Raw genomic sequence first — 112783 nt, forward strand, 5'->3', positions numbered from 1 at the left:
CGAAGCTGGTGCCGGCGTAGTTGGCTTCGTAGCCGAGCACACGGTCCAGCTCCAGCGGGTGGCCGATCGACTCGTGGATGGTCAGCCAGGTGTGTGACGGGTCGAGCACCAGATCGTACTTGCCCGGCTTCACCGACGGTGCCTTCAGCTTTTCCTGTGCCTGCCTGGCGGCGGCGACGGCGTCCTCCTTCATGTCGTAGGAGGTGCTGTAGTTGACCACGCCATTGGGGCTGTGCACCTTGCCGGCGGCGGCGCCATCGAGGTACTCGTAGCCCAGCCCCATCGGCGAGGACAGGCCCTCGCGGGTGCGGAACTTGCCGCTGGACTTGTCGATGGCGGTGACCGTCATCGGCGCCCAGATGCGGTGCACGTCCTGGTCGATGTAGGAGCCGTCGGTGGAGGCGAAGTACTTCTGCTCGTTCACCAGGAACAGCATCGAATTGACGAAGCTGGCGCCGGCGCCCATCGCCGCGGCGTTGACGTCCAGCAGCAGATCGACCTTTTCCTTGATCGGCACCTCCATCGCATTCTTGCGGATCGGCGTGCGCCAGCTCACCTCACCCACACCCGGCGCCTTGGCCAGCTGCACCGGCGCGGTCTGCACGCCAGCATTGGCCTTGGCGATCGCCGCGGCCTGCTGCGCCGCCCTGGCCACATCGGCGGTACCCAGCGCATTGGTGGCGGCAAAGCCCCAGGCGCCGTTGACGATCACGCGGATGCCCACGCCGGTGGACTCGGTGTTCACCACGTTCTGCACCTTGTCTTCGCGGGTGATCACGAACTGCCGCAGGTAGCGGCCGATGCGCACGTCGCAGTAGGTGGCGCCGGCGCTGCGTGCGGCCTGCAACGCAGCGTCGGCCAGGCGCTTCTTCAGCGCCGGGTCCAGGCTGGACTGCAGCTGCTCGGCGGCGATCACCTTGCCGAAGAAGGAGGGCACGATCAGCCCGCCCGCAGTAAGCCCGGTCAGGGCCAGGAAGTCACGTCTTTGCAAGGCTGCTCTCCATGTCGAAGGATGGGTGGCTCAAGCGCCGAGACTGCGCGCGGTGTTGATGATGTTGATGCCGTTGAAGCGGGTGGTGGACGAACCGTGCGAGACCGCCGAGACCTGGCCGGGCTGGCCCTTGCCGTCGAAGAACGAACCGCCCAGGCGGAAGTCGCGTTCATCGCAGATGGCGGTGCAGGCATTCCAGAATTCCGGCGTGCGGATCTGGTAGGCCGCATCCTCAACCATGCCGGCAATCTTCCCATCCTTGATCTGGTAGTACAGCTGGCCGCCGAACTGCGCGTTGTAGCGCTGCTGGTCGATCGAATACGAACCGCGGCCGTGGATCCAGATGCCGTTTTCCACGTTCTTGATCATGTCCTCGACACTGAGCGGCTGCTTGCCCGGTGCCAGCGAGACATTGGCCATGCGCTGGAACTGCACGCTGGACCAGGAATCGGCGTAGCTGCAGCCGTGCGATGCATCGCGGCCGAGGATATGGGCCTCGTCGCGGGTGGCCTGGTAGTCAACCAGGATGCCGTCGCGCACCAGGTCCCAGCGCTGCGTCTTCACCCCTTCATCGTCGTAGCCGACGGCGCCGAGGCTGCCCGGCTGGGTCTTGTCGGCGAAGAAAGTGACGATGTCGCTGCCCCAGCGGAAGCCGGCATCGCGCTTGTCCAGCGTGGCGAAGCTGGTGCCGGCGTAGTTGGCTTCGTAGCCGAGCACGCGGTCCAGCTCCAACGGGTGGCCGACGTTCTCGTGGATGGTCAGGAACAGGTTGGACGGGTCCAGCACCAGGTCGTACTTACCCGGCTTCACCGACGGCGCCTTCAGTTTCTCGCGCGCGTGGCGGGCGGCGGCGATGGCGTCTTCGACCGGGTCGTAGGAATCGCGGTAGGCGGTGATGCCGCCGGGCAGCTGGACCTTGCCACGCGCATCGCCATCGAGGAACTCGTAGCCCATGCCCATCGGCGAGGAGAGGCCGGCGCGGGTACGGAACCTCCCGCTGGCCTTGTCGATGGCGGTGGCGGTAAACGGCAGCCAGATGCGGTGAATGTCCTGGTCGATGAACGAGCCGTCGCTGGAGGCGAAGTACTTCTGTTCGTTGACCAGGAACAACGTGGAATTGATGTAGTCGGCGCCCGCATCCAGCGCGGCGGCGTTGAGCGCCAGCAGCAGTTCGACCTTGTCCTGGATCGGCACCGCCATGGCGTTCTTCCGCACTGGCGTGTGCCAGCGCACTTCGCCGACCGACGGCGTCGGCGCCAGCTGTACCGGCCGGGTCTGGATGCCGGCATTGGCGCGGGCGATTGCCGCTGCCTGCTCGACCGCGGCGCGCACGGCGGCCTCGGTCTGCTGATGGGTTGCAGCGAAGCCCCACGCGCCGTTGACGATCACCCGCACGCCCACACCGGATGATTCGCGGTTGGTCACATTGCCGACCTGGTGTTCGCGGGTGATGACCGACTGGTTGAGATAGCGGCCGATGCGGACATCGCAGTAGCTGGCCTTGGCAGTGCGTGCGGCGGCCAGCGCGACCTCGGCCAGGCGCCTGCGCTGGGCGGTGTCGACCGGGGCCAGCAACTGCTCGGCGGCGATGGCACGGGAATGCGGCAGCAGCAGGCCCGCCAGGCCAAGACCGGAAAAAGCCAGGAACTCACGTCGTTGCACAGCGTTTCTCTCTCTCGCTTGCGTTCGGCCGACAATGGGTCGAGCCGATCACGTCAACTTCTCGACTTTCGCCAGCGCGGCGCGTCCGGGCAAGTGACTGCAGTCATGGTTGGTGGGGGTTTCGGCAGGGCTTGCAGCCCTGCACCTGCTCAATGCAACGGCCAAAGCCAGAGCCAGAGCCAGAGCGGCATTCCGTGGGATGGCGGGGCGATGTCGGATTGCGGGGACGCCGCAAGTACGTCCGTGTAGGCTTGGCAGCCGCTTGCTCGTGTGCGCTTTCCTGCGCACACGGCAAGACCGGGATTGGGCGTCCTGCCCAACCCGCCCGAGGCATGCCTCGGGCCCATGCGGCTGACACCCCGCAATCCGACACCGCCCCACCAACCCACAGGAAGTCCGCTTTTGACGTTGCTTCGGCCTTTGCCGTTGCTCCTGCGGGTGCAGGGCTGCAAGCCCTGCCGAGCAACACCCCCTCGTGCACAATGGGGCCGACCCCGCCTGGACACCGTCCTGATGTCGAGCAAGCCGTATTCAGAAGCCTGCGAACGCAACCGCGAACCCATCGCCGCCGCGCTCGACCCGTGGATGGGCGACCGCCACCGGGTGCTGGAGATCGGCAGCGGCACCGGCCAGCATGCGGCCTTCTTTGCCGAGCGCTGGCCCTGGCTGCGCTGGCAGCCCAGTGATCATCCGGACCACCTGCCAGGCATCGAGGCATGGCGTGCCGAAACGGCATTGCTGAATCTGCTGCCGCCGGTAGCGCTGCAGGTGGAACTGCCGCCAGCGCCCGGCCTGAACCTGGCACCGGGCAGTACGTTCGATGCCGCATTCAGCGCCAACACCCTGCACATCATGAGCTGGGCACACGTCCAGTCATTGTTCGCGGCGCTGCCGCCCCTGTTGCGCCACGGTGCGCTGCTGGCGGTGTATGGCCCGTTCAACTACGGCGGCCGCTACACCAGCGACAGCAATGCGCAGTTCGATGCCTGGCTGAAGGCACGTGATCCGCGCAGCGGCATCCGCGACAGCGAAGCGGTGCAGGCGCTGGCGGCCGACAACGGATTCACCCGGTTGGGCGATGTGGCGATGCCGGCCAACAATCGCCTGCTGCTGTGGCGGCTGGGGTAATCCATCGGTAGTGCCGGCCGCTGGCCGGCAACCGATTGCCGGGATGAATGCCGGGATGAATGCCGGCCAGCGGCCGGCACTACCATCAAGCCACCTGCACGATATGCAGCGCCTTCGGATTGCGCCACTGCGCCAGCAGGGCCGCTTCGCGCGCCTTGGCCTGCTCGAAATGCGCTTCCTTGACGTGGCCGAAGCCGCGGATGTGTTCGGGAATGCTGGCGATCTCCACCGCCAGCGCCAGGCGGTCGTCATCCAGGCCATCCAGCAGCACCTGCACAGTGGCCTCGTAATCACTGATCAGCTTGCGCTCCATGCGCCGCTCTTCGGTGCGGCCGAACACGTCGAAGCGGCCGCCACGCAGGAACTTCAGCTTCGCCAGCAAGCCAAACGCCTTGAACATCCACGGGCCGTATTCCTTCTTCAGCAACCGGCCCTGCTCGTCCTTCCTGGCGAACAGTGGCGGCGCCAGGTGGAAGCGCAGCTGATAGTCGCCCTCGAACTGCTGCTGCAGGCGTCGCTGGAAGTCGCCGCTGGTGTACAGGCGGGCCACTTCGTACTCGTCCTTGTAGGCCATCAGCTTGAACAGGTAGCGGGCCACCGTCTCGGTCAACGCGGTGGAGCCGCCGATACGCTCGGCTTCGGTAGCGCGCACGCGTGCCACCAGATCACGGTAACGCGTGGCGTAGGCAGCATCCTGGTACTCGACCAGGAAGGCGGCGCGGCGCTCGATCATTTCATCCAGCGAGCGCGACAGGCGCGCGTCGTCCAGCGGCAGGAATGCCACGTCGCCACCGTGCGAGGGCAGGCCGCGCAGCTCGCGTTCGTCGCCGGTGTTGCGCGGTGCAGCGGTGGCGCCCCATTCGTTGCCCTCCCATTCGCCCGGCGGCAGCGGATGCAGCGGGCCCGGGGTGGATTCGGTATCGGTGTGGCGGTTGCGCACCAGGCCGGCGGCCTGCTGCACGGCCTGCGGATCGACCGCGGCCAGGCGGCCCCAGGCGAAGGCCTGCTGGTTCATGGCCACCGCAGCGCCATTGAGCTCGATGGCGCGCATCAGCGACTCGAACGACAGCGGCACCAGGCCCTGCTGCCAGGCGTAGCCGAGGATGAACAGGTTGGCGGCGATGGCATCGCCCAGCAGCGCGGTGGCCAGCTGGGTGGCATCCAGCAGCAACGGCTCCTGGCCGCCCAGTGCCACACGCACACCGGCGATGATGTCGGCGGCGGGGAACTGCATGTCCGGGCGGGTGGTGAAGGTACCCGGCATCGCTTCGTAGGTGTTCAGCACCACCTGCGAACGGCCGGCACGCACCTTCGACAGCGCCCAGTAGTCGTTGACCACCACCATGTCGCAGCCCAGCACCAGGTCGGCTTCACCGGCGGCGATGCGCACGGCGTGGATGTCATCCGGGCGGCGTGCGATGCGGATGTGCGTGGTCACCGCGCCACCCTTCTGCGCCAGGCCGGTCTGGTCGAGCACGGTCGCGCCCTTGCCCTCCAGGTGGCCGGCCATGCCCAGCAGCGCGCCAATGGTCACCACGCCGGTACCGCCGACGCCGGTGATCAGGATGTTCCAGGGCTGCTCAAGCGTGCCGCGGATCGTCGGCGCCGGCAGGTTGTCCAGCAGCGTGGAGGCATCGCGCTTGCTGCCCTTGCGCGGCTGGCCACCGTGCACGGTGACGAAGCTCGGGCAGAAGCCGTTCACGCAGGAATAGTCCTTGTTGCAGTTGGACTGGTCGATCTCGCGCTTGCGCCCGAACTCGGTTTCCTTCGGCAGCACCGACACGCAGAAGCTCTTCTTGCCGCAGTCGCCGCAGCCTTCGCAGACCAGCGAATTGATCAGCACCCGCTTCTGCGGATCTTCCAGCTTGCCGCGCTTGCGGCGGCGACGCTTCTCGGTGGCGCAGGTCTGTTCGTAGATCAGAATCGAAACACCCTTCACTTCGCGCAGGCGCTTCTGCACCTCCTCCAGTTCGCTGCGGTCGTGGAACTCCACGTCGCTGGGGAAGTGTTCGCGCTGGCCGGTCCACTTGCCGATGTTGTCCGACAGCACCATGATGGTGTGGATGCCTTCGGCGCGCATCTGCTTTGCGATGTCCGGCACGCTCAGCGGGCCGTCCACCGGCTGGCCGCCGGTCATCGCCACCGCATCGTTGTAGAGGATCTTGTAGGTGATGTTGACGCCGGCGGCGACCGCCTGGCGGATCGCCAGCGAGCCGCTGTGGAAATAGGTGCCGTCGCCCAGGTTCTGGAACACGTGCGGGGTGTCGGTGAACGGCGCCTGCCCGGCCCAGGTCACGCCTTCGCCGCCCATGTGGGTGAAGGTGTCGGTGCTGCGGTCCATCCAGGTCACCATGTAATGGCAACCGATGCCGGCCAGCGCACGTGAACCTTCCGGCACCTGGGTGGAGGTGTTGTGCGGGCAGCCTGAGCAGTAGTGCGGCACGCGCGGGAAGCTGGCGCGCGGCAACGCAAGCTCGGCTTCCTTTTCCTGCATCCACTGCAGGCGCTGCTCAATCGACTCGTTGTTGAAGAACTTCTGGATGCGGCGACCGATCACGCCGGCGATGGTGGCCGGGGTCAGTTCACCGGTGGACGGCAGGATCCATTCGCCGCTTTCATCGTACTTGCCGACGATGGACGGGCGGTGGCCCCAGCTGGCCGGCCAGTTGAAGAACTGTTCCTTCATCTGGCGCTCGATGAAGGCACGCTTCTCCTCCACCACGATGATGTCTTCCAGGCCCTGCGCGAAGCGCGCGATGCCCTGCGGTTCCAGCGGCCAGGTCATGCCGACCTTGTACACGCGGATGCCGATGTCGGCGCACGCGGCTTCATCCAGGCCAAGGTATTCCAGCGCCTGCAGCACGTCCAGGTAGCTCTTGCCGGTGGTGACGATGCCCAGCCGCGCGCGCGGCGCGTCCATCACCACCTTGTCGATGCCGTTGGCGCGGGCGAACGCCTGTGCGGCCTTCACCGCATAGCGGTGCAGGCGCATCTCCTGGTCCAGCGGCGGGTCCGGCCAGCGGATGTTGAGGCCACCCGGGGGCATTTCGAAGTCTTCCGGCAGCACGATGCGGCGCGCCATCGGATCGACCTGCACCGAGGCCGACGATTCCACCGTCTCGGCAATGGTCTTGAAGCCGACCCAGCGGCCGGTGTAACGGCTCATCGCCCAGCCCAGCAGGCCCATGTCGAGGATGTCCTGCACGCCGGCGGGGTTGAGAACCGGCATCATCGCGCTGACGAATTCGTCTTCGCTGCCGTGCGGCAGGGTCGAACTGCGGCAGGCATGGTCATCGGCGGCCAGCGCCAGCACGCCGCCGTAGCGCGAGGTGCCGGCGGCATTGGCATGCTTGAACACGTCGCCGCAGCGGTCCACGCCAGGGCCCTTGCCGTACCACATGCCGAACACGCCCTGCACGTTGGCGCCGGGGAACAGGTTGGTCTGCTGCGTGCCCCACACCATGGTGGCGCCCAGGTCCTCGTTCAGGCCCGGGGTGAACTTCACCTTCGCCGCTTCAAGATGCTTGCGCGCGCGCCACAGTTCCAGGTCGAAGCCACCCAGCGGGCTGCCACGATAGCCGCTGACGAAGCCGGCGCTGTCGATGCCTTCGGCGGCATCGCGCAGGCGCTGCATCAGCGGCAGCCGCACCAGCGCCTGCACGCCACTCAGGTAGATCCGCCCCTCGTTGCGGGTGTACTTGTGGTCGAGCGTGTAGTCACGGTCGAGCAGGTCGGCGGAAGAGGGCGAAGTGAGTTGCGCGGTACTGGTCATGGCTGGCCCGGTAGGATCGGCTGGCACCGGCCGCGTGCACGCACGCAGCGGGAAAGGCGCGAATTGTAGCAGCGGGGCCGCGCAGGCCCCGGCACTCGCGCCCGTGGCGGTGCTGGGGTTAGGATCGGGGAGAGAGAGAGGGAGGCTGCAGTCGCGGCCTGGGGAGAAGGGATGTCAGTTCCAGGAAAGATCCTGGCCAGCGTGCTGCTGGCCTCGGGAGCGGCCACGGCGTGGGCCGCGCCGGCCATGCCGGCACCACAGGAGTTCTACTTCGACAATGACCCGGCGGCCACGCCGATGGTGGCGGTGCAGGGCGGGGGCGATGATCTGGTCGCCCAGCTGGTCAAGCTGCGTGAACGCGGCCGCCGTGCGGTCGAGGCCACGGTACAACTGGCCTCGGTGGCCGGTGCGCAGGGCCGTGGCGAGCTGGCCGAGCAGTTGTATGCCGAGGCGATGAAAGAGGCCCCGGCACAGAGCAGCAGTGGCCGCAGCGTGCGCTGGAACTACGGCTGGGACCTGCTGCGCCAGGGCAAGCCAGAGGCGGCGCTGGAACAGTGGCTGGCCTCGGCCGCCAATGCGCGTACCAAGCCGAGCTGGGTGCCGCCGACCTATGCGCTGGCATTGTGGCGGATGGGGCAGAAGCAGGAGGCGGTGCAGTGGTATGCGGCTGCGGTACGCACCGAGCCGACGCAGTGGAATACCACGGCCAACTATGCGCAGCTGCTGCCGCAGTGGCGCGAGGATGAGCGTGCGTCGCTGGCCGAAGTGCAGCAGGCCTGGGCGGCCGCACCGCCTGCCTGGCCCTGAGGGAGGAGGTTGCGCCGGGTTGCACCCGGCACCCGCAGAGGCAACAGCCGAAGCAACAGCAACAGCGGGCAATCCGCGGGATGGCGGGGCGGTGTGGGTTGGCAGGACACGCCGTAAACCCCCAGACCGGCCCAGCCGCTGGCGGCTGTGCGTTCGGGCGCTTGCGAAGCAGTGCTTCGCAAGCAAAGCGCCCTCACCCATGGGGGCTCGATGGCGCCTTGCTCGTGTGCGCTGTCCTGCGCACACGGCAAGACCGGGGTTGGGCGTCCTGCCCAACCCGCCCGAGGCATGCCTCGGGCCCATGGCGCCAACGGTCCTGCCAACCCACACCGCCCCACCCCTGACAGATCCCCGCTGCTGTTGGTAGGTGTCGACCTTGGTCGACACGGTAGATCCACGCCATGCGTGGATGAATCTGCATCGGAATCGACTATTCGATATTTGATCGAAGAGCAGCCGAGCGTGGGCTCGGCTCTACAAAAAAGCGGCCAGCCAACCGGTTCCGCTTTTGCTCTTGCTCTTCTTCTTTCTTCTGCGTGGCTGATCGCCCCCGGAAACTGTCAGAGGCCGGGCGGGATGGGTTCGCGGGGGTGTCCGCGGCATGGATGCCGCGGCCAAGCCCCCATGGATGGGTTTACGGCGTCCCCCGCGAACCCACCCCGCCCGGCCAACCACGGCTGTTGCTTTGAGCGATCAACCACGAGGGGCTGCGCCGTTCGCTGGAAACTCAGTCGTCCGCGGAAACCGTCCGTCCCGACGCCCACGCCCGCAATGCCTCCACCTGCTCGGCCATCAGCACCGACAGCGGCCGCGTGGCGCGGATCTCGTTCATCAGCAGCTCGGTGTCCAGCGGCCGGCCTTCGGCGTGCGCTGCATACAGCCCGGCCACGATCGCCTGCTCGATCTCCGCGCCGGAGAAACCATTGGCCGCGGCCGCCAGCGCCGGCAGCGCGAAGTCGTCGCCATTGAGCTGGCGCCGGCCCAGGTGCAGCCGCAGCAGTTCCACGCGCACGTCAGGCGAAGGCAGGTCAACGAAGAAGATCTCGTCGAAGCGGCCCTTGCGCAGCAGCTCGGCCGGCAGCTCGTGCACCTGGTTGGCGGTGGCGACGATGAACACCGGCGCCTTGCGCTCGGCCATCCAGGTCAGCAGGTAGCCGAGTACACGGCGTGATACGCCACCGTCCTCGCCACCACTGGCCAGGCCCTTCTCGATCTCGTCCATCCACAGCACGCAGGGTGCCAGCTGCTCGGCCGAGGCCAGTGCCTGGCGCAGGTTGGCCTCGGTCTCGCCGTGGTACTTGTTGTACAGCGCGCCCACGTCCAGGCGCAGCAGCGGTACACCGAAGCCGGCGGCGGTGGCCTTGGCCAGCATCGACTTGCCGCAGCCCTGCACGCCCAGCAGCAACATGCCGCGCGGCGGGTCCAGCCCGGCCGGCGCCGAGCCGGCGATGAAGGCCACGCGCCGCCGGCTGATCCAGCGCTTGAGCCGGTTGGCGCCGGCCACATCGCCGAAGCGCGCGCTGTCATGCTCGAAGAACAGGTGGCCGCTGCGGTTGAGCAGCTCGAACTTCAGCCGTGCCAGCTGCGGCAGGTCGTCGTCGCGCAGCGCGCCATCGGCGTAGATCAGCTGGCGCGCGATGCGCCGGGCATCGACCAGGCTCAGGCCCTGCAGGTTCTTCAGGATCTTCTTCACCGCCTCGCTGTCGACTTCGACCCGGCGGCCGCCGTGCTCGCGCGCATAGGCGTCGGCCTCTTCGCGCAGCATCTTCAACAGGGCGTTGGCATCAGGCAGGCGCGGGTTGAAGCGCACCGCCAACGCTTCCAGCTCGGCCGGCAGCTCCACCTTGGCACCGATCAGCACCAGCACATGCGGCTCGCTGTGGCGGCGCTGGATCAGGTCGCGCAGGGCGCGCTGATGGCTGGCATAGCCCAGGTACGGGTGGAAATCGAGCAGCAGGTAGACCCCGCGCTGGTCGGCCTGGCGGATCATCTGCAGGGCCGCGCTGGCATCGGGTGGCCCGACCGGCGGGTCTTCACTGTCCAGGTCGATGCGGCGCAGGCCCTCGGTGATCGACCAGCGGTGCAGCGCCCGCCATACGTGCATCAGCGTCTGCCGGAACAGCTCGACGATGCGACCCTCGTCCTGGGTCTCGATCACGATCAGTGGGGTATTGGCGCGGATCAACGCGCTCAGGTCCTGCAGTTCGCTCATGCCGGTTCGATCCTTCGGGAGCGCCACGATAGCAAAGGCGATGGCCGCTGGTTCAGCACGACGCTACCTCCCGCCACCATCGCCGGTGTACGCTCGGGGAACGTACCCGGAAGCGAGGCTGGCATGAAGACGATCCTGGTGGCCGGTTCCAAGGGCGGGGTGGGCAAGACCACCGTCGCCACCCACCTGGCCGCGTACGCGGCATTGCAGGGCAAGGCCACGGTGATTGCCGATGCCGACCTGCAGGGCTCCAGCACCCGCTGGGCACAACGCCGTGCCGGGCTGGAAAGTGCGGTGCTGCCGATCGACGTATATCGGAAGAAGCAGTGGGCGCAGAAGCTGCCCGACGGTACCGACACCGTCATCATCGATGCGCCGGCCGGCGCCCTGGCCGACGATATTCCCCATTTCCTCGACGCTGCCGACGCGGTGGTGGTGCCGGTGCTGCCCTCGGCGCTGGATATCGAAGCCATCGTCGGTTTCCTCAACAGCCTGGCCCAGAACCCGCGCGTGCACAGCCGCAAGCTGCCAGTGGGTCTGGTGCTCAACCGTACCAAGCCCTGGACCCAGACCTCGCAGCAGGCGCTGCAGATGCTGGGTGAATGGCCGTACCCGGTGGTCGCGCAGCTGCGCGACAGCCAGAGCTATGTGGTCATGACCGGCCTTGGCCGCAGCCTGTTCGACTACCGCTCGGCCCAGGTGCGCGAGCACCAGGCCGATTGGGAGCCGCTGCTGTCCTGGCTGAAGCTTTGATGCCTGCATCACCCTTCCTGCTGCATCCTCTTCTTCATGGAAACCCGCGATGCGTGAATTGATCCTGCTGCGCCATGCCCATGCCGAGCCGGCGACCCCCGGCCAGGCCGACCTCGACCGGCCGTTGTCGCCGGTGGGGCTGGCCGAAGCCGAAGCCGCCGGCAAGTGGCTGAAGGAGAACAACCTGCTGCCGGACTGCGTGCTGTGCTCGCCGGCGCGACGTACCCGTGAGACCCTGGAAGCGGTGATGACGGCCATCGGCTATGTCGAGAAGCGCCTGGAAGACCGGATCTACGAAGCCACCCCGGGCACCCTGGCGGCGCTGGTGGACGAGCGTCGCGACCTGGACCGGGTGCTGATCGTGGGCCACAACCCGGGCCTGGAGCAGCTGGTGGCCCTGATGACCGACGGCACCAGCAGCGACTACCGCGGCATGCCGCCGGCCGGCATTGCCGTGCTCGGCTTCCCGCGCGAGGCTTCGATCGAGCCGGGCGTGGCCAGCCTGAACGCGTTCTGGTGGCCGTGATCCAATGAGTCTGGCGCGGCGCAGCCGCTTTCTGCTGCCCGTGCTGCTGGCTTCCGGCGCGGCCTGGCCTGCCGCGCCTCCTCCGCCAACGCCAACGCCAACGCCAACGCCCCTGCCGCCGGTGGTCGCCGAAGCGCATCGGGTCCTGCGCCTGGACACCCAACGCTCGCAGATCGGTTTCGAGGTGCGCACCCGCTTCGGCCAGCGCATCGAAGGTGTGTTCCCGCACTTCGAGGGCCGCATCGAGATCCTCTCCGATGGCCGCCACCAGGTGCACCTCAAGATGTTCACGCGCTCGGTCGAGATCCCCGGCAAGGCGCGCTATACCGGCTGGATGCGCGGCGAGGAATTCTTCGACGCGGGCCGCCACCCGGTGGTCGAGTTCGACTCGCTGCCGTACTGGCCGGAGACCGTGGAAGAGGGGGGTGACATCAACGGCCGGCTGACCCTGCGCGGGGTCAGCCATCCCGAGAAGCTGAGGGTGGAGAAGGCGGAGTGCGCCCGACCCGGCTATGATTGCGACGTCGTCAGCCGCGGTACCGTGCAGCGAGGCCGGTATGGAATGGACAGCTGGCAGCTTGCCTTGAGTGATCGTGTGACCTTCGTATTGCGAGCGCGCCTGAGCGAGGCGCCGAAACCGTGAACCTCCTGCTGCGTGTACTGGCGCTGGCAACCGTGTTGCTGGGCAGCGGTTGTGCATCGCTGTCCAATACCGAGCGCGACCGCGCCGAAGCGATCGCCGTGCAGGCGCGCTCGACCCAGGTCGACTGCCAGCGCGCCGACCGCTGCGCACAGGACTCGCCGCTGCGGGCGTTGGCCGGCCGGGCGTTCACCGAATCCACCCCGGAGCAGCCGCGCCACTACGCCACCCTGCTGGACGAGGGAGAAGGCGCCCTGGTGGCGCGGCTGAACCTGTTGCGCAGCGCCACCCGCAGCATCGACCTGCAGACCTACATCTTCGACAAGGACGACAGCGCCCGGCTGGTCATCGACGAACTGCTGGCTGCATCGCGGCGCGGGGTGAAGGTGCGGGTGCTGATCGACCAGCTCTCGGCGATCTCCGACCTGCAGATCCTCGGCGCGCTGTCCGGCGCCCACCAGAACTTCCAGCTGCGGGTCTACAACCCGACGTTCGGCAAGGCCCGGCTGAACTACTTCGACTATGCCGGCAGCGTGCTGTGCTGCTTCCGGCGCTTCAACCAGCGCATGCACAACAAGCTGCTGGTGATCGACGACGCAATCGGCGTGGTCGGAGGCCGCAACTACCAGGACGACTACTACGACTGGGACCGCGAGTACAACTTCCGCGACCGCGACGTGCTGATTGCCGGCCCCGAGGCGCGTGCGATGGCGGCCAACTTCGATGCCTTCTGGCGTGCCCAGCGCAGCGTGCCGGCCGAGCGCCTGAATGATGTCGGCCGCACCCTGCTGCGCGAGGGCGTGCCGGCGCTGCCCCCCGCCACGTTCCGCCGCCCGGAACGGGTGCAGCGGGTCAGTGCCGAAGCCAATGACATGGACTTCGTCACCCGTTCCTTCGTGGATACCGCGCTGCCGGTGGCCTCGGTGCGCTATGTCGCCGACCTGCCGCGCAAGCACCGGCGCGAGAAGGCCGATGCCCCGCTGGCCGGCCAGCACGTGACCGAGCCCCAGCTGGATGCGCTCATTGCCGGTGCGCAGAAGGAAGTGATCCTGCAGACGCCGTACCTGGTGCTGTCCAAGCCCGCGCAGAAGCTGTTCCGCGAGCTGCGCAAGCGCCCGCAGCCACCGCGCGTGGTGGTGTCGAGCAACAGCCTGGCGGCCACCGACAATCCCATCGTGTATGCGCTGTCGTACAAGTACAAGCGGCGCAACATGCGCGAACTGGGCTTCAACATCTTCGAATACAAGCCGTTCCCGCTGGATGCGCCGGTCGATTACCGCAACCTGCTGCCCGACCCGATCGCCGCCCCCGGGGCAGACGACGACGGCGGCCGCAACCCGCTGATCGGCGGCAGCGCCGCCGGCAGCAATGCCGGGGGGGGCAGCGAGGGGAACCGGGCAACAACGCGCAGGCAGGCAGTGGTGAATCATCCGCGTACCGGCAGTGCCTACCAGAACGCGCGCGAACGCCGCCGCGCGGCCGGCAGCGAGGTGGAAACGCGCCTGCTGCGCACCGAAACGCGGCCCTCGTTCCTGGGCAGCAAGGCGGTCAACAAGCCATTGCCGGTCACCCGCAAGGGCGCGCGCATGGGCCTGCACGCCAAGTCGCTGGTGGTCGACCGCCGCATCGGCGTGGTCGGCACCCACAACTTCGATCCGCGCAGCGAGAACTACAACACCGAAGGCGCGGTGATCATCGATGATCCGGTGTTTGCCGAGCAGCTGGCCGAGAGCATCCTGCGCGATACCCATCCGCAGAACTCCTGGACGGTGGCGCCGCGGGCCAAGCCGCCGGTGCTGTCGGGGCTGAACTACAGCGTCGGCAAAGCCTCCGAAGCGCTGCCGATCCTCGACTTCTGGCCATGGCGCTATGCCACCGACTACGAGTTCAAGCCCGGCCCGGACTGCCCGCAGCCGCTGCCACGGCAGGACCCGGAGTTCCATCGCTGCTACGTTGCCGTCGGCGACTTCCCCGAAGTCAACGTCGGCCCGAAGTGGCTGCTGGTGCGCATGCTGACCGCATTCGGTGCCGGCCTCGTTCCCATTCTCTGAAGGTGACCGCATGACCCAGGTGTTCCGCGAAGCCGTTTCCCTCGAGCAGCTCAATGCGCTCAGCCGCAACACGGCGATCGAATCCCTGGGCATCGTCTTCAGCGCAGCGGGCGAAGACTGGCTGCAGGCCACCATGCCGGTGGACCAGCGCACCCGCCAGCCCTACGGCATCCTGCACGGCGGGGCCTCGGTGGTGCTGGCCGAGACGCTGGGCAGCAGCGCCGGCAACCTGTGCGTGGATACCGCAAAGCAGGTCTGCGTGGGCCTGGAGATCAATGCCAACCACGTGCGGGCGGTGCGCTCGGGGATTGTCACCGGCACCGCCCGCGCACTGCATGTGGGCCGCAGCACCCAGCTGTGGGAGATCCGCATCGAGGACGAGCAGGGTCGCCTGGTATGCATTTCGCGGCTGACCCTGGCGGTGGTGGCGGCCGGCCACGGTTGAGCCCCCGGTCGGGCGTGTTGACGACGGCAGAACCCAGCGTTCCCCACCGATTGCCCCGGTCAATGGCGGTTATGGCCTAAATCGGCTGGCAGCTGCTGCGACGCTCCGGTATCGTGCGCGGATGACTTCCCCCACTCCGGCCCCCCGTGGCGGCGTGGCGCGTGTGTGCCGTTACCTGTACCGCGTACCGCTGCTGTTGGTCCACATCACCGTGTTCCTGCCGCTGATCCTGATCGGCATGCTTCCGCCGTGGGGCGAGCTGCGCGTGGGCGAGGATACCTTCGGGGCGAAGGTGGTGAACTGGTGGCAGGGGGGCCTGATGTGGATCTTCGGCTTCCGCCTGGTGCAGATGGGCGCGCCGCTGCCCGGTGCCGTGCTGTTCGTGGCCAACCATGTCAGCTGGGTGGACATCTGCATCCTGCACAGTCAGCGCATGATGGGCTTCGTCGCCAAGCGCGAAATCGCCAGCTGGCCCCTGGTCGGCTGGCTCGCTGCGCGCGGGCAGACCATCTTCCACCAGCGTGGCAACACCGAGTCGCTGGGCGGGGTGATGCAGGTGATGGCCGATCGCCTGCGTGGCGGCAAGGCAGTGGGCGTGTTCCCGGAAGGGCGCACCCGCGGTGGCCACGAAGTGGGGCCGTTCCATGCCCGCATCTTCCAGGCCGCGGTTGAAACCGGCGTTCCGGTGCAGCCGGTGGCGCTGGTCTATGGGCTCAAGGGTGACGCACAGACCATCGTGGCATTCGGCCCCGGCGAGAGCTTCTTCGCCAATTTCCTGCGCCTGCTCGGTGAGCCGGCGCGGCGTGCGGAAGTGCACTTCCTGGCACCGATCGGTGCACAGGACCTGGAAGGCCGTCGGCGCATCGCGGAGACCTCGCGCGCGCGCATCGTGGCGGCCATGAGCACCGGTTGAGGGCACGGTGGCCCTGGTTCCGCCACCTGTCCTGGACGCCGGGACGCCGACGTTGCATGCGGCTGACTACCAGCCGCCGCGCTGGCTGCGCAACCCGCACCTGCAGTCGATGCTCAGCTCCAGCCGCATGCGCCTGCAGCGCGGCCTGCTGCTGCTGGCGGCCACCGGCGCGGTCAGCGAAGAGCTGATCCTCGACGGCGGCGATGGCGTGCGCCTGCAGGGCTGGCACAGCCATGTCGAAGGCCGCGAACCCAAGGGCATGGCCCTGCTGCTGCATGGCTGGGAGGGCAGTGCCGAATCCAGCTACATGCGCATGGCGGCCGCGCGCATGATCGAACAGGGTTTCGATGTCGTGCGCCTGAACTTCCGCGACCACGGCAACACCCATCACCTGAACCCCGGCATCTTCCACTCCAACCTGATCGATGAAGTGGTGCATGCCGCAGGAGACATCGCCCAGCGCTGGCCGCAGCTGCCGCTGGTGGCGGCCGGCTACTCACTGGGCGGCAATTTCGTGCTGCGCCTGGCCCTGCGCGCGCCGGCCGCCGGCGTGCCGCTGCTGCGCGTGGCCTCGGTGTGCCCGGTGCTGGACCCGGGGCTGACCATGGAGAGCATCGAGAATGGTCCGGCAATGTACGATTGGTACTTCCGACGCAAATGGGCCGGCTCGCTGCGCCGCAAGCGCGATCTGTTCCCCGAGCTGAGCGACTGCGACGACCGCGTGTTGAAGCTGGATATCCGTGCGCTGACCGCCTGGTTGGTTGAACGGCATACCAGCTTTGGCTCGCTGCAGGCCTATTTCGATGGCTACTCGATTGCCGGTGACCGCCTGTCGGCCCTGCAGGTGCCGGCCGACATCCTGATGGCGCAGGACGACCCGGTGATTCCCTATGCGACCTTCAGCGACTGGCAGCTGCCGCGCCACGCGCGCCTGGAGACCGCCTGCTGGGGAGGCCACTGCGGTTTCCTGGAAAACTGGCGGGGCGACGGCTTCTCCGAACGGTGGGTGGCGCAGCGCCTGCAGCGGGTGCTGGCGGGCTGAACCGGCACCGGCGCGTGGACCGCTACAATGCGGGTTTGCACTCGAACCGGACCGCCATGCAAGACCAGATCATCCAAGCGTTGCGCCAGAACCAGGCCGACCAGGCCGTGCAGCTGGCCCAGGCGTGGACCCGTGACGAACCCGGCCAGGCCGGGGCCCACCGCTGGCTGGCGCTTGCGCTGCAGCAGCAGGGCAAGGCCGAAGATGCCATGGAGGCCCTGCAGCAGGCATTGCAGCTGGCCCCCGATGATGCCCAGCTGCACCTGCAGCACGCTGGCCTGCTGCTTGCCCTGCGCCAGTACCAAGGCGCGGACGAGGCACTGGCGCGCACCACCGGCCTCGACCCGAATTCCTTCGCCGCCTACCTGATGCAGGCGCACCTGGCGGTTGGCCGCAATGACTTCGACGAGGCACAACGCCTGTCCACCCTGGCCTCGCGCGTGGAGCCGGACCACCCCGAGCTGCTGACCATCGACGGCATGATCGCGCTGCGCCGCGATGACCCGGACCGTGCGCTGGTGCTGCTGTCGGCAGCCAACAAGGCCCAGCCGAATGACACCCGCGTGCTCTATGCGCTGGGCTTTGCCTACCTTGGCAAGGACATGCTGGCATTCGCCGAGCAGGCGTTCCGCCGCGTGCTGGAACTGAACCCGGCCATCAGCTCGCTGCATGGCCTTGTGGTGCAGCTGGCGCTGCGCCAGGGCAACGTGCCGGCGGCGGCCGAAGCCATGGAGGTGGCCCTGCGGCAGCCGGAGCTGGACGTGCCGGCGATGCGGCGCCTGGCCGGTGAGCTGGCGTTGCGCAACGGCCAGCCGCTGCAGGCGCTGGACCATCTGCTGCCCTTGCTGGAAGCGATCCCCGATGACCGCCAGCTGCTGCAGCTGCTGCTGATGTCCTGGCAGCGCCTTGGCCGCGAAGACGAGGCGCGTGCACGCCTCGACGCTGCCCTGGAGCAGCACCCGCAGCTGCATGATCTGTGGCTGGCGCGCCTGGCCGTGGAAGAAGTTGGCAGCCCCGCTGCCGCGGCGACCGTTGAACGCTGGATGGACGCCATGCCGGGCCACCTGCCGGCGCTGGAAGCACGCCTGCGCCTGCACGACATGGTGGGCGAGCACGAGCAGGCCGAAGCCATTGCCGAGCGTATCGTCAGCATTGAACCGGGGCGTGTCAGTGGCGAAACCCGCCTGGTTGAAGGGTTGCTGCAGCGTGATCCGCCTGCTGCAGTGGCCCGCGTGCAGGCGCTGGTCGAGCAGGCGCCGGAAGCGCATCGCGCCGATCTGCGCACCTGGATGGGCGAGATCCAGGACCGTGCCGGCCAGCCGCAGGAGGCCCTGCGTACCTGGCTGTCGCTGCAGGCCGACCAGGCCCCGCAACGCCTGCCGCTGCCACCGCAGGCCAAGTCTCCGCCAAGCTGGCCGGAGAAGGGTGAGATTGACGGCAACACCAGTTCCGCGCCGATCTTCCTCTGGGGCGCGCCGGGCTCGGGCGTGGAGCGCGTGGCGACCGGCCTGGCGGCCGCCAGCCCGGTGCTGCGCAGCGACCGCTACACCAGCAACCCGCCCGACGATGCGTTCCAGAACTACAACACGCTGCAGGATCTCGCTTCGGGCGTACTGACGCCGGAGCGGCTGGTGCAGCGTTGGCGCGAACAGCTGCCGGCGCGTGGCCTGCAGAGCGATACCGTCATCGACTGGCTGCTGTGGTGGGACAACGCCCTGCTGTGGGCGTTGCGCCCGCAGCTGCCGCAGGGGCGACTGGTGCTGGTGCTGCGTGATCCGCGCGACATGCTGCTGGACTGGGTGGCCTACGGTGCCGCCGCGCCGCTGGCGATGACCTCGCTGGCCGAAGCCAGTGAATGGCTGACCCGCGCGCTGAACCAGATTGCCACGCTGCATGAGGAAGACCTGTACCCCCACGTGCTGCTGCGCATCGACCAGGTCGGCAACGATCCGCAGGCGATGGCCGAACTGCTGGGCCGCCTGTTCGAGCGGCCGATGCCGCCGGCGGCGCAGTTGGGCGCGCCGCGCTTCCCGCCCGGCCACTGGCGCAACTACCGCGACGTGATGAGCGCCGCCTTCGCCCAGCTCACCCCGGTTGCGGTGCGCCTGGGTTACCCGGAAGAGTGAGGAGATCCTGATGCAGCTGACCAGTAACAGCCTGACCAATGGCGCACCGATTGATCGTGAGTTCGCCGCCGGCGACGCCAACGGTTTCGCCCCGGACCGCAACCCGCACCTGGCCTGGAGCGGGGCGCCGGCCGGCACCCGTTCGTTCCTGCTGGTATGCGTGGACCCGGACGTACCGACCGTGCCGGAGACGGTTGGCCGCAGCGACATGAGCGTGCCGCGCGACCAGCCGCGCTGCGATTTCGTGCACTGGGTGATGGCCGATATCCCGGCCACGGTGCAGGAGATCGCCGCTGGCAGCTGCAGCGACGGCTTCGTGGTGAAGGGAAAGCCCACCCCGGCCGGTCCGGCCGGCAGCCGCCAGGGCCTGAACGACTTCACCGGCTGGTTTGCGGGCAACCCGGACATGGCCGGTGATTACCTGGGCTATGACGGCCCGTATCCGCCGTTCAACGACGAGCGCATGCACCGCTACTTCTTCCGGGTATTCGCGCTGGACGTGGCGTCGCTGGACCTGCCGCGGCGCTTCAGCGCCGCCGACGCGTACCGCGCCATGCACGGCCACGTGCTGGCCGAAGCCGCACTGCACGGCACCTACACGTTGAACCCGGCGCTGTAACCGCAACCCCGGTAGCGCCGGCCGCGGGCCGGCGTTGCTTTCGGTAGCGTCGAGCCATGCTCGGCTGCTTTTCCCGATAGACAGCAGCCGAGCATGGGCTCGGCTCTACAACGCACAACGAAGAAGGGCGGCCTCTCGGCCGCCCTTCCATCGTTTTATTTCTTCTCGATGGCCGACTCGACCACCATGTCCAGCACGTACGCCTGCGACGGCGCATCGGCCGGCGGGTTCTTCACCTCGTAGCGCTTCACGCGCACCACGTTGCGCACGCCGTCTTCGTGGGTGTAGCCCTCGATGGTGCCGTAGAAGTTCTCGAACTTGCCCGGCTCGCCCTGCTTCAGGCCCTTGTCGTCGAACTTCACTTCACGCACCTGCAGGCACTGGTAGTCCGGGATCAGCGGGTGCGAGCACTTCTCGGTCTTCGCGGCCACTTCCAGGAACACGGTTTCGCCGGCGCCGCCGTAACGGGTTTCAGCGGTCGGTTCCGGGTTGAAGACCAGCGTGTCGCCCTTGGCGGTGGTCAGGGTCAGCTTGCCATCAGCGTCCTGCTCGGCCTTCAGTTCGCCCTGCAGGCGGCTCGACACGGCCTCGTCCAGCGCCATCAGCGCCTTGTCGGTGCAGGCCATCATGGTCGAGGCCATCGCGCTGACGGCCAGCTTGCCAGCGTCGAAGGTGTAACCACCGCCCATGCGGTTGCAGGTGTTGCTGACCGACAGGCGGCCGTCAGCGAAGTCGAGGGTGACCGGCTTGTCCTGGCGGGCGAACAGCGCGTCGATGCGCTTGCCGTCGGCGCCGGTGGCCTGCTGCAGCAGCCAGTGCTGGCTCTGCAGGCGCTGCGCGTCCAGATGCGCCAGCGTCTGCTGGTCCGCTGCCTTGGCCGCGGCCGGGGCCACGTCATCGCCGCCCGTGCCGGCCGGGGCCGGGGTCTGGCTGCACGCGGCCATCAGGGCCAGCGGGAGGAGCAGGGTGAGCTTGCGGTTCATGGTGATTCTCCTTGGGGAACCGTGGGGGAAACGGGGTGGGGCCGGCATTGGGGTTACCGTGCCCTGGTGCTGTTCAGCTGCCGGAGGGCAACCACAGCAGCAGCGCCGCGCCCAGCGCGATGCGGTAGAGGGCGAAGGCCGTGAACCTGTGCGACTTGATGTAGCCCATCAGCCACTTCACTACGACGAAGCCGGTGACGGCCGCGGCAAGGAAGGCCACGCCCACCTCGGTCCAGTTCTCGCTGCCCAGCTGCCCGGCCTTGGCCATTTCCAGGAAGGTGTAGGCGCTGGCGGCGAACATGGTGGGAATGCCGACCAGGAACACGAACTCGGCGGCAGCGGCGCGACGGCTCAGGCCCAGCAGCATGGCCAGGAAGATCGCCGAGGCCGAGCGCGAGGTACCGGGGAACACGCCGGCCACGACCTGCGCCAGGCCCACGCCGATCGCCACTGTCCAGGTCACCTGGTCGCGGTCGGGCAGGCGCGCGGTGTAGGCCTCCACCAGCAGCATCCAGACACCGCCGATGATCAGCGCCCAGGCCACAGGACTGACCGTCTCCGGCAGCGACCAGCCGGCTTTGCGTACCACCAGGCCGACCACGGCGGTGACCAGGAACGCAGCCCCCAGCTTGAATACATACTCCCGGTTCTCACGCTGGTTGAAGCCGGTGGCCAGCTGCAGCAGGCGCTGGCGGAACACCAGCACCACCGCGACGATCGCGCCGGCCTGGATGACGATGTTGAAGAAGTCCGAGCGGGCACCCAGCCAGTGCTGGGCAATGAGCAGATGGCCGGTGCTGGAGATCGGCAGGAATTCGGTCAAGCCTTCGAGGATGCCCAGCAGCAGGGCAGAGAGCAGGTCGGACATGGACGGTGCGGGCACGCGCGGCAGGAAGGAAGAAGGTCGAGAGGATAGACGATCCCTGCTGCACCAAACGGGTGCGCCTGCTGCCGACTGCACCCGTTTGGTGCGCGCTGTTCCGCACCGGTGCGGGGCGGGCTTAGGGAAATCAACGACTTGCGGGTCGCAAAAAGTTGGCACGGTCATTGCTGTACCTCAGCAGGCATTCATCCCCATCCGAGGTCGTACCGATGTCCGTTGAAAACGTTGAGAAGCTGATCAAGGACAACCAGATCGAATTCGTCGATCTGCGTTTCGTGGACATGCGTGGCGTCGAGCAGCACGTCACCTTCCCGGTCAGCATCGTCGAGCCGTCGCTGTTCGAAGAAGGCAAGATGTTCGACGGCAGCTCGATCGCCGGCTGGAAGGGCATCAACGAATCGGACATGGTGCTGCTGCCGGACCCGTCCAGCGCCTACGTCGATCCGTTCTACGCCGATCCGACCCTGGTGATCAGCTGTGACATCCTCGATCCGGCCACCATGCAGGCCTATGGCCGCTGCCCGCGCGGCATCGCCAAGCGTGCCGAGGCCTACCTGAAGTCCTCCGGCATCGCCGAAACCGCGTTCTTCGGCCCGGAGCCGGAATTCTTCATCTTCGACTCGGTCCGTTTCGCCAACGAAATGGGCAACACCTTCTTCAAGGTCGACTCGGAAGAAGCGGCATGGAACAGCGGCGCCAAGTATGACGGCGCCAACAGCGGCTACCGTCCCGGCGTGAAGGGCGGCTACTTCCCGGTTCCGCCGACCGACACCCTGCACGACCTGCGCGCCGAGATGTGCAAGACCCTCGAACAGGTCGGCATCGAAGTGGAAGTGCAGCATCACGAAGTGGCCACCGCCGGCCAGTGCGAGATCGGCACCAAGTTCAGCACCCTGGTGCAGAAGGCCGACGAGCTGCTGCGCATGAAGTACGTCATCAAGAACGTCGCGCATCGCAACGGCAAGACTGTCACCTTCATGCCCAAGCCGATCGTCGGTGACAACGGCAGCGGCATGCATGTGCACCAGTCGCTGTCCAAGGGCGGCACCAACCTGTTCTCCGGTGACGGCTACGGTGGCCTGAGCCAGCTGGCGCTGTGGTACATCGGCGGCATCTTCAAGCACGCCAAGGCCATCAATGCCTTCGCCAACTCGGGCACCAACAGCTACAAGCGCCTGGTGCCGGGCTTCGAAGCGCCGGTGATGCTGGCCTACTCGGCCCGCAACCGTTCGGCCTCGTGCCGCATTCCGTGGGTGTCCAATCCGAAGGCGCGCCGCATCGAAATGCGCTTCCCCGACCCGATCCAGTCCGGCTACCTGACCTTCACCGCGCTGATGATGGCCGGCCTGGACGGCATCAAGAACCAGATCGACCCGGGCGCACCGAGCGACAAGGACCTGTACGACCTGCCGCCGGAGGAAGAGAAGCTGATCCCGCAGGTCTGCTCCTCGCTGGACCAGGCGCTGGAAGCGCTGGACAAGGACCGCGAGTTCCTGAAGGCCGGTGGCGTGATGAGCGATGACTTCATCGACGGCTACATCGCGCTGAAGATGCAGGAAGTGACCAAGTTCCGCGCGGCCACCCACCCGCTGGAATACCAGCTGTACTACGCCAGCTGACCGGATGCGATGGCGGTGGGCTTCCCCTCCCACCCGCCGCCATCGCTTCCGTTCTCGCGGCTGGGGAGCCGCAAGGCGGCCGCAGGCCCGCCGTTGTAGAGCGGACTGTCAGTCCGCTGCATTGGAACGCGGGCCTTTGGCCCGCTTATCCAGGGGCAAGAGAAAGACCGGATACGCGACCAGGGCCGCCCTCCCTCCCGCGTCGGTCGTGCAAGGAGAGAGGCACGGCCGTCCCGGCCCTGTACGTGTCCGGTGCAACAGCCACGGTCATCATCCTGATGACCCGTGGTTGCCTGATGCCAACGCGCGCTGGCGCGCTGGCCCCATCCACCCTCGGGACATGCGCATGAAACTGATCTCCGCCATCATCCGACCGTTCAAGCTCGACGAGGTCCGCGAGGCCCTGTCCGATGCAGGCGTGTCGGGCATCACCGTGACCGAAGTGAAAGGTTTCGGTCGCCAGAAGGGCCACACCGAGCTGTATCGCGGTGCCGAGTACGTTGTCGACTTCCTGCCCAAGATCAAGATCGAAACCGTCGTCACCGACGAACGTGCCGACGCGGTGATCGAAGCGATCCAGTCGTCTGCCGGCACCGGCAAGATCGGTGACGGCAAGATCTTCGTGACCGCTGTCGAGCAGGTCATCCGCATCCGCACCGGCGAAATCGGCGCCGACGCGCTGTAAGCCCCCTTCCGGAGACTCCCCCATGAAGATGCGCCTTCTCACCGGGTGGCAAGCCCGGTTCCATCTGGTGTGCCTGTTGATGCTGCTCAGCGCGCTGGCCGCTGGTGCCTGGCCGGGCAGCGCCCACGCCCAGGCACAGGTGTCGCCGCTGCCGAGCGAAACCGTGGCGGTCGAGCCGCTGCACGATCCGGCCGCCACCGCCACCGCCGCCGCGCCGGCCGTGGCCGAAGCGGCCGCTGCCTATGATCGTGGCGACGTCGCCTGGATGCTCACCTCCACCCTGCTGGTGCTGTTGATGGTGGTTCCAGGCCTGGCCCTGTTCTATGGCGGCCTGGTGCGTTCGAAGAACGTGCTGTCGGTGCTCAGCCAGATCCTGGTGGTGTTCTCGCTGGTGCTGCTGCTGTGGGTGGCCTATGGCTACAGTGCGGTGTTCAGCGCCGGCAATCCGTTCTTCGGCTCGTTCACCGAATTCGCCTTCCTCAAGGGCTTCACTCCGGACTCGGTGGGCAATACGCCGATCAAGGGCCTGCCGGATTACCTGTTCGTCGCCTTCCAGTCGACCTTCGCCGGCATCACCACCGCGCTGATCGTCGGTGCCTTCGCCGAGCGCATCAAGTTCCGTGCGGTACTGCTGTTCTCGGCACTGTGGTTCACCCTCAGCTACATCCCGATGGCGCACATCGTCTGGGGCGGCGGCTACCTGGGTGAACTGGGCGCGATCGACTTCGCCGGTGGCACCGTGGTCCACATCAATGCGGGCGTGGCCGGCCTGGTCGGCGCGTGGCTCGTCGGCAAGCGCCTGGGCTACGGCCAGACCGCGCTGAAGCCGCACAACGTACCGTTTACCTACATCGGCGCGATGCTGCTGTGGGTAGGCTGGTTCGGCTTCAACGCCGGTTCCGCCGCTGCGGCCGATACGGTGGCCTCGCTGGCCTTCCTCAATACCGTGCTGGCCACCGCCGCCGCCGTGCTCGGCTGGACCCTGGTGGAAGCGATCGGCAAGGGCAAGCCGTCGGCGCTGGGTGCAGCCTCGGGTGCGGTGGCCGGCCTGGTCGGCATCACCCCGGCCTGTGGCACGGTCGGCCCGCTTGGCGCGATCGTGATCGGCTTCGTCGCCGGCGTGATCTGCGTGTGGGGCGTGACCGGCCTCAAGCGCCTGCTGAAGGTGGACGACACCGCCGACGTGTTCGGTGTGCATGGTGTCGGCGGCATCGTCGGCGCGATCCTCACCGGCGTGTTCAGCGCGCAGTCGCTGGGCGGCACCAAGGCCGATCTGGATATCGGCCACCAGGTGTGGGTGCAGGTGGTCAGCGTCGGCCTGACCGTGCTGTGGTCGGCGGTGGTGACCGCGGTCATCCTGCTGCTGGTAAAGGTCGTGGTGGGCCTGCGCGTGACCGAAGAAGCAGAGCGCACTGGCCTGGATGTGACTTCGCACGGCGAGTCTGCCTACGAGGCCTGAGGTAGCGGCGTACTGACGTGGTGGGTGCCGACCGTTGGTCGGCACTTCCCCTGTCTTGGTTCTGGTAGGTGCCAAGCTTGCTTGGCACAGGGTCCGGGTCTGCTCTGGTGGGTGCCGACCGTTGGCTGGCACGGCCGGAGTGGCGCATCCACGCATGGCGTGGATCTACCGAATCTTTCTTGTGACATGCACCCTAGCGCCAGATCGCGCACAATCAGGCCATGCCTCCGATCCGCACCACACTGATGCTCTCGGCCTGCCTGTTGCTGGCCGCCTGCGCTTCCACGCCACGGGAAACGCGCAACCCGCTCGCCACCTGGGTGCCTTCGCCCAACCAGAACGCGCGCACGCCGGTCATCATCGTCATCCACCACACCGAGCAGAAATCGGTGCAGCAGAGCCTGCATACGCTGCGTACCGCCAACAGCGGTGGACCGGTCAGCGCGCACTACCTGATCGGCGCCGATGGCCATCGCTACCAGCTCGTCGCCGATGAGCGCCGTGCCTGGCATGCCGGCGCCGGGCGATGGGGCACCATCACCGATCTCAACTCGGCCTCGATCGGCATCGAGCTCGACAACGATGGCCGCAGCCCGTTCAGTGCGGCGCAGATCGAATCGCTGATCGTGCTGCTGCGTGACCTCACCACCCGCCTGAACATCCCGCCGCGCCAGGTGATCGCCCACGCCGACCTGGCACCGACGCGCAAGCAGGATCCGAGCCGCTTCTTCCCGTGGCAACAGCTGGCCGAGGCCGGCTTCGGCGTGTGGCCGCGCGCGGCCGACGGCGCGGCACCGGAAGGCTTCGACGCGTGGAATGCGCTGGCCCGCTTCGGCTATCCACTGGACAACCGAGAAGCCACCGTCGCCGCCTTCCACCGCCGTTTCCGTGGCCGCGACGACCTGCCCAAGACGCTGGATGCCGAGGACGCCCGCATCCTGCATTCCTTGCTGCTGCAGATGCCGTGACTCCGCGCATGAACGCTTGACCCCGCGCCGGGTTGCCGCCCAGCGGCCGGCCCGCCACCATGGCGGCATGATCGATTCCGCTACCTTCTTCAAGCGCAAGCACTGGACCCTGTTGGCAGCGGCGGTGCTCGCCGGTTGCGCCACCACTGCTCCCCGCACGGGTTCCGAGGCGCCCACGGCGACCTCACCGCCGGCGGCCACCTACGCCAAGGTCGACTGGAAAGCCCTGCCAGCGGTCTCAAACAGCGATTTGCAGGCCGGCTTCGTTGCCTGGCGCAGCAGCTGCACCCGCCTGAAGAACGACGCCGCCTGGGCCAAGCCCTGTGCCACCGCCGCAGCCGTGTCAGACAAGGACCCGGCCGCGATCCGCCAGTTCCTGCAGCGCGACCTCGATGCCTATGCGCTGCGTGCCGGTGGCCGTCAGGCCGACGGATTGATCACCGGTTACTACGAGCCGATCTACCCCGGCAGCCTTACCCGTACCGATAAGGCCACGGTGCCGGTGTACGGCACGCCGGATGATCTGATCGTGGTGCAGCTGGACAGCCTCTACCCGGAACTGAAGGGCAAGCGCCTGCGCGGGCGGGTTGAGGGCAAGGTGCTCAAGCCCTATGACGATGCCGGCACCATCGCCGCCAAAGGCGTAAAGGCGCCGGTGCTGGCCTGGCTGACCGACCCGATGGACCTGCAGCTGCTGCAGATCCAAGGGTCCGGCCGCGTGCGCCTGGCTGATGGCACGCAGGTGCGGCTGGCCTATGCCGAGCAGAACGGCCACCCCTATCGCGCGATCGGTCGCTGGCTGGTGGACCAGGGCCAGCTGAAGAAGGAAGACGTCACCATGGACGCGATCCGCGCCTGGGCCCGGGCCCATCCCGCGCGCGTGCCGGAACTGCTGCGCAGCAACCCCAGCTACGTGTTCTTCGTGCGCACTCCGGACAGCCCGGAAGGTCCGCGTGGTTCACTGAACGTACCGCTCACCGCCGGCTACAGCGTGGCGGTGGATCGCACCGTGGTACCGCTGGGCAGCCTGCTGTGGCTGTCCACCACGCGCCCGGACGGCAGCCCGGTGGTGCGCCCGGTGGCCGCGCAGGACACTGGCGGTGCCATAGCCGGCGAAGTGCGCGCCGACCTGTACTGGGGCAGCGGCGAAGCCGCCGGCAAGCTGGCCGGCGACATGAAGCAGAAGGGCAACATCTGGATGTTGTGGCCGAAGGGCGTGGCGTTGCCAGCGCCGGCCCGCTGAAGCGCCCACCTGCGCGCTGCGAGGTCGGGCGATAATGGCGCCATTCCGCACTTTCCGGCCGCGCCAGCGGCCAGGGCTCCTGCAATGACCTACTCAAAGCACAACGCAAAACCCGGCGCGAAGTCCGCCGCAAAGAAGTACTACAAGCACTGGGCCGAATCGGGCCTGGGCAAGGGCAACGTGCTGATGGAAGCGCGCGGCGAGAAGATCGTGCGGCAGGTGGAAATCTACGGCACCAGGATGGTCTGGGCCGACGAGCATGCCCACAGCGACGACCGCTTCCTGCTGGCCGACCAGCCGGTGTCGTTCCTGGATTTCGACGAGGACGACGAAATCTCCGCGCGTGAATTCGAAGCCGCCTGGAAGAAGGCACGGGAAGCCACCGGCTACCCGGTGTAATCCCCCCGGCTCCCGCCCTTGTAGCGCCGAGCTTTGCTCGACGCTGCAAAAGCGGGCGCGTGAAATGTTATATGATTACATTTCACCGTAACCGCCCTTTCCCATGACTCCCACCCTTTTGGCCGCCTTGGCGGCCGCGCCGTTCGCCCCTGAAGCTTTCGCACAGTCCGCCGATGCCGCGCTCACCCTCGGCAAGGTGCAGGTGCACCAGCACGGCGAAGGCCAGCTCAGTGCGCACCAGGTACTGACTTCGGTGGACGTGCTCGGCGCGGACCAGATCGAAGACCGCAACGTCTCGCACAGCTGGGAGCTGCTGGGGCAGATGCCCGGCATCCAGCTCACCGAAACGCGGCAGGGTGCCGAATCGGGCAAGGTCAGCTTCCGCGCCTTCAACGGCGAGGGCTACCTCAACGCGATCAAGACCCTCATTGACGGCATCCCCAGCAACGTCAACAGCGGCAACCAGCGCTTCATCGACATGCTGTTCCCGCTGGACATCAGCTACATCGAAGTGGTGCGCGGTACCAACGACCCGCGCTACGGCCTGCACAACATCGGCGGCAACGTGAACTTCGGTACGCGCCAGGGCGGCACCTACACCGACGTGCGACTGGCCTATGGCAGCTACAACACCCGAGATGCACAGCTGGCAGTCGGCCGCGAAGCCAATGGCTTCGCGCAGAACTATTTCGTCGGCACCCAGGCCAGCGACGGCTACCGCGATCACGATGCCTCGAAGAAGTATTCGCTGGGCGGCAAGTGGTTCCATGGCTCGCTGGACGACGGCCTGCGCGTGGGCCTGACCGCGCGCGCGTACCACCACGAAGCCGACGAACCCGGCTTCATGACCGCCGAGGAGCTGCGTACGCACCGCCGTGGCAGCGACCTGCGCAACGGCAACGATGGCGATGAACGCGACATGCGCCAGATCGCCGCGCACCTGGACATGAAACTGTCCGACGCGCTCACCTTCGGCACGCGGCTGTACTACAACCGCTACGAAGACGATCGCCGCGTGACCTTCAGCGACCTGCCCACCGGCAACCTGCCGCGCCAGCGCCGCGTGTGGGATGAGCGCCAGACCGGCCTGCTCAGCACGCTCACCTGGCAGGCCAGCCCCGCGCTTACCGTCGAAGGCGGCCTGAACTACGAGCAGCAGGACAACGGCTACCTCCGCGAGCGCTACGCCTACGCCGAACCCACCGATTTCAGCCAGGCACCGGCGCGCGTGCAGAACAACGACCGCCACAGCTTCGACAACTGGGGTGCCTACGTGCAGGCCATCTACCAGCCCGGCGAGGCGTGGAAGATCGTGCCGGCCTACCGTATCGACCGCTTCAGTGGTAGCACGCACCTGATTAGCGGCATCAGCGGCCGCCTGCAGGACTACGGCACGATCGGCCAGCCCAAGCTGAGCATCATCCACAGCCTGGGCCAGACCACCCACGTCTACGCGAACTGGGGCCGCACCTTCCAGGTGCTGACCGGGTCCACCGCACCGGCCTACCTCACCCCGGGACAGGCACCGATGCAGCCGTCCACCAACACCGGCATGGAGCTGGGCCTGAAGTTCCAGCCGTTCGCGGGCGCCCAGGCACGCCTGGCGGTGTGGCAGCAGGATGCAGAGAACGAGGTATCCAACATGCCGGCTACCGGTACGACGGCCACCTTGGGCAAGACCCGCCGGCGCGGCGTGGATGCGCAGTTGAGCCTGCAACTGGGCGACGACTGGACGGTGTGGGCGTCGCACGCCTACCAGGAAGCGAAGATCACCCGCGACGACCGCGATGCCGGCGTTTCCCTGCAGGGACGCGAAGTGGCTGCCACCCCGCGCCACATCAGCAATCTGGGCGTGGATTACCGCGCCGGTGATGCGCTGCGGCTGGGCCTGCAGGCGCGTGCACAGGGCGATTACTACCTGGAAGAGCGCAACGTAGCCGGCAAGTTCGGTGGCTTCGCCGTGCTCGACCTCAGTGCTGCCTACCAGCTCACCCCGCGATTCAGCGTGGACCTGCAGCTGAAGAACGCCACCAATCGCCAGTACGCCTACGCCTGGTACGACAGCTTCTTCTGGGACAGCGCCCGCCCGATGTTTTCGCCGGCCCCGGGACGCAGTGTGTTCGTCGGCCTCAACATGAAGCTGTAACCGGCCACGCATCTGGTAGTGGTCGAGCTCGCTCGACCTGCGGCAGGGGCCGGAGCCCTTTCTGGCGGACCGTGCTCTGACCCCGGCCCCCGCGTTTTGCACTACATTGGTGCAATGTCCGACCCCGCACCCCCGCCGACCCTTGAAGCCCTGGGCACGCCGCTGGCGTGGGCCGGAGCCGATGGCCGCATCGTCGGCTGCAATCCGGCCTTCGGCCGCTGGCTGGGTGTCAGCGGGCGCCGCCTGCTGGGCCAGCCGCTGGCTGCACTGGAAGTGCAGGGCGAAGCGCTGGCCCACTTCCTGGCACGCGATGAGCGCGACAGCCTGCGCCTGAACCGGTTGGCGCTGGCGGTGCCCGGCGAGGCGCCGCGCTTCGCCGAGGGCTGGATGAGCCGCCGCGACGATGGCGGCTGGTTGCTGGAGGCACATCCGGTCGACGAATTCCCTGGGCTGGACCCGACGCAGGCCCTGCCCAGCGCGCTCAGCGCGGCGCTGAAGGGCCTGGCCCACGAGCTGCGCAACCCGCTGGCCGGGTTGAAGGGTGCGGCCCAGCTGCTGGCCCGCCGCGCGGCCCAGCGCGAGGCCAGCGAACGCGAACTGATCGAACTGATCGGCTCGGAGATCGAGCGCCTCAACGGCCTGCTCGACCAGCTGCTGTCGCCGGCCCCGGCCGCACCCCACGCCGAACTGAACATCCATGCCGCGCTGGAACGCGTGCTGCGCCTGGCCGAGAACGAGGCCGGCTGGGCAGTACGCCTGCAGCGCGACTACGACCCCAGCATTCCCGAATTCCGTGGCGACGCCGACCGTCTTACCCAGGCGGTGTGGAACCTGGTGCGAAACGCAATCCAGGCCGGTGCCGGCAGCATCACCCTGCGCACCCGCGTGGAGCATGGCGCGCGCATCGCCGAGCAGCTGCACACGCTGGCGTTGCGCCTGGAAATTGCCGACGACGGCCGTGGTGTACCCGAGGAACTGGCCGAGCACCTGTTCCTGCCGCTGGTCAGTGGCCGCGCCGAAGGCACTGGCCTGGGCCTGGCGCTGGCCCAGCAGGTGGCGCGCGAGCACCGCGGCACGCTGACCTACCGCTCGCGCCCGGGCCATACCGTGTTCACCCTGCTGCTGCCGATTGTCAGTGGCGCCGCCCCGGCCGAGGAGGCCCCGCGCGATGTCTGAGTCTTCTTCGTCCCCGCAGCGCATCTGGGTGGTCGATGACGATCGTGCCGTGCGCTTCGTGCTGTGCACCGCGCTGCGCGAGGCGGGCTACCAGGTCGTCGATTTCGACAGCGCTGCGGCAGCCCTGCAGGCCCTGGGCGAAGGCGCGCCGCCGGCGCTGCTGTTCACCGATGTGCGCATGCCTGGCGACGATGGCCTGGTGCTGCTGGACAAGCTCAAGGCCGCGTTGCCGCAGCTGCCGGTGGTCGTGATGTCGGCCTATACCGATGTGGCCAGCACGGCCGGTGCGTTCCGCGGCGGCGCGCATGAATTCCTGTCCAAGCCGTTCGACCTGGACGATGCCGTGGCGCTGGCGCAGCGCGTGCTGCCGGCGGTGGCGCCGGCACTGGCAGCGCCCACGCCTGCGCCGGAAGCGCATGGCGACCAACCGCCGCAACTGGTGGGTGGGACGCCACCGATGCGCGCGCTGTTCCGCGCCATCGGTCGCCTGGCGCAGGCGCCGCTGGCGGTGCTGATCACCGGCGAGACCGGCACCGGCAAGGAGCTGGTGGCCAATGCACTGCATCGCGAATCGCCGCGCGCGCATGGGCCGTTCGTCGCGCTCAATACTGCTGCCATTCCGTCCGAGCTGCTGGAAAGTGAGCTGTTCGGCCATGAAGCCGGCGCCTTCACCGGCGCGCAGCGCCGCCATACCGGCCGCTTCGAGCAGGCCGATGGCGGCACGCTGTTCCTGGATGAGATCGGCGACATGCCGCTGCCGTTGCAGACCCGGTTGCTGCGCGTGCTCGCGCAGGGCGAGTTCTTCCGTGTCGGTGGCCGCGAACTGATCCGCGTCGATGTGCGCGTGGTTGCCGCCACCCACCAGGATCTGGAAGGGCTGGTCGCGCAGGGGAAGTTCCGCGCGGACCTGCTGCACCGCCTCGACGTGGTGCGCCTGCAGCTGCCGCCGCTGCGCGAGCGCCGTGAAGACATCGCACAACTGGCCAGCACCTTCCTGGCCGCCGCCGCACGCAGGCTGGACACGCCGCCCAAGCGCCTGACCGCCGCCGCACTGCAGGCGCTGCGCGAACACGACTGGCCCGGCAACGTGCGCGAACTGGAAAACGTGTGCTGGCGGATGGCCGCGCTGGCCGCCGCTGACACCATCGGCGTGGCCGACGTCGATACCGCGCTGAACCGTACGCGGGGCGGTCGCGGCAGCATCAGCGGTGCCGATCCAGGCCAGTGGGAAGCGCTGCTGGCCGAATGGGCGCGCCGCCAGCTCGCCGAAGGCGTGGAAGGGCTGCATGCGCAGGTGCGCGAGCGGGTCGATCATGCGCTGCTGGAAGCGGCGCTTCAGATCACCCATGGCCGCCGCGCCGAAGCCGCTGCCCGCTTGGGCCTGGGCCGCAATACCCTTACCCGCAAGCTGGGCGCTGGCCGCCGCCGCGGGGGCCATTGAACGGTCCCTGCACGCGGTCCTCGCGCCTGCTTGCCGAACTGTTGATCGTTCATGGACGATGCAACGCTTAGTGTCACCTGCAAGGAGTCTTCGATGCGTCTGTCCTTTGCCATCCTGCCGTTGTCCGCCGCCGTGCTGCTGTCTGCCTGTGGCAGTACGCCGAAGAAGGCCGAGCCCACCCCGCCGCCGCCGACCGTGGTCAGCGCTGCGAAGCAGGGCGAGGCCAATCTCGCGCCGGCCTCGGCCAGCATTGTCAGTGGCCGCATCGCACTGATGGTGGAGCCCGGCGGCATGCACATCACCGGCCTGGTCGGTGGCCTGCAGCCGATGCAGCAGGCCGGCTTCCACATCCATGAGCGCGGCGACTGCAGTGCGGTGGATGCCAGCAGTGCCGGCAATCATTTCAATCCCGGTGGCGCTGCGCATGGCCGCGCCGGCACCGGCAAGCACCACCTGGGCGACATGGACAACCTGCGTGCCGACGCCCAGGGCCGCGCCAACGTCGATATCCACCTCAAGGGCGTTACCCTTGGCGGAGGCGCCGCCACCGATATCGCCGGACGTGCACTGGTCGTGCATGCCAACGCCGACGACTATCGCAGCCAGCCCGCCGGCAATGCCGGCGTCCGCATCGCCTGTGGCGTGATCCGGGTCGTCCGCTGATCACTGCAGGCATCATCGAGGGAGAGATTCCAATGCGTCTGATCCACACTTCGCTGTTTGCGGCCATCGCCGCGCTGGGCCTGGCGGCCTGTAATCAGCAGCCCGCCACGCCGCAGACTGAAACTCCGCCGGCCGCGCCGGCCGACGGCGCCACCACCGGACCGGCGGCAACTCCGGAACCGGCTGCGGCACCGGCGGCCGATGCTTCGGCAACGGCCGAGCTGGCACCGACCCAGGGCAACGAGACCAAGGGCAGCGTCACCTTCAAGGTGGTTGATGGCAAGGTGCACGTGACCGGCCATGTTACGGGCCTGAAGCCGGGCAGCGAGCACGGTTTCCACATCCACGAGAAGGGCGACTGCAGCGCGCCGGACGGCATGAGTGCCGGCGGCCACTTCAACCCGGGCAAGCAGGACCACGGAAGCGTGGCGGCCGATCCGCACCACGGCGGCGACATGCCCAACATCAAGGCCGACGACAAGGGCGTGGCCACCATCGACGGCCCGGTGTCGAGCAACGTCAACATCGGCAAGGGTGATGACTTCGACATCATCGGCCGCGGCCTGATCGTCCACGCCGACGCGGATGACTACAAGACCCAGCCGACCGGCAACGCCGGCGCGCGCCTGGCGTGTGCGGTGATCCAGAAGGCCCCGTAAGGACGCTTTTGCTGGAAACGGAAAACGCCGGCGCAAGCCGGCGTTTTTCTTTGCATCGCTTCCTGTAGAGCCGAGCCCATGCTCGGCTGCTCTTCGGTGGACCTGAGCCGAGCATGGACTCCGGCGCTACAGCAATACGCACGGCGGTCGCGCCCCGGCGAAACGCAATTGCACGGTAGCGCCGGGCCATGCCCGGCGGTGCGCATCCGCAGATCAGCGCGCCAGCAGCTCGCGCGCGTCCTGCCCGGCCTCGCAGTGCACGAACAGCACCGGCACGCCGTGTGCCTCCAGCACCGCAGCCATCTGCCGCTGGCGCATCAGGAACTGTTCGTAGATGCCCTTCAGGCGGTCGCAATCGTTCTTGCTGTGATTGTAGTGCGCGCACCAACCGGCCGGGTCGAACAGTGCCATGCGTGCTTCGCCGTGCGTATAGCGCAGCAGCGGCTCGGGCGCGGCATTGAGCCACTCGTCCTCGCCCGGCGCCATGATCGCGGTCTCGATCAGCGGCCACAGCGCGGCCAGGCCCTGGTTGTCGTACTGCATCGACATCATCGCGGCCAGATCGTTCACGGTGAAGTAGCGTGCGTGTTCGATCCGCGCACCGAAGCTGTTCTGCGCCATCAGCGCGGTGTCGGCATGCGCCATGCCGTTGGCGAGCAAGGTGTCTTCCAGCGCATGCGCGACCGCGTTGGTGGTGGCCACATCGCTGCCGGTCAGCAGGAACGGCACCACGCGCAGGCCACCGCCAACCAGGCTGGCATCGGCCTGGAACGGCAGCGGCACATCACCCTCGGCATCGGTACCGAAGGCCAGCAGGCGGGGGCCCTGGTTGCGGCCCGGAGCACGCATCTGCAGTTCTTCCAGGCGGCGATGGATCGGCCAGCCCGGGCGCAGCACTTCGGCCGGGTCGAAATGGGCGGCGGCGAACACCAGGTCCAGCTCGGCTACCTGTGGCACCAGCTTGGACAGGTCACGGCCGACGCGTTCGGCCAGTTCACCGGCCTGTTCTGCGCTGAGCACCGCCTGGCGGGGGATTTCACCGCCGGCCAGTTCCAGGGCCAGCACGCCAAGGGCATTCATCGCGGGGTCGGGTTTGCTCATGGTTCCACGGTTGGCCCATCACAGGGCGGCAGCTACACTTGGCTCCATTATGCCTGCTCCGCCGTGCAGGCCATGTTGCAGACACCCTCATCCATGCCAGGTATCTCCATGCCCAACGCTCGTCCCGTCGCCATCCTCGGTGGCGTCCGCATTCCGTTCTGTCGCCAGAACACCGCGTATTCGGATGTCGGCAACCTCGGCATGTCGGTCCGTACGCTGGGTGCGCTGGTCGAACGGTTCGGCCTGCATGGCCAGCAGCTGGGTGAAGTGGCAATGGGTGCGGTGATCAAGCACTCCAGCGACTGGAACCTGGGCCGCGAAGCCACGCTGTCCTCCGGCCTGTCGCCGCTGACCCCGGGCATCACCCTGCAGCGCGCCTGCGGTACCTCGCTGGACAGCATCATCACCGTGGCCAACAAGATCGCGCTGGGCCAGATTGAATCGGGCATCGGTGGTGGTTCGGACACCACCTCCGACGTGCCGATCGTCTACGGCAAGAAGCTGCGTGCACGCCTGCTGGCCGCCAACCGCGCCAAGAGCACCGGCGACAAGATCCGCGCACTCACCGCTGGCTTCAAGTTCTCCGAGCTCAAGCCCGAGTTCCCGGGCGTGGCCGAGCCGCGCACCGGCAAGAGCATGGGCGACCACTGCGAGGACATGGCCAAGGAGTGGAACATCTCGCGCGACTCGCAGGACGAGTGGGCGGTGTCCTCGCACAAGAAGCTGGCTGCCGCCTATGAGCGCGGATTCTTCAACGACCTGATCGCACCGTTCCGTGGCGTCGAGCGTGACAACATCCTGCGCCCGGATACCTCGCTGGAAAAGCTGGCGACGCTGAAGCCGGCGTTCGACAAGGTCTCCGGCCGTGGCACGCTCACCGCCGCCAACTCCACCCCGCTGACCGACGGTGCCGCTGCGGTACTGCTGGCCAGCGAAGAGTGGGCACGCGCGCACGGCCATGAGCCGCAGGCCTATCTGCGCGATGCGCATGTCTCTGCGGTGGACTTCGTGCATGGCGAAGGCCTGCTGATGGCACCGACCGTGGCCGTGCCGGAGATGCTCAAGCGCAATGGCCTGACCCTGCAGGACTTCGACATCTACGAGATCCACGAGGCCTTCGCCGCGCAGGTGCTGTGCACCCTGCGTGCGTGGGAGAGCGAGGATTACTGCCGCAACCGCCTGGGCCTGGATGCACCGCTGGGTCGCATCGACCCGGACAAGATCAACCTGCTGGGTTCGTCGCTGGCCACCGGTCATCCGTTCGCCGCCACCGGCGCACGCGTGATCGCTACCGCCGCCAAGCAGCTGGCCGAACGCGGCGGTGGCCGCGCGCTGGTGTCGATCTGCACCGCCGGCGGCATGGGCGTGGTGGCGATCATCGAACGCTGATCGCTCCGACTACCGGGTTCCACATATGAAAACGCCGCCCGGTGGGCGGCGTTCTTTTTTCTCCGGTGGGTGCCGACCGTTGGTCGGCACGCTTCACGGCAACCGCGGGTTGCCGAATTCGTCGCGCTCTTCGTTGGCGTCATACACCGGGGGCTGGACCGCGATCGGCTGCTCTTCCACCGTGGCACGCAGCGGCGCTTCGCTGCCGCGTACCAGTTCCACGCTGTCCTCGCCGCGCTGCAGGCGCAGCGCATTGGCCAGGCACTGTGCCGCCAGCGCGTGTTCGCCACGCTGCGCGAACAGTTCACCCAGTGCCTCCCACGCCGGGGCACCGGCGCCGGCGGCGATGGCCTCGTGCAGGAACGTATCGGCGGCATCCCACTGCTGCTGGGCCAGGGCCACGCGGCCCTGCGCCAGATGCAGTGCGGCCGAGCCATCATGCACATTGCGCCAGCGCGCCAGGTTGGCCTGGCGGGTGGCCAGGCGCTCGGCCGGCAGGCGGCCGTACAGCGCCACCAGTTCGTCGTCCCAGCGCTGGTCCAGCGCCTGTTCCAGCGCCAGCAGCGCCGGCTCATCCCAGTTCAGGGCCACCGCGCGGCTGGCATAGGCGCCCACCACGTCCGGGGTCGGCCGCAGCGCCTTCGGCGTGGCTTCCCACTGTGCGGCCAATGCGTTGACGTCGGCCGCTTCCAGCAGCGCCTGTGCGGCCAGGCGGGCTTCCAGTTCGCTGTTTGATTCGGCCGGCAGTACCTTGCTCTGGCGCAGCGCACCCAGCTGGCCATAGGCCTCGTGTGCGCGGCCGGCACGCGCCAGCGCTTCGGTACGCAGCCACAGGCCGCGCGGCGGCAGCGGCTGGATCGCGGCTACGTCCAATGCGTTGATCGCATCCACCGGCAGGTCGCGCGCCAACAGCTGTTCGGCGCGCAGCAGCGCCTGCAGCGTGGCATCGCTTTCGCCCAGGCGCTGCAGCAGTGCTTCACCGGCGGGGCCGTCGGCGCGCGCCTGTGCGCTGCGCACCGCATTGGCCAGCGCCACCGCGCTCACCTTCGGGTCCTTGGCCGCACCGTCCAGCAGTTTCTCGGCACGCTGCCACTGGCCATGCTCGTAGGCCTGCAGGCCGTCGATCAGGCGCACCCTGCCCTGCTTGCGGCGGTAGCGGCCCCAGGCACGGAACGGTGCAGCGATCAGGCTCCACAGCAGCCACAGCACCAGGACCGTGATCACCGCCAGCAGCGCTACCTTCGGCAGGTTGCTGTGATAGTCGTAGCCGCCGTAGCGCAGGGTCACCTCGCCGAAGCGGTTCAGGTCATCGGCGCCGAGCCATTGCGCGGCGACCACGCCGATGGCCACGGCCAGCAACAGCACGACCAAGGATTGCAGGGGTTTCATGCGGGCTTACCTCCGGTCGGTCTGGGTGCGCAGTTGTTGCAGGGTGCTGCCAAGGACAGCGTCGTTGGCCTGCAGGGGAAGTTCGCGCAAGGCCTTCAGTTCAGCACGTTGCGCGCGCAGGGCCGGTGAATCCGGCCAGCGTCGCTGTGCCCAGTGTTCCACCCGGTCCAGGGCGGAGTTGCGGCCCGCGCGGTCGCCACGCTCGATGGCGGCACGTGCCAGCGTCAGTTCCAGCTGCAGTGCATCGTCGGCGTTGCGCTGTTCGGCGGCCGTCAGTGGGCCGTTCTGGCGGCTGGGGGTGATGTCCACGAACGGGGCCAGGGCGGCCTGCCACCACGGCTTGGCAGCGTTGCCGCCGGTCGTGCCGGTGATCTGTGACGGTAGGCCCTGCAGCGCCCGGGCCACAGCATCCAGACGCTGCAGCGACTGCACGCGCGGGCCGCTGCCGAGCGCGTCCAGTGCCTCGCGCTCCTGCACCAGCGCCTGGCGCAGGTTCAGGCCATCAGCGTCGGGCAGTTCGGCCAGTGCGGTGGCCGCCTGTGCGTACAGGCGGCGTGCGCCCTCCACGTCGTCGGCATAATTCAGCCGTTGCGCCGCCTGGGTCAGCAGCAGTTCGGCCTCATCGCGCTGTACGGCCTGGCGGCCCTGGTTGGCGCTGTCGGCCAGCTTGGCCAGGTTCTCTTCCAGCAACCCGCTGCGCTGGGAGAGGCCCAGCATCTCGTCGCGCAGCACGCGGTTGGTGGTGGCCGCGTCCTGCAGGCGCTGGCTGGTTGCGCGCTGGTCACGACGCAGCGCATCCAGCGTGGCCTCCAGGCCCTTCAGCTGGACGGCCGTGGTCTGTGCCTGCGCTTCCTGCTCATGCTGTTGCTGCTGCCAGACGTACCAGCCGGCATAGCCGCCCGCGCCAAGCACGACCGCAGCGGCCAGCGGCAGCAACCAGCGCACGGGTCTACGGGGCGGGGAAACGGGCGGAGTCTCGTTCATGGGGCTTCCTTGTCGGCAACGTCGCCGGTCAGGGTCCGGCAGGCCGCATGGTGCACAGCATCACTGTTGCCGACCACAGCGGCAAGCGTGATCCACGTCCCTGTTCAGTTCGCTGCCGGGACGGTGAGCGTGGCGTGTGCAGCGGCCACCAGCTGCGCAGCAGTGGGGCCGGCGCTGCGTGAGATGTGCCGCAGGCCGAGCGACCGCGCCTGTTCGCCGAGGCGGTCGCTGGCAACCACCACGCGGGCAGACGCCCGCAGGCGCTGCTGCCAAGTCGGCGGAAGCTGCTGCCAGAAATGCAGCAGCGCCTCGCCACTGCTGACCGCCAGCACCCACGGCTGCGCTGAATGCGCCAATCGCGCCAGCGTGCGGGGCGAAAGGCGCAGCAGGCGACGCTGGTAGACATCGGCACGTTCGATCGCGGCGCCGGCGGCCTGCAGGTGTGCAGCAATCAGGCCGCGTCCGCCGGGCGCGGTGACCAGTCCGATGCGCAGGCCGCGGACGTCCGCCAGCACCGGCAGCGCCAGCAGCCCCTCACTGTCCATCCGCTGCGGCGCATGCACCCCGGCGACGCCGTGCTCCCGCAGCGCGCGCGCGGTGCCTTCGCCCACGGTCAGCCACGGGCTGCGTTGCGCCTTGGCCAGCGGCAGCAGGGTGGCGGCCGCGGTAACCGCGGCCGGGCTGGTGAACACCACCCGGTCGCAGTTCAGCGCGCGTTGCAGCTGACGCACCACTGGCATGCCGTTCAAGCGCTGCAGGCGCCAGGGCGGCAGGGCCACCACATGCCCGCCCAGCCCAGCAACGGCGCGGCGCAGCGCGGAATTCTGGCCCTGCGGTCGCAGCGAAATGAAGGTCCAGCGCGGCTCGGAACCGGCGGCGCCAGTGGGTATCGTATGGTCGGCCATTGCCTGCATTATGCGGGCCCTTCGTTGTCGTGGTCGCTGCTCCGATGTCCGTTGATGCTCTGACTTCCTCGCTGGCCGCCCTGCAGGACGTGCTGGACTGCATGCCGGCGGTGCGCGCCATGCAGATCCAGCTCGATGGCTATGCCGATGGCGTGCTGCGCATCACCGCGCCGCTGGCCGCCAACGTCAACGACAAGGGCAACGCCTTCGGTGGCAGCCTGGCCTCGGTGCTGACCCTGTCCGGCTGGGCACTGGTCAGCCTGCGCCTGCGCCTGGCCGGCCACGATGCCGAGGTCTACGTGGCCGACAGCAACCTGCGCTACCTGGCCCCGGTCTACGAAGACCTGCATGCCCATGCCGAAGCGGCCGAAGCCAGCGGCTGGGATGCCTTCCTGAATACCTTCCGCCAGCGCCGCAAGGCCCGCATCAGCATCATCGCCACCCAGCCCGGCGCCGATGGCAAGCCGGCCGCCGAGTTCAGCGGTCGCTTCGTTGCCTTCGCCAAAGGGTAGGATGGCAGGCTGACGTCCTGGGGAAACCACCGATGCGCCGCCTCATCCAGTTCCTGATGTGTTCCCTGCTGCTGGTCAGCGCCGTGGCTTCGGCCGACGACCTCAGCCGCAAGCAGCGCAAGCTGCTGGAAGAGACCCAGATCGCCTACGGCGCCACCATCCGCTGGGGCAGCATGGACGATGCGATCGGCTATCTGGACCCCGAGCTGCGCAAGGAAAAGCCGCCCACCGAGTTCGAGCTCAACCGCTACGCGCAGCTGCGCGTGTCGTCCTACCGCGAGCGCAGCAGCGCCTCGCTGGACGGTGGCCTGGTCGAGCGCCGGGTCGAAATCGGGGTGATCAACCAGAACACCCAGGCCGAACGCACCGTGGTGGTGGTCGAGCGCTGGCGCTGGGATGCAGAGGCCAAGCGCTGGTGGCAGACGGCCGGCCTGCCGGACCTGTGGAAGGGGCAGTGACGGGCCGCGTCCGGCTTGTGCGACAATCGGCGCCCGCTTAATCGACCCGTGACCTGAGTGAATTACGAAGAGTTGCTGGCCTTTGCAGGCCGAAACCCGATGCTGTCCGCGGCCCTGGTCGGCCTGACCGTGGCCATCATCGTCACCGAGATCCGCCGCCTGTTCCGGGGCTTCAAGGGCATCAAGCCCGCCGAACTGACCCAGCTGATCAACGCGGGCGGCACGGTGGTGGTCGACCTGTCGGCCAGCGGTGACTTCGAGAAGGGCCACATTGCCGGCAGCCGCAACGCCCAGGCCAGTGCCTTCGGCCCGGACAACAAGCTGGTGGCCAACGCCAGGCAGTCGCCGGTGGTGCTGGTGTGCCGCAGCGGCAACGCTTCGGAAACCGCCGCCAAGGCGCTGAAGAAGGCCGGTTTCGAGAAGGTCTACGTGCTCGACGGCGGCATTCCCGCCTGGCAGCAGGCCGAGCTGCCGCTGGTCAAGGGCCGCAACTGATTGCCGCAGGTGGCGGATCCGGCCTTGTATGGGCCTGATCCCGCCCCCATCGCAGTAGTTCGACCATCGTTTTCATTGCATTCATTGGAGTTACTGGAAATGTCCGAAGAGATCACCAACGGCGCCGCTGCGCCGGTCGATGCCGCCACCGGCCCCGCTTTCACCGTCGAGAAGATCTACGTCAAGGACGTCTCCTTCGAGTCGCCGAACGCTCCGACCATCTTCAATGACCAGGTGCAGCCGGAGCTGCAGCTGAACCTGAACCAGCAGGTGCAGCGCCTGGGTGAGAACGCCTTCGAAGTCGTGCTGGCCGTGACCCTGACCTGCCAGGCCGGTGAGCGCACCGCCTACGTGGCCGAAGTGAAGCAGGCCGGCGTGTTCGGCCTGGTCGGCCTGGACCCGCAGTCGATCGACGTGCTGCTCGGCACCCAGTGCCCGAACATCCTGTTCCCGTACGTGCGCCAGCTGATCAGCGACCTGATCCAGGCCGGCGGCTTCCCGCCGTTCTTCCTGCAGCCGATCAACTTCGAAGGCCTGTACGCAGAAACCCTGCGCCAGCGCCAGGAGCAGGGCGACGCACCGTCGCTGGCTGACTCCGAGCCGGCCGGCAACGCCTGATTCCTGCCGCGACGTCACGGATGAGCACTCCCGCTGACAAGATCGCCGTGCTGGGCGCCGGTTCCTGGGGAACCGCGCTGGCCAGCCTGCTCGCACGGCACGGTCACCCGACCGTGCTGTGGGGGCGCGATGCTGCCGTGGTCGACGCCATCGACCAGCGCCACGAGAACCCGCGTTACCTGCCGGGCATCCCGCTGCCGGACAGCCTGCGTGCCACTACCGACCTGGCGTCGGCGGTGGAGGGCGCGGCCTGGATCCTGGTGGTGACCCCGTCGCACGCCTTCGGTGAAACCGTGCGTGCGCTGGCGCGGCTGCGCCCGGCCGGTGCCGGCGTGGCCTGGGCCACCAAGGGCTTCGAGCCCGGTTCGGGCCGCTTCCTGCATGAAGTAGCGCGCGAAGTGCTGGGTGAGGACGTGCCGCTGGCCGTGGTCACCGGCCCGTCGTTCGCCAAGGAAGTGACCCAGGGCCTGCCGACCGCGATCACCGTGCACGGCGACGTGCCCGAGTTCGCGCAGACGGTGGCCGAAGCGATGCATGGCCCAGCGTTCCGCGCCTACACCGGCGACGACATGGTCGGTGCCGAGCTGGGCGGCGCGATGAAGAACGTGCTGGCGGTGGCCACCGGCGTGGCCGATGGCATGCAGCTGGGCCTTAACGCCCGTGCCGGCCTGATCACCCGCGGCCTCAACGAAATGCTGCGCCTGGCCGCTGCGATCGGCGCCAAGCCGGAAACGCTGATGGGCCTGGCCGGCCTGGGCGATCTGGTGCTGACCTGCACCGGCGACCTGTCGCGCAACCGCCGCCTGGGCCTGGCCCTGGGCCGTGGTCAGACGCTGCAGGATGCTGTTCGCGAAATCGGCCAGGTGGTCGAGTCGGTGCAGACTGCCGACGAAGTGATGCGACAGGCACGCCGCCATGGCATCGACCTGCCGATCTCCGACGGTGTGCGTGCCGTGCTGCATGGCGAGCAGACCCCGGAAGAAGGCTTGCGCGCACTGCTGGCGCGGGAACAGAAACCGGAGTATCCGGACACGCTGTTCAAGTGAATCGAAAAACCCCGGCCAGGTGCCGGGGTTTTTTCTTGTGCGCCTCATCCACGCATGGCGTGGATCCAGGACGGAACCCGCTTCTGGTAGCGGCCAACCTTGGTTGGCGCCCAGTAGCGCCGGGCCATGCCCTGCGGAATCCCTCACCGCGCCCGCGGCGGCGCGTTGCTGTTGTCCATGTCCGAAAAGATCAGCCACGGCCCATCACGCTCACGCTTCAGCGTGAGCGTGAACTTGCCGGTATCGCCCACGTTGTTGCCGTAGCTGTACGCACCGATGATGTAACCCGTGTTCCCTTCCACCGCATACGCCAAGGCACGCAACCGCAACGGACTGCCGCCCTGTCCGGCATATGCAGCCTCGATCGCAGTGCGCCCGCGCACGGGTGGCTGGTTGCTCTGCAGCACAAAGCCATCCTCGGCGAAGAGCGCAGCCAGTGCCCTGGCATCACCCCCGCGCCACGCCTGCTCGTAGTTGCGCAGCACACGGTCCAGCGGTGCGGGCAGGGCTGCGTCCGGGAGAGGCTGCGCAGGCTTCGCGTTTTCTGCATCGTGGGCAATTGCCGGCAATGCCAGCAGCAGGGCACTGCAGAAGATCATGGCGAGTCGTGTGCGGCGCATGCGTCCAGGCCCTGGCGATGATGGGAAGGCTTCAGACGCATCCTAGCGCGCCGCTGGTTAGAATCACGCGGCCGCCGATTCGGTGGATGCAGCGCAGATCAGACAAGGACACGCGATGAAGATGCGAATCACAGGGATGGCGATGATGGCCGCGCTGCTGGCAGCCTGCGGACAGGCACCGGAGAAGACTGGCGAGGCCGCGCCTGATGCGGCGCCAGCACCAACCACCGAAGCTCCGGCCGCCACGGCCACGGTGGTCGAGAAGGAACCGTCAATCGAAGACAGCGTGGACCCCGCGGTGTGGGACAGCGAGGGCGAACCGGAAGACCCGGGCGCCGGCGGCGAACTGACCTGCGCGGACAATCCGCTGGCGACCCACTTCTTCACCCTGGTCGGCGGCAGTACCGTGGACGACTGCGGCCGCAAGGACCCGAAGGTGCTGGCCGCGTTCGATGCGCTGATGAAGGGCACGCAGGACGCCGAATCCACTGACAAGGATATGCCGTCGCTGCGCAAGCGCCTGTTGAGCGGACCCAGCGGCCCTGGCGAGCTGGTAGTGCTGCAGGGCGAGCCGTGGTGGTTCTACACCGCCTGCCAGGCCCACGACTGCCCCGGCACCGCGTTGGCGATGCTGTACTCACCCACGCAGGCGAAGATGGTCGGCCGTCTTACCGCGCGCTGCCGTGTGTGGTGGCTGGGCGAGCCGACGGCGGAACAGCGTGAGCAGATCGAACAGCGCCAGCCACTGCAGGATGCCGCGTTGAAGGAAGACAGCGCGCTCTGCGAGTGATGTGGCGCCGGCGTCACCCGTCCGGCTGCATGCGCGCGCTGGCCTGTGCGTTCATCGTCAGGCACGCCATGATCAGCCCTTCCATCACCCGGTCGCCCACGTACTCGGCCTCCGTGCCGTTCTGGCGCACGCGTTCGGCCGCCAGCAGCAGCTCCAGCGTCACACGCTGGCCGGCCAGTGCGCAGTCCGCATCGGCCAGCGCCATGCAACGGCCCGGCATCTGGTGACGCTCCGGCCAGGGTTGGCCATCGGCGGCCGCGCCTTTGCCGATGCGGTGAAGCGTGGCGATGAAGGCGTTCGGGGCGGTCGCAGCCGCGTGCTCTGAGGGCTCACCGCCAGTGGCGGACGAGCGATGCGGATGCAGGCGGGGGAAGTCCGGTGAGGTCATGGCAGTGCTCCGTGCAGGACAGACGGTAGCCGCCACGCAAAGGTGGCGGGCGGAGACGTGGCTCGAAAACCGGGAGATCACGAACAAGACCGGCAGGCGCAAGGCCTCCACGCTCCGCCCGCCATAGCCGGCAGACGGAATGCCAGCCGGCGCCACGCGGGGTGACGCCGGCTGGCAAGCGCAAACAACGTTCGTGATCTAACGGGTTTTCGAGGCCCGGCCACCCATTTTCCGGCGGCCCGCCATCTGTACCGCCGTCGCTGCGCAACGCCAATCAGAAGAGTTGCATTCAACGCTGGATCAAAGACGCTTTTGGCATTTTTGCATGCTGTTAAGCCGTCGCAGACGCAGGCGCCGCAACGTCCGTAGCGGCATGGGGAATATGCGACATGGGTCGAAGTTGATGACGTGGCGTACGGGTACCCCACCAGGCCGATGACGACAGTGCGGGGCGAAGGACGTAAATAGACTTCGACGCACTCCGGTCTGTCAGTGCTCTTCGCGTCTCTCGTACCAGGCTTGAGTACGGTTCACGATCCGCACCACAGACAACATGACCGGCACCTCGATCAGCACACCAACTACCGTCGCCAGCGCAGCCCCCGAATGCACGCCGAACAGCCCCACCGCGGTGGCAACCGCCAATTCGAAGAAGTTGCTGGCACCAATCAGTGCTGAAGGGCCGGCCACGCAATGCGCCACGCCCAGGCGACGATTGAGCAGGTAGGCCAGGCCGGAAGTGAAATAGACCTGGATCAGGATCGGCACCGCAATCAGTGCGATCACCAGCGGTTGCTTCACGATCTGCTGGCCCTGGAAGCCGAACAGCAGCACCAGTGTGAGCAGCAGCGCGCACAACGAGACGGGCCCCAGATGGCGAAGCACCCGCTGCAACGCCGCCTCGCCACGATGCATCAGGATCCAGCGCCGCAGCAACGCAGCCAGCAGCACCGGCACCACGATGTAGAGGCCAACGGACAGCAGCAGGGTATCCCACGGCACGGTGATCGCCGACAGGCCCAGCAGCAGTGCAACCACCGGCGCGTAGGCCACCACCATGATCGCGTCGTTCAACGCCACTTGGCTCAGGGTGAAGTTGGCATCGCCACGGCACAGGTTGCTCCACACGAACACCATGGCGGTGCAGGGCGCGGCCGCCAGCAGGATCAGCCCGGCGATGTAGCTGTCGATCTGTGCTGCGGGCAACCAGTCGGCGAAGGCATGGCGCAGGAACAGCCAGCCCAGCAGCGCCATCGAGAATGGCTTGACCGCCCAGTTGATGAACAGCGTTACGCCGATGCCCTTCCAGTGCTGCTGCAACTGGCGCATCGCAGTGAAGTCGACCTTCAGCAGCATCGGGATGATCATCAGCCAGATCAGTACCGCAACCGGCAGGTTGACCTTGGCGATCTCTGCGGATGCCAGCGCGGCAAAAGCACCGGGTAGGAAGTGGCCCAGCAGCGTGCCGACCGCAATGCAAAGCCCGACCCAAAGCGTCAGGTGGCGTTCGAACAGATTCATGCGGGAAGTCACGGCATGCTGTCGGTCGGCTGCAACTGTCCAATCTGATCCAGCGCGTGCTGCAGCGCTTCGCGGTCGGACCACAATGAGTCAGGCAAGGCGAGCAATGCACGCAGTCGCAGCTTCACGATGGCATGGGCCTGCGCGAATGCCGCGGCCTTGTCGGCATCGCTACCCGCTACGGCCGCCGGATCGGGCAGGCCCCAGTGGCCGCGGATGAAATCACCGAACACCACCGGGCAGGCCTCCGCTGCGGCTGAGTCGCATACGGTGATTACCAGGTCCATCGGGGCTGCACCCACGAACTCATCCCACGACTTGCTGCGCAGCCCTTCAATGGGCATTCCTTCGGCCTGCAACTGGGCCAGCGCGAAGGGGTTGATCTGGCCAGTGGGCTGGCTGCCCGCACTGAATGCGCTGAAGCGATCGCCGCCCCAGGCGCGCAGGGTGGCTTCAGCAAGCACGCTGCGGGCGCTGTTGCCGGTGCAGAGGAACAGGACATTGCGGGTCATGTGGCTTCCGTGGTCAGTGAGTGGCTTGGACATGCAAAGCGCGCTGCCCGGGCAGAGACGAGTGAACTCGGCAGAGCTGCGGATCGTCTCCGCTATCTGCGCGCGATCGCATCCGGCATAGCCGTGCCGCGCGAACCACGTGCCTGCCGATGTTGTCAGCAGCACCAATTCCCTGACCTGCATACGGCGGGCCATCTCTTCGGCCGCTGCCAGCAATGCGCGTCCAAGGCCGGTGCCGCGTCGGTCATCAGACACCACCAGGGAGCGGAGCAGCGCCGAGGCGCCGAAAACCTGCAATCCAACGGCGCCCACGGGGACGCCGTCGAGGTCTGCGACGAGAAACACGACCTTGCTGCTTTCCAGATCGGCCACGGGCAACTGCGCCTGCTGCAGAAGGTCTCGGATGCAGGACAGGTCGTCGCGTGTGCCGGCACGAATCACGGGGTCTGGCTTCATCTCAGCACCTGCAGGCCGGTTCGCTTGCCGCGCACTGCTGGTCCAGCGAACCCGCGCAGCAATTGTGCGTCAGGTACTGGATCAAGCCGTTCATCGCATCGAAGTTGGCGCGATAGCAGACATGGCGGCCCTGGCTTTCGCTCTCCACCAGCCCGGCCTGCACCAGCTCCTTCAGGTGGAAGCTGAGCGTGGCTGGGGGCACCTGCAGGGCCGTGGCGATGTCGCCCGCCATGCGCCCTGCCGGGCCAGCCTCCACCAGCAGGCGGAAGGCAGCCAGGCGGGTGGCATGACCGAGCGCGGTGAGGGCGGCGATTGCATTTAACGTTTCCATATTTCTAGAATAATCGAATGAATAAGCCAATCACAAGCCCTGATCTGCCCAATCTGGTGGAATCGTCATTGCCCCAGCCCAATCATCACCAGCTCGCCGCGGCAGATCTGGGGCCGCCACGCATCCTCCTGCTCTACGGCTCGCTGCGGCCGCAGTCGTTCAGCCGCAAGCTGGCGCTGGAAGCCGAGCGATTGCTGCGCCACCTGGGGTGCGAAACCCGCATGTTCGATCCGCATGCGCTGCCCATGCTCGACAGCGTGGACACGAGCCACCCTGAAGTGCAGCGGTTGCGTGCGTGGTCGCAGTGGTCGGAAGGCCAGGTCTGGGTCAGCCCCGAGCGGCATGGCACGGTCACCGGCGTGTTCAAGAACCAGATCGACTGGTTGCCGCTGGAAGATGGCAGCGTGCGCCCCACGCAGGGCAGGACGCTGGCGGTGATGCAGGTGAGTGGTGGCTCGCAGTCGTTCAACACCGTCAACACGCTGCGCGTGCTTGGTCGATGGATGCGCATGCTGACCATCCCCAACCAGTCATCGGTGGCCAAGGCCTGGCAGGAATTCGATGACGACGGCCGGATGAAACCCTCGCCGTACTACGACCGGGTGGTGGACGTGATGGAAGAGCTGGTGAAGTTCACGCTGCTGACGCGTGGCCGGTCGGACTACCTGGTGGACCGCTACAGCGAGAGGAAGGGCGACGCGCTCGCGGCCGCATTGGCGCAGGCTGCTGGCGCTACCGCCTCCTGAGTTCCGCTACGCAAACGCGCTCTATTTGCTCGCGCGCCGCGCGCCCTTCTCGTCTCCTTCCTTCGCATTCCCACGGCTCTGTGCGAACTCCGGGAAGGTCTTCGCGATCGAATCCTTGTCCGGCAGGATGTAGAACACACCGCCCTTCTCGAACGTGGAGTGCACGATCTGCTCGTAGAACGCAGGCGAAACGTTGATGCAACCGTGGGTGACGCGGTTGTCGTCCGGCGAGGGCGATGCCAACCGCTCGGCGCGCTTTTCCTTCGGGCTGCCCGGCGGCAGCGGGTGCATCGAGACTGCGGAATCGTAGTCCACCCACAGCACGCGTCCGGCATCGTCGGACGGGCCGTAACCGCCAATGAAGCGGCCGGCAGGCGTGGTGCGGTCGTGGCCGGGAATTGCGCTCAGTGCGAGCTTGGCGACGCCCGGTGCGGAGTGGTCGCCGATCGCCGACCCAAACAGCGCCGGTGCTGCGCCGCGCAGCTTGCCGTCACCGCCGAAGACCAGAACCTGCGCCGCCGCCTTGTCCATGACCGCAAACGGATAGCCCTGGTTGTCCTTGCTGGCGACCACCCAGCCGGCCAGCTCGATCACTGTTTCGGACACGCTCTGGTCGGGCGGAAGTTCATCAACGGCGGCAATGCGTTGTTCAGGCGCTTCCTTGTCCTTGCCCTTGGCGCTGGCTGCGCCGCTGCACGCAACGGCCAGTGCCAACGCCAGTGCGGCATGGAAGACGCGGCGTGCAGGGGAGGAGGAGGTACGAATGGGACGGCTCCTTGCAATGCAATTCTGGGTGGAAGGATGCCAGTGGCCGGCGAAGGCCACTGGTTCCCGATACAGAGGTGGATCAATTCAAAGGGTGAGAGAGCTATCAGCCGCGCGGCTTGCGACCGGCCGGTGCCCTTTCAAGCTGCTGTACGCGGCCTTCGATCTGGTCCAGACGCTGGTTGGCCTGCTGCGCCGACTGGTTGGCGGACTCGGCACTCTGGGCAGCGCCCTGCACCTTTACGTCGAGCTGATCGAGGCGCGAGTTGATGGTTGCGAACTCGTCCTTGTAGGTGGCGCAAGCGCCGAGGCTTACGGTGGCCACGATGGCGACGGTGATGGCGCGTGCTGCGTTGATGTGCTGCTTGGTCAGTTTCATTTCCAACTCCCTCCTTCGTCTGGGGAAGCTGGAATATAGCGGCGTTTGTTCCCGGCGCTAGCCCGTGCTTTCAGCTGGAATTGGAAGACGTGGAAGCGCTGTGAAGACGTTCGATCAACAAAACTTAACAAGCAGGATCACGCGGGCGGACGTGCATCGGCCGGCTTGCCTTGTGCCTGTTCAGAAGCACGTATTCATCAGCATGAAGCGGATTTCATCGAAGTGCCGTCGGCACCGCCTCGATGCCAGCGCACGCGGGCCGCCACCGGCTGGCTTCCAGCAGCGCCTGATAGAGCAGGGTGGGCTGCTCGACTTCCACGCGTGCACTTGGCTGTTGCACGTGCACGTACTCATGGGCAATCAGGTGCACGAAACGGTCGCCGACATCGGCCTGCATCCAGTCGGCGTCGCACAGCGCTTGCAGTCCAATGACCACGCCTGCTTCGGCGGTCACGCCACCACTGTTGCAGCGGCCCACCAGTACGGTGACCGGGGAAAGCGCCGCAGACGGCAACAAGGTGCCCAGCTGATCGACGGCAGCGGCGACGCGCATGCGGATCGATGGCAATGCTGTCGCGCAGGTTCTCGCTTTCGCAAACAATGCCGGCGTGTCCTGGATGGCCCTGGCCAGCCGCTCCATCGAGCCGATACGGCTGTCGGTGAAGCTGCGCAGAGCGTCTGTGCCAGCATCCAGATAGCTGCGCTGCAGATCGTCGGCACTCGGCTTTCCAGCGCTGGCATCCAGCACATGGAAGAAACGCGTGACATCGTCCGTCTGAATCACGATGCGCGCAGGAGGCTGGCTGCGCTCGGCCGCCTGCAGCATCATCGCAAGGATGATGAGCAGCAGCTCGCGCACCCTACGGCGGGCACGTCCCCGCAACAGCAGTGACGCGGCGGATGTGTGCGGGATGCGGAGTTCCCTGAACGTCGCCCACATTTATATACCAGTCAGTTCAATATTCAGGGTTGATTAGACCCCCTAACGGATAATTCACACCTGTCGATCGCCTCCTCTCTCTCCCCCTCCCGGGAGGCGGCCGACGAAACCAAAATAATTAAAGGTGTGTCCCGATGAACAAGAATTCGCTGCTCGCTCTGGGCCTTCTGGCTGCCCTGCCATTCGCTGCATCGGCAACCGACGGCCTGTCGTACAACTACGTTGAAGGCGGCTACGTGAACACCGACGCCAAGGGCGGCGACGCCGATGGCTGGAAGGTGAAGGGTTCCGTTGCGGTGCACCCGAACTTCCACGTCTTTGGCGACTACAGCGCCCAGGAAACCGACAAGTTCAAGAATGACGTCGACCAGTGGCGCCTGGGTGTCGGCTACAACTACGGCATCGCACCGAACACCGACCTGGTGGCCCGTGTTGCGTACCAGAAGTACGACGAGAAGCGCGGCCTGGACTTCAACGGTTACTCCACCGAAGTGGGCGTGCGCACCGCGTTCAACCCGTACGTGGAAGGCTACGTGATGGCCGGCTACGAAGATTTCAGCAAGAAGCACGGTTACAACCCGGACGGCGAGTTCTACGGCCGTGTCGGCGCCACCGCCAAGTTCAACCAGAACTGGGGCCTGAGCGGCGAAGTGAAGCTGGCCAAGGCCGGCGACCGCGAGTGGTTCGTGGGCCCGCGCTTCACCTGGTAACAAACGCCTGTCGTTAGTGCGTGTTGTGCTGGCGTGTGACTCTCTCTCTCTCCCACACGCCAACCGAAGCCCGGCCTCGCGCCGGGCTTCACTTTTATGGGCCCTGTAGCGCGACAATGCGGCATGGGCGACTCTTCTTCCCTCGCATGCACTGGCACGGCCTACCAGGAGCATCTGGCACCCGCGCCGCTGCGTGGCCACTTTGGACAGCTGTGGCAGAGCCAGCTTCCTGCCGATGCCGATGGGCACGTCACCGTACTGCCCGATGGTTGCGTGGACATTCTCTGGCGCGACGGCGTGCTGTTCGTGGTCGGGCCGGACCGCGTGGCCGCGCACCCGGGGCTGGCACCCGGTGCGCAGGTGCTGGGCGCACGTTTCCGTCCCGGCCAGGCACTGGCCGCGCTGGGCCTGCCCCTGGCCGGGATCATCGGCCAGGCCGTGCCCCTGGCTGACCTGAAGGGCGCGTGGGCGAGCAAGGCGGCGGCCTCCATTGGTGACACCGCGCCTGCACAGCGCCTGCAGCGGATGGCGCACTGCCTGCAACAGCATATGGGTGCGTCCGCGCTCGATACCCCGGCGCAGCGTGCACATGCCCTGTTCCAGGCGCTCGCCATTGGTGACGCCACGCTGGATACGCTGGCGGCACGCCTGAGCCTGAGTCCGCGCAGCCTGCGGCGCTTCAGCCAGTCGCAGTTCGGCTACGGCGCCAAGACGCTGGAACGGATCCTGCGGCTGCAACGTTTTCTGCGCCACAGCCGCGCGCTGCCGCAGCACTCCCTGGCGATGCTGGCCGCCGAGGCCGGCTATGCCGACCAGGCGCACCTCAGCCGCGAGGCGCGCGAACTGGCTGGCGTGACCGCCAGCGAACTGCGCCTGGAGTGGGGGCAATGATGGCCGTTTTGTTCAAGACCACGGTGCTGCATTGATCGATGCTGGGCTCCCAACACGGAGCCACGCCATGAGCCACGCCGCATCCCGCGATGCCGAACGCCGCATCGACAACATCGAATTCAACGTCGCCGACATTGCCGGCAGCAAACGCTTCTACGGCGAGGTGTTCGGTTGGCACTTCACCGACTATGGCCCGGCCTACACCGAATTCGACGATGGCCGCCTGAAGGGCGGCTTCGTGGCCGACGTGCCGGTGCGTGTCCACGGAGGGCCGCTGGTGATCGTGTATTGCGCGGACCTGTCCGACGCGCAGCAGCGCGTAGTCGCTGCCGGTGGCGAGGTGGTGCGGGCGGTGTTCGCATTCCCCGGCGGCCGCCGCTTCCAGTTCCGCGATCTGGATGGCTACGAGTTGGCGGTCTGGAGTGATGTGGATTGAGGTCTTCGTACCTTCGCTGGTGGACGGAACGAGAACCGCTCCGTCCCCGGTCAGGTGGTTCCGCTATGATCGCCCGCACATCGCCACGCGATGCGCCCGCCTCAAGCCAGCAGGAACCGCCGTGAACTCCCAGCCCGCACCGATCACCGCCCTCAACCACACACTCGACAACGAGCCGCAGCAGATCACCGCGCCACTGACCCATTCGGCGGCGTTCCTGGTGCTGAAGGTGAAGGATGATGAGGCGTCGATCGCCAGGGCGCGCGAGGTGCTGGCCAGCACCGACGACCTGATCAAGAACACCGCCATCCGCGAGATCGAGCGCACCTTCACCTGCAACGTGGCCATTGGTCACCGCGTGTGGAAGCCGCTGGTGGGCACCACGCCGCCGCGTGAGCTGCAGCCGTTCCGCGAGATCAAGGGCGCGACCCACACCGCCGTGTCCACGCCGGGTGACCTGCTGTACCACATCCGTGCACGCACCATGGACCTGATCGTGGCGTTCGAGCGCAACCTGCTGATGGCCTTCGGCGATGCGGTGGAAGCGGTCGATGACGTGGCTGGCTTCCGTTATTTCGATGGCCGCGATCTGCTCGATTTCGTCGATGGCACCGCCAACCCGGAAGGGCTGTCGCTGCCGGAAGCCACGATCGTGGGTGAGGAAGACCCGGAGCATGCCGGCGGCAGCTACGTGGTGGTGCAGAAGTACCTGCACAACCTCAACGCCTGGCGCGCGCAGAAGACCGAGGCGCAGGAAGCGATCATCGGCCGCACCAAGCACGACAACATCGAGCTGGATGATGCGCCGGCCGATGCGCAGAAGTCGCACAAGACGCTGTGCACCATCGAGGATGCCGACGGCGAGCACGAGATCCTGCGCGACAACATGCCGTTCGCCAACCCGGGCCGTGGCGAGTACGGCACCTACTTCATCGGCTACACGCGCCGCCTGTGGGTGATCGAGAAGATGCTCGAGCGCATGTTCATCGGCAATCCCGCGCCGCTGCACGACCGCATCCTCGATTTCTCCACCGCCACCACCGGCGTGACCTTCTTCGCGCCCTCGCGCAAAGTGCTGGCCGATCTGGGCGACTGATCGCGGCTCTCGTCCTTGCGCATGCTACTGGCCGCTCTGTTCCAGTAGATCCACGCCACGCGTGGATGGTACGCACGTTGCCCGTAGCAGCCACGCATGGCGTGGCTCTACTGTGCCGCCATCTGCCTGTCATCTACCGCCCCGACCATCAGCCGTTGGATGAGAGCGCAGGGGCGGACGATGGCGATGGCAAGGAACACAACCGGTGCACGCCGCTGGTGGCGGCCGCTGGCCGCGGTGTTCGGTGCGCTGGTACTGGGGAGCGCGGCGGTGTCCGCGCAGGAAGCCCCTGCGCATTGGATGGCCTACGCCGCTGCGGTCGGTGGCCAGCTGCAGCAGCGCCTGCAGCAGGAGCAGGACCCGCAGGCGCAGCGCGTGCTGGAATGGCTGCAGGCACATCCGGACGCACCGACGCCGCTGCCGGTGAGCGTGTGGATCGCGGCGGATGGCCGCATCTCGAAGCTGGAATTCGACAGCCCGGGCGATGCCCAGGTCGACGCCGACCTGCGCGCGACGCTGCAGGGCGCGCCGTTGCAGGCAGCCCCGCCGGCCGACATGCGCCAGCCGCTGCGGCTGGGGCTGGTGCTGGAGCCGAAGTAGATCCACGCCATGCGTGGATGTGGTGGGTAGATGCCGACCTTGGTCGGCAGGCGCGCGCCAACCCGGGTTGGCGACTACCGGTAGCCCGCCACGCATGGCGTGGCTCTACTGCGTTGCCACCTGTGGCTCGCGCGCGGCGGCGCTCCATGCGCGCAGGCCGAACACGGCCAGGCCGAGGAAGAACACGTACAGCGCGGCGGTCACGTGCAGCGACTTGAACAGGTACGCGCCCACGTAGACCACGTCCACCGCGATCCACACCCACCAGCAGGCCACGTGGCGGCGCGCCTGCCACCACTGCCCGACCAGGCTCAGGCCGGTCAGCAGCGCGTCCAACCACGGCAGGGCGGCATCAGTGAAGCTGTGCATGCCGGCGCCCAGCGTCACGCCGCCGCACAGGCCGATAGCCAGGTCACGCAAGAGCTTGCCGCGCGCCAGCGGCACGATGCGGATGCTGCCCTCATCGGCGGCGTGCTGGCGCCAGTTGAGCCAGCCGTAGATCAGGAAACCACCGAAGGCGACCTGCAGCAGGGTGTCCGAGTACAGCTTGGCCTCGGCGAACACCAGGCCATACAGCGTGACCGACAGCAGGCCCACCGGCCATGCAGACAACCGGCGGCGGGCCATCAGCCAGACGCCGAGGACGCTGCACAGCGCGGCGGTCCACTCGAGCATCACGCCGCTCACAGCGCGAACGTCACCGACAGGCGGGCCTGTCGCGGTGCGCCGGGGAACAGGTAGTAGTCACCGCCGCTGCTGCCGGTATCGCGCCAGTAGAAGCGGTTGAACACGTTGTCCACCGACAGGTTCCAGGTCACCGCACGCTCGTGCAGGCGATGCTGGAAGCGCAGACCAGCGTCGAACACCGAGTAGTCCGGTGCGCGCACGCCGCCGTCGGCACGTGCGACGTTGGCACCGGCATAACGCCAGCCGCCAGTGACATCCAGGCCCTGCACGAACGGCAGCGCATAGGCCACGTGCACGCTGGCCCGCACCTTCGGCACGTTCACCAGCTGATGGCCTTCATAGGTGGGCGTGCCGGTATCGCGAGCCCGCGCCTGCAGCACGCTGGCGCTGGCGACGATCTGCAGCGCGTCGGTCAGCTGCCCGTTGGCGGTCAGCTCCAGGCCGGTGTGGGTCTGGGTGCCTTCCTCGACGAAGGTGTAGCCCACGTCGCTGTTGTCCGGCCTGGCGTACTGGTACGGCTGCGAGATGCGGAACACCGCTGCACCCAGGGTCAGTGCTTCGACCGGCACGTACTTCACGCCCACTTCCAGCTGCCGCGACTGCACCGACGGCAGGAAGGTGTCGGCGTTGCTGGTCCAGAACGGCGCTTCCTGGCCCAACGAAATGCCGCGCACGTAGCTGGCATAGGCATTGAGCTGGTCGGTGGCCTTCCACACCACGGCGGTCTGCGGCAGGAAGCGCGACAGGCGGCTGTGCCGCTGCGGGGTGCCGCGCTTGTCGTAGGCGCGCTCGTCGAGGCGCACGAAGCGGCCACCGGCCAGCCACTGCCAGTCGTCACCGAAGCTGATCCGGTCCAGCGCGAAGAAGGCGGTCTGGCGGCTGTCCAGGCGACGTGCGGACGGGCCGGGCATCTTCGGCGACGGCTCGAACACCGGCACCGGTGCCTCGTGGATGTTGGTGGTGCCGACGTACTCGTTGACGCTCGGGCGCCTGTCCACGGTGCGGCGGAAGTAGTCGGCGCCGAGGGTCAGCTCATGGCCGACGCTGCCGGTCTCGAAACGGCCACGCAGCTCGGCACGGGCCTGCTGGTTGCGGCGGGTATCGTCCGGGCTGCGGTAGTCGTAGACGTCGTAGTCGCCGTTGGGCGCGAAGTAGTTGCCCGGCACGCTGCCATCGGCGCATTGCACGGCGTAGTAGCAACCGTAGGCGAAGGCGACGTTGTCATCGATCACCGACCGGCTGTGGCCGACCGACACGCGGGACTGCCAGGCGTCGTTGAAATCGTAGGTGTGCAGCGCGGTGATGTTGGTGCTGGCAATATCCACCGGGCGCTGCCACGGCTGGTAGCCGAGCAGGTGCTCGCGGTCGACACCGCGCGGCAGGTCACGCGCGCCCAGCAGCTGGTAGCCGGACACCGAACGTTGCGAACTGGTCTGGTAATTGGCGTCCACCTCCAGCTTGCCGCGTTCGCCGATCAGCCAGTCGGCCGCGAGCGAGTAGAAATTGCGGCGGCCATCGGCGTGCTCGACATAGGAATTGCTGGAATCCCACGCGGCATTCAGGCGCAGGCCGAAGCGCGGGGTGATCCAGTGGCCGACATCGACGGCGACGTAGCGCGAGCCTTCCGAATCGGTGCCGAGCGTGGCGGTGCGCACTTCGGCCGGGCGCTTGCCGATGTAGTTGATGATGCCACCCGGTGCCATCACGCCTGCGGCCAGGCCGGCTTCACCCTTGAGGATCTCAACCGACTGCACGTTCTCCAGCGCCAGGCGCTGTTCGCCGGCGATGGACAGGCCGTTGAAGCGGTAGCCGGTGGCGGCGTCCAGCGCGAAGCCACGGATGGCGATGTTCTGGTAGTAGCCCACAGGTGCATACGCATCACCCAGCGAGGCATCGTTGCTGGCCAGCTCGGACAGCGAACGCACCTGGCGGCGATCGAGGTAGTCGCGCTCGAGCACGTTCACCGAGGCCGGCGTGTCCTTCCAGCTGCCGCCACCGAAGGCGTTCACGCGCGAGGTATCGGCCTTCGGTTTGCCGGCCTGCACGCGTACCGCTGCCAGTTCGGTGGGCGAGCGCTCGGCGCCGGTGGCAGCCGCATCGGGGGACGCCTCGGCCTCGCTGGCGTGCAGCGGCAGCGCGGCGCAGAGGGCGAGGGAGAGCAGGGTGGGGCGAAGGCAGCGGTTCATTCGATTCGTCTTCGGACAACAAGGGAGACGAAGCGACGGCGCGCAGGTGCACCGGCCCATGACGGGGGTGTGGCTGCGGCTCAAAGCTCCCTACGCCGGTGCAAACCGGATCAGGTTCCAAGGGACTCTCTCAGCCTGGCAGATCCAGGCACCCCCGCTTCAGGTGACCATTTCACTACAAATGGTACGGATTTGCGAGCCGGTGCCCTTCAGGCTGCCGCGTGCAGCGCCTGCAGCAGTGCCTGTCCCGGCGCGCTGTGGAACCACGCCGGGTGCCCCAGCATGAAGGGCCGCCACGCTACATCGGCATTCGCGGTCGAGCCGGTGACACCTTCGAAGTACTCCACTTCGGACAGTGCGAAGTCGAAATGGACCATCGGCAGCAGGTCGGCCAGCAGGTGCACGCGTGCCGCCGACAGCGGCAGTACCTGGCGGTAGCCGTCGAGCAGGGCCAGCGCGATATCGATGCGCACCGCCTCCATGCCGCGCTCCAGCTCCAGCCACGCCACCGCGTTGCGCTCGATCGCGGTGGCGAGGTCGAACAGTGCGCTGGTGGGCGAGGCCAGGCCGAAATCCAGCACGGTGCTGATCTGCCCATCGCGCCACAGCAGGTTGGAAACATGCCAGTCGTTGTGGGCCCACAGCCGCGGCTCGTCGCGCAGGCGCTTGGCCAGGCCGGCATGCCACGGCAACACGTCACGCTGCAGCTGCGCTTCCCACTGAATGCGCGCGAGATAGCGGGCCAGCCCGGGGCGCTCGTGCAGTCCTGCCTTGATGGCCGCGACCGGATCGTCGCTGCGGATCAGATCATCGCGCGCGACCAGCACATGGGTACTGCGCTGGGGCGCGTGGTAGCTGGCGGCGGCACGGTGCAGCTGCGCGAGTGCGCGCCCGGCTTCGCGGGCCTGTGCAACGTCGGTCAGCAGCGACCACGATACGGCATTACGGTACAGATCCTCGCCGACGCCAACCGCATGCAGCTCGAAGGTCCATTCGCCATGCTCGACGGCGCTGTGGCCATCGGCCGCTGGCAGCACCTGCACCACCGGCACGCCCGCTGCGGCGAGATGGGCGATGAAGTGGTGTTCTTCTTCCAGGCAGGCCGCACTGCGCACGCTGTGGTGGTGGCGCTTGATGAACAGCGCGCCGTCCACGCCGTCGACGATGGCGGCGGCCGACAGCGGTCGGGGGCTGTGCCAGCGCGGTTGGCTGTGCTCGCCCAGCTGCGGGTAACGCTGGCGCAGCCACGCGATGTCCGCCGCGCTGATCGGTGGCCAGTCGGCAGCGACCTCGTCGTTGTTGAGGCCCTGCACGCGGTGGGAAGAAGAATTCATGCCGCAGCCCCGGTGGGGAAAGTCACATCCAAGGCTGCGCATTCAACGCCATGCACGCGGCCAACGCAAACGGGCGGGTCGTCGACCCGCCCGTCCGTGCATCAGCTGCGGTGATGCCGCCGCGCGGCCTACCAGCCGCGATGGCGGCCGCGGTCGTGGTAGTAGCGGTTGTCGTAGTAGCGCTCGCGCTGCCAGCGACGGTCGTCACCGCGGTCGTAGTAGCCGCTGCGGTAGTAGCCACGGTCGTAACGGCGATCGTAGCGGTCGTCGTAACGGCGATTGTCGTAGTAACGACGGTCGCGGCGGTCGGAGGTGGTCAGGTTGCCGATCGCGCCGCCGGCCACGGCGCCGCCCACGGTGGCGGCAGGATCACCGTTGGAGAGCAGGTTGCCGGCCACGCCACCGACCACGGCGCCGACCAGGGTGCGCTTGTCCTTCCTCGACATCGCGCTGGCATCGCTGACCACGGCGACACCGGCCACCAGTGCCAGAGCCATCGCCAGACCACGGAAGCTGAGTGTGGAAGTACTGAGCATGTTCGTTCTCCTGTGAGGTGCATGCCACACTGGGCAGGGAGGGCGCGGGCGCCCCGGCTGCCGTGGTGTCCACGCTGGCGTTCCAACATTGCCGGAACATTGCCTGGTCCACCGTGCGGCTTGCGCATTCATCTAGCGGCAGGCGGCATGAAGCAAGGCTGAAAGCGGCCTCGGCCGCTCAGCTGGCAGAAAGGGAAAAGGCCACGCGGACGTGGCCCTCCCTTCTCTCCCAAGGCGCTGCGGGCTTAGACGCCCATCGCCTTCTGTGCCTGCCGGGCCTGCTCCTGCTGGGCATCCTGCTGCTGGTGCAGCACGTTTGGGGCGCCCTGCACGGCACCACTGCTGAGCGCCAGGCTCTGCTCGCTGGCGGCACGGGTCTCCACCGCCACGCGGCTGGCCGCCGGGTCACCGATCGTGCCCTGCACGGCGAACAGGCGCTCACCGTTCGGGCTCGGCACCACCGTGTCGATGCGTTGCAGGCCGGCGGCATGCGCCTCCTTGGTCAGGGCCGCGGCGGTGCTTTCCAGCGCGTGGCGATCCTTGAAGGTACCTGCCGGCAGCCGCTCCAGGCCTTCGGTGGCCTGCAGGTACATCGGATTGCGTGGGTGCCGCTCGTCGTTCAGCAAGGGCCGTTCGCGTGCTTCCTTGATCGCTTCCAGCGTCTTCGGACCGACGATGCCGTCGACGACCAGGCCGTTGTCCTTCTGCAGCTGGCGCACTGCCGCGTCGGTGTTGCGGCCGAAGCGGCCATCCTCGACCAGTGGCTTGCCGTCGGCGCCGACGTAGCCCAGGTGGCCCAGCTGCTCCTGCACCTTGCGCACGCCCTCGCTGTGTGCGCCCTGCTTGTACAGTTCGGCGTGCGGCGTGGCGGCCGCCTTGTGCTCGGCGTTGGCCTTGCCCTGGGTCTGCTCGTGCGATTGGGTGCGGTTTTCCAGCAGGTCACGGGCCTTGGACAATGGATCGGACGCGAACAGCTTCCAGTGCGGGTGGTCCTTCACCTGCTTGAGGTAGTCCTCCACCGGCATGGTGTGCACGCCCTTGCTGCCGGTGGACTGGCTGATCAGCAGCCTGTCGGTGTTCGGGTCGCGCACCACCATCACGATGTGGTCGATGCCGTTCCAGTGTTCATGGCGGGTCCTGGCCGTATCCAGGCCGATGATCATGCCTTCCTTCAGCGCACCGGGCTTGAGGATCGCGTCGCGGTCAAGCAGCACGCCGGACTGGTCGAATGCCTTGCGCACGATGCCGCCGGAACCCAGGTTGCCCAGGTCGATGCGATCGGCCTTGCTGAACACCGCATGCCCGGCCTTCTGGTTGATCTCGTCCATGGTCCGGTTCTGCAGCGTGCCGACCCAGCCGGAGCAATCGATGTAACCCTGGTCCACGTTCTTGCCGGTCTTGCCCGGTACGTACAGCGCGTGGCCCGGAATGTTGATGGCGTACTTCACATCGTCGTACTTCACGCCGGCCTCGTAGGCGGCCTGCAGTTCGATGCCCGGTTTCGGCGCGGCAGCGGCTGTTGCGGTTGCCGCCAGCGTGGCAGCACCGGCCGCCACGGCTGCGCTGGCCTGTGCAGGCGCGGCCGGGGCCTGGCCCTGGCCCTGGCCCTGTGCCACCGCCTGCGGTTCGATGTTCTTTTCCGGGATGCTGATCGCTGCGTACTTGTGGATGTAGTAGCTGGAGAAGGCCCGTGCCAGGTCGCCATCGTTCATGCCGCGCATTTCGGCCAGGCTGTGGCCGGTCAGCGCCTTCGCGTCCGACCCGATCTGGTTCAGCACGTTGCGGCGCATGTTGATCTCGTCGCCGTGGCTGTTGCGGACCACGCCGAAGGTGCCGGTGGCAATGGCGGTCTGCACCGAGCCATAGCCGGCACTGCCCTGCTGGTGGGCCAGGTACAGGTCCAGCCCGGTCGGCGTACTGCCGCCGGACAGGTACGGGTGGCCGGTGCGCTCGTTGCGGCGTGCCATCGAGTCCAGGTTGTCCTGGTACATCTGCGCGGCCGCTTCGGTGTTGCGGGTGGGGTCGAACTCGTGGCCGGTCAGGTGGTACTGGCGTGCGGACCCGGGCACGAACTGGAACAGGCCCTTGGCGCCGGATGACGCGTTGTGGGCGCGCTCGTTGAAGGTGCCACCGGTCTCGATGTACGCGAAGCGCATGAAGTCGTCGACCGGAATGCTCTTCTGCCTGGCGACCTGCTCGACGATGTCCAGGACTTCCTTTCTGCTGTAGTCATGCTGTGCCATGACGTTTTTCCTCGGGGTTGATGGAGCGGCGCATGCCGCGAATCGCCAACCGGACTCATCCGTGAGTCAAGAACATGTCGGTCAACAGGGAACCCGCGCGTGGCGGGTGCTTTCAGCGCGCGAGGTACTGCTGGGTCGCGCTGTCGAAGGTGTAGTGCACGGTGTCGCCGGCACCCAGGGTGCGGGTCCTGCCGGGGCCTTCGAGGGTGGTGCCCTTGAAGGTCACGGTCAGTCGCGGCAGGCCGTTGCCATCGGCAGCGAAGGCAAGTTCGCCGTCGCTGCCGGTGCAGGGCATCACGTTGCCTTCGTCGCAGGCGGCGCTGTTGTCTTCGCCTGTGCGCACCGTACCGACATAGCGCCAGACCTTGCTGTCCACGTCGTCTTCGCTGCGCCTGGGGTTGAACAGCAGCAGCGCATAGCCGGTGCTGCTGACGCCGCGGTCGAAGCTGCTGGTCGGCACCGCCAGCAGCAGGCGGCCGTCGGCGGTGCGATGTTCAAGCGGCTTGCGCCGGGTATCGACGTCGTCGGCCTTGTCGTACGCGCCCAGTGCGCCGATGGTCCATTCCTGGCCACGGAACTTCCACGGCTTCTTCGCGTCGGTGCCGGCCAGCACGAAGGTGGCCTCGGCGAGGTTGGCGCGGTCGTCCGGACCGGCCTGCGTCTGCTCGCCAGGCTTGCCGTAGTGCTCGCGGGTATCCCAGGAGAAACCCGTGTAGTACGTAGTGCCATCGAGAGTGAAGGTGTGGCCGAACCAGAAGGTCGCCACGCTGCCGTTCTGGACCTCATAGGAGGTCGCGCCATCGCCATCCACTTGATAGGTGAAATACATCACGGTCGGCGCGTCGGGCGGGGTAACGGCGGTGTCGGGAGAGGTGTTCTGCATCGTGGCAACATCCTGTCGGGGCGCATTGGCAGCCTGCGCAGGGGCGCCGGGCTGGGAGGACGAGGGGACCGGATCGGCGGCGCTGCAGGCGGCAGCGGAAAGAGAGACGAGCAGGCACGCCGCGAATGCGCGCAGAGGCCGCAACGGCAGGGTCCAGCGTAGCTTGGGGGGATGTTGCATGCGCCTCTCCATGGTCAGCGTTGCCGGGCCAGACGGCCGGCAGGGAACCGCGCCACGTCCACCAGGGACGGGAGCGAGGACATGAGCCGGTCGATTCCTTCGACCTCGCATTGGGAACTCATGCCCCACCATCTTGGCACAGATCGGCGGCCCGTCAAAGAGGGCAGTGCCAGATGCCCTTCTTGTGCGATCTGGCTCTCAGATCTTGCCGTCGCGCAGGTAATCGAACAGCTCGGCGTCGCCCTTCAGGCCCAGTTTGAGCATGGCATCACCTTTCTGCCGGCTGATGGTGCTGACGCTCTTGTGCAGCTGAAGCGAGATTTCCTTCACGGTCATGCCGGTGCCGAGCAGCCGCAGCACCTCCACCTCGCGTGGCGACAGCGGCTTGCCGTCACCCTCGCGCATGCGCCAGCTGCCGGCAGCCTCGACCCGCTCGCGCAGGCTGCGGCTGATGTAGGGCTGGCCGCGGTAGACCGACTGGATGGCCTGCGGCAGCTCGTCCATCGACGAACTCTTGTCGACCAGGCCGAGCACGCCGCTGTCGAGCACCATGCGCAGGATCGCCAGATTGCTGGAGACGCTGAGCATCAGCACCGGCAGGTCTGGATGACGGCGGCGGATCATGCCGATCATGGCGAAGCCGTCGGCCTGCGGGCTGCCCGGCATGGAGTAGTCGGTCACCAGCAGGTCGCAGGGCTGGCTGCCGAGCAGGGCCATCAGCGCCTGCGCGCTGTCGGCTTCGCCGACTACGCGGCCCACCCCGCTCGATTCGATGACGGCGCGGGTACCGATACGGACCACCGGGTGGTCGTCTGCGATGATGATGCGCAAGCTCATGCTCTAGTATGGCCACCGGGCTGGCTGGGCCGCGACCATCGCGGTCCCTGGCAGGATTCTAGGAGATCGACGCCGATGCGTAGCTGGGCTGTTCGCGGGCTGGTCCTGCTGCTGGTCGTACTGGCGCTGCCGGCAGCGTTGGCGCAGGCGGTGCCCGGGCCGTTGCCGCTCAGCCCCCTGCAGCGCGAGTACCTGGCCGCCCATCCGAGCATCGTCGTGGGTCAGTATGACAGTGGCTGGCCACCGTTCGAGTCCCTCCGTGATGGCCAACAGGTTGGCCTGGGTCCGGATTATCTGTCGCTTCTTGCCCGTCAGTTGGGCGTGAAGGTGGAGGCAAGGCGCTACTCCGACTGGACATCCGTGCTGGATGCGGCATGTCGTGGCGAGATTGATGTGGTGATGAACGTCGGGCTCAGTGCCGACCGCACCCGCTGCATGGTCTACACCGCCGCCTATGGCGAGGCCCCGCTGGCCCTGGTGGGGCGCCCGGATGACCTGCGTGCCTCCGACAATCCCGATCTGGACGGACTGCGGGTGGTGATCGAGCAGGACTTCCTGACCGGGCCCCAGGTGCGCGCCCGCTTTCCGCATGCGCGCCAGCTTGTCGCAAACAACTCGTTGGCGGCCTTGGAGATGGTCAGAGACGACAAGGCCGACGTTTACATCGGCAATGCCTATGTGGCCACCGAACTGATCGCCCGCGAGGACCTGCAGGGCGTCGTGCTGCTGCGCCCCAGCGATCTCCCGCCGGAGCGACTGCACTTCGGCATTCCCAACGGCAAGCAGCCACTGGCCGAAGCGCTGGACCTGGCGCTGGCCGCGACCAGCCAGGCCCAGCGCGATGCGCTGGCGCAGCGCTGGCTGCCACCTCCGCGGTGGTCGGCATCGGCGCAGCTGGCGCTGAGCCAGGCCGAGAAGCGGGTACTGGAGCAACCGTTGAGGATTGGCTTCGCGCCGAACGCGGCGCCACTGTCGTTCGCCGACCAGGATGGCAACCCCAGCGGCCTGGCCAGCGAATACCTGCGCCGCCTGCTGCAGGCCGGCGCCAACCTGCAGGTGGAAAACAGCCATGACTGGTACGAAGTGCGCGAGAAGGCGCGCCGCGGCGAGCTGCAGGCGGTAATGGGCATTCCGGCCGATTCGCGCTACCTGGGCCCGGACTGGGTGTTCAGCCAGCCCTTCATCAGCGTGCCGAACGTGATCGTCAGCCGGCGCGACAGCCCGGCGCTGCTGGGCCTGTCAGACCTGCAGGGCAAGCGGGTGCTGCTGTCCGATCCGGAGCGCGTGCGTGGTTATGTGCTGCAGCAGGCACCGCAGGCCCGGATCATCGCGGCGCGCAGCGCGGAACAGGCCCTGCAGCGCCTGATCAATGGCGACGCCGACGCCTATATAGGCAATCTGGCCGTGGTGGACCACCTGCTGCGCAACCGCTTCCCGGGGCGCCTGCAGGTGGCCGCACCGGCCGGCTTCAACGATCAGCTGGTGCTGGCTGTCGAGCGTCGCCATGCCGCCCTGGCCACCACCTTCGACCGCCTGCTGCTGCAGATGACCCCACGCAAGCGCGAAGCCCTGCGCGGCGACTGGCTGGCCGTCGAATACCGCAACGGCCTCGAGTGGACCCGCGTGGCGCGCTGGGGCGTGCCGCTGCTGCTGGTGCTGCTTACCGCGCTGCTGGTGCACGCCATCGGGCATTGGCGGCTGCGCCGTGAGGTAGCCGGGCGTCGCCATCTGGAACAGCGCCTGGCCGAAGTCACCGACAACCTGCCCGCCGTGGTCTATCAGGCACGCCGTGCGGCTGACGGAACCCTCAGTTTCCCGTTCATTGCCGGTGACCTGCAGGCGTTGTTCGGGATCAGCCGGCAGCAGGCCGAACAGGATGCAACCTGCCTGCTGGAGCGCATCGAGGAAGATGACCGCGAGCACATCCTGCATGCGGTCGAGCAGGCGGCGCGGCAGTTCGCGCCGCTCATTCTCGAGTTCCGGCTGCGTCCTGAAGGCACCGGCGCGCGCTGGGTGCGCAGCCAGGCCCATCCCTATGCTGCGGAAGCGGGCGCGGTGATCTGGAGTGGTTACTGGGTGGACGTCAGCGAGGCGCGTGCGCAGGCCGAGGCCCTGACTGCGGCCAAGGCAGAGGCCGAACAGGCCGCGGAGGCGAAGTCGCGTTTCCTGGCAACCATGAGCCATGAGATCCGCACGCCGATGAGCGGCGTGCTGGGCATGCTTGAGGTGCTGGCCCATTCGCCGCTGGATGCCGAGCAGCAGCGCATTCTCGACGTGATCGAGGATTCCGCGCAGATGCTGCGGCAGATCCTCGACGATATTCTCGATTACTCGCGGCTGGAGGCCGGCGCACTGCGCCTGGAACCGGTGCCGCAGCCGCTGCGGCCCTTGCTGGAGAGCGTGTGCCGGTTGCTGTCGGCGCAGGCCAGTGCACGTGGGCTGGACCTGCACGTGCAGATCGACCCACAGCTGGCAGCGGCGCACGAAGTGGATGGCGTGCGCCTGCGCCAGATCGTGTTCAACCTGCTCAGCAACGCCATCAAGTTCACCGTGCGCGGCGAAGTGCGGTTGCAGCTGGAAGTGCTGGGGCCGACCGCCGAAGACGGCAGCCAGCCGCTGTGCCTGAGCGTCACCGACACCGGCATCGGAATCGCGCCGGAACAGTTGCAGCACCTGTTTGCGCCGTTCACCCAGGCCGGTGCATACATCCAGCGTGACCATGGTGGTACCGGCTTGGGCCTGAGCATCTGCCAGCGCCTGGTGCAGATGATGGACGGCGAACTGGAGCTGCACAGCACGCTGGGCGAGGGTACCCGCGCCGAGGTGCGGCTGTCGCTGGTGGAAGCCGGCCGTGGCGATGTTGAAGCGCTTGCCGCCGAGGAGGAACAGGCGGCGCTGCTGCCGCCGGCGTTGCGCGAGGCACGCGTGCTGGTGATCGAAGATCATCCGACCAACCAGGCGATGATGGCCTGGCGCCTGCAGCAGCTGGGTGTGCCGCATGTGCTGGTCGGCGATGGCCAGCAGGGGCTGGACCGGTTGGCGTCGGAGCCGTTCGATCTGGTCATCACCGATTGCCGGATGCCGGTGCTGGATGGCTTCGCCTTCACCCGCCTGCTGCGCGAACGCGAGGGTCGCAACGGCCAGCCGCGGCTGACCGTACTGGCGCTCACCGCCAGCGTACTGGACGACGATGCACGGCGCTGCCGCGAGGCCGGCATGGACGAAGTACTGTCCAAGCCGCTGTCGCTGGCAACCCTGCGCGCCGCGCTGCTGCGCTGGTTGCCGCAGGCGCAGGGACTATCGGTTGTGGAGCCGCAGGCCGGACCCGCTGCCGACGATGGCGGGACGCTGCCTGATCTGGCCAGCCTGCAGCGGCGGTTCGGCTCACGCGTGGTGGCCGAGCAGCTGCGCGACAGCCTGTTGCAGGCCAGCGAGGGCGATCTGGCGACCGTGCAATGCGCCGTGCAGGCCGGCGACCGCGAAACCGCGGCGCTGCACCTGCATCGCCTGGCCGGCGGCCTGGGTGCGGTTGGGGCGACGGTGCTGGCCGGGCAGGCCAACGCACTGGTCGAGCGCCTGCAGGATGCGGGCGAGACCGATCCGGCACCGTTGTTCGCAGCCGTAACGGCGTTCGTGGCCCGGCTGCAGCATCAGCTGCAGCGCCTCGCTCACTGAGCCGACTGCTGCTGCAGGTAGGCGATCACCAGCGCGCGGCGTTCAGGGCTGGGGAAGGCGTTGTACATGCGGGTGCCGGGCACCACGTGGGTGGGCGACTGCAGGAAGGCATCCAGGGTCTGCGCGCTCCAGGTGATGTCGGCGCGGCGCATGCCCTCGGAATAGCCGTAGTCGGGCAAGCTGCCGGCGCGGCGGCCGATCACGCCATGCAGGTTCGGCCCGAAGCGGTGGATGCCGCCGGGCTGCACGGTGTGGCAACCGGCGCACAGTTCGAACGCGCGCTGCATGGCCTGCTGCCGGGCCTGTTCGGGCGTGGCGGGCGCAGCAGGCGGGCGCTGGCAGGCCGTGGCGAGCAGGGACACGGCAATGGCAATGAGCAGGCGGTCGGCGCGCATGGGCGGCAGGATAGCGGTGCGGTCGAGCCGCCGGGCTGCGACACGCGGTCGCAGCCCGGGGCGATCACATGCCCGAGTAGTTCGGGCCGCCGCCGCCCTGCGGGGTCACCCACACGATGTTCTGGGTGGGGTCCTTGATGTCGCAGGTCTTGCAGTGCACGCAGTTCTGCGCGTTGATCTGCAGGCGCGCGCTGTCGGCTTCGCCGACGAACTCGTACACGCCGGCCGGGCAGTAGCGCGCTTCCGGACCGGCGTACTCGGCCAGGTTCACCTTCACCGGAATGCTCGGGTCCTTCAGCGTGAGGTGGCTGGGCTGGTTCTCGTCGTGGTTGGTGCTGCTCAGGAACACCGAGCTGAGGCGGTCGAAGGTCAGCACGCCATCCGGCTTCGGATAGGCAATGCGGGTGTGCTTGGCCGCCGGCTCCAGGCAGGCATGATCCGGCTGGGTGCGATGCAGGGTCCACGGCGGGTTGCGCACGCCCAGTTTGGGCAGCAGCCACTGCTCCACGCCGGTCATCAGCGTGGCCACGGTCTGGCCCTTCTTGAACCACTGCTTGAAGTTCTTGGCCTGCTGCAGTTCGGTGAACAGCCAGCTGGCTTCGAACGCCTTCGGGTAGGCGCTCAGTTCATCGTGCTGGCGATCAGCAGCCAGCGCGTCGAACGCGGCGTCGGCGCACAGCATGCCGGTCTTGATTGCGGCGTGGCTGCCCTTGATGCGGCTGGCGTTGAGGTAACCGGCCTCGCAGCCGACCAGCGCGCCCCCGGGGAACACCGTCTTCGGCAGCGACAGCAGGCCGCCGGCGGTGATTGCACGGGCGCCGTAACCGATGCGGGTGCCGCCCTCCAGGTGCTTGCGGATGGAGGGATGGGTCTTGAAACGCTGGAACTCCTCGAACGGGCTCAGCCATGGGTTCCTGTAGTCCAGGCCGACCACGTAGCCGATGGCGACCTTGCCGCCGTCGGCGTGGTACAGAAACGCGCCGCCGTAGGTGTCGCTGTCCAGCGGCCAGCCGGCCGCATGCACCACCAGCCCCGGCTCATGCCTGGCCGGGTCGATCTGCCACAGTTCCTTGATGCCGATGCCGTAGGCCTGCGGGTCCTTGCCTTCGTCCAGTTTGTAGCGGGCGATCAGCTGGCGGCCGAGGTGGCCGCGCGCGCCTTCGGCGAAGACCGTGTACCTGGCGTGCAGCGCCATGCCGCGCTCGAAGGCCGGGCCGATGCTGCCGTCCTTCTCGATGCCCATGTCGCCGGTGGTCACGCCGATCACTTCACCGTTGTCGCCGAACAGCACTTCGGCGGCGGCAAAGCCCGGGAAGATCGCCACTTCCAGCGCCTCGGCCTGCTGCGCCAGCCAGCGGGTCACTTCGCCCAGGCTGATGATGTAGTTGCCTTCGTTGTGGAAGCACTCCGGCAGCAGCGCGTTGGGCGTGCTGCGTGCGCCGGTCTCGCTGAGGAACAGGAATTCGTCGCGGGTGACCTTCTGCTTCAGCGGTGCGCCGCGTTCGGCCCAGTCCGGGAACAGTTCGGTCAGTGCGCGCGGGTCCATCACCGCACCGGAGAGCACGTGCGCGCCCGGTTCGGAGCCCTTTTCCAGCACGCACACCGACAGCTCGCGGCCGGCTTCGATCGCGCGCTGGCGCAGGCGGATCGCGGTGGCCAGGCCGGCAGGACCGGCGCCGACGATCACCACGTCGAACTCCATTACTTCACGCGGGGGCAGGGCGTTGGCTTCAGCGCTCATCGATTGCATGACTCGTGGGTAGGGCCGGCATCGGGGCCACCGGCGGTGCCTGGGAATCGCGCGTGCGGCCACGGGCGAAACGGTTGTTTGAATGTGTCAGGGTACCGGGACGCGCGTGATCGAGCTAGATAGACGCCGTTCACCGCACGATTGCTGCAGCGCAGCGTAGTGCCTCAGCCCTGGTGGTGGGCCAACCCTGGTCGGCACGCGCTGCCCGGATGACCGACAATGGCCGGGTCCTGACTGCGTGTGAGTGCCATGGCTTTGCATCCGTACGATCTGTTCGATGTCCGTTCCCTGCTCAATGAGGAAGAGCGTGCGGTGCAGGAGAGTGTCGCCCGCTTCACCGACGAGCGCGTGCTGCCGATCATGGGCGATGCCTTCGACCAGGCCCGTTTTCCGTCTGAACTGGTGCCGGAGATCGCGTCACTGGGCCTGCTCGGCGCAACGCTGCCGACCGAGTACGGCGGCGGTGGCCTCGGCGCGGTCAGCTATGGCCTGATCTGCCAGGAGCTGGAGCGCGGCGATTCCGGCCTGCGCAGTTTCGTCTCGGTGCAGAGCTCGCTGTGCATGTACCCGATCTACGCCTATGGCAGCGAGGAACAGCGCCAGCAGTGGCTGCCGGCGATGGCGCGCGGCGAGCTGATCGGCTGCTTCGGCCTGACCGAGGCGCATGGGGGTTCCGATCCTGCCAGCATGAAGACCCGCGCCGTGCGCGACGGCAGCGACTGGCGCATCAGCGGCAGCAAGATGTGGATCACCAGCGGCCCGGTGGCCGACCTGGCCATCGTCTGGGCGCAGACCGAGGACGGGATCCAGGGCTTCGTGCTGGAGAAGGGCATGGCCGGCTTCAGCACCCAGGAAATCAAGCACAAGATGAGCCTGCGTGCCTCGCTCACTGGCGCGCTGTACTTCGATGACGTGCGCGTGCCCGACAGCCACCGCCTGCCCAACGTGAAGGGCCTGAAGGGACCGCTGGGCTGCCTGACCCAGGCCCGCTACGGCATCAGCTGGGGCCCGATCGGTGCGGCCATCGCCTGCCTGGATGAGGCGCTGGGCTACGCCAAGGAGCGCGTGCTGTTCGGCCGCCCGTTGGCGGCCACGCAGAGCGCGCAGATCAAGCTGGCCGAGATGGCCCGCCGCATCACCACCGCACAGCTGCTGGCGCTGCAGCTGGGCCGCCTGAAGGAAGCCGGCCAGCTGCAGCCGCAGCAGGTCAGCCTGGCCAAGTGGAACAACTGCCGCATGGCCATCGACATCGCCCGCGAGTGTCGCGATCTGCTGGGTGGGGCCGGCATCACCACCGAACACGTGGCGATCCGTCACGCGTTGAACCTGGAATCGGTGATCACCTATGAAGGCACCGAGACCGTGCACCAGCTGGTGATCGGCCGCGAACTGACCGGCATCAACGCGTTCTGAGTGCACCGGTAGTGCCGGTCGCTGGCCGGCATTGTCCAGTAGCGTATTCGCAGGCGAGCGATCGGTGTGCCGAACCGCGCACCGGACCGCGATGGGTTCAAGGACAGCCTGTACTGCGCGGCTGTCGGGTCCGCCTTGAAGCGAGCCGAGCACCGCAGGTCCGGCGGGGGCGAACAGGCGTGGGTGTCTGAGCGCAGCGAGTTCCGCGCCGTCCCCCGGCGGGCCGAGGAGCGCAGGGTACCGGTGCGCAGCACCGGCTCGCGGATGGCGGCGCGTTTCTTTTGGTTACTTTTCTTTCCGCGCGGAAAGAAAAGTAACGCCCATGAACGCATGCGCCCGCCACAGCAACAATCAGGCAGAAGAGAGGCGCGTGGCGCTACGCGCCGCCGGCAAACCCATGCTGCCGCCACGCCTCGTACATCACCACCGCAACGGTGTTGGAAAGATTGAGGCTGCGGTTGTCCGGCCGCATCGGCAGGCGCAGGCGGCGGCCGTCGGGCAGGGCATCGAGCACGTCCTGCGGCAGGCCACGGCTTTCCGGGCCGAACAGGAAGGCATCGCCCTCTTCAAAGGCCACGCTGTCGTAGCGCACGCTGGCGCGGGTACTGAGTGCGAACAACCGATTCGGTGCGATCCGCGCCAGCGTGGTGTCCAGGTCGGGGTGCACCTGCAGGCGTGAATACTCGTGGTAGTCCAGCCCGGCGCGCTTGAGCTGCTTGTCTTCCAGTGCGAAGCCAAGCGGCTCGACCAGGTGCAGCTGCGCGCCGGTGTTGGCACAGAGCCGGATCACATTGCCGGTGTTGGGCGGGATTTCCGGTTGGAACAGGATCACGTGGAACTGGGGCGCGGCATTCATCGGCGCAGTGTACCTGCGACGGCGGCCGCCTTTACGGCGCACGCCCTGCGCGAGGCAGGGCGGCACCGGTTACGGACGCAGCAGGACCTGGGCGGTTTCGGTGGCCAAGGCCTGCAGGTCGGCGGCGCTCGGACGCACCTGCAGGGCCGGCAGGTTGACGATGACCGAGTTGGCGACGTTGGTGGCGGCGGCAGCCAGGGTCGCGGCGTAGCGCTGGGCTTCCAGCTCGGCGGCCAGGGCGACGCGCTGTTCCAGGCTCGGGCGCACTTCCACCGAGGCCAGGGTGGTGATCGGCATCGCGGCCGCAACCGGGGCGGCGACGTAGCCGTTGCGCTCGGCCAGCTGGTCGGCGCTCGGGCGCACTTCCACGGTGGCCAGGGTCGGGATGCCGCTGGCCTGTTCCCAGGCCTGCTGGGCCAGCTGGTCGGCGGCAGGGCGGACCTGCACGGTGGACAGCGTCTTGATGGATTCGGAGGCCTGCACCGACGAAACAACCGCGGTGCCGGCAATCAGGGCGATGGCGATGGCAATGGTCTTGGCGTTCATGACGGGGCCTGTTTAGTGTTGGTGATCAGTGGTGTGGTAGTAAGGTAGTACACCAATTCTGGGCTTGCAAGGAAAATTTCCGATTTCCTGCATTTGTTCAGTCTTCAGTCAGCTTTCGTCTGAAGCCCTTCTTGGCGCAGGAACTACCAAGCAATCCGCGTGCCAACTTTTATTTGTTGATTTAGAAGGGGTTTGTTCGGGTAGAGAAGTGTCCGGTGGGCGGACACCTGTCCATTCCTCGGGCCGCGGACACTGTCCGGACATTGCCTGCGGGCGCTTGTGACCGCCCCTCCCGGGCCGCAAAGCAGGGGTGGAGGGGCAAGGAGGCAAACACCCCCAGTGACTGCTGGCCGATTCCGGCCGCTGTGCGCGCAGGCTAGGATCGGGGTTCACCTTCGTGACCAAGGATCCGGATATGTCTATCGCCCTTCGCCCGCGCGCTGCACTGCTGGCTGTCGCCCTCAGCACCGCCCTGGGCACGCTTGTGCCTTCTCATGCGCTGGCGGCCAAGCCGGCCGCACCGGCCAAGGTCGATATCCCGTACGAGCAGTTCACCCTGCCCAACGGCCTGCGCGTGATCGTGCACACCGATCGCAAGGCGCCGATCGTCGCGGTCAACGTCTGGTACCACGTGGGCAGCAAGGACGAGCCGGCCGGCCGTACCGGCTTCGCGCACCTGTTCGAACACCTGATGTTCCAGGGCAGCGAAAACCATGACGGCGAGTTCTTCGAGCCGTTCAAGCAGGTCGGTGCAACCAACCAGAACGGCACCACCAACACCGACCGCACCAATTACTTCGAGAACGTGCCGACCACCGCGCTGGACATGGCGCTGTGGATGGAATCGGACCGCATGGGCCATCTGGTCGGTGCGATCGACCAGGCGGCGCTGGACGAGCAGCGTGGCGTGGTGCAGAACGAGAAGCGCCAAGGCGAAAACCAGCCCTACGGCCAGGCCTGGGACCAGCTCAACAAGGCGCTGTATCCGGTGGGCCACCCGTACCACCACGGCGTGATCGGTTCGATGAACGATCTGAACGCGGCGTCGCTGGACGACGTGAAGACCTGGTTCCGCACCTGGTACGGCCCGAACAACGCGGTGCTGGTGCTGGCCGGCGACATCGACCTGGCCACCGCCAAGGAAAAGGTCTCCAGGTACTTCGGCAGCATCCCGGCCGGCCCGACCATGGCGCAGCCGGCGGTGAACGTGGCCAAGCGCAGCGCCGATACGCGCGAGACGATGACCGACAAGGTGCCGCAGGCGCGTATCTACCGCGCCTGGAACGTGCCGCAGGTCGGCACCACCGAGGTCGATCAGCTGCAGCTGTTCGCGCAGGTGCTGGGCGGTGCCAAGTCCTCGCGCCTGAGCCAGCGCCTGCAGCACCAGGACAAGCTGGTGGACAGCATTGCTGCCGGACTCTCTACCTCGCAGCTGGGCTCCAACTTCGTGATCATGGCCACAGTCAAGCAGGGCCAGGACCCGGCCAAGGTCGAGAAGATCATCGACGAGGAGTTGGACCGGCTGATCAAGCAGGGCCCGACCGCCGCGGAACTGGAGCGCGCCAAGACCGGCGCCCGCGCCGGCTTCATCCGCGGCATCGAGCGCATCGGTGGCTTCGGCGGCAAGGCCGACGCCCTTGCAGAATGTGCGGTGTTCACCGGCGACCCGGGCTGCTTCCGTACCTCGCTGGCCAACATCGAGAAGGCCAGTGCCGCCGATCTGAGCCGGCTCGGCGCACAGTGGCTGGACAAGGGCAGCCACACCCTGGTGATCGCACCGGGTGAGCGCGTGGCGCTGAAGGAAGATCCGAGCCAGGCGCCGAAGCCGTTCACCGTGCCAGCGGTGGACCCGAAGTACAGCACGCTGCCGGAGCAGGTCGACCGCAAGGCCGGCGTGCCGCAGACCCGCGAGTTCCCGCAGTTGAAGTTCCCGGCGCTGCAGCGCGCGACACTGAAGAACGGTACCCAGGTGATCCTGGCCGAGCGCCATGAGATTCCGGTGGTGCAGTTCAGCTACCAGTTCCCGGGCGGCTTCAGTGCCGACCAGGGCCGCAAACCGGGCACCGCCAACTTCACCATGAGCCTGATGACCGAGGGTGCCGGCAAGCTCGGCTCGCTGGCCTTCGCCGATGCGGCGGATGCGCTGGGCGCCAGCCTGGATGCCTCGGCCGGCCTGGACTCGATGAGCGTGGACCTGTCGGCGCTGAAGGAAAACCTGGTGCCGTCGCTGGCGCTGTACCGCGACCTGCTGCGCGAACCGCGCTTCGAGCAGGGCGAGATCGACCGGGTCAAGGCGAGCTGGATCGCGGGCATCCAGCAGGAGAAGGTCAACCCGGGTGCGGTGGCGATGCGCGTGCTGCCCCCGCTGCTGTACGGCAAGGGCCACCCGTATGCCATTCCGTTCACCGGCAGCGGCGACGAGGCGGCGATCAACGGCCTGACCCGCGAGGACCTGGTCGACTTCCATCACGACTGGCTGCGCCCGCAGAACGGCACCCTGATCGTGGTCGGCGACACCACCCTGGCCGAGATCGTGCCGCTGCTGGACAAGCAGCTGGGCGACTGGAAGGCTGCCGGCGATGCCCCGCAGGTGAAGGCGGCCACCGACGTGGCGCTGCCGAAGGGCCCGCGCGTGTTCCTGATCGACCAGCCGGGCGCGGTGCAGGCCAACCTGTTCGCCGGCCAGGTGGTGGCACCTTCCAGCGCCACCAGCTCGACCCGCTTCGACATCGCCAACGGTGTGATCGGCGGCGACTTCACCTCGCGCCTGAACATGAACCTGCGTGAAGACAAGCACTGGTCGTACGGTGCGCGCAGCAGCGCGGTCAATTCGGTGGGCCAGCGCCCGTGGATGGCCAGCGCGCCGGTGCAGATCGACAAGACCGGCCCGGCACTGGCGGAAATGCGCAAGGAAATCGCCGCGTTCGCCGATGGCAGCAAGCCGGCCACCGCCGCCGAGGTCAACCGCATCCGCAACATCCAGACCCTGAGCCTGCCCGGTGCCTACGAGACCGCCAGCGCGGTGGCCTCGACCATCGGCTCGATCGTGCAGTTCAAGCGCCCGGACGACTACGTGCTGCGTCGCAAGGCCGAGATCGAGGCGATGACCCCAGCGCAGGTGCAGCAGGCCGCCGCCGAGATCAAGCCGCAGGCGCTGACCTGGGTGGTGGTGGGTGATCTCAAGCAGACCGAAGCGGCCGTGCGTGCGCTGAACCTGGGCGAGGTGACCGTAATCGATGCCGAAGGCAACCCGGTCAAGAAATAAGGGATGTGCCTGCCCGCCACGGCGGGCAGGTCTCCCGTGGTAGCGCCGGGCCATGCCCGGCGGCTTTCCGGCGGCCAGCCATGCCGCGCTGTGCGCTCGCCGGGCATGGCCCGGCGCTACCCGGGCTCCGCCCCGGCTACCCCCGATTCAGGCTGTTCAGGCAGAATCCCCCCATACCCTTCCAGGATCTGCCCATGCGCGTTCTGCTGCTTTCCTCCCTGCTGCTCACCGTCACCGCCTGTACCTGGGTGCCGATCGAACCGGCCGGCAAGGCGACCCGCGTACTGCCGGCAGGCCCCGTTCCCGCTGGCTGCATCGCCAGGGGCGAAGTGGTCGTCACCGTGAAGAGCAAGGTCGGCTTCTACAACCGCAACCCGCTGCGCGTGCAGGAAGAGCTGGAAACGCTGGCCCGCAACGAGGCCCCGAGCGCAGGTGCCAATGCCGTGCAGGCCGCTGCGGCCCCGGCCGATGGCAGCCAGCGCTTCGCCGCGTTCCAGTGCCCACCGCGCTGAACGCTTCACCATACGGCCAGCGCTGAATTCGTAAAGATGCGGTGAAGGCCCCCGGGGTTATAGAATAGCGCCCCCTTTTGCCTGAGCCTTGGCGCTAACCTCGATGCTCTTCAAGAATGTCTCGATCGCCGGCCTGGCACACGTCGACGCACCGCATACGCTGACCACCAAGGAAATCAACGAACGCCTGCAGCCGACGTTGGATCGCCTGGGCATCCGCACCGACGTGCTCGGCGATATCGCCGGCATCCACGCGCGCCGCCTGTGGGACAACGGCGTGCTGGCGTCCGACGCTGCCACCATGGCCGGCCGCAAGGCGCTGGAAGACGCTGGAATCGATGCGACGCAGGTGGGCCTGCTGGTCAATACCTCGGTCAGCCGCGACTACCTGGAGCCGTCCACCGCCTCCATCGTGTCGGGCAACCTCGGCGTCAGCGACGAATGCATGACCTTCGACGTCGCCAACGCCTGCCTGGCCTTCATCAACGGCATGGATATCGCCGCGCGCATGATCGAGCGCGGTGACATCGACTACGCGCTGGTGGTGGATGGCGAGACCGCCAACCTGGTGTACGAGAAGACGTTGGAGCGCATGACCGCTCCGGACGTCACCGCCGACGACTTCCGCAACGAACTGGCGGCCCTGACCACCGGTTCGGGTGCTGCCGCGATGGTGATGGCGCGCTCGGAGCTGGTGCCGGACGCGCCGCGCTACAAGGGTGGCGTCACCCGCTCGGCGACCGAGTGGAACCAGCTGTGCCTGGGCAACCTGGACCGCATGGTCACCGACACCCGCCTGCTGCTGATCGAAGGCATCAAGCTGGCACAGAAGACCTTCACCGCCGCCAAGATCGCACTCGGCTGGGCCGTGGAAGAGCTGGACCAGTTCGTGATCCACCAGGTGAGCCAGCCGCACACCGCTGCGTTCATCAAGAACTTCGGCATCGACCCGAAGAAGGTCATGACCATCTTCGGCGAGCACGGCAACATCGGGCCGGCCTCGGTGCCGATCGTGCTGAGCAAGCTCAAGCAGCTGGGCAAGCTGAAGAAGGGTGACCGCATCGCGCTTCTGGGCATTGGTTCCGGCCTGAACTGTTCGATGGCTGAAGTGGTCTGGTAAGCAGCCCGCTGCCCGACCTCCTGTAGAGCCGAGCCATGCTCGGCTCACGCGCACAGCGCGGTTCTTCCGCGGCCTGACCGGAGAGCCGCCGAGCATGGCTCGGCGCTACACCGCGCCGCGATTCTTCCAAGGTGCTCCGCATGCGCGATCTTCCCGGTTACCCCGCCCACCCGCAGCGCTTCGAAGTGCGCCCGGGCCTGTCGATGAACTATCTCGACGAAGGCCCGCGCGACGGCGAGGTAGTGGTGATGGTGCACGGCAATCCGTCGTGGAGCTATTACTGGCGCACGCTGGTGGCCGGCCTGTCGGACACCTACCGCTGCATCGTGCCGGACCATATCGGCATGGGCCTGTCGGACAAGCCTGATGACAGCCGCTACGAGTACACGCTGCAGTCGCGCGTGGACGACCTCGATGCGCTGCTCAAGCACCTGGGCATCACCGGACCGGTGACCCTGGCCGTGCACGACTGGGGCGGCATGATCGGTTTCGGCTGGGCGCTGTCGCACCACGACCAGGTCAAGCGCCTGGTGGTGCTCAACACCGCCGCCTTCCCGATGCCGGCGGGGAAGAAGATGCCGTGGCAGATCGCGCTGGGCCGTCACTGGAAGATCGGCGAGTGGATCATCCGCAGCTTCAACGCGTTCTCCTCCGGTGCCTCGTGGCTGGGCGTGGAGCGCAAGATGCCGGCCGACGTGCGCCGCGCCTACGTGTCGCCGTACAACAGCTGGGCCAACCGCATCAGCACCATCCGCTTCATGCAGGACATCCCGCTGTCGCCGGCCGACAAGGCCTGGCCGCTGCTGGAGCGGGCCGGCAAAGCGCTGCCGTCGTTCGCTGACCGGCCCGCCTTTCTCGGCTGGGGCCTGCGCGACTTCGTGTTCGACCATCATTTTCTGAAGGGCTTCCAGGCCGCGCTGCCGAAGGCCCAGGTACATGCGTTCGAGGACGCCGGGCATTACGTGCTGGAGGACAAGCACGAGGTGCTGGTGCCGGAAATCCGCGCGTTCCTGGACGCCAACCCGATCTGATCGGTGTGCCGACCAACGGTCGGCATCCACCCCTTCCTCTTCCGGTGGGTGCCGACCGTTGGTCGGCACACCCGAAGGGTTGATGAGGTTGCCGGCCAGCGGCCGGCACTACCATTACGCGGCGACCGGCGCCTGCGGCGGCGAGGAAGGGCTGTTGCCGTTGTCGTCCGGATGGTCGTCGTCATTGTCGGCGTCATCGCGCCAGCGCCAGTCGGCCGGCGTCAACGGATCCAGGCCATAGGCGATGCGCGCCTTGTCGCACTGCGGGCTGGCCTTGCCATACTCCCACGATGCATCCACCTCGCGGCACACGCTGGGCCGGTTGGGGTGGATGGTGCAGCGTGAATACACGCCGATCTGCGCATCCAGCGCGACGCAGCGCACCGGCTTGGAATGGGTGCCGCGCATGCACAGGCGGTGCGGGTCCAGCACCTCGGTAAGCTGGTGCGGCACGCCGCCGGGGGTGACCTCGTCCGATTCCATCCAGTGGAAGGCCACACGGTATTGGGTGCAGCAGGCGCCGCAGGTCATGCAGGGATGTTGCATGGGCAAGCCGCCTCGGGCGGCAGTCGGAATCGGGAACGAGGGTGCGGATTTTCCACGAAGTCGGCCGCCGCGCAAGAAATTCCGTAAGCGGCGACAATGAACGGATGAACCGACCCTGCAATATTGCGGCCCGTTTGCCTGAACTGGCGCGTGAACGCCCCGACCAGATCGCCATCCGCTGCCCCGGCCGCCGGGGCGCCGGCAACGGCATGGCCGCCTACGACGTCACCCTCGATTACCGCCAGCTGGATGCCCGCAGCGACGCCATGGCCGCCGGTCTGGCCGGCTACGGGATCGGCCGCGGGGTGCGCACGGTGGTGATGGTGCGGCCCTCGCCGGAATTCTTCCTGCTGATGTTCGCGCTGTTCAAGCTGGGGGCGGTGCCGGTGCTGGTCGACCCGGGCATCGACAAGCGCGCCCTGAAGCAGTGCCTGGACGAGGCGCAGCCGCAGGCCTTCATCGGCATTCCACTGGCGCATGTGGCGCGGCTGGCGCTGCGCTGGGCGCCCTCGGCGACCCGCCTGGTCACTGTCGGTCGCCGCCTCGGCTGGGGCGGCACCAGCCTGGCCGCGCTGGAGCGCGCTGGCGCTAGCGCTGGGCCGATGCTGGCCGACACCGATGGCGAGGACATGGCCGCGATCCTGTTCACCAGTGGCTCCACCGGCGTGCCCAAGGGCGTGGTCTACCGCCACCGCCATTTCGTCGGCCAGATCCAGCTGCTGGGCAGTGCCTTCGGCATGGAAGCGGGCGGGGTGGACCTGCCGACCTTCCCGCCGTTTGCCTTGTTCGACCCGGCGCTGGGCCTGACCTCGGTGATCCCGGACATGGACCCGACGCGGCCGGCGCAGGCCGACCCGGCACGCCTGCACGATGCCATCCAGCGCTTCGGCGTGACCCAGCTGTTTGGTTCGCCCGCGCTGATGCGGGTGCTGGCGAAGCATGGCCGGCCGCTGCCGACGGTGACCCGGGTGACCTCGGCCGGTGCACCGGTGCCGCCGGACGTGGTCGCCACCATCCGCAGCCTGCTGCCGGCCGATGCGCAGTTCTGGACGCCGTACGGCGCCACCGAGTGCCTGCCGGTGGCAGTGGTGGAGGGTCGTGAGCTGGAGCGCACCCGCGCCGCCACCGAGGCCGGCGCTGGCACCTGCGTGGGCAGCGTGGTGGAACCGAACGAGGTCCGCATCATCGCCATCGATGACGCGCCGCTGGCCGACTGGTCGCAGGCACGTGTGCTGGCCACCGGCGAGGTGGGAGAAATCACTGTGGCCGGCCCAACCGCCACCGACAGCTACTTCAACCGCCCGCAGGCCACCGCGGCGGCGAAGATCCGCGAGACGCTGGCCGATGGCAGCACCCGCATCGTCCATCGCATGGGCGACGTGGGCTACTTTGATGCACAGGGCCGTCTGTGGTTCTGCGGCCGCAAGACCCATCGCGTGGAAACCGCGCAGGGGCCGTTGTACACCGAACAGGTCGAGCCGGTGTTCAACACCGTGCCCGGTGTGGCGCGCACGGCCCTGGTGGGTGTTGGCCCGGCCGGTGCACAGGTACCGGTGCTGTGCGTGGAACTGCAGCGCGGGCAGAGCGACGGCCCGGCCTTGCGCGAGGCCCTGCGTGCGAAAGCCGCCGCACGGTTGCCCGATGCGAACCTGCAGCACGTCCTGGTGCATCCGGCGTTCCCCGTCGATATCCGTCACAACGCCAAGATCGGCCGCGAAAAGCTCGCCGTCTGGGCCGGCGCCGAACTGGAGAAGCACGCATGAAAATCCTGGTCACCGGCGGCGGTGGTTTCCTCGGTCAGGCGCTGTGCCGCGGGCTGGTTGAGCGTGGCCACCAGGTGCTGGCGTTCAACCGCAGCCACTACCCCGAACTGCAGGCGATGGGCGTGGGCCAGATCCGCGGTGATCTGGCCGATGCGCAGGCGGTGCTGCATGCGGTGGCCGGCGTCGATGCGGTGTTCCACAATGGTGCCAAGGCCGGCGCGTGGGGCAGCTATGACAGCTACCACCAGGCCAATGTGGTCGGCACCGACAACGTCATCGCAGCCTGCCGCGCGCACCGCATCGGCAGGCTGGTCTACACCTCCACGCCCAGCGTGACCCATCGCGCTACCCATCCGGTGGAAGGCCTCGGCGCCGATGAAGTGCCTTACGGCGAAGATTTCCAGGCACCGTATGCGGCGACCAAGGCGATTGCCGAACAGCGCGTGCTGGCGGCCAACGACGCCTCGCTGGCGACGGTGGCGCTGCGCCCGCGCCTGATCTGGGGCCCGGGCGACCAGCAGCTGGTGCCGCGCCTGGCCGAACGTGCACGGCAGGGCCGCCTGCGCCTGGTGGGTGATGGCAACAACAAGGTGGATACCACCTACATCGACAACGCCGCGCTCGCACACTTTCTCGCCTTCGAGGCACTGGCGCCGGGTGCCGCGTGTGCGGGCAAGGCCTACTTCATCTCCAATGGCGAGCCGTTGCCGATGCGCGAGCTGGTGAACAAGCTGTTGGCTGCGGTGGGTGCGCCGACGGTCGACAAGGCGATCAGCTTCAAGACCGCTTACCGCATCGGTGCGGTCTGCGAGCGCCTGTGGCCGCTGCTGCGCCTGCGCGGCGAGCCGCCATTGACCCGCTTCCTGGCCGAGCAGCTGTGCACGCCGCACTGGTACAGCATGGCGCCGGCACGCCGTGACTTCGGCTACGTGCCGCAGGTCAGCATCGAAGAAGGGCTGCGCAGACTGAAGGCTTCATCTGCTGCATAGATCGCCATCACTGGTTGCACACCGCCGGATCGGGAGGATGGACCCACGCCATCCAAGGCTCGACCACCCGCGAGGAGCGCCATGCTGCACTACGCCATCATCTTCTTTGTCATCGCCATCATCGCCGCCGTTCTGGGTTTCTCCGGTATCGCCGGCGCCGCAACGAACATCGCCTGGATTCTGTTCGTGGTGTTCCTGATCCTTGCGGTGATCTCGATGTTCCGCAAGCGAGGCTAGTAGACCGCAGGGTAGTGCCGGCCGCCGGCCGGCACTACTCTTTCCGGTGGGTGCCGACCGTTGGTCGGCACGCCCCTTTGTAGAGTCGAGCGTGCTCGACTGCTTCTCGTGAGTCGAGCATGGCTCGACTCTACAGAGGATCATCGAGCATGGCTCGACGCTACACACAGCGCCGCTACACGGCGCTGTGCAATCCGCGATAGGCCTCGTGGCGCTCCAGCGCCAGTTCGATCAGGCGCGTGATCAGCGTGGTGTAGTCCACGCCGCTGGCGCCCCATAGCTTCGGGTACATGCTGATGCGGGTGAAGCCCGGCAGCGTGTTGACCTCGTTGATGACGATCCCGCCCGCTGCGGTGAGGAATACATCCACGCGCGCCATGCCCGCGCACTCCAGCGCCCGGTAGGCCTGAAGCGCGATCTGCTGGATACGCGCCTGCGTTGCGCCATCAATGTCTGCCGGCACCACCACGTCGGCGCCATCGTCGTTGATGTACTTGGTGTCGTAGGCGTAGAACTCGTCGTGTACCACTACCTCGCCGCACAGGCTGGCCTGCGGATGCGCATTGCCCAGCACCGCGCACTCGATCTCGCGGCCGACCACCGCCGATTCCACCAGCACCTTGTGGTCGTAGCGCAGCGCCAATGCCAGCGCCTCGGCGAAGCCCGCTGCATCCTTGACCTTGCTCACCCCCACTGACGAACCCTGGTTGGCCGGCTTCACGAACAACGGCAGGCCGAGCTGCGCGATCACCGCATCGACATCGACTGCCGCCGCCTGATGGCGACGGATGCACAGCCACGGTGCCACCTGCAGCCCGGCGTCGCGCAGCAGGCGCTTGGTCACGTCCTTGTCCATCGCCACCGCCGAACCCAGTACCGGTGAACCGACGAAGGGCAGGTTGGCCATGCGCAGCAGCCCCTGCAGCGCACCGTCCTCGCCCAGTGGCCCGTGCACGATCGGCAGCACCACATCGATCTGGCCGAGCGCGCTGGCCGCATCGCACGGCTGCAGCTGCGCCTGCTCGGCGCCCGGGCGCACCGCCAGCGACGTACCGGACCGATGCAGGGCGATGCGCGACGGATCATCGGCATTGATCAGGAAGGTATCGGGTTGGCTCAGATGCCACTGACCCTGCTTGTCGATACCGACCAGCACCGGCTCGAAGCGCTCGCGATCAAGCGCATCGAGGATGTTCTTCGCCGACTGCAGGGAAACTTCGTGCTCGGATGACTTGCCACCGAAGATGATGCCGACCCGGGTCCGTGCCATGGCGAATGCGATGTCCTGTGCGTTGCGTGGCCCCATAGCATGAACCTTCATCGGCCCTCCGCGTGAGGCACAGATGAACCAGAAATCCATCCACGCATGGCGTGGATCTACCGTGTCGACCAAGGTCGACACCCACCACAGCAACACAGAAAGCCGCCCTGACAGCAGCGGGAAACTGTCGAAGGCGGGGTGGGTCCGGTTGTGGGGGTGCCCGCGGCATGGATGCCGCGGCCAAGCCCCCACGGACGGGTTTACGGCGTCCCCCGCAACCGGACCCATCCCGCCAACCCACGGAATGCCCGCTGTTGCTGTTGCTTCGGCTATTGCGGTTGCCGTTGCCGTTGCCTCTGCGGGTGCCGGGCGGCAGCCCGGCCCAAGCCCCCCACCCACGCAGGTAGAATGCACACATGGCTCTCTCCCTGCTCAAGTCCCTCAAGCCGGTCGCCGGCCGCGCCCTGCAGATCGCCCTGAACCGCGCGCTGGCGCTGGATCCGGATACCCGCCATGCGCTGACCAGCCTGGATGGCCGGCATATCGATCTGACCCTGGAAGCGCCGTCGCTGGCCATGCGCATCAGCGTCGACGGCGACCAGCTGCGGGTCGGCCCGGTGGATGCGCAGGAAGCCGACCTGGCCGTGCGCAGCAGCCTGGCCGGCGTGCTCGCGCAGCTGCCGCTGCTGGCCAACGCACGGCGCGGTGACAACAACGGCAAGGGCCGCGTGCGCGTGGCCGGCGACGCCGAACTGGCACGCCGCCTGCAGCAGCTCGCCAAGGGCTTCGACCCGGACTGGCAGCAGCCCTTCGTCAGCGTATTCGGCGAGGTACTGGGCGTGCAGGTTGCCAACACCCTGCGCAACGGCCTGCAGCACGCGCGCCAGGGCGCGATCGATCTGGCCCACAGCGCCGCCGAGTTCATCACCGAGGAATCGCGCGATGTGGTGCCGCGTGCCGAGCTGGACGCCTTCCACGATGACGTGGACGTGCTGCGCGATGACGTCGAGCGTCTGGGTGCTCGCGTGCAGCGCCTGCGGGGTGCCGCATGAAGGCCGTGCTGCGCGCCAGCCGCATCGGCCGGGTGATCCTGCGTTACCGCCTCGACGACCTGCTGCAGGGCACACCGGCCGAGCGCTGGTTGCGCCTGGCCAAGCCGTTCGTGCCGCGGGCCTCGGCCGACATCGCCGCACAGTCGCGCGGTGCACGCCTGCGCCTGGCGCTGCAGGACCTCGGCCCGATCTTCGTCAAGTTCGGCCAGATCCTGTCCACCCGCCGCGACCTGGTGCCACCGGACGTGGCCAATGAACTGACCCTGCTGCAGGACCGGGTCAAGCCGTTCGATGGCGAGACCGCGCGCCGCATCGTCGAGGACGCGCTCGGCCTGCCGGTCAGTGCGGCCTTCGCCAGCTTCGACACCGAACCGCTGGCCTCGGCCTCGATCGCGCAGGTGCACGCGGCGACGCTGGCCGATGGCCGCCAGGTGGTGGTCAAGGTACTTCGCCCGGGCATCGAGAAGCAGATCGACGCCGACATCGCCCTGCTCAATTCGCTGGCCGCGCTGGTCGAGCGCACCCACCCGCGCGCCGACAAAATCCGGCCGCGCGAAGTGGTGGCCGAGGTCGAGAACACCCTGGCCGCCGAGCTGGACCTGCAGCGCGAAGGCGCCAATGCCAGCGTGCTGCGCCGCTTCTGGGAAAACAGCGACGACCTGTACGTGCCGGAAGTGATCTGGAGCCATACGGCCGAGCGCGCACTGACCCTGGAGCGCGTGTGGGGCATTCCGTCCGACGACATCGCCGCGCTGGACAAGGCCGGCATCGACCGCAAGGCGCTGGCCGCCAAGGGCGTGCGGGTGTTCTACACCCAGGTGTTCCGCGACAACTTCTTCCATGCCGATGCGCATGCCGGCAACATCTGGGTCGACACCGATCCGGCGCGTCGCGCCAACCCGCGCTTCATCGCGCTGGACTTCGGCATCATGGGCCAGCTCTCGCAGGAAGATCAGTACTACCTGGCCGAGAACTTCATGGCCATCTTCAACCGTGACTACCGCCGCATTGCCGAACTGCACGTGCAGGCGCGCTGGATGCCGGACCACGTACGCATCGACGATCTGGAAGCGGCGGTGCGATCGGTCTGCGAACCTTACTTCACCCGGCCGCTGTCGCAGATCTCGCTGGCCGAAGTGCTGATGAAGCTGTTCCGCGTGGCGCAGCGTTACCAGCTGACCCTGCAGCCCCAGCTGATCCTGCTGCAGAAGACCCTGCTGAACATCGAAGGCGTCGGCCGCCAGCTGGACCCGCAGATCGACATCTGGGCGGTGGCCAAGCCGGTGCTGGCGAAGATCCTGCGCGAGCGCTACAGCCCGCGCCGGGTGGTACGCGAGATCGGCAAGCGCCTGCCGGAAATCATGACCCATGCCCCGGACATGCCACGTCTGGTACACGCCTGGCTGACCCAGCAGGTGGAAGGCCGCCATGAACTGTCGATGCGCTCGCGCGACCTGGCCGCTCTGGACGCCAGCGTGCAGCGCCTGCAGAAGCGCGCGGTGGGGGCGATCACTGGCGTGGGCCTGCTGGCCATTGCCGCGCTCATGTACGTGCTGCAGCCGCCGGGCTGGTACTGGGGCGACCTGCCAATGTGGAGCTGGTTGTCCGGTGCGCTGGGCGCAGTGGCGCTGGCGCGCGCGTGGTGGAAGTAGGTCCCATGCTGCAGGCGCTCAAGGACGAACTGGCACGCTTCGGCGCCGACAACGACGCCCGCGAGAGCGCGCGTGGCCGCCGCATGCTCAACATCACGCCGGACACGGGTGAATTCCTGTCCGTGCTGGTCCGCTTCGGCGCCGCGCGCAGGGTGCTGGAGATCGGCACCTCCAACGGCTATTCGACGCTGTGGCTGGCCGAGGCTGCCGCCGCCATCGACGGCCACGTGATCACGCTGGAATACGCACAGGACAAGGCGGCGATGGCGCGTGACACCTTCGCGCGCAGTGGCCTGGCCGATCGCATCACGCTGGTTCACGACGATGCAGGGCCGTGGCTGGCACAGGCCGTCGATGCCAGCATTGACCTGCTGTTCCTCGATTCGGACCGCGGGCAGTACGCCGGCTGGTGGCCGCAGCTGCGCCGCGTGCTGCGGCCGGGGGGCCTGCTGGTGGTGGACAACGCCACCTCGCATGCGCAGGAAATGGAACCGCTGCGCGTGCTGCTGGACGCTGATCCGGACTTCAGCGTCAGCCTGGTGCCGGTGGGCAATGGCGAGCTGTTGGCCGTACGCAGCGCCTGACTGCTCTACATCGGTAGGTGCCAACCTTGGTTGGCACGCTGTTGCCGGTCGCGCAGAGCAGCCGAGCATGGGCTCGGCTCTACAGTAAGCAGGCCCTTATAATCCCGCGGTGAGCACCGAACCCGATACCCTCGCCGCGGTCGAGACCGACACCGCGCCCCTGCAGTTGCTGCACCTGGATGAGCGCCTGGCCGTGGTCAACAAGCCTGCCGGGCTGATGGTCCACGACAGCAAGCTGGCCCGTGGCGAAGACGACTTCCTGGCCGACCGCCTGCGCGAGCAGCTGGGGCGGCCGATCTTCCTCGTGCACCGCCTGGACCGGGCCACCAGTGGCTGCCTGCTGCTGGCCTTCGACCGCGAGACGGCCAGCGCGCTGGGCAAGGCGTTGATGGGCGGCGAAGTGCTGAAGGACTACCTGACGGTCTGCCGGGGATGGCCGGCGGAACTGTCCTGGCGGGTGGACCATGATCTGGATGGCGGCCCGGGCAAGCCGGTGAAGAAGCCGGCGATCACCGACTTCCAGCGCCTGGCGACGGGCGAGCTGTCGGTGCCGGTCGGTGAGTTCACCCGTTCGCGTTATGCACTGCTGCGCTGCCAGCCACAGACGGGGCGCTTCCGGCAGATCCGCCGGCACCTCAAGCACCTCTCGCACCACATGATTGGCGACACCAGCCATGGCGATGGCCGCCACAACCGCATCTTCCGCATGCAGGGCGTGCACCGCATGCTGCTGCACGCCGAGCGCCTGCGCTTCCCGCATCCGGAGGGCGGCGACGTGGATGTCAGGGCACCGCTGGACCGTGAGTTCCAGAAGGCGCTGGACCTGTTTGGCTGGCAGGTGGACGACGCCTGATGCTGCTGCCGTAAGCCGAGCGTGGGCTCGGCTCTACAGCCAGCGGCCGGGCGTGGCCCGGCGCACCCCGTTATTTCTTTTCCGGCTCGTTGACGATCGCCTCCAGATCCTTCTGCAGATCCGCGAACAGCGGCTGCATGCGCGCCTGGATGGCCACCATCACGTTCTGCATCAGCGCCGGGGTCTTGTCCAGCAGGCTCTGGCCGGCCGAACTCTCGTAGAACTCGGCCATCGCCAGCACGTCTTCCTTGCTGAACGTCTTCTTGTACAGGTCCACGTACATCGGCCGCAGCTGCTGCCACGACAGGGCCTGGCGCAGCGTCTGGCTGGTGCGTGCCTGGATCCGCTTCAGCTGTTCCTGCTGCTGGGCATTGAGCTGGCGCTGTGCGGCCACCTGCTGGAACTGCTGCTGCTGCATCGCCTCGATCTGCGGCAGCATGGTGTCGATCATGCTCTGCGCACGCGAGGCCGACAGCAGGCGGTTGATGTCGCCGTCTGTCGGTGGCGCGGCCAGGGCCGGAACGCTGGCCACGGCCAGCGCCAGCAGCAGGGCGGCGCGGCGCAGCAGGGACGGCAGGGCGGGTGTGGTGCGGGTCATGCGGGCTTCCTGCGGTACATGGGACGGCCAGCATACCCGCAGCCAAGGCGAAGGCGGCGTGTTCGGTACCTGATCGGCGGCATACGGCGCGCGATGCCGCACTCCGGCACGTGGCTGCCGCTACAATGCGCGGATGGGCAGTGGACCGGTCACCATCAGCGCGCAGCTTGAAATCCCCGACGGCGAGATCGTCGAGCGGTTCGTGCGTGCCAGCGGTGCCGGTGGCCAGAACGTCAACAAGGTCTCCACCGCGGTGGAACTACGTTTCGACGTGGCCAACTCGCCTTCGTTGCCCGAACCGTTGCGCGCACGCCTGCTGGCGCGGCGTGACCGGCGCATGACCGGCGAAGGCGTGCTGGTCATCGATGCGCAACGTTTCCGGACCCAGGATCGCAATCGCGAGGATGCGCGCGAGCGGCTGGCGGCCTTCATCCAGGCCGGGCTGAGCGTGCCCAAGCCGCGCAAGGCCACCAAGCCGACCCTCGGGTCGAAACTGCGTCGTCTGGACGCCAAACGCGGGCGCGCGCAGATCAAGCGCGGTCGCTCATCACGTGACTGGGAGTGATTGCTTGAACAACCCGACTTCGTTGCTGCCGGCCGTGCCGCCGCAGATGCCGCAGGTCAAACCCAACGCCTTCCTGCGCTGGCTGGCGCGCTGCACCCTGCGCATGGGCGGCTGGAAGGTGACCGGCACCCTGCCTGACATTCCCAGGCTGGTCTTCATCATCGCCCCGCATTCGTCCAACTGGGATGGGCTGTGGGGCATGGCGGCCAAGATCGCGCTGGGCATGAAGGTGAAGGTACTGGGCAAGGCGTCGCTGTTCTGGTGGCCGCTGGGCCCGCTGCTGCACAGGCTGGGCGTGATCCCGCTCGATCGCAGCTCGCCGCAGGGCACCGTCGGACAGGCCGTGGACCTGCTGCGCAACAACGAGAAGATGTGGTTCGCCATCACCCCCGAGGGCACCCGCAAGGCGGTGAAGGACTGGAAGGCCGGTTTCCTGAAGATCGCCCGGATGGCTGACGTGCCGATCCTTGCCGCGTACTTCCACTACCCGGAAAAGACCATCGGTATCGGCCCGCTGTTCACGCCCAGTGGTGATGACGCTGCCGACATGGCCGCGATCCGCGAGTTCTACCGGCCCTGGATCGGCAAGACCCGCGGTACGGTCTGAGCCTGCCGCAGGCCGCTGCATAGACGCCACGTCCGGCACATGCCGGGCGAGCGCGACAGGAGTAGGGTGGAGGGCTGGTATCCCGTACCGTCTGCCCAAGGAGTGTTTTACATGTCGCGTACCGTAGTCCTGGCCGCCGCCATCAGCCTGGCGTTGGCGGCCTGTTCCGGCAAGGAGTCCACCCCCGTGTCCGATGCCCAGAAGACCCCGGCCCAGCAGCCGGCCGAAGCCTCCACCAACCCTCTGCTGAGTGCGAGCACGCTGCCGTTCCAGGCGCCGCCGTTCGACAAGATCAAGGACAGCGACTACCTGCCGGCGTTCGAAGAGGGGATGCGCCAGCACCTGGCCGACGTGCGCAAGATCGCCGACAGCAGCGAGCCGGCCACCTTCGACAACACCATCGTGGCGATGGAGCGCAGCGGCGAGACGCTGAACCGCGTCTCGCGCATCTTCTTCGGCCTGGTCCAGGCCGATACCAACGATGCACGACAGAAGATCCAGGAAGAAGTGGCGCCAAAGCTGGCTGCGCACCAGGACGAGATCAATCTCGATCCGAAGCTGTTCGCGCGCGTGAAGTCGATCTATGACCAGCGCGACACGCTGGAATTGGATCCGGTGCAGAAGCGCCTGGTCGAGCACTACTACGACGGCCTGGTGCGCGCCGGTGCGCAGCTGTCCGACGCTGACAAGGCGACCCTGCGCAAGCTCAACGTGGAAGAGACCACCCTCTCCACCCAGTTCCATACCCGCCTGGTGGCCGCCACCGCCGCTGCGGCCGTCGTCGTCGACGACAAGGCCAAGCTGGCCGGCCTGGACGAGGATGCGATCAACAACGCCGCGGCCGCCGCCAAGGAACGCAAGCTGGACGGCAAGTTCCTGCTGCCGCTGCAGAACACCACCCAGCAGCCGGTGCTCGGCTCGCTGAGCGATCGCGACCAGCGCGCCGCCGTGCTGAAGGCCTCGGAGACCCGCGCCGAGCGCGGTGATGCCAACGACACCCGGCAGACCGTGCAGCGCCTGGCCCAGCTGCGTGCGCAGAAGGCCAAGCTGCTCGGCTTCGAGACCTTCGCCGACTACCAGCTGGGCGACCAGATGGCCAAGACCCCGGCTGCGGCACTCAAGCTGCTGACCGACACCGTGCCGGCCGCCACCGCCAAGGCGCGCGCCGAAGCCGGCGAGATCCAGAAGGTGATCGACGCGCAGAAGGGTGGTTTCCAGGTCGCCGCTTCGGACTGGGACTTCTACGCCGAGCAGGTGCGCAAGGCCAAGTACGATCTGGACGAATCGCAGATCAAGCCGTACTTCGAACTGGACAATGTGCTGCAGAACGGCGTCTTCTACGCCGCCACCCAGCTGTACGGCATCACCTTCAAGCCGCGTACCGACATTCCGACCTACAACCCGGACATGAAGGTGTACGAAGTGTTCGACAAGGACGGCACCTCGCTGGCGCTGTTCTACACCGACTACTTCAAGCGTGACAGCAAGTCCGGCGGCGCCTGGATGGACGTGTTCGTCGAACAGGACGGCCTGACCGGTGCCAAGCCGGTGGTCTACAACGTCTGCAACTTCACCAAGCCGGCCGCCGGCCAGCCTGCGCTGATCAGCTTCGACGACGTCACCACCATGTTCCATGAGTTCGGCCATGCGCTGCACGGCATGTTCTCGAACGTGAAGTACCCGTCGATTGCCGGCACCGCCACCTCGCGTGATTTCGTCGAGTTCCCGTCGCAGTTCAACGAGCACTGGGCGCTGGATCCGAAGGTGTTCGCCAACTACGCCAAGCACTACAAGACCGGCGAGGCGATGCCGCAGGAACTGGTCGACAAGATCCTCAAGGCGCGCAGCTTCAACCAGGGCTATGCGACCACCGAGTACCTGTCTGCCGCGCTGCTGGACCTGGCCTGGCACACCCAGAAGGCCGACGCGCCGCTGCAGGATGTCGGCGCCTTTGAAGCCAGCGCGCTGAAGAAGTTCAAGGTCGACCTGCCGCAGGTGCCGCCGCGCTACCGCACCACCTACTTCGACCACATCTGGGGTGGCGGTTACTCGGCCGGCTACTACGCCTACTTCTGGGCCGAAGTGCTCGACCATGACGCCTACCAGTGGTTCACCGAGCACGGTGGGCTGACGGCGGCCAACGGCCAGGAGTTCCGCGACAAGATCCTCTCGCGCGGCAACAGCGTGGAGCTGTCGACCCTGTACCGCGATTTCCGCGGCAAGGACCCGTCGGTGGAACCTTTGCTGAAGTTCCGCGGGCTGAAATAAGAAAGCGGAAACGGCGGGGGCAACCCCGCCGTTTTTCTTTCTGTAGAGCCGAGCCCACGCTCGGCTGATGGCTCCTGGAAAGGCAGCCGAGCATGGGCTCGGCTCTACACAAGCGGATCACGTCCCCACGTGCACCCGGTTGGCCTGCTCGGCCAACCCGAGGTGATCGAGCGCGATATCCAACGCCAGCACATAGCTCTGCGCGCCATAGCCGGCGGCGATGCCCAAGCGCTGGCCGACACCGGCCGGCAGGCAGGGCTCGGCCACTGCGCCGTCGTCATGCACCTCTACGTACGCGTTGTGCAGATAGGGCAGCAGCCGCTGCAGGCGCAGACTGTTGGCACACGCACCCGGATCGAGCAGCGTCACCTCGCCACGGCTGTGATCGGCCACGCGCAGCGCATCGAGCAGTTCCTGTTCCGAACCGCAGGCGCGGATCGCCACGCTGGTGCCGGCGTCGATCGCGCGATGCACCAGCGACTTCAGGACCGGTGCCGGCAGCGGCATCGCGGTGCGGATCAGGGCGCCGGCCGCTTCCGGGCCGCGGATGATGAAGATCGACATGACTCAGCCCTCCTGCGCCAGGCGGCGGCCGACAATGGCCAGCGACAACGGGTAACCGGCCTGCTGGCTGCGCTGGTCGACCACCACGGCGGCGGGGCCGTGCTGCAGGCGCAGGCGTGCATCCAGGCCAGGTTCGCTGGGTGCCTGCAACTCGATGTACTGCGCCGGCAGCCGTTCCAGCGCCGCCTGCAGCGCGCCACCTTCGGCCTGCCATTGCGCCTCGTCGGCGGCACCGACATCCAGCAGTACCCAGTCGGCCGAGCGCGCCTGCGGCTGGCACAGGCACTGGCGTACCTCGGACAGGCTGGCGCAGTCGCTGCACAGCACGCGATGGCCGGCCAGCTGTGCCGGCAGTTGGGGACGCGGTGCCGACGAAGAGGCGTGGCGGATCACCAGGAGGGTCATACAACACCTTGCGGAATGCGCCGTGTGGCGCGGTGGGCACACGATGCGCGTGCTGCCCGTAAAGGTGCGATGCCCGCGGCCGGACCGGGGCGTAAAACCTGCGTAACCCTTCATGTAGAGCCGAGCCTACGCTCGGCTGGCGTGCACCGACACTCGAAGAGCAGCCGAGCGCGGGCTCGGCTCTACAACAAGCCGGCGCGGGAACCTCTCCCGCCCGAGTGTGGTCTGATGCAGCGACCACCCACCCGGAGCCTGTCATGGATGCTGTTGCCCGTCCTCCCCTTCCCGAACGCGCGCTGCTCTGGCTGAAGAAGGAAGCATTGCCGCTGCTGGTGATGCTCGGCCTGCTCGCCGCCGCCCGCGATACCCTGGCCAACCATTACGTGGTGCCGAGTGGTTCGATGCAGCCGACCCTGCAGCCCGGCGACCGGGTGGTGGTGGACATGCGCGCCTACGGTCTGCGTCTGCCATTCACCAACACGGAACTGATGGCGACCGGCACCCCGCAGCGTGGCGAGGTGGCGGTCTTCGACTCACCGGCCGACGGCACCCGCCTGATCAAGCGCGTGGCGGCGGTGGCCGGTGACCATGTGCAGCTGCGCGAAGGCCATCTGAGCATCAACGGGCAGCCGCTGCAGATGGCCGACCTGCAGGACGTGGAAGCCTTCGGCGAGCGACGTGCCCGCCTTGATCTGGACATGGGCGGCGGTCCGGACATCGCCGATCTGGTGGTGCCGGCGGGCAAGGTGCTGGTGCTGGGTGACCACCGCGGCAACAGCTTCGATGGCCGCTTCTTCGGCTTCGTCGACGCCGACAAGCTCTACGGCCGCGCGGTGGCGGTGTACTACCGCCGGGGCGACGGCTTCGAGTGGCAGCGCCTGTAAGCTGAATTGATACTTCTCGTATATCAATCATGACCTATCAGGTTATGGATCGACTGGATAGACGGGCCTAGTCTGAGGCCCGTTCCCTCCCACGCTTGGCCGCCCCCACCGGCCCATCGGTCCCATGACTGGCGAAACCGCGGCGGCCGTCGAACGCCGCCCCCCCACTGTCGACCCCAGCGCCGAGACCCGCATCCAGCAGGGCACACCGGCCTTTCGTCGCACCGCGCTGGCACTGTTCCTGGCCGGCTTTTCCACCTTCGGCCTGCTGTACACGGTGCAGCCGCTGCTGCCTGAGTTCAGCCGCCATTTCGGCGTGTCGGCCGCAGGCAGCGCGATGTCGTTGTCGCTGACCACCGGTACGCTGGCGGTGGCGATGCTGTTGGCCGGCCTGCTGTCCGATGCGGTCGGCCGCCGCCCGTTGATGATCGTCGCGTTGCTGGCCTCGGCCATGCTGTCGCTGAGCTCGGCGCTGGTGGACGACTGGACCACGCTGCTGGTGCTGCGCACCCTGCTTGGCCTGGCGCTGAGCGGCGTGCCGGCAGTGGCGATGACCTACCTGGTCGAGGAAATGGACAGCCGCGCGCTGGGCCTGGCGATGGGCCTGTACATCGGCGGCAACGCCATCGGTGGCATGAGCGGGCGCCTGCTGGCCGGCATCATCGCCGATCACTGGGGCTGGCGCTGGGGCATCGGCGTGGTCTCGATCATCGCCATCGCCAGTACCGTGCTGCTGTGGCTGCAGCTGCCGCCGTCGCGCCATTTCCATCCCCGCCGTGATGGCCTGCGCGAGTTGCCGTCGCGCTGGCGCCTGCTGTTCGCCGACCCGGGCCTGCCGTGGCTGTTCGCCACCTCGTTCGTGCTGATGGGCGTGTTCGTCACCCTCTACAACTACCTGGGCTATCACCTGCTGGCGCCGCCGTACCACCTCAGCCAGACCGTGGTCGGGCTGATCTTCAGCGTGTACCTGGTGGGCACCTTCAGTTCGGCGTGGATGGGCCAGCAGGCTACGCGGTACGGGCGCGGCCGCATCCTGTCGATCTCGTTCGCGCTGATCGGCGCCGGCATCGCGCTGCTGGCGATGCCGTGGCTGAGCACGATGGCACTGGGCATCGCGCTGGTCACGTTCGGCTTCTTCGGTGGCCACTCGGTGGCCAGCAGCTGGGTCGGCAGCCGTGCCGGTACGATGCGCGCGGAAGCGTCGGCGCTGTACCTGTTCGCCTACTACCTGGGCTCCAGCGTGCTGGGCGGGGTCGGCGGCCTGGCCTACGCGGCCTGGGACTGGTGGGGCGTGTGTGCGTTCGCCGCGGTGCTGACCCTGATCGGTGGTGGCATCGTCTGGGCGCTGCAGCACCGCGCCCCGCAGCCGGTGACCGCGTGACCCAACGCACGGTAGTGCCGGCCGCTGGCCGGCAACCACGGTGTAGCGGCTTTGCCGAGGTAGAGTCGACTGTCAGTCGACTGCTCTTCCATCAGATCGCGAAAACCCGCGCTGCGCGCGATAGTCGACTAACAGTCGACTCTACCGGCGAACGCCCCGCGCAGCAGCCCGGCGAAGTTTCGGATCAGCGGCGTCACCCGTTCGCGATGCCACGCCAGCTGCACTTCCGAATGCGCGCCAGCATCGGCCAACGCCACGAAGCGCGATCCTTCCACCCGGATGTGATCGCACGACGACGGCAGGATCGCCGCACCCAGGCCCGCAGCGGCCAGGCTGATCAACGTCGATGCTTCACCGGCTTCCTGCACGATGCGCGGCGTGAAGCCCGCCGCCGCACACAACGCGATCATGTGGTCGTGGATGCCCGCGCCCGCGCTGCGCCGGAATGCCACGAACGGCTCCTGCGCGAAGTCGCGCAACGACACCGTGCCCTGCTTCGACAGCCTGCGCAGGGCAGGGTGGTCGGCATGCACGATCAGCGCCAGCGGATCGACGAACAGGCTGTGTGCCACCAGTTCCGGCGGCAACGCACGCTTGCGGATGATGCCCACGTCCAGTGAACCATCGAGCAGCGCGTCGATCTGCTGCAGCGTATTCATCTCGCTCAGCTGTAGCCGCACCTGCGGATACTGCTGGCGGTAATGCAGGATCGAACGCGGGATCTGTGGCGACAGCGGCGTGGCCCGGGTCAGGCCGATATGCAGTTCACCCTGCTCGCCGCGCTGCGCACGCTGCACCTCGTCCACCGCGGTTTCCACCTGCTGCACGATTGCGCGCGCGCGTTCCTGCAGCAGCTCCCCAGCAGGCGTCAGCTGCACGCGGCGATGGCTTCGCACGAACAGGCGCGCGCCGATCAGTTCCTCCAGCTGCCGGATCTGCTGGCTGAGCGGCGGCTGTGACATGCCCAGGCGCTCGGCCGCCTGGCCGAAGTGCAGCGTATCGGCAACAGCGAGGAAGTAGCGCAGGTGGCGCAGTTCGATGGACATGGGGCCAGTTTATTCATCGTCAGCCGGAAATGAATCAGAGATGGGATCCGATCCCGTGCCGACCAACGGTCGGCACCCACCAACAGCAGCTGGCACCAACAGCAGCGACCAACTGTCGAAGGCGGGGTGGGTCCGGTTGCGGGGGTGTGAGCGGCATGGATGCCGCGACCAAGCCCCCATGGACGGGTTTACGGCGTCCCCCGCAACCGGACTCACCCCGCCATCCCACGGATAGCCGGCTTTTGCTGTTGCTTCGGCTTCGGCGGGTGCAGGGCGCAGCCCTGCCGAACACCCCTCACCGCTCCGAATGCCCGCTCTGGTCGTAATCGCGCGGACTGAACAACTCCGGCTGGATCAGCTCGATGAACGCCCGCGCCTGCGCCGACAGTGCCTTGCCGCGGCGCACGATCACCCCGTAACTGCGCTCGGGGAACCAGCGCTTCATCGACCGCGCCGCCAGCCGCTCGCGGTCGGCTTCGTGCAGGCACAGCGCCGGCACGATGGAAATGCCCATGCCCATCGCCACGTACTGCTTGATCACTTCCCATCCACCCACTTCCAGCGCCACGGTGTAGGCAATGCGGTGGCGCTGGAATACCTGGTCGACCAGGCGGTAGGTGATCTGCCGCTTCGGCGGCAGTACCAGCGGATAGCGCGCGATGTCGGCCAGCTCCAGCTCGCCGCCGCTGGCCAGCGGATGGTCGTGCGGCGCGATCAGCACCTGTTCGAAGCGGTAAGCCGGGGCGTAGGTCAGGTCGGCCGGTACATCGGTCATCGAACCGATGGCCAGGTCGGCGGCATCCTCGCGCAGCAGGTCGGTGCCGTCGGCGCTGATCGCGTTGTGCAGGGTCAGGCGCACATCCGGATGGTGCAGGCGGAAGCGTTCGACGATCTTCGGCAGCAGGTACAGGATGGTCGAGCTGTTGGCGGCGATGTTCAGCTCGCCCGCGTCCAGGCCGCGTACCTTGTCGCGGAAGCGCGCCTCCAGCCCGTCCAGGCTCTCCACCAGCGGCTGCGCCATCTCGTACAGCAGTTGGCCCTCGCGGCTGGGCACCAGGCGCCGCCCGCTGCGTTCGAACAATGGCACCCCCAGCTCCCGTTCCAGGGCCTGCAACTGCAGGCTGATCGCCGGCTGGCTGACGAAAAGTGCCTCAGCCGCCCGTGAGACCGAGCCCAGGCGCACCGTCTGGCAGAACGCACGCAACGGCTTCAGCCGGTCAGATTTGTAGGAAAAACGCGGACTTGGCGGGGTGCGTGTGCTCATCGTGTCACGAGTATTAGCACAACTTATGTAGAACATTGCAAAAACTGTTTTGCCAAATACTCAGGCCCAGCGGCACCGTGGAGCCGTTCCCCCACCGCTGGAGTTGCCCCATGTCCGCCGTCGCTTCCGCTGTTCCCACCCCCGCCGCGAAGGCTACCCCCGGCATCGCCCTGGCGACCCGCGTGGCCGGCCAGGACACCCTGCTGCCGGCGCCGCTGCTGGCCCTGCTGGTGTCGCTGCACCGTGCGGTGGAACCGGGCCGGCAGGCGAGGCTGCAGGCCCGCCGTGAACGCCAGGCATTCTTCGACCAGGGCGGCCTGCCGGACTTCCGCGTGGACACCGCCGCCATCCGCAGCGGCGACTGGCGCGTGGCCCCGCTGCCGGCCGCGTTGCAGGACCGCCGCGTCGAGATTACCGGCCCGACCGACCCGAAGATGGTCATCAACGCGCTGAACTCCGGCGCCAAGGTGTTCATGGCCGACTTCGAGGATTCGACCTCGCCGACCTGGCGCAACCTGCTGGCCGGCCAGCAGTCGCTGGCGGCGGCGGTGCGCGGCGATCTGGAATACACCGCCCCCAATGGCAAGCACTACACGCTGCGCCCGTACGACGAGCAGGCGGTGCTGATCGTGCGCCCGCGTGGCTGGCACCTGGATGAAAAGCACGTGCGCATCGACGGCCAGTTCCTTGCCGGTGGCCTGTTCGACGCAGCGGTGTTCGCCTTCCACAACGCCCGCACCCTGCAGGCGAAGGATCGTGGCCCGTACTTTTACCTGCCCAAGCTGCAGAGCATGGAAGAGGCGGCGCTGTGGGAGACCGCGCTCTCGCATATCGAGGGCATGCTCGGCCTGCCGCACGGCCAGATCAAGGTGACCGTGCTGATCGAAACGCTGCCGGCGGTGTTCGAGATGGACGAGATCCTGCACGCGCTGCGTGATCGCATCGTCGGCCTGAACTGCGGGCGCTGGGACTACATCTTCTCGTACCTGAAGACCTTCCGCCGCCACGCCGACCGCGTGCTGCCCGAGCGTGGTCAGGTGACCATGACCCAGCCGTTCCTGAAGGCGTATTCGGAACTGCTGATCCAGACCTGCCACCGCCGCGGGGCGCATGCGATGGGCGGCATGGCCGCGCAGATTCCGATCAACAACGATGCCGCCGCCAACGAACAGGCGATGGCCCGGGTGCGCGCCGACAAGCTGCGCGAAGTCACCGCCGGCCATGACGGCACCTGGGTTGCGCACCCGGCGCTGATTCCGGTGGCGATGGCGATCTTCGACGAACACATGCCCGGTGCGAACCAGCACAGCGTGCTGCGCCAGGATGTGCGCGTCGGCCGCGACGAACTGATCGCACGGCCGCTGGGCACCGTCACCCGCGCCGGCTTCGAGGGCAACGTGGAAGTCTGCGTGCGCTATCTGGCGGCGTGGCTGGATGGCAACGGCTGCGTGCCGATCCATCACCTGATGGAGGACGCGGCCACCGCCGAGATCAGCCGCAGCCAGCTGTGGCAGTGGCTGCATACGCCGGGCCAGCAGCTGGACGATGGCACTGCGATCGATCTGGCGCTGCTGGATTCCACCCTCTCGCAGCTGCCGGCACGGCTGGGCGATACCGCCGTACTGCCCGGTGGTGCGCGCATCGGCGAGGCCATCGCCCTGCTCGGCGAACTGAGCCGCAGTGACGAACTGACCGATTTCCTGACCCTGCCGGCCTACGCGCGCATCGATTGACCGACTGCCGGCCCTCCTGCCGTTTCCCTCCCCGCTGCACGCACGAACCGAACTGGAGAAAGACATGAGCAAGCTGCCCACTGCCGAACAGATCCAGCACGACTGGGACACCAACCCGCGCTGGGAAGGCATCCAGCGCAACTACAGCGCCGCCGACGTGGTGCGCCTGCGCGGCACCGTCCACATCGAGCACTCGCTGGCCCGCCTGGGTGCGGAGAAGCTGTGGGCGTCGCTGCATGAGCGCGAGTTCGTCAACGCGCTGGGTGCATTGACCGGCAACCAGGCCATGCAGCAGGTCAAGGCGGGCCTGAAGGCGATCTACCTGTCCGGTTGGCAGGTGGCGGCCGACGCCAACCTGGCTGGGCAGATGTATCCGGACCAGTCGCTGTACCCGGCCGATTCGGTGCCGGCGGTGGTCAAGCGCATCAACAACACCCTGCTGCGTGCCGATCAGCTGCATCATGCCGAAGGCAAGGACGACATCGACTTCCTGCAGCCGATCGTGGCCGATGCCGAGGCCGGTTTTGGCGGCGTGCTCAACGCCTTCGAACTGATGAAGGCGATGATCGAGGCCGGTGCGGCCGGCGTGCACTTCGAAGACCAGCTGGCCTCGGTGAAGAAGTGCGGGCACATGGGCGGCAAGGTGCTGGTGCCGACCCGCGAGGCCATCGAGAAGCTCAACGCCGCGCGCCTTGCTGCCGACGTGCTGGGCGTGCCGACCCTGCTGGTGGCGCGCACCGATGCCGAAGCGGCTGATCTGTTGACCAGCGACATCGACGGCAACGACAAGCCGTTCACCACCGGCGAGCGCACCGTGGAAGGCTTCTACAAGACCCGCAATGGCCTGGACCAGGCGATCAGCCGCGGCCTGGCCTACGCGCCCTATGCCGATCTGGTGTGGTGCGAGACCGGCAAGCCGGACCTGGAGTTCGCCCGCAAGTTCGCCGAGGCGATCCACGCGAAGTTCCCGGGCAAGCTGCTGGCCTACAACTGCTCGCCCAGCTTCAACTGGAAGAAGAACCTGGACGACGCCACCATTGCCAAGTTCCAGCGCGAACTGGGTAGCTACGGCTACAAGTTCCAGTTCATCACCCTGGCCGGTTTCCACGCGCTGAACTACGGCATGTTCAACCTGGCCCACGGCTATGCACGCCGCCAGATGAGCGCCTTCGTGGAGCTGCAGGAAGCCGAGTTCGAAGCGGCCGAGCGCGGTTTCACGGCGGTCAAGCACCAGCGTGAAGTCGGTACCGGCTACTTCGATGCGGTGACCCAGGCGATCCAGCAGGGGCAGTCGTCGACCACCGCGCTGACCGGCTCCACCGAGGAAGAGCAGTTCCATGGCGGGCGCAGCGAACGCGCGGCGTGACGCGGTAGTGCCGGCCGCTGGCCGGCAACCACGTGATCCTTCGGGCACCACAGGGAAGTCGGCCAGCGGCCGGCTCTACCGAAGCCTCGAAATCTGATCAGGGTGGCCAGGGAAGGGCCAGACAACGCCGGCCGGTCGGGGGACCTGCCGGCGTTGTTGTATCGGTGCAAAGGCGCGGCGGCCGGCAGGCAGCGTCAATCAGGCGCACCCCCTTGGCCGCAACTTGGCCGAAATCCTGTGAAACCCGGCATCGGATTGATCCAGCAGGGGTTTTGCCCGGACATGGGTGACCAGAACGGGCCACCACCGATCTTCACATCACACAAGAGCGCCCTGAGGCTCAAAATGAGATAGGGCGCACACTTTAAAGCGGTGCTATGCTCCGCGGCTCACCAGGGGACGCTGGCGGCGGGTGCAGGGAATGACCGGCAGGGGTGCGGCCGAGAACAGTGATATGACGACAGGTATCGCCCGGGTGGCGATGGCCGAGATCGTGCATGCGCTGTTGTCGGATGCCGAGGTGGCATTGTTTGCCAGATTCGCCCGCCCATGCAAGCTTCATGCCGGACAGTGGCTGTTCCAGCGGGGCCACCGCGGCGAGCGCATGTATGTGATCCTCGACGGCCAGATCGAACTGGACTTCGGCGAGGACCTGGTGATCAAGACACTCGGGCAGTATGAGTTCTTCGGCGAACTGGGCCTGCTGGTCGGCGACCACCTGCGCAGCGCCAGCGCCCGCGCGCTGGTCGATTGCGATGTACTGGAGCTGGGGCCGGCCGATTTCCACCGCTTGGTCGAATCCGATCCCGGGCTGGTGGCGTACTTCCTGCGTCGCACGATCATGCGCGTGCTGACCAACGAACAGGCCCTGATCAGCCAGCTGCGGCGCCGCAACCACGATCTGGAAACCGCGCTGGACAACCTGTACATCACCACTCATCAGCTGACCCATACCCGCGAGCTGGTGCGCACCGATGAACTGACCGGGCTGCACAACCGCCGTGGCCTCACGTTGTACCTGCAGGAGTGCCGCGAGCGTGCCGAGGGGCTGCCGCAGGCGTTGCTGCTGATCGATTGTGACCGCTTCAAGCAGATCAACGACCGCCACGGCCACCAGGCCGGCGACCGCGTGCTGCAGAGCATGGGCAACATCCTGCGCTCGATGGCCGGCGAGCATGACCTGGCCTGCCGCCTTGGCGGTGATGAGTTCTGCCTCATCCTGCGCCGCGGCAACCACGAGATCGTGCAGCACGCGGCCGAGTTCATCCTCAGCGCGGTGCATGGCCTGCTCGAACGCAGCCCCGGTACGCCGCATGTCAGCCTGGTCAGCATCGGTGCGTGCCTGCTGGCGCCGGAGGCAGGCTGGAGCGAGTGGTACGCGCGCGCGGATCGCGCGCTGTACCAGGCCAAGCGCGATGGCGGCAACTGCCTGCGCTGGGCGAATGATCCGGACGGCCAATAGGGAGAGGCAGGCGATGGACGGCGACAACGGAACGTCAGCCCCGCATAGCCCACAGCTACGCGCCCTGCTGTTCACCGATCTGTGTGATTCGCTGCAACTGGTCGAGCGGATCGGCGATGTGGCGGCCGCCAGCCTGTTCCAGGAACACGACCGCCTGGTGCTGGTCCTGCAGCAGCGCTGGAACGGCCAGCTGATCGATCGCTCCGACGGCCTGTTCATGCTGTTCGAGCGGGCCATCGATGCTTTGGGCTTCGCCCTGGACTACCAGCGCGAACTGCACGCGCTGGGCCAGCAGCGGGCGATCGAACTGCGCGCGCGTGCAGGCCTGCATGTGGGTGACGTGCTGACCTGGGAGAACAGTGCCGAGGCGGTCCGTGCCGGCGCCAAGTCGATGGAAGTGGAAGGCCTGGCCAAGCCGATGGCAGCGCGCCTGATGACGCTGGCCCGCCCTGGCCAGATCCTGTTGTCGGCGGTGGCCGAATCGCTGACCCGTCGCGCCACCGGCGCGCTGGGGGAACGGGGTGCGCGCCTGCTGTGGAAGTCGCACGGCCGTTGGCGCTTCAAGGGAATGCCGGTGGAGCAGGAAGTGATCGAAGTGGGTGAGATCGGTTCAGCGCCGTTGCGCATGCCACGCGCCACTGCCAAGGCACGCCGTGACCTGCCGCTGTGGCGGCAGCCGCTGGTGCTGGCCGCCGAGGGCCTGGTGCTGACGGTGGCCGTGCTGGGCGGCTGGTTGCTGCTGCGGTCGGAACCGGCGATCGCGTTCGCCGAGCGGGACTGGGTGGTGCTTGGCGATGTCGACAACCTCACCGGCGACCCGATTTTCGACGACTCGATGCGGCACGCGATCCGGATCGCGCTGGAGCAGTCGCGCTACGTGAACGTGCTGTCGGAGGGCAAGATCCGCGAAAGCCTGGAAATGGCGCGGCTCTCGGGCGATACCCGGCTCAGCCGCGATACCGCGGCCAACGTGGCGGTGCGGGAGGGCGCGCGCGCCGTGCTGCTGCCGACGGTGCGGCAGAAGATCGGTGGCTACGAGCTGGCCATTGATGTCGCCGCACCCGGCACCGGCCAGGTGATCCAGACGTTCACCGCCACCACGGATCGATCCGACCAGATGGTATTCGCGGTGGACGACGTGGTCGGGCGCCTGCGTCGCGGACTGGGCGAATCGGTGGCGAGCCTGGAACAGTCGTTGCCGCTGCCGCGGGCATCGACCCAGGACCTTCGCGCACTGCGAGCGTTCGCGCTGGCCGAGAATGCACTGGGCCAGCGTCGCTTCGAGGAGGCGCGCAACCTCTATCAGGCTGCAATCGATATTGATCCCGGTTTCGCCCTGGCCTACATGGGCGTGGCCAAACTGCATGCGCGCGTCGATGAAGGGCGGCGCGCACGCGAAGCCATGCAGCACGCGCTGGACCTGCAGGATCGGTTGCCGCCACGCGAGCGCCTGTACCTGAAGGCCTGGATGGCCGAACTGGAGCCTGGTGGCTGGGCGCTGGAGCACTGGCGCACGCTGGCCAAGGTCTACCCGGATTCGTTCGCCGGGCTGTCCAACACGTCCTGGTACCTGCTGCAGGCCAACCAGTTCAGCGAGGCCGAACCCTACGCGCGTGCGGCTGCGGTGCCGCAGGATCCGCTGCGCCTGTATCCGCTGATCCACCTGGTGCGGATACAGATCGCCGCCAACCAACCGCAGCTTGCGGCCGAGACACTGGCCCAGGCACAGGTCCTGCGCGGTCGTGATGATGCCGATGAGACCGGCGTGGACGTGCTGGTCGCGCAGGGCAAGTACGCCAAGGCCGCCCAACTGCTGCCGCAGATCCGTGCCAACGATGCCCTGCAGCAGCGCATGAAGCTGCGTGCGCAGCTGCTGCTGGCGGCCACGCAGCGCGATTGCGCGGCCATGCAGCAGGCGGTACGCGACGACGCGTCGGCGCCGGCGCTGGTCGACTTCCAGGTGCAGCAGCGGCTGCAGCACGCCAGCGTGGCAGCTCTGTGCCCGAGCGCGGACCGCGCCGAGTTGCAGGCCATCGCTGCGTTGCTGCATCCGTTGCTGGAGCAGCGCGATGATCCCATGCTGCATGCCCGCGGCCTGCAATGGCTGGCTCTGGTCCATCTGGCCCAGCGACAGGGCCAGTTCGAGCTGGCCAAACGCTGGCTGGACGAGCAGCGGCCGCTGCTGCGCAGCCTGCGCAGTCCGGTCGCTGATCGCTGGCTGCGCATTGTCAGCGCCGTGGATGAACTGCAGATGCAGCGGCCCGAAGCTGCCCGCGCCCTGATCGAGCCAATGCTCGATGGCAGCGAGCCGGTGCAGGCACACGTCGTGCTGCTGCTCGCGCTGCGCGCACAGGGCAATGAAGCTGCCGTACGCCGCCAGCAGGCCTGGCTGTCCCAGCATCGCGGCCAGGCCATTGCCGAGGTCACCGCCATGCAGGTCTGGCAACCACTGAATGTGCACGATGTGTCCACGTGGGCATCGCCGGCCGCGGCCGGCGCGCCCTGATGACGGGTCAGCCGTCGATGCGCTCGCCGACCTTGCCCGCTTCGAAGCAGAACACCACGGTCATGGCCGCCACCGACCCGGACAGGTGGGCCTGCAGCCCGTCACGCACCTGGCTCAGCTCCTCGACCGAGGCCAGGGTGCCGATCTTCATGCAGTCGTTCTCGCCGACCGCACCGTCCAGCCCGATCGAGGCCAGGGCCTTGGCCGGCGAAGCGGTGAAGTGGCTGCGGAAGTCGTCGTTGCCGATCAGGTGGTCCAGCAGGGTGCTGGCGTCTGCGGCGGAAAGGCGGGGATGGGTGCTCATGGGGATCGTCCGTAGGCTGAAGTTCTCGTATCGGCCGCGACAGCCTGCCATTGAGGGCCGCGCTGCGTACGTCGCTAAAGTTGGCCGCGCTGCGGTCGTTGCTGCTATGCCGGTTGTGCGGCAGAAGGAAGGAATCCCATGCGCCTGCGCCGCTGCGCCAGCCTGATGTTCGAGCCCCGCGAGGCGATCACCCTCGACCTGCGCGCGATGCTGGCCGGCCACGCCGAGATGGACAGCCAGATCAGCTGGGTGGCCCTGGCCGCGCATCTGGACCAGCCACTGCCGGTGGACGCCGAGGAGCGCCAGCTGCTCGGCGAGCTCAGTGCGCACCGCTGGTGCGAACCGCCCGCCGATGCCTGCCCGGCCATGCTGGCCCGCCTGGTCGAGCAGGGCCTGCTGTTGACCGACCCACCGAGCGAGGTGGGGCACCAGCTGCGCGACGAGGCTTTGCGGCGCAGCCAGTGGTGGCCGCTGGCGGCGCTGGCCCATCGTCATGCGCGCTGGCAGGCCGTGGACAGCGTGGAGGACATGCGTCGGCAAGGGTTGGACACCGCTGCCGGCCTGCGCCAGCGCCTCGGGCCGCCACCGCCGGTGGTGCAGCCGATGCAGGGCGATTACCATCCGCTGCCGCGCAGCGAAGAGGCGCCGTTCGACACACTGCTGGCGCGCCGCAGCACCTGCCGCAATTTCGATACCCAGCGCGCGCTGCCGCTGCCGTTGCTGGCCCAGGTGCTGCAGCGCACGCTGATGGCCCACGCGGTGCAGAAGGTCGAGCGCGATACCGAGTTCCTGAAGAAGAACGTGCCTTCCGGTGGCGGCCTGCATCCCACCGAAGGCTTCCTGCTGGTGCAGAACGTGGAAGGACTGGCACCGGGCCTGTACCACTACCACCCGGTGCAGCACGCCGTGCTGCCGCTGCCCTCGCCACCGCCGCAGGCACTGCCGGCGCTGGCGCGGCGGATGCTGTCCGGGCAGGCGTGGTTCGCCGATGCGCCGGCGCTGCTGGTGCTGGCGCCGCGCTATGACCGCTGCTTCTGGAAGTACCGCAACCACGCCAAGGCGCATCGTGCGGTGACGCTGGATGTCGGTCACATCTCGCAGCTGCTGTACCTGTGTGCGACCGAGCGCGGGCTGGCGGCGTTCGTGACGGCGGCCATCAACGATGCCGATGTCGATCGTGCCTTCGGTTTCGACGGCATCGGGCAGAGCGCGATGGCCATCTGCGGCCTGGGCTGGCGCAGTGCCACGCTGGACACGGCCGAATTCGATCCCGCCGGGCGGGTGGTAGCGGGCGACGACCGCTGAGCGGTCGCCACCCCAGCGTTCACGCCGCCTCGAAGTCCACCAGTACCGCGCCGTCGCCGACCTGGTCGCCGGCCTTGGCGCGGTAGCCCTTCACCGTCCCGTCGGCCGGCGCCTGCAGGGTGTGCTCCATCTTCATCGCTTCCAGCACCACCAGCGGCGTGCCGCGCTTGACCTCGGTACCGGCGGCGACCAGCGTGGCGACGATCCTGCCCGGCATCGGTGCCAGCAGGCTGCCGGCATCGGCCACGGCGTGGTCCGATTCGCCCACCGGATCATGCAGGGTGAAACGGTGCTGGCCGTCAGCACCGAACAGGTACAGCTGGTCTCCGTCACGCAGCAGCTGCAGTGCCCAGCGGCGCCCGCCCAGCTGCACCACCAGCCCGCGCATATCGGCTGTGCCGACCACCTGCACGGGTGCCGCGTCATCGCACTGCACACGCCAGCCATCGGCCTGCGCCCACACCTTCAGCGTGTGCCGGCGTTCGCCCTGCTGCAGCGGCAGCACGCGCGGCGCGGGCGCGCCAAGGCGCCAGCCGTCCTGTGACTGCCACGGCGAATGCGGATCGCGCGCATCGCTGGCTGCACCTGCAGTAGTGGCCACGGCGGCCACCGCCGCCAGCAGCCACAGCGCATCATCGCTGTCACCCACCCGGCTCAATGCCGCCTGCTCGCGCTCGATCAGCGCGGTATCCAGCTTGGCGTGGGTAAACGAATCGGTGTTCACCAGGCGGCGCAGGAAACCGGCATTGGTGGTCACGCCCACCACCTGGCAGTCGGCCAGGGCCTGGCTCATGCGGCGCAGCGCGGCGTCGCGGTCCACGTCCCAGACGATCAGCTTGGCAATCATGGGATCGTAGTACGGCGTGATGCTGTCGCCTTCCTCGACACCGGTATCCACGCGCACATGAGTCGACGGTGCCGGCAGGCGCAGGCGGCGCAGGATGCCGGTGGACGGCAGGAAGCCACGGTCGGCATCCTCGGCGTACAGGCGCGCCTCGATCGCATGGCCATGGATGGCCAGCTGGTCCTGGCGCAACGGCAGCGGCTGGCCCGAGGCCACGCGCAGCTGCCACTCCACCAGGTCGGTGCCGGTGATGTACTCGGTGACCGGGTGCTCGACCTGCAGGCGGGTGTTCATTTCCATGAAGTAGAAATCGCCGTCCGGGCCGGCGATGAACTCCACCGTGCCCGCACCTTCATAGCCCACCGCGCGCGCGGCATCGACCGCCGCCTTGCCCATCGCAGCACGACGTTCCGCGCACATGCCCGGGGCCGGCGCTTCTTCCAGCACCTTCTGGTGGCGGCGCTGCACCGAGCAGTCGCGCTCGAACAGGTACACCGCGTCACCGTGGCTGTCGCCGAACACCTGGATCTCGATATGGCGCGGGCGCTCGACGTACTTCTCGACCAGCACGTGGTCATTGCCGAACGCCGAGGCCGCCTCGCGCTGGCAGCTGGCCAGCGCATCGACGAAGTCCTCGCTGCGCTCGACCTTGCGCATGCCCTTGCCACCGCCACCGGCGCTGGCCTTGATCAGCACCGGGTAACCGATGGCGTCGGCCTGTTCGCGCAGGAAGGACGGTTCCTGCTGGTCGCCGTGGTAGCCCGGAGTCAGCGGCACGCCGGCTTTCGCCATCAATGCCTTGGCCGCGCTCTTGTCGCCCATCGCGCGGATGGCGCTGGCCGGCGGCCCGATGAAGGTGATGCCGGCGGCGGCGCAGGCATCGGCGAAGTCGGCATTCTCTGACAGGAAGCCGTAACCGGGGTGGATCGCCTGCGCGCCGGTCAGGCGTGCGGCGTCGAGCAGGGCATCGCCGCGCAGGTAACTTTCACGTGCAGCGGCCGGACCGATGTGGATGGCTTCGTCGGCCAGGCGCACGTGGCGCGCGTTGCGGTCGGCATCGGAATATACCGCCACGGTGGCGATGCCGAGGCGGCGGCAGGTGGCGATGACGCGGCAGGCGATTTCGCCGCGATTGGCGATCAGGACTTTGGTGAACATGGCAACGGGCTTCATGGGAGCGTGCTCGGTCATGGCACGGGTTACATGCGGAACACGCCGAAGCGCGTCTGCTGCGGGGCGGCGTTGAGGCTGGCCGACAGCGCCAGGGCCAGTACCCGGCGGGTGTCGGCCGGATCGATCACGCCGTCGTCCCACAGGCGCGCGCTGGCGTAGTACGGGTGGCCCTGCTGCTCGAACTGCTCGCGGATCGGTGCCTTGAACGCGTCTTCCTCCGCCGCCGGCCACTGGCCGCCCTTGGCTTCGATGCCATCGCGCTTGACCGTGGCGAGCACGCTGGCGGCCTGCTCGCCGCCCATCACGCCGATGCGCGCGTTCGGCCACATCCACAGGAAGTTGGGCGAGTACGCACGGCCGCACATGCCGTAGTTGCCGGCACCGAACGAACCGCCGATGACCACGGTGAACTTGGGCACCCTGGCGCAAGCCACCGCCATCACCAGCTTGGCGCCGTCCTTGGCGATGCCGCCCTGTTCGTACTTGCGGCCGACCATGAAGCCGGTGATGTTCTGCAGGAACACCAGCGGGATGTTGCGCTGGGTGCACAGCTCGATGAAGTGCGCACCCTTCAGTGCCGACTCGGAGAACAGGATGCCGTTGTTGGCGATGATGCCGATCGGGTAGCCGTTCAGATGGGCGAAGCCGGTGACCAGCGTTGCGCCGTAGCGGGGCTTGAATTCGTCGAAGCGCGAGCCATCGACCAGCCGTGCGATCACTTCGCGCACGTCGTAGGGCTTGCGCGTATCGGCCGGGATCACCCCGTACAGTTCGTCTGCCGGCAGCAGCGGTTCCTCGGGCGCCTGCACCGCCATCGCCGGTTCCGGCTTGCGCCAGTTGAGCTGGGCGATGATCGCGCGCACCCGTGCCAGCGCCTGCAGGTCGTTGTCGGCCATGTGGTCGGCCACGCCGGAGATGCGCGTGTGCACATCGGCACCGCCCAGTTCCTCGGCCGTCACCACTTCACCGGTGGCCGCCTTCACCAGCGGCGGGCCGCCGAGGAAGATCGTGCCCTGCTCGCGCACGATCACGGTCTCGTCGCTCATCGCCGGCACATAGGCACCACCGGCGGTGCAACTGCCCATCACGCAGGCGATCTGCGGAATGCCCTGCGCCGACAGGTTGGCCTGGTTGTAGAAGATCCGGCCGAAATGATCGCGGTCGGGGAAGACTTCGTCCTGCAGCGGCAGGAACGCGCCACCGGAATCGACCAGGTAGATGCACGGCAGGTGGTTCTGTTCGGCGATCTCCTGCGCGCGCAGGTGCTTCTTCACCGTCATCGGGTAGTAGGTGCCGCCCTTGACCGTGGCATCGTTGGCCACGATCACGCATTCCACGCCGCTCACGCGGCCGATGCCGGCCACTACGCCAGCGGCCGGCACGGCGTCTTCGTACATGCCGTGCGCGGCCAGCGGCGCGATTTCCAGGAAGGCGCTGCCGGGGTCGAGCAGGGCGTCGATGCGGTCACGCACCAGCAGCTTGCCACGCGCGGTGTGCTTGGCGCGTGCGGCTTCGCTGCCACCCAGCGCGGTGCGCGCGAGGGTGGCATGCAGGTCGTCGACCACGGCCTGCATCGCCGCGCGGTTGCTTTCAAACGTTTCGCTGCCCGGTTGCAGCTGGCTGTTCAGGACGGTCATCGCGTTGGCCTTACAGGGTGCGCTGGAACAGTTCGCGGCCGATCAGCATGCGGCGGATCTCCGAAGTGCCGGCGCCGATTTCATACAGCTTGGCGTCGCGCCACAAGCGGCCGGTCGGGTATTCGTTGATGTAGCCGTTGCCGCCGAGGATCTGGATCGCCTGGCCGGTCAGCCAGGTGGCCTTCTCGGCGGCGTACAGGATGGCACCGGCGGCGTCCTGGCGGGTGGTGCGGCCCTGGTCGCAGGCGCGTGCCACGGCATAGACATACGCGCGGCAGGCACCCAGGCCCACGTACATGTCGGCGATCTTGGCCTGGATCAGCTGGAAGCTGCCGATCGGCTCGCCGAACTGGTGGCGCTCGTGCACGTACGGCATCACCACGTCCATGGCCGCGGCCATCAGGCCCAGCGGGCCACCGGACAGCACCACGCGCTCGTAGTCCAGGCCGGACATCAGCACGCGCACGCCACCGCCAACCTGGCCCAGCACGTTCTCTTCGGGAATCTCGCAGTCCTGGAACACCAGCTCGCAGGTGGGCGAAGAACGCATGCCCAGCTTGTCCAGCTTCTGCGCGGTGGAAAAGCCCTTCATGCCCTTCTCGACCAGGAACGCGGTGATGCCCTTGGCGCCGGCCTCCATGTCGGTCTTGGCATAGACCACCAGCACGTCAGCATCCGGGCCGTTGGTGATCCACATCTTGTTGCCGTTGAGCACGTAGCGGTCGCCGCGCTTGTCGGCGCGCAGCTTCATCGACACCACGTCCGAACCGGCCCCCGGCTCGCTCATCGCCAGCGCACCGACCAGGCTGCCATTGCAGAGGCCGGGCAGGAAGCGCTGCTTCTGTTCTTCGTTGCCGTTCTTGCGCAGCTGGTTCACGCACAGGTTGGAGTGCGCGCCATAGGACAGGCCGATGCCACCGGAAGCGCGCGAGATTTCTTCCATCGCCACCACGTGGGCCAGGTAGCCCATGCCGGTACCACCGTATGCTTCTTCCACGGTGAGGCCGAGCAGGCCCTGTTCGCCCAGCTTCGGCCACAGAGCCAGCGGGAACTGGTTGCTGGCATCGGCCTCGGCGGCCAGCGGCGCGACCTCGGCGGCGGCAAAATGGGCCACGCTCTGGCGCAGCAGGTCGATGTCTTCGCCAAGGTCGAAGTTCAGGGATGGCACGTGCATTGTGGTGGCTCCACGACGGGATGGCAGGAAATGGACGCACCCGGCGGGGGAGCGGGCGGCGGTCTGCAGGACCGCTGCCCGCACGGGCGATTGGACCCCAGCGTAGCGGGGTTCGGATAAGAAGTGAATACAAATTCAAAAATTGAAACCAGAATCAAAACATGGCCTACAAACGCTCTGCACTGATGGAAGAACGCCTGGCCGGGGCCCGTGAACGGATCCTGCTGGCCACCCGTGAACTGGTCGCCACTGGCGGCTGGCGCAATGCCCCGGTGACCGCCGTGGCGACCCTGGCGGGGGTGTCCACCGGCCTGATCTACCGGCACTTCCCGTCCAAGGCCGAGTTGTTCGTGGAGGTGCTCAACGCCGCGGTGGCCCACGAGGTGGCGATCATGGAGCGCATCGCCAGTGGCCCGGAGGCGGCCAGCGAGCGCCTGCGGCTGGCGATCACCGCCTTCGTACGCCGTGCCCTGGCTGGGCCGGGGCTGGCGCACGCCTTCATCGTCGAACCGGTCGACCCGGACGTGGAAGCCGAGCGCATGCGCGGTCGTCGCGCCTTCGGCGACGTGTTCCTGCGGCTGGTGGAGGAGGGCGTGGCGGCCGGTGAGCTGCCTGCGCAGGACGCGCATGTGGCCGCTGCGTGCCTGGTCGGCGCCTTCACCGAGGCGATGGTCGGCCCGACCGCGCCAAGCCGCGAAGCACACCGCGACGAAGATGCACTGGTGAACGCAATCTGCAGCTTCTGCCTGCGCGCGATCGGTGCCCCGGCAATTCGGTAGCGCCGGGCCATGCCCGGCGGCTGTTGCCATCCTCGACCGTTGTTGCCGCGCTTCGCGCTCGCCGGGCACGGCCCGGCGCTACCCGCATGCGGCCACGGCCGCATGCTGCGCCGCACCAGCATGACGCCTGTTGTCGCACGCATAGCGCGTTCTATACTCGGCCCATCACGCAGTCGCTCAGCCGTGGTCCAACGACTATCAGCCAGGGGTAACGAAGAGTGCGGAATTACGATCTGGAGTTCCTGAAACGCTTCTCCATGGTGATCGCGCTGCTGGCGACCATCACCCTCGGCCTCATCCTCCTTGCCGCCTACATCCACACCCGGATTCCACCCGAAGTATCGCCGACCGCGGCCAAGCGCACCGAACAGCGCATTTCGCCCACCGGCGCGGTCTATGCCGGCAGCACCGGCGCCGCCGCGCAGGCTGCGGCCAAGGCCGCCGCGCTGGCCAAGGCTGCTTCGCAGGTGGCTTACGGCGGCACCAAGGATGGCAAGGTGATCTTCGACAACCTGTGCACCGCCTGCCATACCACCGGCGTGGGCATGGCACCGACGCTGGACCACTCGCATTGGGACAAGCGCATCGCGCAGGGCAAGGACACCCTCTACAAGCACGCCATCGAGGGCTATACCGGCCCGGATGGCGGCATCATGCCGCCCAAGGGTGGCAACCCGGCCCTGACCGAAGAACAGATTCACGCCACCGTGGACTGGATGCTGGGCAACCTGAAATAGCCGCCGCAACGCGCCGCTTCCTGTAGAGCCGAGCCCACGCTCGGCTGCTCTGCGCACGGTGTGGCCAGGCGCAGCCGAGCGTGGGCTCGGCTCTACCACCTACCAAGCTTTGCCCACCGAGGCCTGATTGCCCCTGTGCCCCCGCCGCGCAGGCGGATCTCCGCATTTCAGGGTTAGTCTGTGCGCCCTCTTCACTGGAATCGCCCGTCGATGCGCCGCCGTTCCCTTGCTCTTGCCCTGTCCCTGCTGCTGCCGGCCAGCGCCTTTGCCCAGGCCCAGCCGCAGGCCGCATCAGCTACGACGCCCGCTGTCGCGCGCAGCAGCGCCACCGTGGTGCTGACCGCCGCGCCGGCCGACTGGCGCGCGCTGGATGGCCAGCGCGTGCGCATCGCCGCACCGCTGACCCTGGCCGGTACCGATGGCCTGGAGCGCTTCGGCCAGCTCACCGTGGCCTTCGACGGCCGCCTCTGGCAGCCGACCGAAGTGGCTGCGCCGGGCACCGCCGGCTACGAGCAGGTGATGGCCGACAACCAGCGTCGCCGGCTGGTACTGGAAGATGGCAGTGACGCCCGCGACCCCGCCAGCGTGCCCTACCTGCCGGGCAACCCGGTGCTGCGCACCGGCATGCAGCTGCGCAACGTGGAGGGCATCGTGCGCGTGGATGCGCAGGGCCATCCGCGCCTGCAGGTCGAAGGCGCGCTGAAGCTGCCGGAACTGAAGCGCCCGGCAGTGCCCACGGTGCCGGGCAGCCTGCACGTGGCCGCCTTCAACCTGGAGAACTTCTTCAACGGTGACGGCCAGGGCGGTGGCTTCCCGACCCTGCGCGGCGCGCGCACGCTGGACGAGCACAAGGCGCAGCTCGCCAAGCTGGTCACCACGGTCAACGCCTTGGGCGCCGATGTCGCTGCGCTGATGGAACTGGAGAACGACGGCTACGGTCCGCACTCGGCCATTGCCGAACTGGTCGATGCGCTCAACCGCGACCGCGGCGCGCAGGGCGACTGGCGCTTCGTCGACGCCGGCACCGGCCCCGGCGACAACCCGATCCGGGTCGGGATCATCTACCGAAGCACGCGCCTGCAGCCGGTCGGCAAGCCGGCCACGCTGACCGGCGGCCCGTTCGTCGAGCACAGCCGCGTACCGTTGGCGCAGGCCTTCCAGGGCAAGCAGGGCGCGCCGTTCGTGGTGGTTGCCAACCACTTCAAGTCGAAGGGCTGCCGCGACGCCGCCGGTGCCGACGCCGACCGCAACGACAACCAGGGCTGCTGGAACGCGACCCGCGTGACCTCGGCGCAGCAGCTGCATGCCTGGCTGCAGACCGACCCGACCGGTACCGGTGCCAGGGACGCGGTGCTGCTGGGCGATTTCAATGCCTACGCGATGGAAGACCCGATCCGCACCCTGCGTGACCTGGGCTGGCAGGACGCATTCAAGGTCGCCAAGGTCGAGCATCCCTACAGCTACGTCTACAACGGCTATACCGGCCGCCTCGACCATGCACTGCTGAGCCCGGGCATGGCCAAGCGCCTGCGCGGTGCCGCCGAATGGCACAGCAATGCCGACGAGCAGGACGCCAGCGGCTACCAGGGCCGCAACGTGCAGGGCCCGTGGCGCAGCTCCGACCACGACCCGCTGCTGCTGGGTTTCGACAGATAGGGTTCGCCGGGGATCTGCTCTGGTAGGGACCTTGATCGGCACGGATGCCG

Annotated in this window: 100 protein-coding genes, 2 pseudogenes and 1 riboswitch (1 of these 103 cut by a window edge); of the genes and pseudogenes, 61 read left to right on the forward strand and 41 right to left on the reverse strand. The window is 67.6% G+C overall.

Features of this window, described 5'->3' with window-relative positions; translation table 11 throughout:
* Positions 1–991, reverse strand: partial view of a TldD/PmbA family protein gene (locus AC5P8C_RS16465; RefSeq protein WP_021203292.1) — the 5' portion only. It extends 644 nt beyond the left edge of the window; only the first 991 of its 1635 coding nucleotides appear in the window; it begins with the start codon at positions 989–991; its stop codon lies off the left edge, out of view.
* A gap of 30 nt (positions 992–1021) precedes the next feature.
* Positions 1022–2653, reverse strand: coding sequence for a TldD/PmbA family protein (locus AC5P8C_RS16470; RefSeq protein ID WP_495219114.1), 1632 nt, complete (start codon positions 2651–2653; stop codon positions 1022–1024).
* Between the two features lie 513 nt (positions 2654–3166).
* Here AC5P8C_RS16470 and AC5P8C_RS16475 point away from each other — a divergent pair.
* Entirely contained in the window at positions 3167–3781 is a 615-nt protein-coding gene (locus tag AC5P8C_RS16475; protein WP_019661952.1) for a DUF938 domain-containing protein, read from the forward strand.
* A gap of 85 nt (positions 3782–3866) precedes the next feature.
* Here the strand turns inward: AC5P8C_RS16475 and AC5P8C_RS16480 are convergent, their stop codons facing one another.
* Positions 3867–7553 carry an indolepyruvate ferredoxin oxidoreductase family protein gene (locus AC5P8C_RS16480; RefSeq protein WP_233653422.1) on the reverse strand — a complete coding sequence of 1229 codons (3687 nt, stop codon included), beginning with the start codon at positions 7551–7553 and terminating at the stop codon, positions 3867–3869.
* Positions 7554–7724: 171 nt separating this feature from the next.
* On the opposite strand from AC5P8C_RS16480, the gene AC5P8C_RS16485 reads away from it, so the two are divergent.
* Positions 7725–8360, forward strand: coding sequence for a tetratricopeptide repeat protein (locus AC5P8C_RS16485; protein ID WP_019661950.1), 636 nt, complete (start codon positions 7725–7727; stop codon positions 8358–8360).
* 727 nt (positions 8361–9087) lie between these two features.
* On the opposite strand, the gene AC5P8C_RS16490 is transcribed toward AC5P8C_RS16485, so the two are convergent.
* The gene (locus AC5P8C_RS16490; RefSeq protein ID WP_495219115.1) at positions 9088–10572 is read right to left on the reverse strand and encodes an AAA family ATPase; all 1485 of its coding nucleotides are present in this window, start codon (positions 10570–10572) and stop codon (positions 9088–9090) included.
* Positions 10573–10695: 123 nt separating this feature from the next.
* Here AC5P8C_RS16490 and AC5P8C_RS16495 point away from each other — a divergent pair, with 123 nt between their 5' ends.
* The 9 genes from AC5P8C_RS16495 (at position 10696) to AC5P8C_RS16535 (ending at position 19687) form a co-directional block, all read left to right on the forward strand.
* A complete protein-coding gene (locus tag AC5P8C_RS16495; protein WP_495219117.1) occupies positions 10696–11325 on the forward strand; it encodes a ParA family protein in 630 nt (209 codons plus the stop codon).
* A gap of 49 nt (positions 11326–11374) precedes the next feature.
* Complete coding sequence (locus AC5P8C_RS16500) at positions 11375–11851, forward strand: SixA phosphatase family protein (protein WP_019661948.1); 477 nt, start codon at positions 11375–11377, stop codon at positions 11849–11851.
* 4 nt (positions 11852–11855) lie between these two features.
* Positions 11856–12494, forward strand: a complete 639-nt coding sequence (locus AC5P8C_RS16505) for a YceI family protein (RefSeq protein WP_180877370.1) — start codon at positions 11856–11858, stop codon at positions 12492–12494.
* The gene (locus tag AC5P8C_RS16510; protein WP_227852947.1) at positions 12491–14542 is read left to right on the forward strand and encodes a phospholipase D family protein; all 2052 of its coding nucleotides are present in this window, start codon (positions 12491–12493) and stop codon (positions 14540–14542) included. Before AC5P8C_RS16505 ends, AC5P8C_RS16510 begins: the two co-directional genes overlap by 4 nt.
* A 10-nt stretch (positions 14543–14552) precedes the next feature.
* The gene (locus AC5P8C_RS16515) at positions 14553–14987 is read left to right on the forward strand and encodes a hotdog fold thioesterase (RefSeq protein ID WP_021204081.1); all 435 of its coding nucleotides are present in this window, start codon (positions 14553–14555) and stop codon (positions 14985–14987) included.
* Positions 14988–15108: 121 nt separating this feature from the next.
* Positions 15109–15900: a lysophospholipid acyltransferase family protein gene (locus AC5P8C_RS16520; protein ID WP_058980256.1), complete on the forward strand. Its 792-nt coding sequence runs from the start codon at positions 15109–15111 to the stop codon at positions 15898–15900.
* 52 nt (positions 15901–15952) lie between these two features.
* Positions 15953–16942 (forward strand): YheT family hydrolase, encoded by a 990-nt coding sequence (locus AC5P8C_RS16525; RefSeq protein WP_026347255.1) that lies wholly within the window; start codon positions 15953–15955, stop codon positions 16940–16942.
* A 56-nt stretch (positions 16943–16998) separates the two neighbouring features.
* A complete protein-coding gene (locus AC5P8C_RS16530) occupies positions 16999–19068 on the forward strand; it encodes a tetratricopeptide repeat protein (protein ID WP_026347254.1) in 2070 nt (689 codons plus the stop codon).
* Positions 19069–19078: 10 nt separating this feature from the next.
* The gene (locus tag AC5P8C_RS16535; protein WP_019661941.1) at positions 19079–19687 is read left to right on the forward strand and encodes a YbhB/YbcL family Raf kinase inhibitor-like protein; all 609 of its coding nucleotides are present in this window, start codon (positions 19079–19081) and stop codon (positions 19685–19687) included.
* A 155-nt stretch (positions 19688–19842) separates the two neighbouring features.
* Here AC5P8C_RS16535 and AC5P8C_RS16540 read toward each other — a convergent pair whose 3' ends face one another.
* Both AC5P8C_RS16540 and AC5P8C_RS16545 read right to left on the reverse strand, forming a co-directional pair.
* A complete protein-coding gene (locus AC5P8C_RS16540) occupies positions 19843–20670 on the reverse strand; it encodes an META and DUF4377 domain-containing protein (RefSeq protein ID WP_019661940.1) in 828 nt (275 codons plus the stop codon).
* A gap of 73 nt (positions 20671–20743) precedes the next feature.
* Entirely contained in the window at positions 20744–21538 is a 795-nt protein-coding gene (locus tag AC5P8C_RS16545; RefSeq protein ID WP_026347253.1) for an undecaprenyl-diphosphate phosphatase, read from the reverse strand.
* 224 nt (positions 21539–21762) lie between these two features.
* Here AC5P8C_RS16545 and glnA point away from each other — a divergent pair, with 224 nt between their 5' ends.
* The 11 genes from glnA (at position 21763) to AC5P8C_RS16600 (ending at position 34011) form a co-directional block, all read left to right on the forward strand.
* Positions 21763–23172, forward strand: a complete 1410-nt coding sequence (gene glnA, locus AC5P8C_RS16550) for a type I glutamate--ammonia ligase (protein ID WP_019661939.1) — start codon at positions 21763–21765, stop codon at positions 23170–23172.
* A gap of 346 nt (positions 23173–23518) precedes the next feature.
* Entirely contained in the window at positions 23519–23857 is a 339-nt protein-coding gene (locus AC5P8C_RS16555; protein ID WP_004134334.1) for a P-II family nitrogen regulator, read from the forward strand.
* Between the two features lie 22 nt (positions 23858–23879).
* Positions 23880–25316, forward strand: a complete 1437-nt coding sequence (gene amt, locus AC5P8C_RS16560; protein ID WP_019661937.1) for an ammonium transporter — start codon at positions 23880–23882, stop codon at positions 25314–25316.
* A gap of 221 nt (positions 25317–25537) precedes the next feature.
* Entirely contained in the window at positions 25538–26284 is a 747-nt protein-coding gene (locus AC5P8C_RS16565; protein ID WP_019661936.1) for an N-acetylmuramoyl-L-alanine amidase, read from the forward strand.
* Between the two features lie 67 nt (positions 26285–26351).
* Positions 26352–27527 carry a murein transglycosylase A gene (mltA, locus tag AC5P8C_RS16570; RefSeq protein WP_026347252.1) on the forward strand — a complete coding sequence of 392 codons (1176 nt, stop codon included), beginning with the start codon at positions 26352–26354 and terminating at the stop codon, positions 27525–27527.
* 84 nt (positions 27528–27611) lie between these two features.
* Positions 27612–27926 (forward strand): hypothetical protein, encoded by a 315-nt coding sequence (locus AC5P8C_RS16575; protein ID WP_019661934.1) that lies wholly within the window; start codon positions 27612–27614, stop codon positions 27924–27926.
* Between the two features lie 103 nt (positions 27927–28029).
* Complete coding sequence (locus AC5P8C_RS16580; RefSeq protein WP_495219118.1) at positions 28030–30072, forward strand: TonB-dependent receptor; 2043 nt, start codon at positions 28030–28032, stop codon at positions 30070–30072.
* Between the two features lie 114 nt (positions 30073–30186).
* On the forward strand, positions 30187–31248 hold the full coding sequence (locus tag AC5P8C_RS16585; RefSeq protein ID WP_019661932.1) for a two-component system sensor histidine kinase NtrB: 1062 nt from the start codon (positions 30187–30189) through the stop codon (positions 31246–31248).
* A complete protein-coding gene (gene ntrC, locus AC5P8C_RS16590) occupies positions 31241–32689 on the forward strand; it encodes a nitrogen regulation protein NR(I) (RefSeq protein WP_019661931.1) in 1449 nt (482 codons plus the stop codon). Before AC5P8C_RS16585 ends, ntrC begins: the two co-directional genes overlap by 8 nt.
* A gap of 93 nt (positions 32690–32782) precedes the next feature.
* A complete protein-coding gene (locus tag AC5P8C_RS16595; RefSeq protein WP_019661930.1) occupies positions 32783–33352 on the forward strand; it encodes a superoxide dismutase family protein in 570 nt (189 codons plus the stop codon).
* Between the two features lie 32 nt (positions 33353–33384).
* Positions 33385–34011, forward strand: a complete 627-nt coding sequence (locus AC5P8C_RS16600; RefSeq protein WP_019661929.1) for a superoxide dismutase family protein — start codon at positions 33385–33387, stop codon at positions 34009–34011.
* A gap of 213 nt (positions 34012–34224) precedes the next feature.
* Here AC5P8C_RS16600 and AC5P8C_RS16605 read toward each other — a convergent pair whose 3' ends face one another.
* The gene (locus AC5P8C_RS16605; protein ID WP_019661928.1) at positions 34225–35112 is read right to left on the reverse strand and encodes a hypothetical protein; all 888 of its coding nucleotides are present in this window, start codon (positions 35110–35112) and stop codon (positions 34225–34227) included.
* 93 nt (positions 35113–35205) lie between these two features.
* On the opposite strand from AC5P8C_RS16605, the gene AC5P8C_RS16610 reads away from it, so the two are divergent.
* A complete protein-coding gene (locus AC5P8C_RS16610) occupies positions 35206–36501 on the forward strand; it encodes an acetyl-CoA C-acetyltransferase (RefSeq protein WP_026347250.1) in 1296 nt (431 codons plus the stop codon).
* A gap of 93 nt (positions 36502–36594) precedes the next feature.
* Here the strand turns inward: AC5P8C_RS16610 and AC5P8C_RS16615 are convergent, their stop codons facing one another.
* The 3 genes from AC5P8C_RS16615 to AC5P8C_RS16625 all read right to left on the reverse strand — a co-directional run bounded on the left by AC5P8C_RS16615 (position 36595) and on the right by AC5P8C_RS16625 (position 39788).
* Positions 36595–37890 (reverse strand): heme biosynthesis HemY N-terminal domain-containing protein, encoded by a 1296-nt coding sequence (locus AC5P8C_RS16615; RefSeq protein WP_495219120.1) that lies wholly within the window; start codon positions 37888–37890, stop codon positions 36595–36597.
* A gap of 6 nt (positions 37891–37896) precedes the next feature.
* Positions 37897–38874, reverse strand: coding sequence for a uroporphyrinogen-III C-methyltransferase (locus AC5P8C_RS16620; protein WP_019661925.1), 978 nt, complete (start codon positions 38872–38874; stop codon positions 37897–37899).
* A gap of 104 nt (positions 38875–38978) precedes the next feature.
* On the reverse strand, positions 38979–39788 hold the full coding sequence (locus tag AC5P8C_RS16625; protein WP_019661924.1) for a uroporphyrinogen-III synthase: 810 nt from the start codon (positions 39786–39788) through the stop codon (positions 38979–38981).
* A gap of 35 nt (positions 39789–39823) precedes the next feature.
* Here AC5P8C_RS16625 and AC5P8C_RS16630 point away from each other — a divergent pair, with 35 nt between their 5' ends.
* From AC5P8C_RS16630 to AC5P8C_RS16650, 5 genes are all read left to right on the forward strand, one after another.
* A complete protein-coding gene (locus AC5P8C_RS16630) occupies positions 39824–40291 on the forward strand; it encodes a YiiD C-terminal domain-containing protein (protein ID WP_008266702.1) in 468 nt (155 codons plus the stop codon).
* Between the two features lie 32 nt (positions 40292–40323).
* A complete protein-coding gene (locus tag AC5P8C_RS16635; RefSeq protein WP_495219121.1) occupies positions 40324–40749 on the forward strand; it encodes a hypothetical protein in 426 nt (141 codons plus the stop codon).
* A gap of 57 nt (positions 40750–40806) precedes the next feature.
* Positions 40807–41244, forward strand: a complete 438-nt coding sequence (locus AC5P8C_RS16640; protein ID WP_019661923.1) for a rhodanese-like domain-containing protein — start codon at positions 40807–40809, stop codon at positions 41242–41244.
* A 99-nt stretch (positions 41245–41343) separates the two neighbouring features.
* Entirely contained in the window at positions 41344–41862 is a 519-nt protein-coding gene (gene secB / locus AC5P8C_RS16645) for a protein-export chaperone SecB (RefSeq protein ID WP_005407596.1), read from the forward strand.
* A 20-nt stretch (positions 41863–41882) separates the two neighbouring features.
* Positions 41883–42908 (forward strand): NAD(P)H-dependent glycerol-3-phosphate dehydrogenase, encoded by a 1026-nt coding sequence (locus tag AC5P8C_RS16650; RefSeq protein WP_495219122.1) that lies wholly within the window; start codon positions 41883–41885, stop codon positions 42906–42908.
* A gap of 143 nt (positions 42909–43051) precedes the next feature.
* Here AC5P8C_RS16650 and AC5P8C_RS16655 read toward each other — a convergent pair whose 3' ends face one another.
* Positions 43052–43507, reverse strand: coding sequence for a YybH family protein (locus AC5P8C_RS16655; protein WP_019661921.1), 456 nt, complete (start codon positions 43505–43507; stop codon positions 43052–43054).
* 136 nt (positions 43508–43643) lie between these two features.
* Between AC5P8C_RS16655 and AC5P8C_RS16660 the strand changes: the two genes are divergently transcribed.
* Positions 43644–44318: an Ivy family c-type lysozyme inhibitor gene (locus AC5P8C_RS16660; protein ID WP_019661920.1), complete on the forward strand. Its 675-nt coding sequence runs from the start codon at positions 43644–43646 to the stop codon at positions 44316–44318.
* A gap of 13 nt (positions 44319–44331) precedes the next feature.
* Here AC5P8C_RS16660 and AC5P8C_RS16665 read toward each other — a convergent pair whose 3' ends face one another.
* From AC5P8C_RS16665 to AC5P8C_RS16685, 5 genes and pseudogenes are all read right to left on the reverse strand, one after another.
* Positions 44332–44706, reverse strand: a complete 375-nt coding sequence (locus AC5P8C_RS16665) for a hypothetical protein (RefSeq protein ID WP_019661919.1) — start codon at positions 44704–44706, stop codon at positions 44332–44334.
* Between the two features lie 489 nt (positions 44707–45195).
* Positions 45196–46227, reverse strand: a complete 1032-nt coding sequence (gene arsB, locus AC5P8C_RS16670; RefSeq protein ID WP_019661918.1) for an ACR3 family arsenite efflux transporter — start codon at positions 46225–46227, stop codon at positions 45196–45198.
* 8 nt (positions 46228–46235) lie between these two features.
* Positions 46236–46739 carry an arsenate reductase ArsC gene (locus AC5P8C_RS16675; protein ID WP_026347249.1) on the reverse strand — a complete coding sequence of 168 codons (504 nt, stop codon included), beginning with the start codon at positions 46737–46739 and terminating at the stop codon, positions 46236–46238.
* Between the two features lie 36 nt (positions 46740–46775).
* Positions 46776–47195, reverse strand: a pseudogene (arsN2, locus tag AC5P8C_RS16680) (arsenic resistance N-acetyltransferase ArsN2); the annotation flags it as partial.
* A gap of 1 nt (position 47196) precedes the next feature.
* Positions 47197–47526 (reverse strand): ArsR/SmtB family transcription factor, encoded by a 330-nt coding sequence (locus AC5P8C_RS16685; protein ID WP_019661916.1) that lies wholly within the window; start codon positions 47524–47526, stop codon positions 47197–47199.
* A 17-nt stretch (positions 47527–47543) separates the two neighbouring features.
* Here AC5P8C_RS16685 and arsH point away from each other — a divergent pair, with 17 nt between their 5' ends.
* Positions 47544–48272 (forward strand): arsenical resistance protein ArsH, encoded by a 729-nt coding sequence (arsH, locus tag AC5P8C_RS16690; protein ID WP_019661915.1) that lies wholly within the window; start codon positions 47544–47546, stop codon positions 48270–48272.
* 21 nt (positions 48273–48293) lie between these two features.
* On the opposite strand, the gene AC5P8C_RS16695 is transcribed toward arsH, so the two are convergent.
* From AC5P8C_RS16695 to AC5P8C_RS16705, 3 genes and pseudogenes are all read right to left on the reverse strand, one after another.
* Positions 48294–48986, reverse strand: coding sequence for a L,D-transpeptidase (locus AC5P8C_RS16695; protein WP_019661914.1), 693 nt, complete (start codon positions 48984–48986; stop codon positions 48294–48296).
* Between the two features lie 157 nt (positions 48987–49143).
* Positions 49144–49416, reverse strand: coding sequence for a hypothetical protein (locus AC5P8C_RS16700; protein WP_005407606.1), 273 nt, complete (start codon positions 49414–49416; stop codon positions 49144–49146).
* Positions 49417–49690: 274 nt separating this feature from the next.
* Positions 49691–50275: pseudogene (locus tag AC5P8C_RS16705) on the reverse strand (DUF2268 domain-containing putative Zn-dependent protease); the annotation flags it as partial.
* Positions 50276–50490: 215 nt separating this feature from the next.
* Between AC5P8C_RS16705 and AC5P8C_RS16710 the strand changes: the two are divergent.
* From AC5P8C_RS16710 to AC5P8C_RS16730, 5 genes are all read left to right on the forward strand, one after another.
* Entirely contained in the window at positions 50491–51066 is a 576-nt protein-coding gene (locus tag AC5P8C_RS16710) for an OmpO family porin (protein ID WP_004134798.1), read from the forward strand.
* A 123-nt stretch (positions 51067–51189) separates the two neighbouring features.
* Positions 51190–51957, forward strand: a complete 768-nt coding sequence (locus AC5P8C_RS16715; protein WP_019661912.1) for a helix-turn-helix transcriptional regulator — start codon at positions 51190–51192, stop codon at positions 51955–51957.
* Between the two features lie 67 nt (positions 51958–52024).
* Positions 52025–52393, forward strand: a complete 369-nt coding sequence (locus AC5P8C_RS16720; protein ID WP_019661911.1) for a VOC family protein — start codon at positions 52025–52027, stop codon at positions 52391–52393.
* 121 nt (positions 52394–52514) lie between these two features.
* The gene (locus AC5P8C_RS16725) at positions 52515–53489 is read left to right on the forward strand and encodes a Dyp-type peroxidase (protein WP_019661910.1); all 975 of its coding nucleotides are present in this window, start codon (positions 52515–52517) and stop codon (positions 53487–53489) included.
* Between the two features lie 180 nt (positions 53490–53669).
* Complete coding sequence (locus AC5P8C_RS16730; RefSeq protein WP_019661909.1) at positions 53670–54089, forward strand: hypothetical protein; 420 nt, start codon at positions 53670–53672, stop codon at positions 54087–54089.
* A gap of 105 nt (positions 54090–54194) precedes the next feature.
* Here AC5P8C_RS16730 and pnuC read toward each other — a convergent pair whose 3' ends face one another.
* The 7 genes from pnuC to AC5P8C_RS16765 all read right to left on the reverse strand — a co-directional run bounded on the left by pnuC (position 54195) and on the right by AC5P8C_RS16765 (position 62975).
* Positions 54195–54764, reverse strand: a complete 570-nt coding sequence (pnuC, locus tag AC5P8C_RS16735) for a nicotinamide riboside transporter PnuC (RefSeq protein WP_026347248.1) — start codon at positions 54762–54764, stop codon at positions 54195–54197.
* An 8-nt stretch (positions 54765–54772) separates the two neighbouring features.
* Positions 54773–56962: a TonB-dependent receptor gene (locus AC5P8C_RS16740; RefSeq protein ID WP_019661907.1), complete on the reverse strand. Its 2190-nt coding sequence runs from the start codon at positions 56960–56962 to the stop codon at positions 54773–54775.
* Between the two features lie 70 nt (positions 56963–57032).
* Positions 57033–57128, reverse strand: a riboswitch (TPP riboswitch).
* 43 nt (positions 57129–57171) lie between these two features.
* On the reverse strand, positions 57172–58296 hold the full coding sequence (locus AC5P8C_RS16745; protein ID WP_495219127.1) for a phosphotransferase enzyme family protein: 1125 nt from the start codon (positions 58294–58296) through the stop codon (positions 57172–57174).
* A 128-nt stretch (positions 58297–58424) separates the two neighbouring features.
* Positions 58425–58832: a glycine zipper 2TM domain-containing protein gene (locus AC5P8C_RS16750; protein ID WP_014645533.1), complete on the reverse strand. Its 408-nt coding sequence runs from the start codon at positions 58830–58832 to the stop codon at positions 58425–58427.
* 245 nt (positions 58833–59077) lie between these two features.
* Positions 59078–61075: a peptidoglycan-binding protein gene (locus AC5P8C_RS16755; RefSeq protein ID WP_019661905.1), complete on the reverse strand. Its 1998-nt coding sequence runs from the start codon at positions 61073–61075 to the stop codon at positions 59078–59080.
* A gap of 112 nt (positions 61076–61187) precedes the next feature.
* Complete coding sequence (locus AC5P8C_RS16760; protein WP_019661904.1) at positions 61188–61958, reverse strand: hypothetical protein; 771 nt, start codon at positions 61956–61958, stop codon at positions 61188–61190.
* A 378-nt stretch (positions 61959–62336) separates the two neighbouring features.
* Positions 62337–62975, reverse strand: a complete 639-nt coding sequence (locus tag AC5P8C_RS16765) for a response regulator (protein WP_019661903.1) — start codon at positions 62973–62975, stop codon at positions 62337–62339.
* A 75-nt stretch (positions 62976–63050) separates the two neighbouring features.
* On the opposite strand from AC5P8C_RS16765, the gene AC5P8C_RS16770 reads away from it, so the two are divergent.
* Positions 63051–66650, forward strand: a complete 3600-nt coding sequence (locus AC5P8C_RS16770; protein WP_019661902.1) for an ATP-binding protein — start codon at positions 63051–63053, stop codon at positions 66648–66650.
* On the opposite strand, the gene AC5P8C_RS16775 is transcribed toward AC5P8C_RS16770, so the two are convergent.
* Together AC5P8C_RS16775 and AC5P8C_RS16780 are read right to left on the reverse strand one after the other, a co-directional pair.
* On the reverse strand, positions 66644–67045 hold the full coding sequence (locus AC5P8C_RS16775) for a c-type cytochrome (protein ID WP_197575545.1): 402 nt from the start codon (positions 67043–67045) through the stop codon (positions 66644–66646). The genes AC5P8C_RS16770 and AC5P8C_RS16775 overlap by 7 nt on opposite strands.
* A gap of 64 nt (positions 67046–67109) precedes the next feature.
* A complete protein-coding gene (locus AC5P8C_RS16780; RefSeq protein ID WP_495219128.1) occupies positions 67110–68786 on the reverse strand; it encodes an electron transfer flavoprotein-ubiquinone oxidoreductase in 1677 nt (558 codons plus the stop codon).
* Between the two features lie 258 nt (positions 68787–69044).
* Here AC5P8C_RS16780 and AC5P8C_RS16785 point away from each other — a divergent pair, with 258 nt between their 5' ends.
* Complete coding sequence (locus AC5P8C_RS16785; RefSeq protein WP_019661899.1) at positions 69045–70208, forward strand: acyl-CoA dehydrogenase family protein; 1164 nt, start codon at positions 69045–69047, stop codon at positions 70206–70208.
* A 376-nt stretch (positions 70209–70584) separates the two neighbouring features.
* Here the strand turns inward: AC5P8C_RS16785 and AC5P8C_RS16790 are convergent, their stop codons facing one another.
* A complete protein-coding gene (locus AC5P8C_RS16790) occupies positions 70585–71064 on the reverse strand; it encodes a tRNA (cytidine(34)-2'-O)-methyltransferase (RefSeq protein WP_019661898.1) in 480 nt (159 codons plus the stop codon).
* Between the two features lie 69 nt (positions 71065–71133).
* A complete protein-coding gene (locus tag AC5P8C_RS16795; protein WP_014035556.1) occupies positions 71134–71610 on the reverse strand; it encodes an XAC0231 family protein in 477 nt (158 codons plus the stop codon).
* 415 nt (positions 71611–72025) lie between these two features.
* On the opposite strand from AC5P8C_RS16795, the gene AC5P8C_RS16800 reads away from it, so the two are divergent.
* The 4 genes from AC5P8C_RS16800 to AC5P8C_RS16815 all read left to right on the forward strand — a co-directional run bounded on the left by AC5P8C_RS16800 (position 72026) and on the right by AC5P8C_RS16815 (position 77538).
* A complete protein-coding gene (locus AC5P8C_RS16800; RefSeq protein WP_019661897.1) occupies positions 72026–74875 on the forward strand; it encodes a M16 family metallopeptidase in 2850 nt (949 codons plus the stop codon).
* Between the two features lie 194 nt (positions 74876–75069).
* Positions 75070–75387 carry a DUF4156 domain-containing protein gene (locus AC5P8C_RS16805; protein ID WP_019661896.1) on the forward strand — a complete coding sequence of 106 codons (318 nt, stop codon included), beginning with the start codon at positions 75070–75072 and terminating at the stop codon, positions 75385–75387.
* Positions 75388–75490: 103 nt separating this feature from the next.
* Complete coding sequence (locus AC5P8C_RS16810; protein WP_014035559.1) at positions 75491–76507, forward strand: 3-oxoacyl-ACP synthase III; 1017 nt, start codon at positions 75491–75493, stop codon at positions 76505–76507.
* 140 nt (positions 76508–76647) lie between these two features.
* Positions 76648–77538 carry an alpha/beta fold hydrolase gene (locus tag AC5P8C_RS16815; protein WP_019661895.1) on the forward strand — a complete coding sequence of 297 codons (891 nt, stop codon included), beginning with the start codon at positions 76648–76650 and terminating at the stop codon, positions 77536–77538.
* 114 nt (positions 77539–77652) lie between these two features.
* Here the strand turns inward: AC5P8C_RS16815 and AC5P8C_RS16820 are convergent, their stop codons facing one another.
* Entirely contained in the window at positions 77653–78084 is a 432-nt protein-coding gene (locus tag AC5P8C_RS16820; RefSeq protein WP_005407630.1) for a YkgJ family cysteine cluster protein, read from the reverse strand.
* A gap of 104 nt (positions 78085–78188) precedes the next feature.
* Between AC5P8C_RS16820 and oleC the strand changes: the two genes are divergently transcribed.
* The 3 genes from oleC (at position 78189) to AC5P8C_RS16835 (ending at position 81073) form a co-directional block, all read left to right on the forward strand.
* Positions 78189–79847, forward strand: a complete 1659-nt coding sequence (oleC, locus tag AC5P8C_RS16825; protein ID WP_026347247.1) for an olefin beta-lactone synthetase — start codon at positions 78189–78191, stop codon at positions 79845–79847.
* Positions 79844–80836: a 2-alkyl-3-oxoalkanoate reductase gene (oleD, locus tag AC5P8C_RS16830; RefSeq protein WP_019661893.1), complete on the forward strand. Its 993-nt coding sequence runs from the start codon at positions 79844–79846 to the stop codon at positions 80834–80836. The genes oleC and oleD overlap by 4 nt, the downstream gene beginning before the upstream one ends.
* Positions 80837–80917: 81 nt before the next feature.
* Positions 80918–81073: a DUF1328 domain-containing protein gene (locus tag AC5P8C_RS16835; RefSeq protein ID WP_005407633.1), complete on the forward strand. Its 156-nt coding sequence runs from the start codon at positions 80918–80920 to the stop codon at positions 81071–81073.
* A 175-nt stretch (positions 81074–81248) separates the two neighbouring features.
* On the opposite strand, the gene ddlA is transcribed toward AC5P8C_RS16835, so the two are convergent.
* The gene (ddlA, locus tag AC5P8C_RS16840; RefSeq protein ID WP_495219168.1) at positions 81249–82343 is read right to left on the reverse strand and encodes a D-alanine--D-alanine ligase; all 1095 of its coding nucleotides are present in this window, start codon (positions 82341–82343) and stop codon (positions 81249–81251) included.
* 407 nt (positions 82344–82750) lie between these two features.
* Between ddlA and AC5P8C_RS16845 the strand changes: the two genes are divergently transcribed.
* The 4 genes from AC5P8C_RS16845 (at position 82751) to AC5P8C_RS16860 (ending at position 86475) form a co-directional block, all read left to right on the forward strand.
* A complete protein-coding gene (locus AC5P8C_RS16845) occupies positions 82751–83386 on the forward strand; it encodes a ubiquinone biosynthesis accessory factor UbiJ (protein ID WP_495219129.1) in 636 nt (211 codons plus the stop codon).
* A complete protein-coding gene (gene ubiB / locus AC5P8C_RS16850; protein WP_058979718.1) occupies positions 83383–85038 on the forward strand; it encodes a ubiquinone biosynthesis regulatory protein kinase UbiB in 1656 nt (551 codons plus the stop codon). Before AC5P8C_RS16845 ends, ubiB begins: the two co-directional genes overlap by 4 nt.
* A 5-nt stretch (positions 85039–85043) precedes the next feature.
* The gene (locus AC5P8C_RS16855) at positions 85044–85622 is read left to right on the forward strand and encodes an O-methyltransferase (RefSeq protein WP_019661889.1); all 579 of its coding nucleotides are present in this window, start codon (positions 85044–85046) and stop codon (positions 85620–85622) included.
* Between the two features lie 109 nt (positions 85623–85731).
* A complete protein-coding gene (locus AC5P8C_RS16860) occupies positions 85732–86475 on the forward strand; it encodes a pseudouridine synthase (protein WP_134729721.1) in 744 nt (247 codons plus the stop codon).
* 70 nt (positions 86476–86545) lie between these two features.
* On the opposite strand, the gene AC5P8C_RS16865 is transcribed toward AC5P8C_RS16860, so the two are convergent.
* The gene (locus tag AC5P8C_RS16865) at positions 86546–87073 is read right to left on the reverse strand and encodes a DUF2059 domain-containing protein (protein ID WP_019661887.1); all 528 of its coding nucleotides are present in this window, start codon (positions 87071–87073) and stop codon (positions 86546–86548) included.
* A gap of 133 nt (positions 87074–87206) precedes the next feature.
* On the opposite strand from AC5P8C_RS16865, the gene arfB reads away from it, so the two are divergent.
* From arfB to dcp, 3 genes are all read left to right on the forward strand, one after another.
* Positions 87207–87638, forward strand: a complete 432-nt coding sequence (gene arfB, locus AC5P8C_RS16870; protein WP_005420755.1) for an alternative ribosome rescue aminoacyl-tRNA hydrolase ArfB — start codon at positions 87207–87209, stop codon at positions 87636–87638.
* A 4-nt stretch (positions 87639–87642) separates the two neighbouring features.
* On the forward strand, positions 87643–88245 hold the full coding sequence (locus AC5P8C_RS16875; protein ID WP_010487088.1) for a lysophospholipid acyltransferase family protein: 603 nt from the start codon (positions 87643–87645) through the stop codon (positions 88243–88245).
* Between the two features lie 111 nt (positions 88246–88356).
* A complete protein-coding gene (dcp, locus tag AC5P8C_RS16880; RefSeq protein ID WP_019661886.1) occupies positions 88357–90513 on the forward strand; it encodes a peptidyl-dipeptidase Dcp in 2157 nt (718 codons plus the stop codon).
* Positions 90514–90630: 117 nt separating this feature from the next.
* On the opposite strand, the gene AC5P8C_RS16885 is transcribed toward dcp, so the two are convergent.
* Together AC5P8C_RS16885 and AC5P8C_RS16890 are read right to left on the reverse strand one after the other, a co-directional pair.
* Complete coding sequence (locus AC5P8C_RS16885; RefSeq protein ID WP_004153636.1) at positions 90631–91077, reverse strand: 3-dehydroquinate dehydratase; 447 nt, start codon at positions 91075–91077, stop codon at positions 90631–90633.
* A gap of 3 nt (positions 91078–91080) precedes the next feature.
* Positions 91081–91482, reverse strand: coding sequence for a hypothetical protein (locus AC5P8C_RS16890; RefSeq protein ID WP_019661885.1), 402 nt, complete (start codon positions 91480–91482; stop codon positions 91081–91083).
* A gap of 257 nt (positions 91483–91739) precedes the next feature.
* Between AC5P8C_RS16890 and lepB the strand changes: the two genes are divergently transcribed.
* Both lepB and AC5P8C_RS16900 read left to right on the forward strand, forming a co-directional pair.
* Positions 91740–92366, forward strand: a complete 627-nt coding sequence (gene lepB, locus AC5P8C_RS16895; RefSeq protein ID WP_019661884.1) for a signal peptidase I — start codon at positions 91740–91742, stop codon at positions 92364–92366.
* 124 nt (positions 92367–92490) lie between these two features.
* Positions 92491–93747, forward strand: a complete 1257-nt coding sequence (locus AC5P8C_RS16900) for an MFS transporter (protein ID WP_019661883.1) — start codon at positions 92491–92493, stop codon at positions 93745–93747.
* A 128-nt stretch (positions 93748–93875) separates the two neighbouring features.
* Here AC5P8C_RS16900 and AC5P8C_RS16905 read toward each other — a convergent pair whose 3' ends face one another.
* Both AC5P8C_RS16905 and AC5P8C_RS16910 read right to left on the reverse strand, forming a co-directional pair.
* Entirely contained in the window at positions 93876–94793 is a 918-nt protein-coding gene (locus AC5P8C_RS16905) for a LysR family transcriptional regulator (RefSeq protein WP_019661882.1), read from the reverse strand.
* 295 nt (positions 94794–95088) lie between these two features.
* Positions 95089–96057 (reverse strand): LysR family transcriptional regulator, encoded by a 969-nt coding sequence (locus AC5P8C_RS16910; protein WP_019661881.1) that lies wholly within the window; start codon positions 96055–96057, stop codon positions 95089–95091.
* A gap of 110 nt (positions 96058–96167) precedes the next feature.
* On the opposite strand from AC5P8C_RS16910, the gene aceB reads away from it, so the two are divergent.
* The 4 genes from aceB to AC5P8C_RS16930 all read left to right on the forward strand — a co-directional run bounded on the left by aceB (position 96168) and on the right by AC5P8C_RS16930 (position 103124).
* The gene (aceB, locus tag AC5P8C_RS16915) at positions 96168–97790 is read left to right on the forward strand and encodes a malate synthase A (RefSeq protein ID WP_019661880.1); all 1623 of its coding nucleotides are present in this window, start codon (positions 96168–96170) and stop codon (positions 97788–97790) included.
* Between the two features lie 64 nt (positions 97791–97854).
* Entirely contained in the window at positions 97855–99156 is a 1302-nt protein-coding gene (aceA, locus tag AC5P8C_RS16920; protein ID WP_019661879.1) for an isocitrate lyase, read from the forward strand.
* A gap of 421 nt (positions 99157–99577) precedes the next feature.
* Positions 99578–100618, forward strand: coding sequence for a GGDEF domain-containing protein (locus AC5P8C_RS16925; protein ID WP_019661878.1), 1041 nt, complete (start codon positions 99578–99580; stop codon positions 100616–100618).
* A gap of 13 nt (positions 100619–100631) precedes the next feature.
* Positions 100632–103124 carry a putative peptide modification system cyclase gene (locus AC5P8C_RS16930; protein ID WP_019661877.1) on the forward strand — a complete coding sequence of 831 codons (2493 nt, stop codon included), beginning with the start codon at positions 100632–100634 and terminating at the stop codon, positions 103122–103124.
* 7 nt (positions 103125–103131) lie between these two features.
* Here AC5P8C_RS16930 and AC5P8C_RS16935 read toward each other — a convergent pair whose 3' ends face one another.
* Positions 103132–103428, reverse strand: coding sequence for an NHLP-related RiPP peptide (locus AC5P8C_RS16935; protein WP_019661876.1), 297 nt, complete (start codon positions 103426–103428; stop codon positions 103132–103134).
* Positions 103429–103566: 138 nt separating this feature from the next.
* Between AC5P8C_RS16935 and AC5P8C_RS16940 the strand changes: the two genes are divergently transcribed.
* Positions 103567–104733, forward strand: coding sequence for a putative peptide maturation dehydrogenase (locus AC5P8C_RS16940; protein WP_019661875.1), 1167 nt, complete (start codon positions 103567–103569; stop codon positions 104731–104733).
* A 19-nt stretch (positions 104734–104752) separates the two neighbouring features.
* Here AC5P8C_RS16940 and AC5P8C_RS16945 read toward each other — a convergent pair whose 3' ends face one another.
* The 3 genes from AC5P8C_RS16945 to AC5P8C_RS16955 are packed head-to-tail and all read right to left on the reverse strand — an operon-like array spanning position 104753 to position 109561.
* A complete protein-coding gene (locus AC5P8C_RS16945) occupies positions 104753–106768 on the reverse strand; it encodes an acetyl/propionyl/methylcrotonyl-CoA carboxylase subunit alpha (RefSeq protein WP_425423346.1) in 2016 nt (671 codons plus the stop codon).
* 8 nt (positions 106769–106776) lie between these two features.
* Positions 106777–108387: a carboxyl transferase domain-containing protein gene (locus AC5P8C_RS16950; RefSeq protein WP_495219131.1), complete on the reverse strand. Its 1611-nt coding sequence runs from the start codon at positions 108385–108387 to the stop codon at positions 106777–106779.
* Positions 108388–108397: 10 nt separating this feature from the next.
* A complete protein-coding gene (locus AC5P8C_RS16955; RefSeq protein WP_014035590.1) occupies positions 108398–109561 on the reverse strand; it encodes an isovaleryl-CoA dehydrogenase in 1164 nt (387 codons plus the stop codon).
* 161 nt (positions 109562–109722) lie between these two features.
* Between AC5P8C_RS16955 and AC5P8C_RS16960 the strand changes: the two genes are divergently transcribed.
* The 3 genes from AC5P8C_RS16960 (at position 109723) to AC5P8C_RS16970 (ending at position 112733) form a co-directional block, all read left to right on the forward strand.
* Positions 109723–110340 carry a TetR/AcrR family transcriptional regulator gene (locus tag AC5P8C_RS16960; protein ID WP_021203751.1) on the forward strand — a complete coding sequence of 206 codons (618 nt, stop codon included), beginning with the start codon at positions 109723–109725 and terminating at the stop codon, positions 110338–110340.
* 218 nt (positions 110341–110558) lie between these two features.
* Positions 110559–111077, forward strand: a complete 519-nt coding sequence (locus AC5P8C_RS16965; RefSeq protein WP_005407662.1) for a c-type cytochrome — start codon at positions 110559–110561, stop codon at positions 111075–111077.
* 210 nt (positions 111078–111287) lie between these two features.
* Positions 111288–112733: an ExeM/NucH family extracellular endonuclease gene (locus AC5P8C_RS16970; RefSeq protein WP_495219132.1), complete on the forward strand. Its 1446-nt coding sequence runs from the start codon at positions 111288–111290 to the stop codon at positions 112731–112733.
* The last annotated feature ends 50 nt before the right edge of the window (positions 112734–112783 follow it).

The organism is Stenotrophomonas sp. YJH_SMC_46, assembly GCF_059370315.1.

Excerpts from the sequence above, each read along its gene's own strand:
- AC5P8C_RS16810 (WP_014035559.1), top strand. The coding sequence starts at position 75,491 with ATGCTCTTCAAGAATGTCTCGATCGCCGGCCTGGCACACGTCGACGCA.
- AC5P8C_RS16800 (WP_019661897.1), top strand. The coding sequence starts at position 72,026 with ATGTCTATCGCCCTTCGCCCGCGCGCTGCACTGCTGGCTGTCGCCCTC.
- AC5P8C_RS16585 (WP_019661932.1), top strand. The coding sequence starts at position 30,187 with ATGTCCGACCCCGCACCCCCGCCGACCCTTGAAGCCCTGGGCACGCCG.
- arfB (WP_005420755.1), top strand. The coding sequence starts at position 87,207 with ATGGGCAGTGGACCGGTCACCATCAGCGCGCAGCTTGAAATCCCCGAC.
- AC5P8C_RS16665 (WP_019661919.1), bottom strand. The coding sequence starts at position 44,706 with ATGACCTCACCGGACTTCCCCCGCCTGCATCCGCATCGCTCGTCCGCC.
- AC5P8C_RS16760 (WP_019661904.1), bottom strand. The coding sequence starts at position 61,958 with ATGCAGAACACCTCTCCCGACACCGCCGTTACCCCGCCCGACGCGCCG.
- AC5P8C_RS16580 (WP_495219118.1), top strand. The coding sequence starts at position 28,030 with ATGACTCCCACCCTTTTGGCCGCCTTGGCGGCCGCGCCGTTCGCCCCT.
- AC5P8C_RS16820 (WP_005407630.1), bottom strand. The coding sequence starts at position 78,084 with ATGCAACATCCCTGCATGACCTGCGGCGCCTGCTGCACCCAATACCGT.
- AC5P8C_RS16595 (WP_019661930.1), top strand. The coding sequence starts at position 32,783 with ATGCGTCTGTCCTTTGCCATCCTGCCGTTGTCCGCCGCCGTGCTGCTG.
- AC5P8C_RS16700 (WP_005407606.1), bottom strand. The coding sequence starts at position 49,416 with ATGAAACTGACCAAGCAGCACATCAACGCAGCACGCGCCATCACCGTC.
- aceB (WP_019661880.1), top strand. The coding sequence starts at position 96,168 with ATGTCCGCCGTCGCTTCCGCTGTTCCCACCCCCGCCGCGAAGGCTACC.
- arsH (WP_019661915.1), top strand. The coding sequence starts at position 47,544 with ATGAATAAGCCAATCACAAGCCCTGATCTGCCCAATCTGGTGGAATCG.
- AC5P8C_RS16955 (WP_014035590.1), bottom strand. The coding sequence starts at position 109,561 with ATGCACGTGCCATCCCTGAACTTCGACCTTGGCGAAGACATCGACCTG.
- aceA (WP_019661879.1), top strand. The coding sequence starts at position 97,855 with ATGAGCAAGCTGCCCACTGCCGAACAGATCCAGCACGACTGGGACACC.
- ubiB (WP_058979718.1), top strand. The coding sequence starts at position 83,383 with ATGAAGGCCGTGCTGCGCGCCAGCCGCATCGGCCGGGTGATCCTGCGT.
- AC5P8C_RS16835 (WP_005407633.1), top strand. The coding sequence starts at position 80,918 with ATGCTGCACTACGCCATCATCTTCTTTGTCATCGCCATCATCGCCGCC.
- AC5P8C_RS16475 (WP_019661952.1), top strand. The coding sequence starts at position 3,167 with ATGTCGAGCAAGCCGTATTCAGAAGCCTGCGAACGCAACCGCGAACCC.
- AC5P8C_RS16930 (WP_019661877.1), top strand. The coding sequence starts at position 100,632 with ATGGACGGCGACAACGGAACGTCAGCCCCGCATAGCCCACAGCTACGC.
- secB (WP_005407596.1), top strand. The coding sequence starts at position 41,344 with ATGTCCGAAGAGATCACCAACGGCGCCGCTGCGCCGGTCGATGCCGCC.
- AC5P8C_RS16940 (WP_019661875.1), top strand. The coding sequence starts at position 103,567 with ATGCGCCTGCGCCGCTGCGCCAGCCTGATGTTCGAGCCCCGCGAGGCG.
- AC5P8C_RS16710 (WP_004134798.1), top strand. The coding sequence starts at position 50,491 with ATGAACAAGAATTCGCTGCTCGCTCTGGGCCTTCTGGCTGCCCTGCCA.
- AC5P8C_RS16655 (WP_019661921.1), bottom strand. The coding sequence starts at position 43,507 with ATGATCTTCTGCAGTGCCCTGCTGCTGGCATTGCCGGCAATTGCCCAC.
- AC5P8C_RS16865 (WP_019661887.1), bottom strand. The coding sequence starts at position 87,073 with ATGACCCGCACCACACCCGCCCTGCCGTCCCTGCTGCGCCGCGCCGCC.
- AC5P8C_RS16905 (WP_019661882.1), bottom strand. The coding sequence starts at position 94,793 with ATGTCCATCGAACTGCGCCACCTGCGCTACTTCCTCGCTGTTGCCGAT.
- AC5P8C_RS16845 (WP_495219129.1), top strand. The coding sequence starts at position 82,751 with ATGGCTCTCTCCCTGCTCAAGTCCCTCAAGCCGGTCGCCGGCCGCGCC.
- AC5P8C_RS16600 (WP_019661929.1), top strand. The coding sequence starts at position 33,385 with ATGCGTCTGATCCACACTTCGCTGTTTGCGGCCATCGCCGCGCTGGGC.
- AC5P8C_RS16625 (WP_019661924.1), bottom strand. The coding sequence starts at position 39,788 with ATGCAGGCAATGGCCGACCATACGATACCCACTGGCGCCGCCGGTTCC.
- AC5P8C_RS16805 (WP_019661896.1), top strand. The coding sequence starts at position 75,070 with ATGCGCGTTCTGCTGCTTTCCTCCCTGCTGCTCACCGTCACCGCCTGT.
- oleC (WP_026347247.1), top strand. The coding sequence starts at position 78,189 with ATGAACCGACCCTGCAATATTGCGGCCCGTTTGCCTGAACTGGCGCGT.
- AC5P8C_RS16520 (WP_058980256.1), top strand. The coding sequence starts at position 15,109 with ATGACTTCCCCCACTCCGGCCCCCCGTGGCGGCGTGGCGCGTGTGTGC.
- AC5P8C_RS16745 (WP_495219127.1), bottom strand. The coding sequence starts at position 58,296 with ATGAATTCTTCTTCCCACCGCGTGCAGGGCCTCAACAACGACGAGGTC.
- AC5P8C_RS16650 (WP_495219122.1), top strand. The coding sequence starts at position 41,883 with ATGAGCACTCCCGCTGACAAGATCGCCGTGCTGGGCGCCGGTTCCTGG.
- AC5P8C_RS16660 (WP_019661920.1), top strand. The coding sequence starts at position 43,644 with ATGAAGATGCGAATCACAGGGATGGCGATGATGGCCGCGCTGCTGGCA.
- amt (WP_019661937.1), top strand. The coding sequence starts at position 23,880 with ATGAAGATGCGCCTTCTCACCGGGTGGCAAGCCCGGTTCCATCTGGTG.
- AC5P8C_RS16970 (WP_495219132.1), top strand. The coding sequence starts at position 111,288 with ATGCGCCGCCGTTCCCTTGCTCTTGCCCTGTCCCTGCTGCTGCCGGCC.
- AC5P8C_RS16715 (WP_019661912.1), top strand. The coding sequence starts at position 51,190 with ATGGGCGACTCTTCTTCCCTCGCATGCACTGGCACGGCCTACCAGGAG.
- AC5P8C_RS16675 (WP_026347249.1), bottom strand. The coding sequence starts at position 46,739 with ATGACCCGCAATGTCCTGTTCCTCTGCACCGGCAACAGCGCCCGCAGC.
- AC5P8C_RS16945 (WP_425423346.1), bottom strand. The coding sequence starts at position 106,768 with ATGACCGAGCACGCTCCCATGAAGCCCGTTGCCATGTTCACCAAAGTC.
- arsB (WP_019661918.1), bottom strand. The coding sequence starts at position 46,227 with ATGAATCTGTTCGAACGCCACCTGACGCTTTGGGTCGGGCTTTGCATT.
- AC5P8C_RS16765 (WP_019661903.1), bottom strand. The coding sequence starts at position 62,975 with ATGAGCTTGCGCATCATCATCGCAGACGACCACCCGGTGGTCCGTATC.
- AC5P8C_RS16900 (WP_019661883.1), top strand. The coding sequence starts at position 92,491 with ATGACTGGCGAAACCGCGGCGGCCGTCGAACGCCGCCCCCCCACTGTC.
- AC5P8C_RS16855 (WP_019661889.1), top strand. The coding sequence starts at position 85,044 with ATGCTGCAGGCGCTCAAGGACGAACTGGCACGCTTCGGCGCCGACAAC.
- AC5P8C_RS16575 (WP_019661934.1), top strand. The coding sequence starts at position 27,612 with ATGACCTACTCAAAGCACAACGCAAAACCCGGCGCGAAGTCCGCCGCA.
- AC5P8C_RS16785 (WP_019661899.1), top strand. The coding sequence starts at position 69,045 with ATGGCTTTGCATCCGTACGATCTGTTCGATGTCCGTTCCCTGCTCAAT.
- AC5P8C_RS16780 (WP_495219128.1), bottom strand. The coding sequence starts at position 68,786 with ATGAGCGCTGAAGCCAACGCCCTGCCCCCGCGTGAAGTAATGGAGTTC.
- AC5P8C_RS16515 (WP_021204081.1), top strand. The coding sequence starts at position 14,553 with ATGACCCAGGTGTTCCGCGAAGCCGTTTCCCTCGAGCAGCTCAATGCG.
- AC5P8C_RS16630 (WP_008266702.1), top strand. The coding sequence starts at position 39,824 with ATGTCCGTTGATGCTCTGACTTCCTCGCTGGCCGCCCTGCAGGACGTG.
- dcp (WP_019661886.1), top strand. The coding sequence starts at position 88,357 with ATGTCGCGTACCGTAGTCCTGGCCGCCGCCATCAGCCTGGCGTTGGCG.
- AC5P8C_RS16545 (WP_026347253.1), bottom strand. The coding sequence starts at position 21,538 with ATGTCCGACCTGCTCTCTGCCCTGCTGCTGGGCATCCTCGAAGGCTTG.
- AC5P8C_RS16960 (WP_021203751.1), top strand. The coding sequence starts at position 109,723 with ATGGCCTACAAACGCTCTGCACTGATGGAAGAACGCCTGGCCGGGGCC.
- AC5P8C_RS16775 (WP_197575545.1), bottom strand. The coding sequence starts at position 67,045 with ATGCGCGCCGACCGCCTGCTCATTGCCATTGCCGTGTCCCTGCTCGCC.
- AC5P8C_RS16815 (WP_019661895.1), top strand. The coding sequence starts at position 76,648 with ATGCGCGATCTTCCCGGTTACCCCGCCCACCCGCAGCGCTTCGAAGTG.
- AC5P8C_RS16935 (WP_019661876.1), bottom strand. The coding sequence starts at position 103,428 with ATGAGCACCCATCCCCGCCTTTCCGCCGCAGACGCCAGCACCCTGCTG.
- ddlA (WP_495219168.1), bottom strand. The coding sequence starts at position 82,343 with ATGGCACGGACCCGGGTCGGCATCATCTTCGGTGGCAAGTCATCCGAG.
- AC5P8C_RS16535 (WP_019661941.1), top strand. The coding sequence starts at position 19,079 with ATGCAGCTGACCAGTAACAGCCTGACCAATGGCGCACCGATTGATCGT.
- AC5P8C_RS16530 (WP_026347254.1), top strand. The coding sequence starts at position 16,999 with ATGCAAGACCAGATCATCCAAGCGTTGCGCCAGAACCAGGCCGACCAG.
- AC5P8C_RS16950 (WP_495219131.1), bottom strand. The coding sequence starts at position 108,387 with ATGACCGTCCTGAACAGCCAGCTGCAACCGGGCAGCGAAACGTTTGAA.
- AC5P8C_RS16540 (WP_019661940.1), bottom strand. The coding sequence starts at position 20,670 with ATGAACCGCAAGCTCACCCTGCTCCTCCCGCTGGCCCTGATGGCCGCG.
- AC5P8C_RS16500 (WP_019661948.1), top strand. The coding sequence starts at position 11,375 with ATGCGTGAATTGATCCTGCTGCGCCATGCCCATGCCGAGCCGGCGACC.
- pnuC (WP_026347248.1), bottom strand. The coding sequence starts at position 54,764 with ATGCTCGAGTGGACCGCCGCGCTGTGCAGCGTCCTCGGCGTCTGGCTG.
- AC5P8C_RS16480 (WP_233653422.1), bottom strand. The coding sequence starts at position 7,553 with ATGACCAGTACCGCGCAACTCACTTCGCCCTCTTCCGCCGACCTGCTC.
- AC5P8C_RS16885 (WP_004153636.1), bottom strand. The coding sequence starts at position 91,077 with ATGTCGATCTTCATCATCCGCGGCCCGGAAGCGGCCGGCGCCCTGATC.
- AC5P8C_RS16890 (WP_019661885.1), bottom strand. The coding sequence starts at position 91,482 with ATGACCCTCCTGGTGATCCGCCACGCCTCTTCGTCGGCACCGCGTCCC.
- AC5P8C_RS16770 (WP_019661902.1), top strand. The coding sequence starts at position 63,051 with ATGCGTAGCTGGGCTGTTCGCGGGCTGGTCCTGCTGCTGGTCGTACTG.
- AC5P8C_RS16685 (WP_019661916.1), bottom strand. The coding sequence starts at position 47,526 with ATGGAAACGTTAAATGCAATCGCCGCCCTCACCGCGCTCGGTCATGCC.
- AC5P8C_RS16720 (WP_019661911.1), top strand. The coding sequence starts at position 52,025 with ATGAGCCACGCCGCATCCCGCGATGCCGAACGCCGCATCGACAACATC.
- ntrC (WP_019661931.1), top strand. The coding sequence starts at position 31,241 with ATGTCTGAGTCTTCTTCGTCCCCGCAGCGCATCTGGGTGGTCGATGAC.
- AC5P8C_RS16485 (WP_019661950.1), top strand. The coding sequence starts at position 7,725 with ATGTCAGTTCCAGGAAAGATCCTGGCCAGCGTGCTGCTGGCCTCGGGA.
- AC5P8C_RS16925 (WP_019661878.1), top strand. The coding sequence starts at position 99,578 with ATGACCGGCAGGGGTGCGGCCGAGAACAGTGATATGACGACAGGTATC.
- AC5P8C_RS16750 (WP_014645533.1), bottom strand. The coding sequence starts at position 58,832 with ATGCTCAGTACTTCCACACTCAGCTTCCGTGGTCTGGCGATGGCTCTG.
- AC5P8C_RS16730 (WP_019661909.1), top strand. The coding sequence starts at position 53,670 with ATGGCGATGGCAAGGAACACAACCGGTGCACGCCGCTGGTGGCGGCCG.
- AC5P8C_RS16610 (WP_026347250.1), top strand. The coding sequence starts at position 35,206 with ATGCCAGGTATCTCCATGCCCAACGCTCGTCCCGTCGCCATCCTCGGT.
- AC5P8C_RS16555 (WP_004134334.1), top strand. The coding sequence starts at position 23,519 with ATGAAACTGATCTCCGCCATCATCCGACCGTTCAAGCTCGACGAGGTC.
- AC5P8C_RS16790 (WP_019661898.1), bottom strand. The coding sequence starts at position 71,064 with ATGAATGCCGCGCCCCAGTTCCACGTGATCCTGTTCCAACCGGAAATC.
- AC5P8C_RS16615 (WP_495219120.1), bottom strand. The coding sequence starts at position 37,890 with ATGAAACCCCTGCAATCCTTGGTCGTGCTGTTGCTGGCCGTGGCCATC.
- mltA (WP_026347252.1), top strand. The coding sequence starts at position 26,352 with ATGATCGATTCCGCTACCTTCTTCAAGCGCAAGCACTGGACCCTGTTG.
- AC5P8C_RS16495 (WP_495219117.1), top strand. The coding sequence starts at position 10,696 with ATGAAGACGATCCTGGTGGCCGGTTCCAAGGGCGGGGTGGGCAAGACC.
- AC5P8C_RS16795 (WP_014035556.1), bottom strand. The coding sequence starts at position 71,610 with ATGAACGCCAAGACCATTGCCATCGCCATCGCCCTGATTGCCGGCACC.
- AC5P8C_RS16910 (WP_019661881.1), bottom strand. The coding sequence starts at position 96,057 with ATGAGCACACGCACCCCGCCAAGTCCGCGTTTTTCCTACAAATCTGAC.
- AC5P8C_RS16605 (WP_019661928.1), bottom strand. The coding sequence starts at position 35,112 with ATGAGCAAACCCGACCCCGCGATGAATGCCCTTGGCGTGCTGGCCCTG.
- oleD (WP_019661893.1), top strand. The coding sequence starts at position 79,844 with ATGAAAATCCTGGTCACCGGCGGCGGTGGTTTCCTCGGTCAGGCGCTG.
- AC5P8C_RS16755 (WP_019661905.1), bottom strand. The coding sequence starts at position 61,075 with ATGGCACAGCATGACTACAGCAGAAAGGAAGTCCTGGACATCGTCGAG.
- glnA (WP_019661939.1), top strand. The coding sequence starts at position 21,763 with ATGTCCGTTGAAAACGTTGAGAAGCTGATCAAGGACAACCAGATCGAA.
- lepB (WP_019661884.1), top strand. The coding sequence starts at position 91,740 with ATGGATGCTGTTGCCCGTCCTCCCCTTCCCGAACGCGCGCTGCTCTGG.
- AC5P8C_RS16620 (WP_019661925.1), bottom strand. The coding sequence starts at position 38,874 with ATGAACGAGACTCCGCCCGTTTCCCCGCCCCGTAGACCCGTGCGCTGG.
- AC5P8C_RS16635 (WP_495219121.1), top strand. The coding sequence starts at position 40,324 with ATGCGCCGCCTCATCCAGTTCCTGATGTGTTCCCTGCTGCTGGTCAGC.
- AC5P8C_RS16565 (WP_019661936.1), top strand. The coding sequence starts at position 25,538 with ATGCCTCCGATCCGCACCACACTGATGCTCTCGGCCTGCCTGTTGCTG.
- AC5P8C_RS16740 (WP_019661907.1), bottom strand. The coding sequence starts at position 56,962 with ATGAACCGCTGCCTTCGCCCCACCCTGCTCTCCCTCGCCCTCTGCGCC.
- AC5P8C_RS16490 (WP_495219115.1), bottom strand. The coding sequence starts at position 10,572 with ATGAGCGAACTGCAGGACCTGAGCGCGTTGATCCGCGCCAATACCCCA.
- AC5P8C_RS16505 (WP_180877370.1), top strand. The coding sequence starts at position 11,856 with ATGAGTCTGGCGCGGCGCAGCCGCTTTCTGCTGCCCGTGCTGCTGGCT.